The organism is Thauera propionica (assembly GCF_002245655.1).
Lineage (GTDB): Bacteria > Pseudomonadota > Gammaproteobacteria > Burkholderiales > Rhodocyclaceae > Thauera > Thauera propionica.
On the sequence record NZ_NOIH01000012.1, the window covers coordinates 57,672 to 173,014 of the forward strand.

The following is a 115,343-nucleotide window of genomic DNA, read 5'->3' on the forward strand; positions in this document are numbered from 1 at the left end:
CCTGGAGCGGTGTGCCCACCAAGGCCACGACCGCACGCTGGCCGGTGGTCGAGCCCAAGGCGGCGAAGACGCCCGAGGGCGCGCCGATCGGCATGGAGACCTTCTACATCGCGCTCGCCAAGGCGATGAAGCTGCCCGGCTTCGGCGCCGAGGCCATCGCCGACATGGACGGCAAGCGCTACCCGCTCGACACCCCCGAGGACTGGTACCTGCGCGGCGGCGCCAACATCGCCTTCGCCGGCAAGGCGCCGGTGGGCGACGCGACCGACGAGGATATGCAGCTTTCCGGCGTCGAGCGACTGCGCCCGCAACTGGAGGGCGTGTTGAAGCCCGAGGAGTGGCGCAAGGTGGCCTTCCTGTTCACTCGCGGCGGGCGCTACCAGCCGGCCGGCGAGGCGCAGGATGCCGAGCAGCCCGAATGGCAGGCCAACCGCTTCACCAAGCCGCTGTGGCTGTGGAACGAGATGATCGGCAGCGCGCGCAACACGCTCACCGGCGCTCGCTTTAACGGTTGCGCACAATGGACACCGCCGGCCTTCTACGACGGCACCCCGGTGCGCCAGATCCACACCGAGGCCGACTGGCCGCTGCAGATCATCAGCTACAAGTCGGCACTGCAGAACTCGTACAGCATCGCCACCCGCATCACCGGCCTGCACCCGGACAACCCGGTGGTCGTGCATCCGGCCGATGCCGAAAAGCTCGGCCTGAAGACCGGCGACGCCGCACGCATCCGCACCCCGGGCGGCGCGGCGGCATGTACGGTGATCGTGCATGAGGGCGTGCTGCCCGGGGTGATGGCGATCGAGCACGGCTACGGCCACCGCGAGCTGGGTGCGCGGGCGCATCGCATCGGGGACCGGATGCAGCCCGACCGTCCAGACCTGCGTGCGGGCATCAACCTCAACGATCTCGGCCTGTCCGACCCGACCCGTGGCGGCAAGGGTATCTGGGTGGATGCGGTCTCCGGCACTTCGGTGCGCCAGGGCATCCCGGCGCGGCTCGAGCGGGTTTGAGCCCGCGGAAAGCAGAAGCGGACTGAGCCGCCGGGCTCAGTCCAGCGCCGCCGGGTCAACGCGCAGCATCAGGCGCGCCAGTTCGGCGGCACTGCCGACGCCGGTCTTCTCCATCACGTGATGACGGTGCACATGCACCGTCTTCTCGCTGATGTCGAGCGCGCGCCCGACCAGCTTGTTCGGCAGCCCCTGCGCCACCAGACGCGCAACCTCGCGCTCGCGCGGCGACAGGCGGTCGAGCAGGGCTTTCGCTTCCTCGCAGCGTGCCGCCTTGTCGCGCGCCTCGCAGCCCAGCTTGAGCGCCCGCCCCACCGCGTCGAGCAGGGCCTGATCCTTGAAGGGCTTCTCCAGGAAGTCGCAGGCGCCGTGCTTCATCGCCTGCACCGCCAGATCGACGTCGCCGTGGCCGGTGATGAACACGATGGGCACGGTCCAGCCGCGGCTGCGCAGCACCTGCTGCAGTTCCAGGCCGCTCATCATCGGCATGCGGATGTCGAGCACCAGACAGCCGACGGCGTTGGCCTCGGGCAGGGAAGCGAGGAAATCCTCGGCGGAGGCGTGCGTCGCGACCTGCCAGCCCACCGATTCGAACAGGAAAATCAGAGAGCGGCGAAAGGCGGCATCGTCATCGACGACGTGGATGGCGAGATCTTCGAGTTCAGTCATGGGTTGGGTCGCATTGCAGTCCGGGCAGGCTCAGGGTGAAGCAGGTGCCGACTCCGTCGGCCGGCGTATCGGCCACCAGGCGTCCGCCATGGGCTTCGGCGATGCTGCGGCAGATCGACAGCCCAAGCCCGAGACCATCGGTCTTGGTGGTGAAGAAGGGTTCGAACAGGCGGGCGCGGGTGGCGTCGTCGATGCCGACGCCGCTGTCGCGGACCTGGATGTCGAGACCGCCGTCGGTCGCCGCGAGCCGAACCTCCAGCGGTTGCCGGTCGGGCGGGAGCTCGCGGCTGGCGTCGTAGGCGTTCTTCAGCAGGTTCAGCAGCACCTGCTGGACCTGCAGGCGGTCGACCTCGATGCGGCTGTCCGGCCGCACGGTGTCGATGAGCGCGATCTCGGGTGCGCGCGCCATCATGCCGCGAAACAGGACGATGGCCTCGCCCGCGAGTTCGGCCGGCGCGACTGCCTCGCGGGTTGCGGTGCGCTTGCGCGCGAAGCTGCGGATACGCGACAGGATGCCCGAGGCGCGTTCGGCCTGGGCGGCGATCTCGGTGGTCGCTTCGCGCAGCGCGGCATCGGTCAGTCGGCCGTTGTCGGCGCGGCGGATAATGCTGTTGGCGTAGTTGGCGATCGTCGCGAGCGGCTGGTTCAGTTCGTGGGCAAGTGTTCCGGACAGCTCCCCCAGCACCGAAAGGCGGGCGAGGTGGTCGGCCTGTTCCTGTGCCGCGCGCGCGGCGGATTCTAGGCGGTCGCGCTCGGCCAGTGCGGCGCTGAGGGCAGCGGTGCGCTGCTTCACGAGGTACTCGACGCGCACGGTGTACAGGATCCAGCCCAGCAGTACGAGGGTGAAACCTGCGACCCAGGGCCAGTAGCGCTGCGCCATCACCATCAGCGTGGGTTCGCGCAGGTAAGCGTAGGGGCCGATCTCCAGCTTGCGGAACAGGTCATGCACCGACTGGTAGTCGGCCGGCACGGCCCAGGTCGGGTGGTCGCTGTCTGCATCCATCGACAGCAGCGCGATCGCGACCTGCCTCGCCAGTTCGGGTGGCGTGTGGCGCAGGCTGGCGAGCGGCCAGTCGGGGTAGAGCGGGGTGCTGGTCGCGCACGGAAAGCCTGGCTCCTCCCGCGGTGCCACCACACGGAACGCGCGGCCCGCCTCGCCGAGGCCCTCGAGCAGGCAGGCGCGCACGATGCCGGCGTCGGCACGACCGCTGGCCACGGCTTCGAGCACCTTGCTCATCGGGAAGCCCACGGTCTGCAGTTCGGCGAAGTCCTCATCCGGCGATACACCGATGTCCGCGAGGACACCCCAGATAAGCTGGAACCCGCCGAAACCCTCGCGGCCCACGGCGGCGACCCGCTTGCCGCGCAGTTCGATCAGCGACTGCAAGTCGCTGCGGTCGGCGCGCACGACCACCGCCGAACCCAGCGCCCGCGCCGGCGTGCGTCCGCTGCCCGCGTCCAGGGTGAGGATGCGGCTGGCGCCCAGTTCCGCTTCGAGTTCGACGTAATGGCCGGGGTTGGTCACGATGAAGTCGAGCTCGCCGGCGGCAGCGGCGGCACGCATGCCAGCGTGGTCGAGCTGTTCGAGACGCACGGTCTGGCCAGGCAGCGCGGCTTCGATGTGGTGCAGCAATGGCGACCATTCGCCGACCGTGGCCTCCGAGCCGAGGAAGTCGAGTACGCCGATGCGGATCTCGCCGGGTGCGCGCGCGGTCGCGGGCGGACTAGCCGCGACAAGCAGCAGGCCCAGCGCGAGGCCGAACGTGCGCAATGGGTTGCAGAGGGAAGGCATGGATGCAAAATCGCCTTTTGCGCGGCGGTCGTCAAGGCGCATGGACGGCGCGACGACCCGGCCTGTAACGTTTCGGGCCTAAGCTGCCGCCTCTGAGCGAAGGAGTTTTCAACGATGAGACTATTGAGCTGGAACATCCAGTGGGGCCGCGGGGCGGATGGCCGCGTGGAGCCGTCGCGCACCGTGGCGGCAATCCGGGCGGCGGGCGAGTTCGACCTGATCTGCCTGCAGGAGGTGGCCTGCAACTTCGAGGGCTTGCCGGGTGGATCGGGAGGCGACGAGGTGGCGCTGTTCGCGGCGGCGTTTCCCGGCTATACGCCGGTATTCGGAGCCGGCATGGATGTCCCGGACGGACGGGGCGGGCGGGCGCTGTTCGGCAACCTGCTGCTGTCGCGCCTGCCGGTGGGGCAGGTGTTCCGCCACATGCTGCCGGCGCCGGCCGATCCGGGGCTGCCTGCGATGCAGCGGGTGTGCGTGGAGGCAGTGGTCAGCGCGCCGGGCGGCCCGCTGCGCATCCTTACGACGCATCTGGAGTACTACTCCGCCCGCCAGCGTGGCGCGCAGGTGGACGCGCTGCGTGCCCTGCAGGCCGAGGCGGCGGGGCAGGCGAGGCTGCCTGCCGCGGGCAAGGACTCCAACCCGACCTTTGCCGCCTGGCCGCGTCCGGCCTCGGCCATCGTCTGCGGCGATTTCAACTGCGAACCGGGGTCGGCCGAATACGTGCGCATGCAGATGCCGCTGGGCGACGACGTGCCTGCCTGGCGCGATGCCTGGTCAATGCTGAACCCCGGGTTGCCGCACCCGCCAAGCGTCGGCCTGCACGGCGCGGACTGGCCCGATCGCGCGTACTGCTGCGACTTCTTCTTCGTCACCGAGGACCTGGTGCCGCGTGTGCGGAGCGTGCAGGTGCTGGCTGACACACCCGCCTCGGACCACCAGCCGGTGGTGCTGGAGCTGAGCGACTGAGGGACGACTGAGTTTGCTTCAGCGCTTGCGTCAGGTCTTTCCCGCCGGCGGTTCGACCAGGTCGCGGTAGGCGTGCCAGGTGGCGTGGCCGACGATGGGCATCGTCAGGACCAGTCCGACGTGAAAGGTGAGGAAGCCGATCAGGGTCAGTGAGACGATCAGCACGGCCCACAGCAGCATCGGTGCCGGGTTGCGCAGCAGGGCGCCGAAACTGGCCAGCATGGCGCTGACGGCATCCTGGTTGCGGTCCAGCATCAGCGGGATGGAGACCACGCTGGCGGCGAAGGCGACGAAAGCGAAGATCAGGCCCACGCCGAAATACACGGCGATGAACTCGAGGTTCTCGAGCCGCAGCATCTGCCCGACGAAACCCGACAGGCTGGGCATCTCCTCGGTGTAGAAGAGGGCGAACACGACCAGCGAGGCGCGCGCCCAGACCAGGAAGACGACACCCAGCACGACGGCGAATACGCCGATGTTGCCGGCGTTGCGCCGCCACACCGTCAGTGTCGGGACGAGCGTGCAGGACTCGCCGCGTTCGCGCCGGCGGCTGAGTTCGTACAGGCCCATGGCGAGGAATGGGCCGAGGATGAGGAAGCCCGACGTCAGCGCTGCCGTGTATTCGTAGGCGTGCCGGAAGATGATGGTGAGCAGCAGTCCCATGCCGGTGAAGCAGAAGCCGTAGAACAGGCTGGGGATGGGGCAGGCGCGGAGATCGCCGAGGCCCCGTCCGATCCAGCGCAAGGGGGCGGCGGCCGGTACCTCGCGCACGCGAGGGAAGGGCGGCCCCGGGTCATCGTCCGCCGGTTTGTGTGAGGCTGGGCGGTTTTCGTTCTGCTGCGCCATGTCTCTCTCCTGTCGGGTCGTTGTTCGTGGCAGCGGAACGGGGGCAGCACCTGTTGTTGTTCACCCGGAGGGTGTCAGTTCGGCCCCCGCAAGGCGTCGACCAGGGCGTGCGGTGCTTCCTGCATCATCGCGTGGCCGGCGCCGGCAAGCACGATGATACGCGCGCTGCAGCCTGCCTTTTCAAGCGAATCGGATAGGGGTTTTACCGCATCAGCGGGGGTCATGCGGTCGAGTTCGCCGCAGATCAGCAGCGTGGCACAGCGTACCCGCGCCGCTGCGGCCAGCCCGTCCTGCCAGGTGTCGCAGGCCGCAAGGTCGCTGGCCAGCACACGTGCGCCCTGTTGCTGCATGCGCTGCAGGTTGGCCGCCTCGAGGTCGGCGCGACGTGCTTCGCCCAGCACGTCCGCTGGCGCGAAGGAGAACTTGTTGATCAGGGCGAAGGCGCGCTCGGGTTCGTTGTGCGCGGCGTCGAGCAGAAAGGGCGAAACCGGCATCGGCACGCTGCAGCCGACCAGCGCGAGGCCTTCGATACGGTCGGGCGCCTTGCCCGCCGCGGCGAGTGCGACCAGCGAGCCCATGCTGTGGCCGCACAGGCGGATGCGGTCGAGGCCGAGCGCGTCGCCGAGCGCAAGCACCCACGCGGCGATCGTGTCGATGTCGGCCAGGGGCGCACCTGCCGAGCCGCCATGGCCGGGCAGGTCGGGCACGAACACCCGCGCGCCACCGGCTGCGAGGCCCGCGGCAATGTCGTCCCACACCGCATGATCGTGGCCGGCGCCGTGGATGAGCAGCCAGGGCGCCCTGTCGGTTTGCTGTTGCGGGGCGTGTTCGAACAGGGCGACCGGCTGGCCCTGGAGGTCGAGTTGTTTCATCGGCAGCGTCCGTTGTGAATCTGGGTTGATGGTGGAGGCGGAAGCGTGGCGTCCGGCCGGCGCGAGCGCTTGGGCAGGATACGGGGCATGCGTTGGCGACGCGGGTTCAGGCGCGCTCGTCCGGCTCCAGCAGGTGCTCGATGGCGACGATGCGGTCCTTGAGCGCGAGCTTGCGTTTCTTGAGCCGGCGCAGCATCAGTTCGTCGCCGAGCGGGAGCTGGGCCAGCCGGTTGATGGCCTCGTCCAGATCGTGGTGCTCGGTGCGCAGTTCGTCGAGCCGGCGGCGCAGGCTGGTGACATCGTCGAGGGGTTCGTCGCTCATGATTGACCTGTGCGCTGGGCGCGAGGGAAATGAAGGGCAGGGTGCGGACACCCGGCAGGCCTGCCCGATGGTATTCGCCACCCCGCATGCTGACAACCTGCGCCGGGCGGCCGAGGATGGCGGTGGTCGGCCTTGCGCCGCCTTCCTGTCCTGGACTCCGCCACAGAGGTCTGCCGCCGCGCGCGCGGATTCCCTATCATGCGCGCCTTGGAACATGAACTGGAGCAGCGCGCAGTGAACAAGGCGTTCGTGAAGGAAAACGACGGCGGGGACGACGACGAGGAACTCGCGCCCGCGCTGCGCCTGCCGGCGGGCAGCAAGAATTACATGACCCGGCGCGGCTACGACGCGCTGCGGGCCGAACTCGACCAGCTGGTGCGCATCGAGCGCCCGAAGCTGGTCGAGACCGTGGCGTGGGCGGCCGGCAACGGCGACCGATCGGAAAACGGCGACTACATCTACGGCAAGAAGCGCCTGCGCGAGATCGACCGCCGGATACGCTTCCTCATCAAGCGCATCGAGAACGCCGAGGTGGTCGACCCCGAACGCCAGCAGGACCTGGAGCAGGTCTTCTTCGGTGCCACGGTGAGCTTCTGCGACCTCGATACCGAGGAGGAGCAGACCTGGCAGATCGTCGGCGTGGATGAGGCCGACGCCTCGCAGGGGCGGATCAGCTGGATCTCGCCGCTGGCACGCGCGGTGCTGAAGGCGAGGGTGGGCGACGTGGTGCGCTTCCAGAGCCCGGCGGGGATACGCGAGATCGAGGTGGTGGAGATCCGCTACGTCTGATTTGCTCGAGTGCGGCCCAGCGTGAATTTCTTCCGGGATCTTCGCTAAAGGTCTGGCCGGCGCCGCCGAAAACAAAGTCAGACGACCCGGTGTGGTCGCTCCTCCGTGCGTCCGCGGAGCCCAAGTCTTTCAGGAAGAACAAGATGTCGCTCAAGAGCCTGTCCGTGTCGCAACGGTTCGTCCTTCTCATCATCGCCTCCCTCCTCGGCATGCTGCTGCTTGCTGGTTTGGGTTTGAACGGTACACGCAACGCGATGGAGGACGGCAACAACAAATCCATCCGCAGCCTGGTCGAAAGCGCCCATGGCGTTGTCGCCCACTACGAGGCGCTGGAGCGCGCCGGCAAGATGAGCCGTGCCGAGGCACAGTCGGCCGCTATGGAGGCCCTGCGCCCGGTGCGCTACGACACCACCGAGTACTTCTACATATGGTCGCTCGAGGGTGTGTCGGTGATGCATCCGGTCCGTCCTGAGCTGCAGGGCCAGAACATGATCGGCAAGATCAAGTACGCTGGGGGCCGCGACCTCGTCAGCGATATGACGGCCTTGGTGCGCAATGCGCCTGAAGGCTACCTGATGGCGGAGTTTCCGCGCCCGGGGTCGGATTTGCCTGTGCCCAAGTTGCTGTTCTTGAAGAAGGTGGACAGCTGGGGCTGGATCGTGGGCTCGGGGATCTACGTGGATGACGTCGATGCCCGGTTCATGTCCGGCGCGCTGCAGTTCGGTGGCATCGTCGCCGTGCTGCTCATCGTGCTGATCGTGATCGCCTGGCGCGTGGCGCGCAGCGTGACGACGCAGCTCGGCGGCGAGCCGGCGTACGCGACCGAGATCATGCAGCGCGTGGCCGACGGCGACCTGCGCGTGGAGGTCGATGTCAAGGGTGGTGCCGACAGCCTGCTCGGGACGCTGGCCGGCATGGTCAACCAGCTGCGCGGCATGATGCGCGACATCGGGCGTAATGCCGAACAGGTGGCCGACAACTCGCGCGAGATCTCCGGCGTGTCGCGCTCGGTGTCGCAGGCGACCGAGAACCAGACCGGTGCGACGGCGGCGATTGCGGCTGCCATCGAGGAGATGACGGTCAGCATCGGTCAGATCACGGAGAGTGCGGTCGGTGCCGAGCGCAACTCGGCGCGGGCGAGCGAGCTGGCAGGTCAGGGCGCGACCAAGGCCGAGCGCGCAGCGGGCGAGATGCAGGCGATCGCCGGCACTGTCGGCGAAGCGGCGGGCAAGATCCAGTCGCTGGTTACCAAGGCCAACGAGGTTGGCACGATTGCGAGCGTGATCAAGGAGATCGCGGCGCAGACCAACCTGCTGGCGCTGAATGCGGCGATCGAGGCGGCGCGTGCGGGCGAGCAGGGCCGCGGCTTTGCGGTGGTGGCCGATGAGGTGCGCAAGCTGGCCGAGCGCACCAGCACCGCGACGGTGCAGATCGAGCAGGTGATCGCCGGCATCCAGACCGAGACACAGGGCACGGTGGACGCCATGTCGCGCGTGTCGACGCAGGTCGACAGCGGCGTTGGCCTGGTCATGGACGCGAGCGAGTCGCTGCGCACCATCAACCAGGGCACGGCCGAAACCCTGGGGCAGATCCGCAGCGTGGCCGAGGCGACGACCGAGCAGAGTGCGGCCTCGACCGCCATCGCGCAGGAAGTCGAGCAGATCGCGCAGATGGTCGAGGGCACGAGCGAGTCGATGCGTTCGGCGGTCTCGGCGGTCGAGCAACTTGAGCAACTGTCGCGCGATCTGCACCAGATGGTGGCGCGCTTCCGCGTCTGATTCCTGCCACCCGCCCGATGCAACGCCCGCGGGACCGCTGGTCCTCGCGGGCGTTTTTTCGTCTGCGTCAAAGTGTCACGGATACGCCATCAGCCATGCTTCTTGGTACTTAAGTTTTCTTCATGCGCGTCGATAACTGATCCAGCAGTGTGATCAAATTGCTATAAAAAATAAATTTGATTCATTAAGGTATTAAAAAGAAAGGGCATGAGCCCTCGATGTGCCTGGAGGTGTGGCACTCATGCAGTGTTCATGCCGCGTGCGACACGTTTATCGAGAGAAGGGAAATGTCACTCCAATCCATGCCGGTTGCGCGCCGGCTGATGCTGATACTGGCGATTGCGCTGACGGGTCTGGTCGCGCTGGCGGCGGGCTCGCTTTATGCACAACGGGCCGACATGGAGGCGGGCTACGAGCGCTCGATCAGGGGACATGTCGAGGTGGCGCATGGCATCGTGACTCACTACCACGGCCTTGAGCAGTCCGGCGCGATGACGCGCGACGAGGCCCAGGCCGCCGCCAAGGCAGCGTTGAGAGGGTTGCGCTACGAGGGCAACGAGTACTTCTGGGTGAACGACAGCCTTCCGCGCATGCTCATGCATCCGATCCGCCCCGAACTGGAAGGACAGGATCTGAGCGGCAACAAGGATCCCAACGGCAAGTTCCTGTTCCGCGAGTTCTCGCGCGTCGCCAACGAGTCGGGTCAGGGCGTCGTCGATTACCTGTGGCCGCGTCCGGGCTCGGAAGCACCCGTGCCCAAGATGTCCTACGTGAAGATGTTCAAGCCCTGGGACTGGATCGTGGGCACCGGCGTCTATGTGGACGACATCGACAACGAGTTCAACGCGGCCGCACTGCGCTTCGGCGGCATCGTGACCGCGGTATTGGTGCTACTGGTCGTCGTGGCCTGGCGCGTGGTGCGCAGCGTGACGACTCAGTTGGGCGGTGAGCCGGCCTACGCGGCGGACGTCATGCACCGGGTGGCGGACGGTGACCTGCGTGTCGACGTGAAGGTGGATGGCGGCGCCGACAGCCTGCTGGGCACCCTGTCGTTGATGCTGGGCAAGCTGCGCCACATGATGGGCGAGATTTCGCACAGCTCGCAGCAGGTGGCGGGCAACTCGCGTGAGATCTCCGACGTGTCGCGCTCGGTGTCGAAGGCCTCCGAAAGCCAGACCGACGCAACCGCGGCGATTGCGGCCGCCATCGAGGAGATGACGGTCAGTATCAGCCAGATCACCGAAAGCGCGATGGGCGCTGAGCGCAACTCGGCGCGCTCGGCCGAGCTTGCGAGTCAGGGCGCAGGCAAGGCCGAGCGCGCGGCAGGCGAGATGCAGGCCATTGCCGGCACGGTCGACGAGGCCGCGGGCAAGATCCAGCATCTGGTCAAGCGGGCGGACGAGGTCGGCACCATTGCGAGCGTGATCAAGGAGATCGCGGCGCAGACCAACCTGCTGGCGCTGAATGCGGCGATCGAGGCGGCGCGTGCGGGCGAGCAGGGCCGCGGCTTTGCAGTGGTGGCCGACGAGGTGCGCAAACTGGCCGAGCGAACGAGCACCGCGACGGTGCAGATCGAGGAGGTTATCGCCGGCATCCAGAGCGAGACGCAGGGCACGGTGGACGCGATGTCGCGCGTCTCGACCCAGGTGGGCAGCGGCGTGACGCTGGTGCTCGACGCCACGGCCTCGCTGCGCGAGATCGCCGGCGGCGCGCAGGAGGCGTTGGGCCAGATCCGCAGCGTGGCCGAGGCGACGACCGAGCAGAGCGCGGCCTCGACCGCGATCGCGCAGGAAGTCGAGCAGATCGCGCAGATGGTGGAAGGCACCAGCGCGTCGATGCGCTCGGCAGTGTCGGCGGTCGAGCAGCTCGAAAAGCTGTCGGCCGATCTCAGCGGAATGGTCGGGCGCTTCCGGGTCTGATCCGTCACCCGTTAGGCGGGCGAGCTTGAAATCCGCCGCGCCGCCCCCAGCTAAGGCTCCGTTCGAATAACCCCGACGGAGCCTTAGCGACATGTCCGAAGCGCAAACCGCATCCTCCCAGACGCTGAATTTCCAGGCCGAGGTGAAGCAGCTGCTTCACCTGATGATCCACTCGCTGTACTCCAACCGCGAGATCTTCCTGCGCGAACTGGTCTCGAACGCATCCGACGCCTGCGACAAGCTGCGTTTCGAAGCCCTCGACAACGGCAGCCTGTACGAGAATGACGCCGAGCTGAAGATCCGCATCGGCTTCGATGCCGAGGCCAGGACCATCACGATCGCCGACAACGGCATCGGCATGAGCCGCGACGAGGCCATCGCCCACCTGGGCACCATCGCCAAGTCGGGCACGCGCGAATTCTTCGGCAAGCTCACTGGTGACCAGAAGAAGGACGCCAACCTCATCGGCCAGTTCGGCGTCGGCTTCTACTCCGCCTTCCTCGTCGCCGATCGCGTCACCGTGCTCACCCGCCGCGCCGGCCTGGCCGCAAGCGAGGGTGTGAAGTGGGAGTGCTCGATGGCCGGCGACGAAGCCGGTGCGTACACCGTGGAACAGGTCGACAAGGCCGGCCGCGGCACCGAGATCACCCTGCATCTGCGCGAAGGCCAGGACGACCTGCTGTCGTCGTGGAAGCTCAAGAGCCTGATCCGCAAGTACTCCGATCACATCGTGCAACCGATCGTGATGAAGAAGGAGGAGTGGAACGACGAGCAGAAGAAGCAGGTGCTGACCGAGGAGGACGAGACGGTCAACCAGGCCAACGCCCTGTGGGCCCGCGCCAAGAACGACATCACGGAGGAGGAGTACAAGGCCTTCTACAAACACGTCGCGCACGACTTCGAGGAGCCGCTGGCGTGGACCCATTCGCGCGTCGAGGGCCGTCACGAATACACCAATCTGCTCTACATCCCGAAGAACGCGCCCTTCGATCTGTGGGACCGCAACGCCAAGCACGGCATCAAGCTCTACGTGAAGCGCGTCTTCATCATGGACGACGCCGAGAAGCTGATGCCGACCTACCTGCGCTTCGTGCGCGGCGTGGTCGATTCGGCCGACCTGCCGCTCAACGTTTCGCGCGAGATCCTGCAGGAGTCGAAGGACATCGACACCATCCGCTCGGGCTGCACGAAGAAGGTGCTGTCGATGCTGGAAGGCCTGGCCAACAGCGACGAGGCCGCGGACAAGGAGAAGTACGCCGACTTCTGGAAGGCCTTCGGCAAGGTGCTGAAGGAAGGCGTAGGCGAGGACTTCGCCAACAAGGAGAAGATCGCCGGTCTGCTGCGCTTCGCCTCGACCCAGCTCGACACGCCCGATGAGGTGGTCTCGCTCGCCGACTACATCGGCCGCATGAAGGAAGGCCAGGACAAGATCTACTTCGTCACCGCCGAGACCTTCAATGCCGCGAAGAACAGCCCGCATCTCGAGGTCTTCCGCAAGAAGGGCATCGAGGTGCTGCTGCTGTCCGACCGCGTCGATGAATGGGTGACCGGCAACCTCACCGAGTTCGACGGCAAGCCGCTGGTTTCCGTCGCCAAGGGGGGGCTGGACCTTGGTGCGCTGGAGGACGAGGCCGAGAAGAAGGAGGCCGAGAAGGCTGCCGACGAGTACAAGGAACTGCTCGACAAGATGAAGTCGAGCCTGGGTGAGCGCGTCAAGGACGTGAAGGTGACGCTGCGCCTGACCGACTCGCCCGCCTGCCTGGTGGCCGACGAGCACGACCTGGGCATGAACCTCGCCCGAATCCTCAAGGCGGCGGGCCAGAACGCACCGGTCTCCAAGCCCATCCTCGAGATCAACCCGAACCATCCGGCGGTGCTGCGCCTGAAGTACGAGGACAAGCATTTCGACGACTGGGCGGCGGTGCTGTTCGACCAGGCCCTGCTGGCCGAGGGAGGCACGCTCGACGACCCGGCGACCTTCGTCAAGCGTATCAACCAGCTGATGATGGCGATGAGCGGGAACTGAAGCGTCAGCCGGCCAGCGGTCGGTGTGACAACCGGTACAAGTGCCTGAAACGAGTGGGCGGCGGGACGTGAGTCTCGCCGCCCATTTGCGTTTGCAGCACGTCGTGCCGGGATGGCTGCCCGTCCTGGGCAGCTTGCCGCAATCGGGGTAAACGATGCTTGCCCGGGCGATGGTCCGAAGCAAGACTGATGGTGGAATAAGAAAAAGCAATACGCAGCAGCGCGAACCTCATCTTCTGCCCGGCCGTCAGCGGCGGGGCAGCCTGCCGGGACGGAACATGAGCGAGTTCATCCTCGAAACGCAGGGCCTGACGAAGGAGTTCAAGGGCTTCGTCGCGGTCTCGAATGTCGACCTGAAGGTGCAGCGAGGGCACATCCACGCCTTGATCGGCCCCAACGGTGCCGGCAAGACGACCGTCTTCAACCTGCTGACCAAGTTCCTGCCCCCAAGCTCGGGTTCGATCCTGTTCGAGGGGCGGGACATTACCCGCGAGGCACCGGTGGCGACCGCCCGCCGCGGCATGGTGCGGTCCTTCCAGATCTCGGCGACCTTTCCGCACCTGACGGTGATGGAGAACGTGCGCATCGGCCTGCAGCGCACGCTGGGTACGGAGTTCCACTTCTGGCGCTCGAAGAAGTCGCTGGACGTGCTCAACGGCCGTGCGATGGAATTGCTCGAATCGGTGGATCTGGCGGGTTTTGCCGACACGGTCACCGCCGAGATGCCCTATGGCCGCAAGCGTGCGCTGGAGATCGCGACCACGCTGGCGCTCGACCCCAAGATGATGCTGCTCGACGAGCCCACCCAGGGCATGGGCAGCGAGGACATCGCGCGCGTGGTCGATCTGATCCGCAAGGTGTCCGCCAACCGCACCATCCTGATGGTGGAGCACAACCTGTCGGTGGTCGCCAACCTGTGCGACCGCATCACCGTGCTCACCCGCGGCAGCATCCTCGCCGAAGGGCCCTATGCCGAAGTGTCCAAGAACCCCAAGGTGCTCGAGGCCTATGTCGGTTCCGACGACATCAACGATGCCCACCACTGATCCGCGGCGGACGCAGACATGACCAGTGCTTTCCATCCCCATCCCGAAATGCTGCGGATCCATGATCTGCATGCGTTCTACGGCGAGTCGCACATTCTGCACGGCATCGACCTGAAGGTGGCGCGCGGCGAGTGCGTCACCCTGCTGGGGCGCAACGGCTCGGGGCGGTCGACGACCCTCAAGTCGGTCCTCGGCCTTGTCGGCCGGCGCAGCGGCTCGATCATGGTCAATGGCAAGGAAGTCATCGCCGAGCCGACGCACCGCATGGCGCGCTATGGCGTGGGCTACGTGCCCGAGGAGCGCGCGATCTTCGCCTCGCTGTCGTGCGAGGAGAACCTGCTGCTGCCGCCGCAGGTCGCCAGTGGCGGCATGTCGGTGGATGAGATCTACCGCATGTTCCCGAACCTGCTCGAGCGTCGCAACAGCCCGGGCTCGAAGCTCTCCGGCGGCGAGCAGCAGATGCTGGCGATGGCTCGCGTACTGCGCACCGGCGCCAAGCTGCTGTTGCTGGACGAGATCACCGAGGGCCTGGCGCCGGTCATCGTCCGCAAGCTCGGCGAGGTCATCATCGAGCTGAAGTCGCGCGGCTTCACCATCGTGATGGTGGAGCAGAACTTCCGCTTCGCCGCGCCGCTGGCCGATCGCCACTACGTGCTGGAGCACGGGGAAATCATCGCCACCATCAGCGCCGAGGAACTGCCCGGCCGCATGGATTGGCTGCACCAGACGCTCGGGGTGTGAGCGGCTCTGCCGCCCGACTCCTGCGTATCACCACCAAAACGAGACGGAGACGAACGATGCACACGAAGAAGCTGACGACGCTGGCCTGCGCGGCCGCCCTGGCGACCTTGTCGGGTGCGGCAAGCGCACAGATTTCGGGCAACACGGTGAAGGTCGGCGTGCTCACCGACATGTCGGGGACCTATTCCGATCTCGCGGGTGCAGGTGCGGTGCTGGCCACGCAGATGGCGATTGACGATTTCATGGCCGAGGCCAAGCCGGCCTTCAAGGTCGAGATGGTGTCCGCCGACCACCAGAACAAGGCCGACATCGCATCGAACAAGGCGCGCGAATGGTTCGAGCGCGAAGGCGTGGATACCGCGACCGAACTGGTCACGACCTCGACCGCGCTGGCGGTGATGAAGATTGCCAAGGAAATGAACCGCGTCGCCCTGATGAGCGGGCCGGCCTCGACGCCGATCACCAACGAGCAGTGCAACGACGTCACCGTCCATTACACCTACGACACCTACGCGCTGGCCAACGGCACGGCCAAGGCGGTGACCCAGCAGGGCGGCGACACCTGGTTCTTCCTCACCGCCGACTACGCCTTCGGCCAGGCGCTGGAGAAGGATTCCTCCGCGGTCGTCACCGCCAACGGCGGCAAGGTGCTGGGCTCGGTACGCCATCCCTTCCCGGCCTCGGACTTCTCCTCCTTCCTGCTGCAGGCGCAGGCCTCGGGCGCCAAGATCATCGGTCTGGCCAATGCCGGCGCCGACACCACCAATGCCATCAAGCAGGCAGCCGAGTTTGGCGTCACGCCCAAGCAGTCGCTTGCGGGCCTGCTGATGTTCATCTCCGACGTGCATTCGCTGGGGCTCAAGAACACGCAGGGCATGTACCTGACCACCGGCTTCTACTGGGATCTCAACGATGAGACCCGCGCGTGGTCGAAGCGCTTCTTCGACAAGCACAAGCGCATGCCGACCATGGTGCAGGCGGGGCAGTATTCGTCGGTGCTGCACTACCTGCGTGCGGTCAATGCAGCCGGCTCGGACGAGGCGAGCAAGGTCATGGCGCAGATGAAGAAGACGCCGATCAATGATTTCTTCGCCAAGAACGGCCAGATCCGCGACGATGGCCGCATGGTGCATGACATGTACCTCGCCCAGGTCAAGAAGCCGGATGAGTCGAAGTACCCGTGGGACTACTACCACATCCGCCAGACCATCCCGGCGGCCGAGGCCTTCCAGCCGCTGTCGCAGTCGAAGTGCCCGCTGGTGAAGAAGTGATCTGATCGCGGAAGCTTCCGCTCTTCACGACGCACGGGGCGGCTGGACCGTCCCCGTGCGGGAGTCGCACATGGAAATCTTCGGTGTCCCGAGCGCGCTGCTCGGCAGCCAGTTGCTGGTCGGCCTGATCAACGGATCCTTCTACGCGATCCTGAGCCTGGGCCTGGCCATCATCTTCGGCCTGCTCAACATCATCAACTTCACCCACGGCGCCCAGTACATGATGGGCGCCTTCGTGGCGTGGATCGCGCTGAACAAGCTCGGCATCAACTACTGGGTGGCACTGCTGCTGGCGCCACTCGCCGTCGGTGCGCTCGGCGTGCTGATCGAACGCACGATGCTGCGCAAGCTGTACAAGCTGGATCACCTCTACGGCCTGCTGCTCACCTTTGGCCTGGCGTTGATCTTCGAGGGCATCTTCCGCGACCAGTACGGCATTTCGGGGCAGTCCTACCCGGTGCCCGAGCTGCTGCAGGGTGGCGTGAACCTGGGATTCATGTTCCTGCCGATCTATCGCGGCTGGGTGGTCGTGGCCGCGCTGACGGTGTGCTTCGCCACCTGGTTCATCATCGAGAAGACCAAGCTCGGCGCCTACCTGCGCGCCGGCACCGAGAACCCGCAGATGGTGCAGGCGCTGGGCATCAACGTGCCGCTGCTGATCACCTTCACCTACGGCTTCGGCGTCGCGCTGGCGGCCTTTGCCGGCGTGCTGGCGGCACCGATCTATCAGGTCAGCCCGCTGATGGGCTCGAACCTGATCATCGTGGTGTTCGCGGTGGTGGTGATCGGCGGCATGGGCTCGATCATGGGTTCCATCCTCACCGGCATCGGCCTGGGCCTGATCGAGGGCCTGACGCGGGTGTTCTACCCCGAGGCGTCGGCGGTGGTGGTGTTCGTGATCATGGTGATCGTGCTGCTGGTGCGGCCGGCCGGCCTGTTCGGCAAGGCCTGAGCGACTCGACGAGGATAGACGCAGATGAACAACACGAATTCGATGTTCGCACGGGCCACGCCGCTGCTGTTCGGTGCACTGTTCGTGATCGGGCTGATCGCGCCGTTCGCGGTGTATCCCACCTTCCTGATGAAGATCCTGTGCTTCGGGCTGTTCGCCTGCGCGTTCAACCTGCTGCTGGGCTTCGTCGGGCTGCTCTCCTTTGGTCACGCGGCCTTTCTGGGTTCGGCGGGCTACATCTGCGGCATGCTGGTGCGGGACATGGGGGTCACGCCCGAGGTCGGCATCATCGGCGGCACGCTGGCGGCGGGCGCGCTGGGTTGGGTGTTCGGGGTGCTGGCAATTCGCCGTACCGGCATCTACTTCGCGATGATCACGCTGGCGCTGTCGCAGATGGTGTATTTCGTCGTCCTGCAATGGAAGGCGACCGGCGGCGAGGATGGCCTGCAGGGCGTGCCGCGCGGCCACCTGTTCGGCCTCATCGACCTGTCGAACAACATCGCGATGTACTACCTGGTGTTCGCGGTGTTCTGCATCGGCTTCTTCATCATCTACCGCACCATCCATTCACCCTTCGGCCAGATCCTGAAGGCGATCCGCGAGAACGAACCGCGCGCGATCTCGCTCGGCTATGACGTGGCGAAGTTCAAGCTGCTCGCCTTCGTGCTGTCGGCCTCGCTGGCCGGCATGGCGGGGGCGACCAAGACCCTGGTGTTCCAGCTCGCCTCGCTGACTGACGTGCATTGGCACATGTCGGGCGAGGTCGTGTTGATGACCCTGCTCGGCGGCCTCGGCACCATCCTCGGCCCACTGGTCGGCGCGGCGACCATCGTGTCCTTGCAGACCGAGCTGGCCGACTCGGTCGGCTCCTGGGTCACGGTCATCATGGGCGCCATCTTCGTGATCTGCGTGCTGCTGTTCCGCCGCGGCATCGTCGGAGAATTGCAGGCGCTGATCCAGCGCGCGGGTATCCGCTAAGTTGCGGATGGAGGGGCGACGCGGTGCAGCCGCCCTTCCGCCTTGCGCAATGCCGGGTAGGCGAGGGCGTGGTACAGCGGCACTGGCGCAACCGAACGCGAGATACCGTGCGCGACGACGGCGGTGGCCATCAGCGGCAGCAGCATCTGGTGGTTGGCGGTCATCTCCATCACGATCACGAAGGACGTGATCGGCGACTGCGTCATCGCGGCCAGGAAGGCCACCATGCCCAGCACCAGGACCGCCGCATTCGCATCCGCCTCACCTGGCAGCAGGAGCGCAATGTCCGAACCCAGGCCGGCTCCGACCGCCAGCGCGGGGGCGAATACGCCACCGGGGATGCGTGACACGAAGGCGAGCCAGATCACCGCCAGCTTGGCCACCATGAACAGGACGGGCAGCGTGGCCGAGCCTTCGAGTGCGGCTTTTGACTCGGCATAACCGGTGCCGTAGGTCATGCCGCCGCTAAGGAGGCCAATGACGCCGGTTGCAAGACCGCAGGCGGCCGCGAACGCGACCGGCCGGGACAGCGCGAACAGGCCTAGCTTTCCCGGCAGACCACGCGCTGATGCGATCAGAAGGCGAGAGAACCCGCCGCCCAGCAAACCACCGGCGAAGCCGCAAGCCAGCACCGGCCAGAGGCCGCCCGGCCACGCGAGTGCTGCGGGGGTGCGACCGAAATACGTGTAGTTCCCCAGAACCGCAAGCGACATCAGGCCGGCGAAGATCACCGCGGTGAGGGTGGTGCTGTTGGCCCGAAAGGCCCGGTGGCGGCACATCTCCTCGATGGCGAACATGATGCCGCCCAGAGGCGTGTTGAACGCCGCCGCGATTCCAGCTCCGCTACCCGCGACGATCAGGTCGCGGCTCGAGGCAATGCGGCCGCGCTTGCGGCCCGCCAGCATGTGCATGACCGACGCGCCAATCTGCACCGACGGACCTTCACGTCCGATCGAGGCGCCTGAAAGCAGCCCGCCCAGGGTCAGCACGACCTTGCCGAGCGCGATCCTGAACGACAGGAACTGACGGCGTACGGCGCCGTCGTCGGAAAGCGATGCCGCGATTGCCTGAGGAATGCCGCTGCCCTCGGTGCCCGGGAACAGGCGCCGTGAGAGCCAGGCCATGGCCGCGAACCCGGCGGGTGCGATCAACAGGGTGAGCCAGGGGCGCTCCTGCATGATGCTTGCGTGAGTTTCGATGGCGATTTCGGCGCCGATGGCAAACAGGATGGCGATCAGTCCGGCCAGCAGGGCTGCGCCGACGAGCAGCAGGCGCTTGTGCCAGCGCCCGATCGAAAGCCAGGGCAGCGCATAGCGACGGCCGCCGCGCGCGAGCTGCCTGAAGGCCTTGCGGGTTGAAGACGGCTGATCGGCTGGCGGCGGAGCGTTGGGCGGCATATCCATTGATAGGGCTGGGCAGGCAGGGAGTGATGCGTGTTGGCAACAGGCGCGGCGCGTGGCGCATGCACAAGCCGAACGATACCGCTACCATGCCGGGGAGTGTGGAACGTGATGTATTTTTGACAATATTGATTCAGACAAATATAGTCGGAGCAATTGGTAAATGGCGGAAACGCAACAGAAGGTGAAAAAGGCGGCCTCGCAGGTCACGCCACTGTCGGTGCTCCAGCGCTTCAGGGTGCTCATCCGCACCGCCCAGCGTCATTCGCAATGGATCGAGCGCCAGAGCGGCGTGACGGGTGCGCAGTTGTGGGCGCTGCAGGAACTGGCTGAGGCGCCGGGCTTGCGCGTGGGCGAGCTTGCGAACCGCATGGCACTGCATCAGTCGACGGCGTCGAACATGGTCGATCGCCTCGAGACCGCAGCACTGATCCGAAAGGAGCGCACCAGCGCCGACCAGCGCGTCGTGCGGTTGTACCTGACGGACGCAGGTACCGCCTTGCTTGGGCGTGCGCCTTCTCCGGCGCGTGGCGTATTGCCCGAGGCGCTGCGCCTGCTCGATCCCGAGGCGCTTGGGCGCCTGCAGGGCGAGCTGGACGGGTTGCTGCTGCAGATCCGCGATCTGGACGAAGGTTTTGGCATGCAGCCGCTGCCCTTTACCGAATGAGTTCCCTGTATCTGGGGGGGTGTGATGCCCTGGGTGCAGACAGCAGCTTGAGCGGCCGGAAGGCCGCTCTTTTTTGTCTGCTGGAAATGCATATGGAATGATTTTCTGGGTGGTTTCTCTGTAATCCGAAGACAACAGCAAAAAGGCGCTCTCAAGAGCGCCTTTTTGCTGTTTTCGCCCGCTTCGTCAGCGAGTGCTTACCAGAGCTGCCACCAGGGTTTGTCGCTCTTGGGGCCGCCGCGGAAATACACGCTGTCCGGGAAGTTGGTGCGCATCACCCGGTCAGCGTCGTCACGCAGCTGCGTCATGCCGAGCGCGTCGTAGCTCTTGACCATCAGGAACAGGGCTTCTTCGTTGGCCGGGGCCTGGGGAAAGTTGGTGATTGCCGCCTGAGCGCGGTTGATCGCCGCGACATAGGCACCGCGGTTGTAGTAGTAGCGCGCTACGTGAACCTCGTGCGAGGCGAGCGAATTCACCAGATACTGCATCCGCGCACGCGAATCATCCGCATAACGGCTTTCGGGGAAACGGGTGACCAGTTCGCGGAAGCTGTCGAAGGCCTCGCGCGCGCCTTTCGGGTCACGCTCGGACAGATCCTGGCGCGACAACCCGGCGAGCAGGCCAAGATCCTCGTTGAAGTTGACCAGCCCCTTCAGGTAATAGACGTAATCGACATTGGGGTGGTTGGGGTGCAGCTTGATGAAGCGATCTGCCGCGGCGAGGGCGAGGGCCTGTTCGCCCTGCTTGTAGTAAGCGTAGGCGACCTCGATCTGGGCTTGCTGGGCGAAGCGGCCGTAGGGGTAGCGCGCCTCGAGCTTCTCGAACATCTGAATGGCGCGGTCGTAGGCGCCCTCGGTCATCGACGCCTTGGCCTCGGAGTAGAGCTTCTGCGCGTTCCAGCCTGCAGTCTCGTCGATCTGTTCGGGCAGCAGGCCGCAGCCGCCGAGCAACAGGGCGCCGATCAGCGCCGCTTTTCCCGCTAAACTTCCAAGGGTGAACCTGGCCATCGAAAAAACTCGCGTGAATGAACGCGCCGATTATATAGCAGGCGACGAGTCCGACTCGCCTGCCGTGATGACGATTCCTGCCGAGCTTGGCGGGCTGCGGCTCGACCAGGCGCTTGCTCGGCTTTTTCCCGAGCATTCCCGTAGCCGCCTGCAGGCGTGGCTCAAGGACGGTCGGATCCGGCTCGACGGCGAATCGGCCGGATCGCGACAGAAGGTGAGTGGCGGCGAGCGCGTCGAGCTTGATGTCGCGCAGCCGCCCGAGATCGCCGCCGAGCAGCCCGAGGACATCCCGCTGCGAGTGGTGTTCGAGGATGCGCATCTGCTGGTGATCGACAAGCCGGCCGGGCTGGTCGTGCACCCTGGTAGTGGAAACTGGAGCGGAACGCTGCTCAATGCCCTGTTGCATCACGCGCCGCAGGTTGCGGAGGTGCCCCGCGCCGGCATCGTGCATCGGCTCGACAAGGACACCAGTGGCCTCTTGGTGGTTGCCAAGACGCTGACGGCGCAGACCGACCTTGTGCGCCAGCTGCAGGCACGGACGGTCAGGCGCCATTATTGGGCGCTCGCGCAGGGGCGGGTGCAGGCCGGCGGTATGGCCGATGCGCCGATCGGCCGCCATCCGACGCAGCGCACCAAGATGGCCGTAGTCGGCAACGGCCGTCCGGCGGTCACGCATTACAAGGTCGTCGAGCGCTTTGCGCGTGCGACGCTGCTCGAATGCAGGCTGGAAACGGGGCGCACCCACCAGATCCGGGTGCATATGGCGCACATCGGTCATCCACTGGTCGGCGACCCGGTGTATGCCGCGCGCCGGGTTGCGGACCCCGCATGGGCGGGTTTCGAGCGCCAGGCGCTGCACGCTTTCCGGCTCGGGTTGATTCATCCCGCCACGGGCGAGGCGATGGAGTGGGAGATCCCGATGGCGGAGGATCTCGACGCGCTGTTGCAGCGTCTGAGGGCGGCCCAATGACGCAGGACGCCGGCTTCATCGCGCCTGACTGGTCCTTGCCGACGCGCGTGCGTGCGCTGGTGACCACGCGCGCCGGCGGAGTCAGCTTGCCGCCCTACGCCAGCTTCAACCTGGGCGATCATGTCGGCGACGATCCGTCTGCGGTCGCACGCAACCGTGCGCGTTTGCGCGCTAGTCTGCCGGCGGAGCCGACCTGGCTCGCCCAGGTGCACGGCATCGTCGTGGCTGACGCCAATGAAGCTTCCGGTGTGCCGGAAGCCGATGCGGTCGTCGCGCGTGGGGCGGGGGCTGTGTGCGCGGTGCTGACGGCGGACTGCCTGCCGGTGCTGTTCTGCGATGACGCAGGCTCGGTCGTCGCTGCCGCGCATGCGGGTTGGCGCGGGCTGGCGGCCGGGGTGCTGGAAGCGACGGTGGCGCGCATGGCGGTTGCGCCGTCCTTGATCCGGGCCTGGCTGGGGCCGGCCATTGGCCAGGGCGCCTTCGAGGTCGGTGACGAGGTGCGCCAGGCTTTCGTCGAAGGCGATCCCGGGGCGGCCGCAGCCTTCGTGCCCGGTGCGGTGCCGGGCAAATGGATGGCCGACCTGTTCCTGCTGGCGCGGCGACGGCTGTCGCGGGTTGGCGTGCATCGCGTCGAGGGCGGAGGCGTGTGTACTTACGCGGATGCCGCGCGCTTCTACTCATACCGCCGCGACGGCCGCACCGGGCGCTTCGCCTCATTGATCTGGATCGAGTCCTGATGAGGCATGCAACCCCGTGGCGCGGAACTCCCGGAAGGGGCAACTCCCCCGCGTGGCGCTATTGATCGGCGTTCGATTCAGCTCTATCGTTGAGGCCGCTTGCTTCCCGTTCGCGCTGCCTGCGGCGCCTTGCGGAGGTGCCGAATAGCCAGAAGAACAAGGCCATCGGGGCAATTCCGTAGAAAATGAAGGTGAGCACGCCGCCAACGACCGTGGTGTCGGAGATGGCGGCGAGTAGCGCGACGTAGAGCCAGGCGATTGCGATCAGATACATGCCCTCGATTCTAAGCCCGTCGAGCACCGGGCAAGCGATGAAGAAGGGTAAATCCGGGTGCAGACCTCGTGTCGCGCCGTAACCAGGAGACAGGGATGTCGGATTCCGAAGGCAGGCAGGACAACCCGGGCATGCAGGCCATGCTCGCCGCCGGTCAGGCCATGGCGCAGCAGTTCTTCGATGCGCTGGCGCGTCAGCACGTCGCCATGCAGGATTCGTCCGGCCTTGCCGCCCCCAAGCTGCCGATGCCCGAGACCGAGGCATTCGCGAAGCTGCAGAAAGACTTTGCCGAGAAGCACGCCGCGCTGTGGTCGGCGATGCTGGCGCGTAAGCCGGGTGCTGCAAGCGAGCCCGTCGTGCAACCGGAGCCGGGCGATCGGCGTTTTGCTGCGCCCGAATGGTCCGAGAGCCCGGTGTTCGACTATGTCCGCCAGGCCTACCTGCTCAACGCCGGTTTCCTGAAGGACGTCGCCGAGGCCTTGCCGATGGCCGACGGCCGGGCGAAATCCCGGCTGCAGTTCCTGACGCGCCAGTACATCGACGCGCTGGCGCCGACCAACTTCGCGCCGACCAATCCCGAATTCATCAAGACGGCCATCGAGACCAAGGGCGAGAGCATCGCGCGCGGCGTGCGCAACATGCTCGGCGACCTCGAGAAGGGGCGCATCTCGATGACCGACGATTCCGCTTTCGAGGTCGGGCGCAATCTCGCGCTGACGCCGGGTGCGGTGATCTTCGAGAACGAGCTGATGCAGTTGATCCAGTACGCACCGTTGACCGACAAGGTCGCGCAGGTGCCGCTGCTGATCGTTCCGCCCTGCATCAACAAGTTCTACATCATGGATCTCCAGCCAGAGAACTCTCTGGTCCGGTTCATCGTTGAGCAGGGCGTCACCGTATTCCTCGTGTCGTGGAAGAATCCCCGCGCCGACAGCGACGGCCACCATACCTGGGACGACTATCTCGACAAGGGGCCGCTGAAGGCGCTCGAGGTCGTGCGTGCGGTGACACGGGTCAAGAAGCCCAACGTCCTCGGTTTCTGCGTCGGCGGCACGATGCTGACCTCGGCGCTGGCGGTCGCGCGTGCGCGCGGCGAGGAGCCGGTGACCAGCCTGACGCTGATGACGACACTGCTCGACTTTGCCGACGCTGGCGAGATCGGTTGTCTGGTGGACGAAGCCAGCGTCACCGCACGCGAGGCCGCAATCGGCAAGGGGGGCGTGCTGCGCGGGCAGGAACTCGCGAACGTGTTCTCGTCGCTGCGGGCGAACGACCTCGTGTGGCAGTACGTGGTGGGCAACTACCTCAAGGGCAACACGCCGCAGGCGTTCGATCTGCTGTACTGGAACTCGGACTCCACGAACCTGCCCGGCCCCTTCCTGACCTGGTACCTGCGCAACATGTACCTCGAGAACAATCTGCGCGTGCCGGGCAAGCTCAAGATGCTGGGCGAGAAGATCGATCTCGCCAAGGTCGACATGCCGGCCTACCTGATGGCGGCGCGCGAGGATCACATCGTGCCGTGGAAGAGCGCCTACCTCGCCCGCAACCTGCTGGGAGGGGAGACGACGTTCGCGCTGGGTGCCAGCGGACACATCGCCGGTGCGATCAACCCGGCCTCGAAGAACCGCCGCAGCTTCTGGACCGCCAGCGTCAGGGCCACCGATCCGGACGAGTGGCTCGAGCAGGCGGTCGAGCACAAGGGAAGCTGGTGGTTGCACTGGATCGACTGGCTGCGTCAGTATGGCGGCAAGCAGGTTGCAGCGCGTGGCCGGCTTGGCAGTACGAAGTACGAGCCGATCGAACCCGCGCCCGGAAGGTACGTCAAGGAGCGTGCCTGAGAGCAGGGGCTGCACCATCGGATTATCCGGACGGCAGCGAGTGGGGAGGGCGCTGTGCGGTCCACGATCACCCACCCCCATAAGAACCCATTAGGGAGAGGAGAGGCGTATGTCGAGAGTTGCACTGGTTACTGGTGGTATGGGCGGCCTTGGTGAGGCGATCTGCATCAAGCTCGCCGCGCTGGGCTACCGTGTCGTCACCACCCACTCGCCTGGCAATACCAAGGCGGCGGAGTGGCTGCAGACGATGAACAACATGGGCTACGGCTTCAAGGCCTATCCGTGCGACGTGGCGGACTTCGATTCGGCCAAGGCTTGCGTTGAGCAGGTGACGCGCGAGGTGGGGCCGGTCGACGTGCTGGTCAACAACGCGGGCATCACACGCGACATGACCTTCAAGAAGATGACCAAGGCCGACTGGGACGCGGTCATCAGCACCAACCTCGATTCGGTGTTCAACATGACCAAGCAGGTCATGGACGGCATGGTCGAGCGCAAGTGGGGGCGCGTCATCAACGTGTCGTCGGTCAACGGCCAGAAGGGGGCCTTCGGTCAGACGAACTACTCCGCGGCCAAGGCCGGCATGCACGGCTTCACCAAGGCCCTGGCACTCGAGGTGGCGCGCAACGGCGTCACGGTGAACACGATCTCGCCGGGCTACATCGGCACCAAGATGGTGATGGCAATCCCGCAGGAGATTCTCGACTCCAAGATCCTGCCCCAGATCCCGATTTCCCGTCTCGGCAAGCCGGAGGAGATTGCCGGCCTCGTCGCCTACCTGGCGTCCGAGGAGGCGGCGTTCGTGACTGGCGCCAACATCTCCATCAACGGTGGTCAGCACATGTTCTGATTTCGGGCTTTCCGCCTGATGGTGAGAGACGGCGCGTCCCGGAGGGGCGCGCCGTTTTGCTTTTGGCATCACGGGCTTGCGTGATGTATTGCATTGCAGCAAGAGTCTCCGAGAGTGTTTATAATGCAAGAGCAAGGCAGCTGACGCGCTGCGGCAAATATGCGCCGAAAGCCCCATCCGGGCGTGGTTTCGTGATGGACGCTCGGTATCGAAAATTGCTCCAGAAGGAATTCAAGATGTCGCAGAAAATCGCTCTCGTTACGGGCGCCATGGGTGGTCTTGGCACGGCAATCTGCCAATCGCTGGCCAAGGATGGCATGAAGGTCGTGGCCAACTGTCTGCCGGGTTTCGAGCAGAAGGACGCCTGGCTGGCTGCCCAGCGCGACCTCGGCTTCGACTTCGCCGTCGCTGAAGGTGACGTGTCGAACTACGAATCCTGCGCCGCGATGGTTGCGAAGGTCGAGGCCGAAGTCGGTCCGATCGACGTGCTGGTCAACAACGCCGGCATCACCCGCGACAAGTTCTTCCCGAAGATGGAGAAGGGCCAGTGGGATGCGGTCATCAACACCAACCTGAACAGCCTTTTCAACGTTACTCACCATGTTTCGGCCAAGATGGCCGAGCGCGGCTGGGGGCGCATCATCAACGTGTCGTCGGTCAACGGCGTCAAGGGCCAGGCTGGCCAGACCAACTATTCGGCCGCCAAGGCCGGCGTGCTGGGCTTCACCAAGGCGCTTGCCGCCGAACTGGCCAACAAGGGCGTCACCGTCAACGCGGTTGCGCCGGGCTACATCGGCACCGAAATGGTCATGGCGATCCGTGAGGACATCCGCCAGGGCATCATCGACACCGTGCCGATGAAGCGCCTGGGCCGTCCGGACGAGATCGGCGACCTGTGCGCCTACCTCGCATCCGACAAGGCTGCCTACATCACCGGCGCCACGATCAACATCAACGGTGGCCTCCACATGTGCTGATGTTGCACTGTGCCATGTGCGAAATCACGAAACCCCGTCGATTGGCGGGGTTTCGTTTTCGCGGCGCGATATAATTCAATATGAAATTGAAGAGCGGGATGACCGCCGCCGAGGAGATGGGGAAATGCCTGAGCAGTCGCGCCTGATCAAGAAGTATCCGAACCGCCGCCTGTACGATACGCGCACCAGTTCGTACATCACGCTTGCGGACGTCAAGGAACTCGTGCTCAATCACGAAGAGTTTCAGGTCGTCGATGCCAAGACGGGCGAGGAGCTCACCCGCAGCATCCTGCTGCAGATCATCCTCGAGGAAGAGGCGGGCGGTGCCCCGATGTTCACCAGCGACCTGCTGGCGCACATGATCCGCTTCTACGGCAATGCGATGCAGGGCATGATGGGCAAGTATCTCGAGAGCAACATCAAGGCGTTCACCGAGATGCAGGGCAAGCTGCAGGACCAGGCACGTGCCATCTATGGCGAGAACAGCCCGGTTGGCCAGGATCTCTGGGCCCAGTTCCTCAACTTCCAGGGCCCGGCCCTGCAGAGCATGATGGGCGCCTACGTCGATCAGTCGAAGAAGATGTTCGAGCAGATGCAGCAACAGCTCGAAAGCCAGACGCGCAACATGTTCACCGGCTTCAAGTTTCCGAATTACGGTGCGGCAGGCGAAGAGCCGTCCGCACCCCAGGGTGCCGCCGCCGACAAGAGCGGCGCACGCAAGTAAGCTCCCCGACGGCTGCCGTGGACGGCGGCCGCGCCGACCCCGACAGGCCTTTACGCATGACCACTTTCAAGACCCCGGACCTGCCGCGCGTCGGCTTCGTATCCCTCGGCTGCCCGAAGGCGACCGTCGATTCGGAACATATCCTGACCCGTCTGCGGGCCGAGGGCTACAGCATCACCGGTTCCTATGACGATGCCGATCTGGTGGTCGTCAATACCTGTGGCTTCATCGACGCCGCAGTCGAGGAGTCGCTCGATGCGATCGGCGAGGCGCTCAACGAGAACGGCAAGGTCATCGTGACCGGCTGTCTTGGTGCCAAGGACGACGTGATCCTCGCGGCGCACCCACAGGTGCTCGCGGTGACCGGGCCGCATGCGACCGAAGAGGTCATGCACGCGGTGCACAAGCATCTGCCGAAGCCGCACGATCCCTTCACCGACCTGGTTCCGCCGCAGGGCATCCGGCTAACCCCGCAGCACTACGCCTACCTGAAGATCTCCGAAGGCTGCAACCACCGCTGCACTTTCTGCATCATCCCGTCGATGCGGGGCGATCTGGTGAGCCGGCCCATCCACGAGGTGATGCGCGAGGCCGAGGCGCTGGCCGATTCCGGCGTCAAGGAGATCCTCGTCATCTCGCAGGACACCTCGGCCTACGGCGTGGACGTGAAATACCGTACCGGTTTCTGGGGCGGGCGGCCGATCAAGACGCGCCTTCTGGAGCTGGCCAAGGCGCTGGGTGAGCTGGGCATCTGGATCCGCATGCACTATGTCTATCCCTATCCCAGCGTGGACGAGCTGATTCCGCTGATGGCGGAGGGCAAGATCCTGCCTTACCTCGACGTGCCTTTCCAGCACGCCAGCCCGAAGATCCTGAAGGCGATGAAGCGACCGGCCAACGCCGAGAACGTGCTCGAGCGCGTGCGCAAGTGGCGCAGCATCTGCCCGGAACTCACGATCCGCTCGACCTTCATCACCGGCTTCCCCGGCGAGACCGAGGAAGATTTCGAGATGCTGCTGAATTTCCTCGAGGAAGCTCAGCTGGATCGCGTCGGTGCGTTCGCGTATTCGCCGGTCGAGGGTGCGGCGGCCAACGAGCTGCCCGATGCTGTCCCGGACGAGTTGCGCGAAGAACGTCGTGCGCGCCTGATGGATTTCCAGGAGGACATCTCCACGCAGCGCCTCGAGGCCAAGATCGGCCGCGAGATGACAGTGCTGGTTGATGAGGTGGATGAAGAGGGTGCACTTGCGCGTTCGCCTGGCGATGCGCCCGAGATCGACGGCCTCGTCGTCATTCCCGATGGCGAAGGCCTGCAAGCCGGCGATTTCGTGCGCGTGCGCATTACCGATTGCGATGTCCACGATCTCTACGCCGAACGCCTCGACTGAGTTCCCGCGGCCAATGCGCGGCGGCCGGCGGTGGTTGTGAGCAGGCCGCTCTCCCGCCCCGTCGTTGAGGCGCCACGGGTTTCTAGCGGCGACGGGCGCGAGCCGGTCATCGGTCTTGCGCTCGGCAGCGGTGCCGCACGTGGCTGGTCGCATCTTGGCGTGTTGAAGGCTCTGGCGGCCGAAGGTGTCGTGCCCCGGGTCATCTGCGGCTGCTCGATAGGCGCCTTCGTGGGTGCGGCGGCGGCGTCGGGCGATCTCGACAAGCTCACGCAGTGGGCAGAATCCCTCAAATGGCAGGACGTGGTGTCCTTGCTCGATGTCTCGCTGCGTGGCGGGCTAATCAAGGGTGACAGACTCATCGGTTTCTTCGAGCGCAATTTCGTCGATCGCGACTTCACCGAGCTCGACACGCGCTTCGCCTGCGTCGCCACCGAGCTGACCACGGGCCGGGAGATCTGGCTGCAGGAGGGGAGTGTTTCCGCGGCGGTGCGCGCCTCGATCGCGTTGCCAGGCCTGATGACCCCGGTCCTGCATCATGGCCGCCTGCTGGTCGATGGCGGGCTGGTGAATCCGGTGCCGGTGTCGCTGTGCCGGGCGATGGGCGCGGATATCGTGATCGCCGTTGATCTCGGTTCGGACATGGTGGGGCGGGCCTTCCGCCATACCGCCATCGAGCCGACGCCACCGGAAGAGACCGAGGCGGGCTGGACCGAGCGCCTGCTCGCCCGTTTCGGGTTCGCAAGCGGCGAGGAGCTGGCCGTTCCGCGGCCCGCGAGTTCGAGCAGCGAAGCCCTGCCATCGCTGGTTTCCGTCATCAGTTCGAGCATCAACATCATGCAGGTCCGCATCGCACGCAGCAGGCTGGCGGGCGAGCCCGCCGATGTCATGATCTCGCCACGCGTGGGCCAGCTCGGCCTGATGGACTACCATCGGGCGGCAGAGGCGATCGCCGAGGGCGAGGCCGCCGTCGTGCGCATGCGGCCGTTATTGCGCTACGTGCTCGGTCACGATCCTGACTGACTGTCACCGCCCGCGACACGTGGGGGTGCGCTTGCTGGAGCCTTTCAAGTGGACGCTTTCATCCGTGCCGTGAACGCCGTGGTCGGCGCCGAGCATGTCCTGTCCGACCCGGTCGACATGGCGCCTTACCTGACGGACTGGCGCGGGCGTTACCGTGGCGCAGCGCGTGCGGTCGTGCGTCCGGCGAGCACGCACGAGGTCGCTGCGGTCGTCAGCCTGTGCGCCGAGCATGACGTGCCCGTCGTGCCGCAGGGCGGCAATACCGGGCTGTGTGGCGGGGCGACGCCGGGTGTGGACGGCGAGGCCATCGTCCTGGCTCTGGGCCGTCTCAATCGCATCCGCGAGGTCGATGCGGACAACAATACGATCGTCGTCGAGGCCGGATGCACGCTCGCTGCGTTGCAGGCGGCTGCGTTGGGGGCAGGGCGGCTGTTTCCGCTGTCGCTTGCGTCCGAGGGCAGCTGCACCATTGGCGGCAACCTGTCGACGAACGCCGGCGGCGTGCAGGTGCTCCGCTACGGCAACGCCCGCGAGCTCGTGCTCGGCTTGGAAGCGGTGCTGCCCGACGGGCGCGTGTGGAATGGCCTGCGAGGCTTGCGCAAGGACAATACGGGTTACGACCTCAAGCAGCTCTTCATTGGTGCAGAGGGCACGCTCGGCATCATTACCGCCGCAGTGCTGAAGCTCTTTCCGGCGATTCATCAGCGTGCCACCGCCTGGGTGGCCGTGCCCGACCCGGGTGCTGCCGTGCGTCTGCTGGGGTTGATGCGCCGGCAGTGCGGCGATCGTGTCACCGCCTTCGAGATCGTCGGGCGGTCGGCGCTGGATCTGGTGCTTGCCCACATCCCGGACAGTCGCGATCCCTTGCCGGGACGGCCTGAATGGAGCGCGCTGATCGAGTTGTCGGACCCGGCCGAGACGACAGATGCTGCGGCGCTTCTGGAGACGGCGCTGTCCCGTGGCGTCGAAGAAGGGTTCGCGTCCGATGCGGTGATCGCGAACAGTATCGCCCAGGCGTCCGCGCTGTGGGCCTTGCGCGAGAACATCTCCGAAGCCCAGCGTCTGGAAGGCGTCAGCATCAAGCACGACGTGTCTGTGCCGGTGAGCCGCATTCCGGAGTTTCTCGAGCGCGCGCGGGATGCCCTGAGGCAGGCGTGGCCGGACGTCCGCATCGTGGCGTTTGGCCATATCGGCGATGGCAATCTGCACTACAACCTGTCCAAACCGGCAGCGGAGGACAACACGGCCTTCGTCGGCCGGACGAATGAGGTCAATCGGATCGTGCATGATCTGGTCGCCGTGCTCGGTGGATCGATTTCCGCCGAGCACGGCCTTGGGCAGCTCAAGCGGGACGAAATCCTGCGCTACAAGACTGGCGTCGAGATGGGGCTGATGCGAAGCATCAAGCGCGCCCTGGACCCCAAAGGCCTGATGAATCCAGGCAAGGTGCTGGACGTGATTGCACGGGCAGGCTGCGGTGACGAACAAATCTGAAAAAAGGTGTTTACAGGGCCAGGTTGCAGACCTATAATGCGCGCTCTTCGGTGATGGGGGTATAGCTCAGCTGGGAGAGCGCTTGCATGGCATGCAAGAGGTCAGCGGTTCGATCCCGCTTACCTCCACCAAATCGAAGTTTTGCAGCATCTTAGTCCCCATCGTCTAGAGGCCTAGGACACCGCCCTTTCACGGCGATAACCGGGGTTCGAATCCCCGTGGGGACGCCAATTCAAGGCCTTTCAGCTCGAATGGGCTGAAAGGCAGGGCCGGCAGATTGCCGGAGCAGTTTAGTGCGGAGTGGTAGTTCAGTCGGTTAGAATACCGGCCTGTCACGCCGGGGGTCGCGGGTTCGAGTCCCGTCCACTCCGCCAGTTTTAAGTCGGGCCATGGTTCAAGCTGGATCTTCAAAGGCCGAAGGTCTTGCAAAGAGCTCAAGCAGTGGCTATGATCGCCGGCTCGTTGTGGGGGTATAGCTCAGCTGGGAGAGCGCTTGCATGGCATGCAAGAGGTCAGCGGTTCGATCCCGCTTACCTCCACCAAAAGGTTGTAAGGCAGTACCGCAGTCCCCATCGTCTAGAGGCCTAGGACACCGCCCTTTCACGGCGATAACCGGGGTTCGAATCCCCGTGGGGACGCCAACATCGCAGGCTGGCGAAGCCAGTCGGCAATGCCGGAGAAGTCCGGTAGCAAGGTCAGTGCGGAGTGGTAGTTCAGTCGGTTAGAATACCGGCCTGTCACGCCGGGGGTCGCGGGTTCGAGTCCCGTCCACTCCGCCAAACGAACAAGGGAGCCAATAGGCTCCCTTTTTCGCGTCCACGTCCCGCAAAGCGCTGCAAGCAACAGCATCGTCCCACCCCTCTCGTCCTCCTCGGCGATTGCCAAGCCGCTTGCCTCGCTGGCGCGTGCTGGTCAAATCCGTTAAAGTCACGCTCCATACGCAACAGTATGGAACGCGAGGTCTCGCGGTTCCTGCTCGCGTAGCGAACCTGATTGGGAGAGTTTTCGAGATGACTATCAGCAAGATCGGTGTGGTGGGTGCGGGCACAATGGGCAACGGCATTACGCAGGCCTTCGCGGTCGCGGGCCTCGACGTGGTGATGATGGACATCGGCGAGCCGCAGGTGCAGCGCGGCGTGGCGACGATCGGCGCAAGCCTGGACCGGCTGATCAAGAAGGAAAAGATGAGCGCCGACCAGAAGGCGGCGGCGATGGCGCGGATCTCGACTGCCACCGCGGTGACGGCTCTTGCCGATTGTGATCTGGTCATCGAGGCAGCCACCGAGAACCTCGATCTGAAACTCAACATCTTTGCGCAACTCGACGCCGTGATGCGTCCTGACGCGATTCTTGCGAGCAACACGTCCTCGATCTCGATCACCAAGCTTGCTGCGGCGACCGGCCGTTCCGCCCAGGTGATCGGCATGCACTTCTTCAACCCGGTGCCGATGATGGCGCTGGTGGAAGTGATCCGCGGCCTGCAGACCTCCGATGAAACCTATGCGAAGGTCGAGGCGGTTGCCAGGGCGATCGGCAAGACGCCGGTCCAGATCAAGAACAGCCCGGGCTTCGTCGTCAATCGTATGCTGTGCCCGATGATCAACGAGGCCGTCTTTGCGCTCGGCGAAGGGCTTGCGACGGCTGCAGAGATCGACGAGGCGATGAAGCTTGGCTGCAACCATCCGATTGGCCCGCTCGCGCTGTGCGACCTGATCGGCCTCGACGTTCAGCTGGCCGTCATGCAGGTGCTGTTCGAGGGCTTCAAGGACCCGAAGTATCGCCCGGCGCCGCTGCTCGTCGAGATGGTGGAGGCGGGTTATCTGGGTCGCAAGACCGGCAAGGGTTTCTTCGATTACGGCTGAGCCCGGTTTCGCGTGCCGTGTGTCGCGGCATGCGGGAGTTGCCTCAAAAGCAAACGCCACCCTACGGTGGCGTTTGTACTTGCGCTATTGACCAGGGATTAGCCGCGGCCGGAACGCATGGCGTCGAAGAATTCCGCGTTGCTCTTGGTGGCCTTGATCTTATCGAGCAGGAACTCCATAGCGTCGATGTCGTCCATGCCGTACAGCAGCTTGCGCAGGATCCAGACCTTTTGCAGGATGTCCTGCTTGAGCAGCAGTTCCTCGCGACGCGTGCCCGAGCGATTGACGTTGATTGCCGGATAGACGCGTTTCTCGGCCATGCGACGATCGAGGTGGAGCTCCATGTTGCCGGTGCCCTTGAATTCCTCGTAGATCACGTCGTCCATGCGGCTGCCGGTGTCGATCAGCGCAGTGGCGATGATGGTCAGCGAGCCGCCTTCCTCGATGTTGCGTGCCGCGCCGAAGAAACGCTTGGGCTTCTGCAGCGCGTTGGCATCGACGCCGCCGGTCAGCACCTTGCCCGAGGCCGGCACGACCGTGTTGTAGGCGCGCGCGAGGCGTGTCAGCGAGTCGAGCAGGATCACGACGTCGTACTTGTGCTCAGTCAGGCGCTTGGCCTTCTCGATCACCATCTCTGCGACCTGCACGTGACGCGTGGCCGGCTCGTCGAAGGTGGAGGCCACGACCTCGCCCTTGACCGAGCGAAGCATTTCCGTCACTTCCTCCGGGCGCTCGTCGATGAGCAGCACGATCAGCTTCACGTCCGGATGGTTGGTCGTGATCGCGTGGGCGATGTGCTGCAGCATGACCGTCTTGCCGCTCTTGGGCGGTGCGACGAGCAGGCCGCGCTGACCCTTGCCGATCGGCGCGATCATGTCGATCACGCGGCTGGTGATGTTTTCCTCGCCGCGCACATCGCGCTCGAGCTTCAGGCACTCCTGCGGATGCAGGGGCGTGAGGTTCTCGAACAGGATCTTGCTCTTGCACTCTTCCGGCGGCCGACCGTTGATCTTGTCGAGCTTGGTCAGCGCGAAATAGCGTTCGCCGTCCTTGGGCGTACGGATCTCGCCCTCGATCGTGTCGCCGGTGCGCAGGTTGAAGCGCCGGATCTGCGAGGGCGACACGTAGATGTCGTCCGTCCCCGCGAGATACGAGGTGTCAGGAGAGCGCAGGAAGCCGAATCCGTCAGGCAGCACTTCGAGTGCGCCGTCGCCACAGATCGGTTCGCCCCTGCGGGCACGGTTGCGCAGCAGCGCGAAGACGAGTTCCTGCTTGCGCAGCCTGTTTGCCCCTTCGACGCCCGCTTCTGTGGCCATCTGCAGCAGTTCGCTGACGTGCAGGGCCTTGAGTTCGGACAGATGAAGGGCGGGAACGTCGGGATTGCGGGGCGTGGAACTGCCGTCCTCGCCGCCATTGTCGACGTCGAACAGATCGTCTTCGGTCTGCGGATTCTGGGGGGGATTACCGTCGCGATTGCGCGCGCCGCGGCGACGGGCGCGCGAGGAACCGCGAGAACGGGCCGGACCCTGGTCCGGCTTAGATGTTGCTGTCAATGAAGGCGGTCAGTTGAGATTTGGAAAGGGCGCCCACTTTGGTCGCCTCGACGTTGCCACCCTTGAACAGCATCAGCGTCGGAATGCCGCGGATGCCGTACTTGGCTGGGGTGTCCTGGTTTTCGTCGATGTTGAGCTTGGCAATCTTGAGCTTGCCAGCGTAGTCCTTTGCGACGTCATCCAGAATGGGGGCGATCATCTTGCACGGACCGCACCATTCAGCCCAGTAATCGACCAGAACAGGGGTCTGAGACTGCAGCACTTCGGCCTCGAAGTTGCCGTCGGTCACATAGTGGATATGCTCGCTCATGATTCCTCACATCAGGGGTGGCGGGTATTGACGCGATGTAAACACACTCGCGGGTACTGCTTGAATGGGGAGGCAAGGTGTACGGGGCCGCTCACCTTGAAGAGAAAAGTGAATTTCTCTGGAGAATTCGGTCGAAACTTATGCGATGCAGTCGGCCGCGTCAAGCAGATTGGCGCATCGGGCGGCACATGCTCGCGCCGATCGTGGCGAAAATGCAAAGGGCTGGACTATATTGTGGCCTGCGCACGCGTCCTCGACGCGCTGCGAACCCAACAGGCTGGAGAGAACAATGACTTACGTGGTGACCGAATCCTGCATCCGCTGCAAATACACCGACTGTGTGGATGTATGCCCGGTGGACTGCTTTCGTGAGGGGCCAAACTTTCTCGTCATCGACCCCGAAGAGTGCATCGACTGTACCTTGTGCGTGGCCGAGTGCCCGGTGGAGGCGATCTACGCCGAGGATGACGTGCCCGCGGACCAGCATCAGTTCATCGCGCTCAATGCCGAGTTGTCGAGGCAGTGGAAGCCGATCGTGGAGCGCAAGGATGCTCTGCCCGATGCCTCGGAGTGGGCGAAGGTGAAGGACAAGCTGGGCGAGCTGCAGCGTTGACAGCGCCGGGCTCCGCCTTTGCGGCGCCGGTGCGATGCACTAATATGGCGCATCGAACTCACGGTCCGAAAGACTGAACAAGGCACGGAGAGCAACATGCTGGTAAGCGAGATTCTCGCCATCAAGGGCAAGGTGCTATTCACCATTGCACCCAACAAGAGTGTTGCCGAGGCAATCGAGATCATGAACGAGCAGGATGTCGGCTCGCTCGTGGTCTTTTCGCGCGGCGAGATGGTCGGCATGCTGACTTTCCGGCAGGTCCTGCAGGGCGTCCAGAAGGGTGGGGCGGACTGGCAGGCGCTGACGGTGGATGAAGTCATGATCCGGAATCCGTTTGCGGCTTCCCCCAATATGGAAATGGACGAGCTGCGACGCATGATGGTGGAACATCACCAACGCTATCTGCCCGTGATGGATGGCCAGACCCTGCTGGGCGTCGTGAGCTTCCATGACGTCGCCAAGGCGGTGCTGGAGGAGCAGAGTTTCGAGAACCGTATGCTCAAGAACTACATCCGTAACTGGCCGGCACAGGAGGAAGAAGAGCGCTGATCAGATTTCGGGGCTGACAGCCCCAGGTGGTGGCGGATGCGGATTCGCTACCCCTCCATGGCAGGCGCGCTGCGCCTGCCGACGTCGACTTCGGCATACAAGACATGGAAGCGACGGAGGTTGGAATTCAGTGGTGGGACCGGCTCGGTTCCGCATGACGCCTTGGGAGGGCGGGGCTGGCTGGTAACGAACCGGCCAGCAATTTCCAACAAAAGGAGGAGACCGCGTGGAAAAGATCTGGCTGCAAAGCTATCCGAAGGGCGTGCCGGCCGAGATCGACGTTGATCAATTCAAGTCGATCGGTGACCTGTTCGAGCAAGGGGTCAAGCGCTTCGGTTCGCGCACGGCCTACGTGTGCATGGGCAAGGGTATCACCTATGGTGAACTTGACGAGTTGTCGCGTCGTTTCGCCGCGTATCTGCAGGGTGAGCTGAAACTGCCTCGCGGTGCACGCGTGGCGTTGATGATGCCCAATGTGCTGCAGTACCCGATTGCCCTGTTCGGCACGCTTCGTGCCGGCTACACCGTCGTCAACGTCAATCCGCTCTATACGGCGCGCGAGCTCGAACATCAGCTGTGCGACGCCGGGGCCGATGTGGTCGTCATCCTCGAGAACTTCGCCCACACGCTCGAGCAGGTGAGGGGGCGAGTGCCCGTCAAGCATGTTGTCGTCAGCAGCCTGGGCGAGATGCTGGGGTTCCCGAAGTCCGCGCTGGTCAATTTCGTCGTCCGGCGAGTGAAGAAGATGGTGCCGGCGTGGAAGCTCGATGGCGCCATCACGTTTGCTGCGGCGCTTGCGCGTGGCGAGCGCCACCGTCTCCAGGCTGTCGAGGTGGGGCACGAGGACATCGCCTTCCTGCAGTACACCGGCGGTACCACCGGTGTGGCCAAGGGGACCATCCTCACCCACCGCAACATCATCGCCAACCTGCAGCAGGCGCATGCCTGGATCAAGCCGTTCGTGCGCGAGGGCGAAGAGCTGATCATCACGGCGCTGCCGCTCTATCACATCTTCTCGCTCACGGCGAATTGCCTGACCTTCTTCAAGATTGGTGCGACCAACGTGCTGATCACGAATCCGCGCGACATCCCCGGCTTCGTCAAGGAGCTGGCGAAATACAAGTTCACCGCCATCACCGGCGTAAACACGCTGTTCAACGCGCTGCTCAACAACCCGGATTTCGGCAAGCTCGATTTTTCCCGTCTGCATGTCGCGCTGGGTGGCGGCATGGCGGTGCAGCAGGCGGTTGCCGAAAAATGGCGCAAGGTGACGGGCATTCCGCTGGTCGAAGCCTACGGCCTGACGGAGACGTCCCCGGCCGTCACGATCAACCCGCTCGACCTTCCCGAGTTCAATCACTCGATCGGCCTGCCGGTGCCGTCGACCGACATCAGCTTGCGTGACGATGCCGACAACGAGGTGCCACTTGGACAGCGTGGCGAACTCTGCGTGAAGGGGCCGCAGGTGACGCGAGGTTACTGGAATCGTCCGGAGGATTCGGCGCGGGCATTCACGCCGGACGGCTTCCTGCGTACGGGCGACATCGCAGTGGTCGACGAGAAAGGCTTCGTCTGCATCGTCGATCGGAAGAAGGACATGATCTTGGTGTCGGGCTTCAATGTCTATCCGAACGAGGTCGAGGACGTGGTCGCCAGTCACCCCGGCGTGATCGAGGTGGCTGCAGTCGGCGTGCCGGACGAGCGTAGCGGCGAGGCGGTCAAGATCTTCGTCGTGCGCAAGGATCCGGGCTTGACCGAGAAGGCACTGATCGCCTATTGCCACGAGAATCTGACGGGCTACAAGGTGCCGCACCGCGTCGAGTTTCGCGATGAACTTCCCAAGAGCAACGTCGGCAAGATCCTGCGGCGCGAGTTACGCGAGGGGCCGGTGAGGCAGGACGCATGATGGCCTGATCGCACAGGGCATGCACGAGGCGCTTGTGTTGTCGGCGCTTTCGTGCTCTCATCTGTGCCGCAAGTCATTTCGAGTCACCATGCGTTCTTCCACCCGTTTCTTCGCCGTCGTATCCGTAGTCGTACGCGTAGTAGGCGTAGGCACGCACGCGTCGTAACGGGACAGAACACTCGAACTGCAGGATTCCAAACCCCCGTCGGCGCGCAAGCCCGGCGGGGGTTTTTGCATTCTGGGGCCGCGCCGGTGATGTCGCTGAAGTCGAAACCAAGGAGAGCACCATGACTCAACTCACCGGCGCGCAACTGATCGTGCGCCTCCTCGAGCGCCAGGGCGTGCGCACCATCGCCGGCATCCCCGGCGGCGCCATTCTTCCGTTCTACGACGCCTTGTCCGCGAGCACGCAGATCCGCCACGTGCTCGCACGCCACGAGCAGGGTGCCGGCTTCATGGCCCAGGGCATGGCGCGGGTGTCCGGTGTGCCGCAGGTCTGCATCGCCTCGAGCGGCCCGGGTGCGACCAACCTCGTCACCGCGATTGCCGATGCCTGTCTGGACTCGATCCCGATGGTCATCATCACTGGCCAGGTGCCGCAGTCGATGATCGGCACCGACGCCTTCCAGGAGGTGGATATCTACGGCATCACGGTGCCGATCACCAAGCACAATTTCCTCGTGCGTTCGGCACAGGAACTGCTCGACGTCGTTCCCGATGCGTTCCGTATCGCCATGTCCGGCCGTCCCGGTCCGGTGCTGATCGACGTGCCGAAGGACGTGCAGAACCAGTTGATCGAGGTGGGGGAGTTGCCGCCGCCCGCGGTGCCCGACATGCCGCCGCAACTGGACATGGTGGCCATCGACGCTGCGGCGCAGATGATCAACGCGGCAGAACGTCCGGTGCTGTATCTGGGCGGCGGGGTGGTTCATTCCGGTGCGTCGGCGCTGGCCGTGCAACTGGCAGAGCAGGGCGGGCTGCCAACGACGATGACGCTGATGGCGCTTGGCGCAATGCCGATCGATCACCCCCTGTCGGTCGGCATGCTCGGCATGCATGGTGCCCGTTACACGAACTTCGTGCTCGAAGAGGCCGACTTGCTGATCTGCGTCGGTGCCCGTTTTGACGACCGCGCCATCGGCCGTGCCGCGCAGTTCTGCCCGAACGCGAAGATCGTGCATATCGACGTCGACCGCTCCGAGCTGCACAAGATCAAGAATGCGCACGTTGCGATCCATAGCGATGTCACGGCGGCGCTGGAGGCCTTGCTGCCGCGCGTCAAGCCCGCGCTGCGTACCGACTGGCTGGCGCATGTCGCCGATCTCAAGCAGCGCTTCCCGATGCAGTTTCCGGGCAGCGACGATCCGCGCAGCCACTACGGTCTGATCAAGGCTGTCGCCGACGCGCTCGACGACGAGGCGGTGGTTGCCACCGACGTGGGCCAGCACCAGATGTGGGTCGCGCAGGCCTATCCGTTCCGTCGCCCGCGCCAGTGGCTCACCTCGGGTGGTCTGGGCACGATGGGCTTCGGTCTGCCGACGGCTATCGGTGCGGCCTTGGCCGAGCCCGAGCGGACTGTCGTGTGCTTCTCGGGCGACGGCAGCTTCAAGATGAACATCCAGGAACTGGCGACGCTGGCCGAGGAAGGGCTCAACGTCAAGGTCGTGCTGATGAACAACAACGCCTTGGGCCTGGTGTACCAGCAGCAGACGCTGTTCTACGGCAAGCGCCTGTTCGCGTCCAAGTACCGCACCGAACCGGATTTCGTGAAGATTGCCGAAGGCTTCGGCGTGCCGGCGATCGATCTCGACAAGGCCGATGATCCGCGCGCCGCGCTGGCCGAGGCTCTGAACGCTCCTGGCCCCTGCCTGATCCACGCGACGATCGATCGCGAGCAGTTTGTCTATCCCATGGTGCCGCCGGGTGCCGCCAACACCGAAATGATCGGAGGCTGATGATGATCGAACAAGTTGCCGACCCGTTGCCGCAAGCCAGCTGCGCCAAGGTCATTCTTGAGCTGGATGTGAACAACCACGCCGGGGTGATGAGCCACATCTGCAATCTGTTTGCGCGCCGTGCCTTCAACGTCGAAGGCATCCTGTGCATGCCGGTGTCCGACGGCAAGCGCTCGCGCATCTGGCTGCTCGTGTTCGACGATCAACGCCTCGAGCAGATGATCCGCCAGGTGGAAAAGCTGGAGGATGTGCTCGCCGTGCGTCGTCATGGTGCGGAGCACGAAGTGTTCGAGCGTCTGGAAGACTTCTTCCACTGAGTGCCGTCCGGCGCCAAGCGCGCCGTGGCCGAAGGGGATGGGGCGCGTGCTAGACTCGCGCCCCATCCCCTTCTTGTTCCTCTGCGCCCCGCGGGGCTGCGGGTTCATCGCTGATCAGGCAGGAAAGCCATGTCCGGAAACACCATCGGTACCCTATTCACCGTCACGTCCTTTGGCGAGTCGCACGGCCCGGCGATCGGCTGCGTCGTCGATGGTTGTCCGCCGGGACTGGCACTGACAGCGGCTGACATCCAGGTCGAGCTGGACCGGCGCAAACCCGGTACCTCGCGTCACGTGACCCAGCGCCGCGAGCCCGACGAGGTCGAGATCCTGTCGGGGGTATTCGAGGGCGTGACCACTGGTACGCCGATCGCGCTGCTGATCCGCAACCAGGACCAGCGCAGCAAGGACTACGGCAACATCGCCGACACCTTCCGACCGGGACACGCCGACTACCCCTACTGGCAGAAATACGGCATCCGCGACTACCGTGGCGGTGGGCGCTCGTCGGCGCGCGAGACCGCGGTGCGCGTCGCTGCCGGCGCGATCGCCAGGAAGTGGCTGCATGAGCGCTACGGCATCGTGATCCGGGCCTGCATGACGGCGCTCGGGCCGATCGAGATCCCGTTCGTGTCGTGGGAAGAGGTCGATCGCAACCCCTTCTTCGCGCCCAATGCCGACATCGTTCCGCAGCTCGAGACCTACATGGACGAACTGCGCAAGTCGGGCGACTCGATCGGTGCCCGCATCGACGTGGTGGCCAGTGGCGTGCCGGTGGGCTGGGGCGAGCCGGTGTATGGCCGGCTCGATGCCGACATCGCCTACGCGATGATGGGCATCAACGCGGTGAAGGGTGTCGAGATCGGCGCAGGGTTTGCGTCCGTTGCCCAGCGCGGCACGGAGCATGGCGACGAAATGACGCCGAAAGGTTTCCTGTCGAACAATGCCGGCGGCGTGCTGGGCGGCATTTCCACCGGCCAGGACGTCATCGCCAGCATTGCGATCAAGCCCACCTCGAGCATCCGCCTCGACCGGCGTTCGATCGACCGCGCCGGTAACCCGGTCATCGTCAATACCCATGGTCGCCACGACCCCTGCGTCGGCATCCGCGCGACGCCGATCGCCGAGGCCATGCTGGCGCTGGTGCTGATCGACCATGCGCTGCGTCATCGTGCCCAGTGTGGCGACGTGCGTACCGAGACGCCGCGCATCGCCGCGCTCGCGCCACAGGGACAGCAGCGCCTGCCGTCGCCGCGCTGACGGCCGCTCCCGGTTCGCGCGAGCCGCAGGCGCCCATGCTCCCCTACTGGCGCCTGTCGGCGTACTACTTCTTCTATTTCGCCTTCGTCGGCGCCTTCTCGCCGTACTTCACGCTCTACCTGCAGGCGGTCTCGCTGAGCGCGACCGAGATCGCGCTGCTGATGTCGCTGATGCAGCTGATGCGCATCCTGGCGCCGAACCTGTGGGGCTGGCTTGCCGAGCGGCTCGGCATGCGCGTGGCGATCGTCCGGCTCTCGGCGCTGATGAGCCTGGTCGGCTTCGCGGGCTTCTTCCTGACCACGTCGTTCGGCGGCCTTTTTGCCGCGATGGCTTTGATGGCCTTCTTCTGGAGTGCCGCACTCCCCTTGATCGAGGGGCTGACCTTCTCCCACCTCGCGGGGGAGGGGCATCGCTACGGCAGCATCCGTGTCTGGGGTTCGGTCGGCTTCATTGTCGCGGTGCTGGCCTTGGGGCTGGTGCTGGATCACGTCGCCATCGATGCGGTGCTGTGGGTCACGGCCGCGATCCTGGTCGGTATTCTCGCCTGTTCGTTCACGATTCCTGAGTCGGCGCCCGCGCAGGTCGAGCGAGCAGCACTCAGCCTGCGTGAAACGCTGCGCAGGCCCGAGGTCAGGGCCTTGCTGGGCGCCTGTTTCCTGATGTCGGCGGCGCACGGGGCCCTCTACGTCTTCTATTCGATCTATCTTGTGGACAAGGGCTACGACAAGGCGCTGGTCGGCTGGATGTGGACGCTCGGTGTGGTCGCGGAAATCATCGTCTTCATGCTGATGCCCCGCCTCATGCGGTGCTTGAGTTTGCGGGCGATCCTGCTGCTCTCCTTCGCCTGCGCGGTCGTGCGCTTCGTGCTGATCGGCTGGGGTGCCGACAGCCTGCCCGTATTGCTGTTCGCTCAGGTTCTGCATGGCGCCACTTTCGGCGCCTACCATGCCGCGGCGATTGCCGCGGTGAACCTCTGGTTCCCCGGACGACTCCAATCGCGAGGCCAGGCCCTGTATGGCAGTCTGTCGTTCGGCGCGGGCGGCATGCTGGGCGGCTTGCTCAGCGGCTACACCTGGGAGGTGATCGGCGCGGCGTGGACCTTCACGCTGGGGTCGGCATTCGCGCTGGCGGGGCTCGTGTGGCTGGCGCTCGGCTGGCCGTCGTCGATGCGTGCGGAGGCCAATTCGTGAGGAGTGAGGAATGATCAGAGCGATTTCGAGAACCTTGTTGCCTGCCGCGCTGGCGGCCACGATCACCGTCGCCTGCCAGACCGTGCAGACCACGCAGGCCGGAGCGGTCGGCGTGCAGCGCTCGCAGCTGATGATGGTCTCGGCGCAGGAAGTGGAGCAGGCTTCGAACAAGCAGTACCAGCAGATGCTCGACGAGGCCCGCCGCAAGAATGCGCTCAATCGCGATGCTGCCACGGTGCAGCGAGTGCGTCGCATCGTCTCGCGGCTGACGACGCCGACGGCGGTGTTCCGGCCCGATGCGCCCGCATGGAACTGGGAAGTCAACGTGTTCACGTCGAACGAACTCAACGCGTGGTGCATGGCCGGCGGCAAGATGGCGATCTACACCGGACTGATCGATCGGCTCAAGCTCACCGATGACGAAATTGCCGCGGTTATGGGGCATGAGATCGCCCATGCCCTGCGCGAGCATGCCCGCGAGCGCGTCTCCAAGGCGATGGCGACGGGGATCGGCGTGTCGGTGGCAGGCGCGCTGCTCGGCGTGGGGCAGGTGGGGCAGGACCTGATGAGCACGGTTGCCAGGGTGACTTTCGAACTGCCGAATTCGCGTGAGCACGAGATGGAGGCCGATCGCATGGGCGTGGAACTGGCCGCGCGTGCCGGCTACGACCCCAGGGCCGCGGTCACGCTGTGGGACAAGATGGCCTCGCAGTCGGCGGGGGCGCCGCCGCAGTGGTTGTCCACCCATCCGTCACATGCGAACCGCCAGCGGGATCTGGCCGAATACGCGGCGCGCGTGATGCCGCTGTATCAGGGCGCTCGCCGCTGAAACCGCACCCGATCGATCGGCCCGGGCCGATCTGGTCAGTTTTCGCTGCTTTGTGAAATAATCGATTTCTTTTTTGCGCGGATTACACGGGATGGCAGCTCAAACCCTGTACGAGAAGCTCTGGTCCAGCCACGTCGTTCATGAAGAGGCCGACGGTACGGCACTGATCTATATCGATCGCCACCTGGTGCACGAAGTCACCAGCCCGCAGGCCTTCGAGGGGCTGAAGCTGGCCGGGCGCAAGCCGTGGCGCATCAGCTCGATCGTTGCCACTGCCGACCACAACACGCCCACCGACCACTGGGAGCAGGGCATCCTGGACCCGGTGTCGCGCCAGCAGGTCGAGACGCTCGATGCCAACATCCGCGAGGTCGGCTCGCTCGCGTACTTCCCGTTCAAGGATGAACGCCAGGGCATCGTGCATGTGATCGGACCGGAGAACGGCGCGACGCTGCCGGGCATGACCGTCGTCTGTGGCGATTCGCACACGTCCACGCACGGCGCCTTCGGCTGTCTGGCGCATGGCATCGGTACCTCCGAGGTCGAGCACGTGATGGCCACGCAGTGTCTGCTGCAGAAGAAGTCGAGGACGATGCTGATCAAGGTCGATGGGCAGCTCGGCAAGGGCGTGACCGCCAAGGACGTCGTGCTCGCCATCATCGGCAAGATCGGCACCGCCGGCGGTACCGGCTATGCGATGGAGTTCGGCGGAAGCGCCATCCGCGCGCTGTCGATGGAAGGGCGCATGACGATCTGCAACATGGCGATCGAGGCGGGCGCCCGCGCCGGCATGGTCGGCGTGGATGAGACCACCATCGCCTACCTGAAGAATCGCCCGTTTTCGCCCAAGGGCGAAGCCTGGGAGCAGGCGGTTGCCTACTGGCGCACGCTTCACAGCGACGAAGGCGCGCAGTTCGACAAGGTGGTCGAGCTCAAGGCCGAGGACATCCTGCCGCAGGTCACCTGGGGCACTTCGCCCGAGATGGTCACCACGGTCGATGGCCGCGTGCCCGATCCCGCCGCAGTGACCGACCCGGTCCGCCGCGAAGGCGTCGAGCGCGCGCTGAAGTACATGGGGCTCGAGCCGAACACGCCGATCACCGACATCAAGGTCGATCAGGTCTTCATCGGCTCGTGTACCAACTCGCGCATCGAGGATCTGCGCGAAGCCGCTGCCGTGGCCAAGGGGCGCAGCAAGGCTGCCAACGTCAAGCGCGTGCTGGTGGTGCCGGGGTCGGGGCTGGTCAAGCGCCAGGCCGAAGAAGAAGGCTTGCATGAGATCTTTCTTGCCGCTGGTTTCGAATGGCGCGAACCGGGCTGTTCGATGTGCCTGGCGATGAATGCCGACCGCCTCGAGCCGGGCGAGCGCTGCGCCTCGACCTCGAATCGCAACTTCGAGGGGCGTCAGGGGGCCGGTGGCCGCACTCACCTCGTCAGCCCGGCGATGGCTGCGGCTGCGGCGGTGACTGGTCATTTTGCCGATGTGCGCACGCTGGCCTGAGCGCCGGCCCGATCAAGATTGAGGAGAACGCAATGAAAAAACTTGCACTGATCGCCGCAGCGCTGGTCGCCGGCTTCGTCTCCATGGCCTGCAACACCGTCCAGGGTGTCGGCAAGGACATTGAAAGGGGTGGCGAGGCCATCCAGAGGGCAGTGAAGTAATGAATCCGTTTACCAAGCTCGACGGCCTGGTCGCACCGCTCGACCGCGCCAACGTCGATACCGATGCAATCATCCCCAAGCAGTTCCTGAAGTCGATCAAGCGCAGCGGCTTCGGCCCCAATGCGTTCGACGAGTGGCGCTATCTCGACGTTGGCCAGCCTGGCCAGGACTGCAGCACGCGTCCGCTGAATCCGGACTTCGTGCTCAATCAGCCGCGCTACCAGGGGGCGCAGATCCTGCTGACGCGCGACAACTTCGGCTGCGGCAGCTCGCGCGAGCACGCCCCATGGGCGCTGGAAGACTACGGCTTCCGTGTGCTGATCGGGCCGAGCTTCGCCGACATCTTCTTCAACAACAGCTTCAAGAACGGCCTGCTGCCGATCAAGCTGGCTGCGGCGGAAGTGGACGAGTTGTTCCGCCAGTGCGAGGCAACCGAGGGTTACCGCCTGGTCGTCGATCTGGCTGCGCAGACCATCACCCGCCCCGACGGCAAGACGATCGGTTTCGATATCGATCCCTTCCGCAAGGAATGCCTGCTCAACGGCTGGGACGACATCGGCCTGACCTTGCGCCACGCCGACAAGATCCGCGCGTTTGAAGACAAGCGCCGCGCTGAACATCCCTATTACTTTGCCTGAGCCCCGCTGGCTGGAGACGGCCAGGCTCGCTGAACCAAGGAAAACGATCCGATGAAGATTTGCGTGCTGCCGGGTGACGGCATCGGCCCCGAGATCATGGCGGAAGCCGTGCGCGTGCTGAAGGCGCTCGACCTGAAGCTCGAGATGGAAGAAGCGCTGCTTGGCGGCTGCGCCGTGGATGCCACCGGCACCCCCTATCCCGAAGCGACGCAGAAGCTCGCGCGCGAAGCGGATGCGGTGCTGCTCGGCGCCGTCGGCGGTCCGAAGTGGGACGCGCTGCCGCGCGATCAGCGTCCTGAGCGCGGCCTGCTCGGCATCCGCAAGGATCTCGGTCTTTTCGCCAACCTGCGCCCGGCGATCCTGTATCCCGAGCTCGCCAATGCCTCGTCGCTGAAGCCCGAGATCGTCGCCGGTCTGGATATCCTGATCGTGCGTGAGCTCACCGGCGACATCTACTTCGGCCAGCCGCGCGGCATCGAGACGCGCGAGGTAAATGGCACGCAGCAACGCGTGGGCTGGAACACCATGATCTACGCCGAATACGAGATCCGGCGCATCCTCAAGGTGGCCTTCGAGGCGGCGCAGAAGCGCGGCAAGAAGCTGTGCTCGGTTGACAAGATGAACGTGCTCGAATGCACGCAACTGTGGCGCGATATCGCCGAGGAAGTCGCCAAGGACTACCCGGACGTCGAACTGACCCATATGCTGGTCGACAACGCCGCCATGCAGCTCGTGCGCGCGCCCAAGCAGTTCGACGTGATGGTCACCGGCAACATGTTCGGCGACATCCTGTCCGACGAGGCCTCGATGCTCACCGGCTCGATCGGCATGCTGCCCTCGGCTTCCCTGGATGCCAACAACAAGGGCCTGTACGAGCCCTCGCATGGTTCGGCCCCGGACATCGCCGGCAAGGGCGTGGCCAATCCGCTCGCCACCATCCTGTCGGCAGCGATGATGCTGCGCTATACGTTTAATCAGGAAGCGGCCGCGCAGCGCATCGAGAACGCGGTCAAGAAGGTGCTTGCGCAGGGCTATCGCACCGGCGACATCTTCGAGCCGGGCACGAAGCGGGTTGGTACGCGCGAGATGGGCGACGCGGTGCTCGCCGCGCTGTAATCTGCTGCGTTGGAACAGGTTTTTCGAGAAACGTCTTAGTTGAGAGTGATGAACATGAATCGAGTCGGTCTGGTTGGCTGGCGTGGCATGGTCGGTTCCGTGCTGATGCAGCGCATGGTGGAAGAGGGCGACTTCGCCTTCATCGAGCCGGTGTATTTCTCGACCTCTAACGCCGGTGGCAAGGCGCCGTCCTTCGGCGGTAAGGAAGCCGCCGCGCCGCTGCAGGACGCGACGGACATCGACGCGCTGAAGTCCTGCGACATCGTGATCACCTGCCAGGGCGGCGACTACACCAAGGAAGTATTCCCCAAGCTGCGCGCCACCGGCTGGAACGGCCACTGGATCGACGCCGCCAGTGCGCTGCGCATGAACGACGACGCGGTGATCATCCTCGATCCGGTGAACCGCAACGTCATCGACGCCGCGCTCGCCAAGGGCGGTCGCAACTGGATCGGCGGCAACTGCACCGTGTCGCTGATGCTGATGGGTCTGGGCGGCCTGTTCAAGCACGGCCTGGTGGAGTGGATCTCGGCGATGACCTACCAGGCGGCCTCGGGCGCCGGCGCGCAGAACATGCGCGAACTCATCAGCCAGATGGGCACCATCCACGACTCGGTCAAGGATCTGCTGGCCGATCCGGCCTCGGCCATCCTCGAGATCGACCGCAAGGTCGCCGAGACGATGCGCTCGGACAGCTTCCCGAAAAAGAACTTCCGCAACACCCCGCTTGCTGGCAGCCTGATCCCCTGGATCGACGTGCCGGTCGAGCACGGCCAGAGCAAGGAAGAATGGAAGGGCGGCGCCGAGTGCAACAAGATCCTCGGCAATCCGGCCTTCCGCAGCCCGGGCTCGATCCCGATCGACGGCCTGTGCGTGCGCATCGGCGCGATGCGCTGCCACTCGCAGGCGCTGACCATCAAGCTCAAGAAGGACGTTCCGCTCGACGAGATCACCGAGATCATTGCTGGCGCCAACCAGTGGGTGAAGGTCGTGCCCAACGACCGTGAGATCACCGAGCGCGAGCTCACCCCGACCGCCGTCACCGGCACGCTGACCGTCCCGGTCGGGCGCCTGCACAAGATGGCGATGGGCCCCGAGTATCTCGGCGCGTTCACCGTCGGCGACCAGCTGCTTTGGGGTGCAGCCGAGCCGTTGCGCCGCATGCTGCGCATCCTGCTCGAGCGCTGAGCCTGGGGATGTCCGATGAACAAGGGGGCCGCTGGCCCCCTTGTTTTTTCTATGGTTTTTCGGAGCGCACGGAACTAATTCACGACAAAACACTGCGAATCATCGCGGATTGATGCGCCAAGGCCAGGAAAATGCTAGATTCCTAAGCCGCGTCATGACGCATATGATTAAAAAGCTTGGCTTTCGGGGGAGTTGCAGTTTGAAGACCACGATGAATAAGTCGCTCAGGGCATCCGTGATCGCTGTCGCGATCGCCTCGATTCCGCTTGGGGCTCATGCTGCAGGACTTGGGCAGATCAATGTCTTCAGCGGTCTGGGGCAGCCTTTGCGCGCCGAGATCCAGGTGAGTGCCACGGCGCAGGAACTGCAGTCCCTGACAGCGCGGATCGCTTCTCCCGAGGCGTTCCGGCAGGCAAACGTGAACTACTCCTCGGCGGTTTCGGCCATTCGGGTCAGCGTCGATACGCGTGCCTCGCGTCCCGTGATTCGCCTGTCCAGCGATCGTCCGATCAACGACCCGTTCGTCGACCTGCTGGTCGAGCTGAACTGGGCTAACGGGCGTATGGCACGCGAGTACACTTTCCTGCTCGATCCTGTTGATCTCGCCGCGCCTCGTCCGCTGGCCGCGGCAGTGGATGCCCCCGCCACGCCCGCCGCCCGCCCCCTGCCGCCCGCGGTCCGTCCTGCGGCGCAGGCCGGCACCTCAGCCGTCCCGGACAGCTACACCGTTCGCCGTGGAGACACGCTGGGACGCATCGCCGGTGCCAGCACGCACCCGGGCGTCACCCTCGACCAGATGCTCGTTGCCCTGTACCGGGCCAACCCGGGTGCGTTCGACGGCGGCAACATCAACCGTCTCCGTGCGGGTTCGGTGCTCAAGGTGCCGAGTGCGGACGAAGCACTGAAGATCACGACGGCGGAGGCAAGGCGGGAAATTCGTGCCCAATCCGCCGATTTCGAAGCCTACCGTCGTAGCCTTGCGACCGCGTCTGCCGAGCGCGCGCCGGCCGTGAGCGAGGAGGCGCAGCAGGAAAGCGCCGGTCAGATCGTGCCCAAGGTCGAGGAGCCTGCACCTGCAGCCGAGAAGGCCGACCAGGTCAAGGTTTCGCGCAGTCAGGCGGCTGGCGCAGCGGGTGGCGAGGCCGACGTGCGGCTGCAGGCGCTTGAGGAGGAACTCGCTGCGCGCGAGAAGGCGCTCGAGGAGGCGAATGCACGCCTGATGCAGCTCGAACAGAGTGTGCGCGACATGCAGAAGCTCCTGGAACTGCGCAGCGGGACGCTGGCTCAGTTGCAGGAAAGTGCAGGCGCGCCGGCGGTGCGCGAGGGCGCTGAGCCCGCGCCCGTTGCCGCAGCCAGCCAGGAGGCACCGGCGACGCCCGTCGCAGCCGACTCGCCCGCTGCGGTCGAGCCGCAAGCTACGGCGCCTGCGTCCGAGGCGCCCGCGGAGCAGGCACAACCCGCACCCCAAGTGGCCCAGGACGAGGCCAAGCCCGCACCCAAGCGTCCGCCCGTCCGTCGTCCTCCGCCCGAGCCCGTTCCGGAGCCCAGTCTGGTCGACTCGATGATGTCCGATCCCACGGTGGTTGCCGGCGGCGCGGGCATTCTGGCCTTGTTGCTGGGCTACGTCGGATTCAAGCTGCGCGGGCGTCGCAAGGCTGCGCCGGACGCGTCCGGTAGGGAACAGGTCGGTGATCTGGCACCCAGCGGGCCGGGCGTCTTCTCGGCGACGGGGGGGCAGAGCGTCGATACGGGCGCGAGCAGCATCATCCAGACCGATTTCAGCCAGTCCGGGCTTTCTGCCATCGATGCTGACGAAGGCGTCGATCCGGTGGCCGAAGCCGACGTGTACATGGCTTACGGGCGTGATGCGCAGGCCGAGGAGATTCTGCAGGATGCGCTGAAGGCGGATCCCTCGCGACTCGCGATCTACCTCAAACTGCTCGAGATCTATTCGCTGCGCAAGAGCGCGCGCGAGTTCGAGACCGTGGCGACCGAACTGTTTGCCCGCACAAGCGGTCAGGGGCGTGAGTGGGAGAAGGCTGCGACCATGGGCCGCAAGCTTGATGCCGACAACCCGCTCTATGCCGAGCAGGGTGTGGCGGACGAGTCTATCGCCCCTCGCACCGAGGTGCCCGCAGGAATCGCACCCGCAGCAGCCGTAGGCCTTGCGGCTGCAGGTGTTGCGAGCGCAGTGACCCCGCCGCTGGCGGCGGAAGCGGCGCCGCAGGTGGTGGAGGAAGGGGCGAGTGTCGAGAACCTGGACGAGGCCAAGCCTGCTGCGTCCTTGTCCAGCCTCGACTTTTCGTCGAGCGGGCTGGTCGAGCCGAGTCAGTCGCAGATGCGCGACACGTGGACGGTTCCGGGTGATCTGCGTCAGTTCGCGGGTGACAAGCCCGACGGCACGGCGCCCGATGTCGAGGAGCTGAGTGCCGCGATCGCGGCGGGAGCTGATCTCGCGGCGCCGACTGACGAGCTGGAATCGGTCGACACGGGTGCGCTCGACTTCGAGCTCGATCTTGGCGAGGGTGTTCAGGATGCGCTTGCGGACGTGCCGACGGCGGAGGAAGGCCTCGGTGCCGAGCCGACGGGGGGCGATGGCGGCCTTGCGTTCGATCTCGATCTCGGCGAAGCGGAGGCGCCTGCTGTGCCGGCTGCACTCGATGTCGCACAGCCGCAGGTCGCGGGCTTCGATTCCACTGCTGCCACCATCGTTGCCGGTGACGACAATCTGGCGGCTGCGCTCGACTTCGAGCTGCCCGACCTAGATGTCGGTGTCACGGCTCCCTCTCCCGACATGAGCGCGACGGTGCTGCAGGGTGATGCGCTGCTGCAGTCGGAAATGGAGGAGTCGGTGACCTCGCCGTCGGTAGCTGCGAAGGCGCCCGAGGCGGTGGTTGACCTGGAGAAGACCAGTTTCGACAGCAGCCTGCTCGACTTCGATTTCGACATCGACACGCCGGTTCAGCCTGCCGCGGCGGCACCGAGCGGTCTCGACCTAGCCGGGATCGACCTCGATCTCGATTCGCTGGATGCGCCGGCCGAAGCCGACGACGCGGAAGCGCAATCGATGGAGGCCACTCAGCTCGGCGAATTGGGGCCGCAAGGCGGGTTCGACGAAGTGCCAGCGTCCACTGGCGATGAAGTCGATACCAAGCTGGAGCTTGCTCGGGCCTACGATGACATGGGCGATAAGGAGGGGGCGCTCGAGTTGCTCGAGGAGGTGGTGCGTGATGGTTCTGCCGAGCAGCAGGCGGCTGCCCGCGACATGATCGCTCGTCTGTCCTGAGGTTCAATTCCCTTGCCGCCGCTAGGCTCAGGCCTCGCGGCGGCATTGCCGTTTACGCTCATGCATTCCGGTTTCCTTCTCCTTTTGTGGTTTGTAGGCGTTGCGTCGGTGCAGTTTCTGCCATCCGCAGGGCTCGGCTTGGTCGTCGCTGCCTGTTTGCTGCTGGCGCTCGGTCTGTCGCGCGCTCGGGTCGTCCGGCTGTTGCGGCGGGTGAGGGTGCTGGCCGTCGCGATCGTCGTGCTGTTCGGGTGGTTCACCCCGGGCGAGGCGCTGCTCGCTGAGTGGCCCGGTCTGTCACCGACGCGCGAGGGCGTCGCGATGGCGCTGGTCCATGTCGGACGCCTGGTCGTAGTCGTCAGTGCGGTTGCGTTGCTGCTCGAGCGTTTGCCGCTCGAGCGGCTTGTTGGCGGTTTGTATAGCCTGGCGCGTCCGTTACGGTTGATCGGGCTGAGCGCGCGGGACGTCGCCCTGCGTCTCCTGCTCGTGCTGCGTTTCGTCGATGCGTCTCCGCGCGGCGCCGAACCAATGCACTGGAAGGACTGGCTGCGGGACGAGGCGAACGATGATGCCTTTCCGCCCATCGAGCTGGTGCGGGAGCGGTTTGGCCGCGGCGATGTCGCGGCTGCCTGCGCACTTGTCGTGCTCGCGCTCGGCTGGGGGATGGCATGAAGCGGATCGCGATCGGCGTCGAGTATGCCGGCGATGCGTTCTGCGGCTGGCAAAGTCAGGCGCATGGGCAGACGGTGCAGGATGTACTCGAGCGCGCGCTGTCGGAAATCGCTGCCGAACGGGTGCGCCTGCACTGTGCCGGGCGGACGGATACGGGCGTCCATGCCAGCGCCCAGGTGGCGCACTTCGACACTTCGGCGCGCCGTCCCTTGTCCGCCTGGGTGCGTGGAGTGAATGCGCTGTTGCCGTCCGCTGTGGTGGTGCGCTGGGCGGTGGAGGTGGACGAGGCGTTCCACGCCCGCTTCCTCGCGACCGAGCGCCAGTACCGCTACATTCTGCACAATGCACCGACCCGGCCGGCGATGCTGGCCGGTCGGGTCGGCTGGTTCCATCAGGTGCTCGACGAGCAACGCATGGCGGAAGCCGTCGCCTGCCTTGTCGGGACGCACGATTTTTCTTCCTTCCGTGCCGCGGGGTGCCAGGCCAAGACGCCCATCCGCGTGATGCACGAGGCGCGGGTTGTGCGCCAGGGCGAGTATCTGCTGTTCGACTTTCGCGCCAACGGCTTCCTGCACCACATGATCCGCAACCTCGTCGGGGCGCTGGTGTACGTGGGTAAGGGACGCTATCCGGTCGAGTGGATGAATGACCTGCTTCAGGCGCGTGACCGTGCGTTCGCGGCGCCGACCTTCTCGCCCGACGGCCTGTACCTCTGTGGCGTGAGCTACCCGCCGCGCTGGCCGCTCCCCAACGATGGGCGTATCATCGCGCTGCCCCAGCTTCCCCTCGTCTGAATGTCCCGTACCCGAATCAAGATCTGCGGCCTCACGCGGCCGCAAGACGTGCGCGCGGCCGTCGAGCACGGCGCCGATGCAGTCGGCTTCGTGTTCTATCCTCCGAGTCCGCGCGCGGTCGGCATCGAACAGGCGGCCGAACTCGTGGCGCTTCTGCCGCCCTTCGTGACATCCGTCGGGCTGTTCGTCAATGCAAGCGGCGAAGAGGTGAACGCGGTGCTCGACCGCGTGCCGCTGCAACTGCTGCAGTTCCATGGCGATGAGACCGACGCGCAGTGCGCACGCCATGGGCGACCGTGGATCAAGGCGGCACGGATGCGGCCGGGGGTCGATCTGGTAGAATTCTCATCCTTGCATCCGCGCGCCAGCGGCGTGCTCGTCGACGCGTTTGTCGACGGCTACGGTGGTGGGGGCAAGACTTTCGACTGGTCGCTGATTCCTGCGGGATTCGAGCGACCGTTGGTGCTTTCCGGTGGTCTCGATGCTGACAATGTCGTCGAGGCCGTGCGTCGCGTCCGCCCCTGGGCGGTCGATGTTTCAAGTGGCGTCGAAAGTGCCAAGGGAATCAAGGATGCAGCGAAGATCGCTGCATTCATCGCCGGAGTTCGAAATGCAGATGGCTGATACGCCTTACCAGTTTCCCGATGCGAGCGGGCATTTCGGCCCCTACGGCGGCGTTTTCGTCGCCGAGACGCTGATGCCGGCCCTGGCCGAGTTGCGCGAAGCCTACGCGGCCTGCCAGAACGATCCGGAATTCGTCGCTGAATTCGAGTACGAGCTCAAGCACTACGTCGGCCGCCCCAGCCCGATCTACCACGCCAAGCGCTGGTCGGGCATCCTCGGCGGGGCGCAGATCTACCTGAAGCGCGAGGATCTGAACCACACCGGTGCGCACAAGGTTAACAACTGCATCGGCCAGGCGCTGGTGGCCCGCCGCATGGGCAAGCCGCGCGTGATCGCCGAGACCGGCGCGGGCCAGCACGGCGTGGCGACCGCCACCGTGGCGGCGCGCTACGGCATGGAGTGCGTCGTGTACATGGGCTCGGAGGACGTCAAGCGCCAGGTGGCCAACGTCTACCGCATGAAGCTTCTCGGCGCCACCGTCGTGCCGGTGGAGTCGGGGTCGAAGACGCTCAAGGACGCGCTCAACGAGGCAATGCGCGACTGGGTCACCAACATCGCCGACACTTTCTACATCATCGGCACGGTTGCCGGCCCGCATCCGTATCCGATGATGGTGCGCGACTTCCAGTCGGTGATCGGCAAGGAGTGCCTGGTCCAGATGCCCGAGATGGTCGGACGCCAGCCCGACTATGTCATCGCCTGCGTCGGCGGTGGATCGAACGCGATGGGCATTTTCCATCCCTACATCGGCGTGCCCGGCGTCAAGCTCATCGGCGTCGAGGCGGCAGGCGACGGTATCGAGACCGGTCGCCATTCCGCCTCACTGAGCGCAGGCCGTCCCGGCGTGCTGCACGGTAACCGTACCTATCTGTTGCAGAACGAGGACGGCCAGATCATCGAGACGCACTCGATTTCGGCAGGGCTCGATTACCCCGGCGTCGGTCCGGAGCACGCCTGGCTGAAGGATGCTGCGCTCGCGGACTACGTTGGCATCACCGATGACGAGGCGCTGCAGGCCTTCCACAACCTGTGCCGGCTGGAGGGCATCATCCCGGCGCTCGAGTCGTCCCACGCGCTGGCCTACGCCGCCAAGCTGGCGCCGACGCTGCCCAAGGACAAGATCCTGCTGGTCAACCTCTCCGGTCGCGGCGACAAGGACATGCACACCGTCGCCGAGCGTTCCGGTATCCAGTTCTGAACCTGCCCCGGGCCGCGCTGCGGCCCGCAGTGTGATCGAGACATGTCAAGAATCCAGACCGTTTTCCAGCGCCTGCAAGGCGAAGGCCGCAAGGCGCTGATCCCGTTCGTTACCGCGGGCTTTCCCGAGCCGGCGCTCACCCTGCCTCTGATGCGCGCGCTCGTCGAGGGTGGCGCCGACATCATCGAGCTTGGCGTCCCGTTCTCCGACCCGATGGCCGACGGGCCGACCATCCAGCGTGCGTCCGAGTGCGCGCTGGCGCAGGGCATGAGCATGCGCAAGGTGCTGGATGCCGTGCGCGCCTTCCGCAGCGAGAATGCTGCTACGCCGGTGGTGCTCATGGGCTATGCGAATCCGATCGAGGCAATGGGCGTGGAGACCTTCGTGGCCGCTGCGCGCGATGCCGGCGTCGATGGCATGCTTGTCGTCGACTATCCGCCCGAGGAGTCGGTGGCATTTGCCGGCGCGGCCAAGGGCGCGGGTCTTGATCCGATTTTCCTGCTGGCGCCGACGTCGTCGGAGCAGCGCTTTGCTGATGTCGCGGCGGTGGGCAGCGGCTATATCTACTACGTGTCGCTGAAGGGCGTGACCGGCAGCGGCAAGCTCGACATCGACGAAGTCGCGCGCCGCATTCCGCAGATCCGCGCTGCAGTGGGCATGCCCGTCGGCGTCGGCTTCGGCATCCGCGACGCGGACAGCGCGCGGCGCATCGGCGCCGTCGCCGATGCGGTCGTGATCGGTAGCCGCATCATCGAAGAAATTGAACAAAGCCCGCGTGATGAGGCTGCACAACGGGTTGCCGCATTCATGCGTGGCATCCGCGAGGCGCTCGACACGATCGGGTCGGCGAAAGGAGTAACACAATGAGCTGGTTGCAGAAGCTGCTGCCGCCGAAGATCAAGCGCAGCGACAGCGCTGCCCGCGGCAAATCGTCGATTCCCGAGGGCCTGTGGAGCAAGTGCGGTGCCTGCGAGGCGGTCCTCTACCGTTCCGATCTCGACAGCAACCAGGGCGTTTGCCCGAAGTGCGGTCATCATCATCGCCTGCGCGCGCGCCAGCGACTCGATCTGCTGCTCGACGCCGAAGGCCGGTTCGAGATCGGGGCCGAAGTGGTGCCGGTCGATGCGCTGAAGTTCAAGGACTCGCGCAAGTATCCAGAGCGCCTGTCGACGGCGACCTCGGACACCGGCGAGGCCGATGCGATGGTGGTCATGCAGGGTGCGATCCAGAGCGTGCCGGTTGTCGTCGCCTGCTTCGAGTTCGAGTTCCTCGGCGGTTCGATGGGGTCGGTGGTCGGTGAGCGCTTCGTGCGCGGCGCCAAGGCGGCGTATGAGCAACGCGTGCCCTTCATCTGCATCACCGCATCGGGCGGGGCACGCATGCAGGAAGGCCTTTTCTCGCTGATGCAGATGGCCAAGACCACTGCCTCGATCACCAGGCTGGCCGAGCGCCGCCTGCCGTTCGTCACCGTGCTGACCGACCCGACCATGGGCGGCGTTTCGGCCAGCTTCGCCTTCATGGGCGACATCGTCGTGGCCGAGCCCGGCGCGCTGATCGGTTTTGCCGGCCCGCGGGTCATCGAACAGACGGTGCGCGAGAAACTGCCGGAGGGCTTCCAGCGCGCCGAGTTCCTGCTCGAGAAGGGCGCCATCGACGTCATCATCGACCGTCGAGAGATGCGCCAGGAACTTGCCCGCATGTTGACCCTGCTGCTGCGCCAGCCCGCCGCCTCTGCTGCCTGATGGACGCGCCGATTTCCGCCCTGCCGCAGACGCTGGACGGCTGGCTGCAACTGCTCGAGCAGCGCCACGCGCAGAGCATCCGCCTCGGGCTCGACCGGGTTGCGGCCGTGCGTGCTGCGCTCGGGCCTGATCCCGATGCGGTGGTGATTACCGTCGGCGGCACCAACGGCAAGGGCTCCTGCTGCGCGATGCTGGAGGCCATCCTTCTGGCCGAGGGCTACCGGGTCGGCTGCTACACCTCGCCGCACCTGTTGAAGTACAACGAGCGTGTCCGCATCGACGGCAAGGACGTCGACGACGAGGCGCTGGTCGCCGGGTTTGCCGCGGTCGAGGCCGTGCGTGGCGACACGCCGCTGACCTATTTCGAGCACGGCACGCTGGCGGCATGGTCCGTCTTCTGCGCGGCCCGACCGGACGTGATCATCCTCGAGGTCGGTCTCGGCGGGCGGCTCGACGCGGTTAACGTGTTCGATGCCGATTGTGCGCTGGTGACAAGTATCGCGCTGGATCACATGGATTACCTCGGTGACAGTCGCGATGCGATCGGGTTCGAGAAGGCAGGCATCTTCCGTGCAGGCCGGCCGGCCGTGTGCGGTGACCCGCAGCCGCCCGCAACGCTTGTCGCGCATGCCGAGGCGATTGGTGCCCGGTTGTGGATCAGTGGCCGCGATTTCGGCTTTGGCGGCGATCGCCAGCAGTGGGGTTACTGGCGTTATGAGGCGCCGTCCGCCACGGGAGCGCTGGTCAAGCGCGGGGGGCTTGCCTACCCGGCGTTGCGCGGCGCCAACCAGCTGCTCAATGCCGCAGCGGTCATGACTGTGCTCGACACCGTGCGCGATCGTATCCCGGTGTCGATGCAGGCGATCCGCCAGGGACTGATGCTGGTTGATGTGCCGGGTCGGTTCCAGGTGCTGCCGGGGCGTCCGGCGGTGGTGCTTGATGTGGCGCACAACCCCCAGGCGGCGGGTGTGCTGGCCGAAAACCTGGGCAGCATGGGTTTCTATCCCGAGACCTGGGCGGTGTTCGGCATGCTCAATGACAAGGACGTCGAGGGCGTCGTCGGCCTGATCAAGGGGCGGGTCGACCATTGGCTGCTTACCGATCTGCCCGGGCCTCGCGGGCTCAAGGCCGAGGCGCTCGCCGAGCGGCTGCGGGCCGCGGGTGTCGAAGCGGACATCCGCTGCTTCGATGGGCCTGCAGATGCCTTTGCTGCGGCGCAGCAGGCGGCCGGCGAGGGTGATAGAATCGTGGCCTTCGGCTCCTTCCTGACAGTGGCTGATGTCCTGGCTGCGGTGAAGGCCGCGCGGCACTGACGAGAACTTTCCGTGAGCGACGCTGAGAACCTCGAGATCAAGAAACGTGCGCGGCGACGGCTGGTCGGCGCGGTGGCGCTCGCGCTGCTTGCCGCGATCGTGTTGCCGATGATGATGGATCAGGAGCCGCGCCCGACCAACGCGGATATCCAGATCACGATCCCCGATCGCGACCCGGCGCAGGCCCGACCGATCGCCGCGGCGCCCGATGCCGCTGCTGCACCGGTCCTGCCGCCGCCTCCCGAGGAGGAAGAGCCTACGACGGTACCTGCGCCACGCGAGGCCGAGCCGCCCAGGGCGCCCGTCGTCGCCCCTGCGCCGGCCAGGCCCGAACCGAAGCGCGCCGAGCCGCCGTCGCAACCCCTTGCACCACCGAGCGCGACCAAGCCGCCTGCCGAGAGTGCGGAGGCGGCGCGTGCACGCGCTGCCCTCGAAGGCCGTGAGGTTCCGGCCCGTGGCGAATCCTTTGTGTTGCAGATAGGTGCGTTCAGCGACGCCGCGAAGGCCGCGCGCATCACCGCCGACCTCAAGAAGCAGGGCTTTCCCGCCTACACTGAGCAGGCCGGCAACGTCACCCGCGTTCGCGTCGGCCCCGTGGCTGGGCGCACGGCGGCAGACAAGACGGCGGCACAGTTGAAGACCCTCGGCTTCAGCACGGTCGTGACTCCGCGCTGAAGCAAGATCATGACGGTCTTCGACTACGTTTTCCTTTCCATCCTCGCGTTGTCGGCGGCGATTGGCATGTGGCGCGGCCTGGTCAGCGAGATCATGGCGGTGGTCGCGTGGGTGGTCGCACTGGTCGCGGCGTGGCGCTATAACGAAGAAGCCGCGCGGGTCTTTGTCGGGCTGATTGCCGAGCCGATGTGGCGGCAGGTCGCCGGCGGTGCGTTGGTCGTGATCGGTGTCCTGATTCTGGCGGCGTTGTTGCGCTATCTTCTGCGCGAGTTGCTGAAAGCGGCCGGGCTCGGTGCTACGGACCGCTTCTTCGGCGCCATCTTCGGCATTGCCCGTGGGCTGCTGGTGGCCTTCGTCGTCGTGCTGATCGGCGGCCTGGCCGGTGTATCGCGCGAACCCTGGTGGACGCAGGCGCTGTTCTCGCCACCGATGGAAACGGCAGTCATTGCTGCCAAACCCTGGCTGCCCGGTGTGGTGGCCGACAAGATTCGATTCAGATAGGCGTAAATCTCCATGTGCGGAATTCTCGGGGTCGTTGCAACCTCTCCGGTCAACCAGTTGCTGTACGACGGGCTGCAGGTGTTGCAGCACCGGGGCCAGGACGCGGCGGGCATCGCCACCTCCGAAGGCGGTCGTTTTCACATGCACAAGGGTTCGGGACTTGTGCGCGACGTGTTCCGCACGCGCAACATGCGCAATCTCGAGGGCAACTGGGGCATCGGTCACGTCCGCTATCCCACGGCAGGTTCGGCGTACAACGCCGCCGAGGCGCAACCTTTCTACGTCAATTCGCCCTTCGGCCTGCTGCTGGCGCATAACGGCAACCTCACGAACTCCGAGGCGCTCAAGCGCGAGATGTTCCTGTCGGACCTGCGCCACATAAACACCAGCAGTGACTCGGAAGTGCTGCTGAACGTGCTGGCGCATGAGCTGCAGGCCGCCTGTAACGGCCTCAAGCTGGACGAGGATGCCGTGTTCCGCGCGGTGGCGGGCGTGCATCGCCGTTGCCGTGGCGCGTATGGCGTGGTGGCGATGATCGCCGGCTACGGCCTGCTGGCCTTCCGCGACCCGTACGGTATCCGTCCGCTGGTCATCGGTCGCAACGACACGGAGGCGGGCACCGAGTGGCTGGTGGCGTCCGAATCGGTGGCGCTGGACGTGCTCGGGTTCAAGCTGCTGCGTGACATCGCGCCGGGCGAGGCGGTGCTGATCGATATCCAGGGCAATTTCCACAGCCGCCAGTGCGCGAGCAAGACCGTCCAGGCGCCCTGCATGTTCGAGTTCGTCTATCTGGCGCGACCCGATTCGATCATCGACGGCGTGTCGGTGTACGAGTCGCGCATGAAGATGGGCGAGTACCTCGCCGACAAGATGCGGCGCACGATGCCCAACGTGCACATCGACGTCGTCATTCCGATCCCGGATTCCAGCCGTCCTTCGGCAATGCAGATGGCCGAGCGCCTCGGCCTGCCGTTCCGCGAGGGCTTCGTCAAGAACCGCTACATCGGCCGCACCTTCATCATGCCGGGCCAGGCCACGCGCAAGAAGTCGGTGCGCCAGAAGCTGAACACGATCCACCAGGAGTTCAGGGGCAAGAGCGTGCTGCTGGTCGACGACTCCATCGTGCGTGGCACGACGAGCAAGGAGATCGTCAACATGGCCCGCGAAGCGGGTGCCACAAAGGTCTATCTGGCCTCGGCCGCGCCTCCGGTTCGGTATGCGAACGTCTACGGCATCGACATGCCGACGCGGGGCGAACTCATCGCATCCGATCGCAACGAAGACGAGATCTGCCGCGAGATCGGTGCCGATGGCCTGATCTACCAGGACCTCGACGACCTGAAGGCGTCGGTGCGCGCCCTGAATCCGTCGATCAGCTTCTTCGAGACCTCATGTTTCGACGGCTGCTACGTGACGGGCGACATCACTGCGGAATACCTGAACGGTGTCGAGAACCAGCGCGGTCAGGCCAAACCGTCGAAGAATGACAGTCACGACGACGAGGGCGGTCAGCTCGATCTCAACCTCGCCTCGAATTCCGACAACTGAGCCGATACACAAGCCGATTACCGAGCGGCCGCGAGGCCGCCGCCGCGACACCGACCGACTCCGATGACCCTGCCCGACGACATCAGCCTCCACCCCGACACACTGGCGATTCGCGCCGGCATCGACCGCAGCCAGTTCGGCGAGCATAGCGAGGCGATGTACCTGACCTCGAGCTTCGTGTTCGAGAGCGCCGCGCAGGCTGCGGCGCGTTTCTCGGGAGCGGAGGAGGGCAACGTCTACGCCCGCTTCTCGAATCCGACCGTGACCGCGATGCAGACCCGTCTGGCTGCGCTCGAGGGCGCCGAAGCCTGTGTGGCCACGGCGTCGGGGATGTCGGCGATCCTGTCGCTGGCCATGGCGGTGCTGCAGGCGGGGGACCATGTCGTCGCGTCGAACGGCCTCTTCGGCGCAACCCAGCAGTTGTTCGGGAACATCCTGTCGAAGTTCGGCATCGAGACCAGCTTCGTGCCGGCCACCGACCTCAATGCCTATCGCGATGCCGTCCGCCCGCGCACCCGGCTGTTCTTCATCGAGACGCCATCCAATCCGCTCACCGAGGTGGTCGACATCGCCGGAGTGGCTGCCATCGCCCACGAGGCGGGCGCGCTGCTGGCAGTCGACAACTGCTTCTGCTCGCCCGCGCTGCAGCGTCCGCTGGAGTTCGGTGCCGATGTCGTCGTGCACTCGGCGACCAAGTACCTGGACGGGCAGGGCAGGGTGCTGGGCGGCGCGGTCGCGGGCCGGAAGGCCGTAACCGATGAGGTCTTCAAGTTCCTCCGCACCGCCGGGCCGACGCTGTCGCCGTTCAACGCCTGGGTCATCCTGAAGGGGCTGGAGACGCTGCGCTTGCGCATGGAGGCGCAGTCTGCGTCAGCGCTGGAACTGGCGCGCTGGCTCGAGGTGCAACCGGGCGTCGCCCGTGTCTACTACCCCGGTCTGCCTTCGCATCCGCAGCATGAACTGGCGATGCGGCAGCAGAAGACCGGCGGCGCCATCGTCAGCTTCGACGTCGAGGGCGGGCGCGACGCCGCGTGGAAGGTGGTCGACTCCACCCGCCTGATCTCCATCACCGCCAACCTGGGCGACACCAAGTCCACGATCACCCACCCGGCGACCACGACCCATGGTCGCATCTCGCCCGAAGCACGGGCCGCGGCCGGCATCGGCGACGGCCTGCTGCGCGTGGCCGTGGGGCTGGAATCGGTCGAGGACCTGAAGGCAGATCTCGCGCGCGGACTGGTGCGCTAGGCCACATCCCAACCCCCGGGAAGATGGGGTCGTCACGGCGGGTCTTGGGCCTTGGTGCGGCCTAGCTAGAGAAGGGAGTGAAATCCCGTCCGTCGAACGCCAGCCCGCAGGCCTGCCCGTGCCAGTCCGGCAGCACATGCCGGACACAGGTGTGGCCATCCACCTCGAAGCGATGACAGGCCGGCCGATGGGTGTGGCCGTGCACCAGCGTCGGGTAGCCGTGCGCGCGCAGCAGCGTGGCGACCGCGTCGGCGTTGACGTCCATGATCTCCATCGTCTTCTCGGCCTTGGCCGTCTCGCTCTGCTGGCGCAGCGAGGCGATGAAGGCCTTGCGCGTGGCGAGCGGTTGGCCGAGGAAGCCTGCCTGCCATGCAGGGTTGCGCACCTGTCGGCGGAAGGCCTGGTAGGCGTGGTCGTCGGTACATAGCGCGTCGCCATGCGCGAGGAGCAGCGCCGAGGTGCCGGCGTTGCCGAAGCGCACCAGCGTAGGGTCGTCGAGCAGGGTGGCGCCGATGGTTTCGGCAAATCGGCGACCGGCGAGCAGGTCGCGGTTGCCGGTCATGAAGAAGACAGCCGTGCCGCCGTCGGCCAGCGCGCGGATCGCGGCAGCGATGCGTGCATTGAAGGGCGTGGTGAGGTCGTCGTCGCCCGCCCAGTACTCGAACAGGTCGCCGAGGATGAAGAGGCTCGCCGCCCGGCGCGCGGGGCCTGCCAGGAAGCCGAGAAAGGCGTCGACGTTGGCCGGCTCGTCCTCGTTGAGATGCAGGTCCGAAATGAACAATGCCGGAAGCGCCGCATGGACGGCTTCCGGCATGGGCTGCGGACACCCGCCCGGGGCGGGTGTCGCGTTGCCGTCGTGCGAGGAATCAGACAACTTCGGCGCGCTCGATGACCACGTCTTCCTTCGGCACGTCCTGGTGGAAACCGCTGGAACCGGTCTTGACCTTGCGGATGGCGTCGACGACGTCCATGCCCTCGGTGACGCGGCCGAACACGCAGTAGCCCCAGCCCTGCAGGTCAGGCTTGGTGTGGTTGAGGAAGTCGTTGTCGGCGACGTTGATGAAGAACTGCGCGGTGGCCGAGTGCGGTGCCTGGGTGCGGGCCATGGCGATGGTGCCGCGTTCGTTCTTGAGGCCGTTGTCGGCTTCGTTCTTGATCTGCTCGCCGGTCGGCTTCTGGTTCATGCCGGGCTCGAAGCCGCCGCCCTGGATCATGAAACCGTCGATGACACGGTGGAAGATGGTGTTGTTGTAGTGGCCCGCCTCGACGTATGCGAGGAAGTTGGCGACGGTGACGGGCGCCTTCTCCGCGTCGAGTTCGAGGGTGATGACGCCGTGGTTGGTGTGCAGCTTGACTGCCATGTGTCGTTCTCCTGGGTGATTGTGTCCCCACCACGCTCGGGCGCGGCGGGCGTTTTGTACGCGTGCTCTTACTTGGCCGCCTTCTTCGCCGCGGCCTCGAGCACGCGGGCGCTCTCGACGACGACGGCTTCGACCGGCACGTTCTGGTGGAAGCCGCGGTTGCCGGTGGCGACCTTGCCGATCTTGTCGACCACGTCCATGCCCTTCACGACCTTGCCGAACACGGCATAGCCCCAGCCGTCGCGCGACGGGTAGTCGAGGAAGGTGTTGGGCACGAGGTTGATGAAGAACTGCGAACTGGCCGAGTGCGGATCGGCGGTGCGGGCCATGGCCAGCGTACCGCGCTCGTTCTTGAGGCCGTTCTTGGCCTCGTTCTCGATCGGCGCGCGGGTGCTCTTCTGCTTCATGTCGGTGTCGAAGCCGCCGCCCTGGATCATGAAGCCGTCGATGACACGGTGGAACACTGTGCCGTTGTAGTGGCCGTCCTTGACGTACTGGACGAAGTTCTCTGCCGACTTCGGCGCCTTGTCGGCGAAGACTTCGACCACGATCTCGCCCTGGTTGGTCTTCAGTTCGACCATCGGATTGGCGGCCAGTGCGCTCAACGCGGTCGTCGCCAGCGCGACAAAGGCGATCAGGTGCTTTCTCATGGAATCTCCGGTACTTGGCCGTGCGGCCCTGGGCTGAATGGGAGGGGGTCGCAAGCCTTGTGGGCCCTTTCCGGCTGGACGGGCGGACGAAATGGCGGGCAAGGCGGCCGTGGTATATTTGCGGCCTGCCGTTGCGGGCCTCTGGCTGCAGAACGACGCAAGATTCTAGCAACAAGGCCCACCCCTCACAATCGCGCTGCCAGCGTGGTTTCCCGTTCCGTTTCCCAGTTCTCCCGATGCTCACGATCTACAACACCCTGTCGCGCAACAAGGAAGTCTTCACCCCGATCGAACCCGGCAAGGTCCGCATGTACGTCTGCGGCATGACGGTGTATGACTTCTGTCACCTCGGGCATGCGCGCGTGATGGTCGTGTTCGACATGGTGGCGCGCTGGTTGCGCGCGAGCGGGCTGGACGTGACCTACGTGCGCAACATCACCGACATCGACGACAAGATCATTCGCCGGGCGCAGGAGAACGGCGAATCGATCCGCCAGTTGACCGACCGCTTCATCGCCGCGATGCACGAGGACGCCGACGCGCTCGGCGTGCTGCGTCCCGACCACGAGCCGCGCGCGACCGACTACGTTGCGCAGATGCAATCGCTGATCTCGCGCCTCGAGCAGAAGGGCCTGGCCTACGTCGCCGCCAACCGCGACGTCTGCTACGCCGTGCGCAAGTTCGAGGGTTACGGCAAGCTGTCGGGCAAGTCGCTCGATGAACTGCGCGCCGGCGAGCGTGTGGATGTGGCCCAGGACAAGAATGACCCGCTCGACTTCGTGCTGTGGAAGCACGCCAAGACGGAGGAACCGGGCGAGGTGAAGTGGGCATCGCCCTGGGGCGAGGGCCGTCCCGGCTGGCACATCGAGTGCTCGGCGATGAGCTCGGACCTGCTCGGCGACCACTTCGACATCCATGGCGGCGGTATGGACCTGCAGTTCCCTCACCACGAGAACGAGATCGCCCAGTCCGAGGGTGCGCATGGCCACACCTTCGTCAATTACTGGATGCACAACGGCTTCGTGCGCGTTGATGACGAGAAGATGTCGAAGTCGCTCGGCAACTTCTTCACCATCCGCGAGGTGCTGCAGAAGTACGACCCAGAAGTGGTGCGATTCTTCATCCTGCGCGCGCAGTACCGCAGCGCGCTGAACTACTCGGATGCCCACCTGGAGGACGCACGCAGTTCGCTGACCCGTCTCTATACCGCACTGAAGAACGTGCCGGTCGAGGGCGTGGCAGAGGTCGACTGGAACGAGGCGCATGCGAAGCGCTTCCGCGCGGCGATGGACGACGACTTCAACACTGCCGAGGCGGTCGCCGTGCTGTTCGAGCTGGCGAACGAGGTCAATCGCAGCATCTCCCCTGGGCTGGCGTGCCAGCTGAAGGCGCTGGGCGGCGTGCTCGGCCTGCTCGAGCGCGACCCCGTCGCCTTCCTGCAGGCGGGGGCGCCGGATGCCGGGGGCCTCGATGCCGAAACCATCGAGGCCCGCATCGCCGCCCGCGCTGCAGCGAAGAAGTCGAGGGATTACGCGGAAGCGGACCGCATCCGTGCCGAGCTGACCGGCGCCGGTGTGATCCTCGAGGACGGTCCCGGCGGCACCACCTGGCGTCGCGCCTGAACGACCAGGACGAGCGCCGCCACCGCGATGGCGGCTGTTCCCTGCCGGCGAGGTCGGCCTGATTCGGCCGGATAGCAATACGCCCGCCCTGCGCTGACGCAGGAGCGGGCGTTTTGCCTGGTGCGACTGCTCGGGCTTCGCTTGTCGCAGCCTTTCCGCAGGCGCTCAGTTCCCGAAGAAATCGCGCACCTTGTCCATCCAGCCTTTGGCCTTGGGGTTGTGACGGTCGGCGTTGCCGCTGGAAATTTCCTCGAACTCGCGCAACAGTTCCTTCTGGCGCTCGGTCAGGTTCACCGGCGTCTCGATCACCACATGGCACAGCAGGTCGCCATGAACGTGACTGCGCACGTTCTTGATGCCCTTGCCGCGCAGGCGGAAGACCTTGCCGCTTTGTGTTTCGGCCGGAATCTTCAGGCGCGCCATGCCTTCCAGCGTCGGGATCTCGATCTCGCCGCCCAGCGCAGCAGTGGTGATGCTGATCGGCATCTCGCAGTGCAGGTCGTCGTGGTCGCGCTCGAACACCGCGTGCTTGCGGATGTGGATCTCGACGTAGAGATCGCCCGGCGGGCCGCCGTTGACGCCCGGTTCGCCATGGCCGGCGTGGCGCAGGCGCATGCCCTCGTCGATGCCGGCGGGAATCTTCACTTCCAGTGTCTTGTGCTTCTTCACCCGTCCGGCGCCGCCGCAATCGCGGCAGGGGTCGGGGATGATCTTGCCGCTGCCGTGGCATTTCGGGCAGGTCTGCTGGATCGAGAAGAAGCCCTGCTGCACGCGCACCTGGCCGTGACCGTTACAGGTGGGGCAGGTCTTGGGCTGGGTGCCAGGCTTGGCGCCGCTGCCGTGGCAGGTGCCACATTCCTCGACGGTGGGGATGCGGATGGTCTTCTCGGCACCGCGCGCGGCTTCCTCGAGCGTGATCTCGAGGTTGTAGCGCAGGTCGGCACCGCGATAGACGTTCGAACGCCCGCCGCGACCACCGCCACCGAACAGGTCGCCGAAGATGTCGCCGAAGGCATCGGCGAAGCCGCCCTCGAAACCCTGGCCGCCGCCACCCATCGACGGGTCGACGCCTGCGTGGCCGTAGCGGTCGTAGGCGGCCTTCTTCTGCGGGTCGGAGAGCATCTCGTAGGCCTCCTTGGCCTCCTTGAACTTCTCCTCGGCTTCCTTGTTGTCCGGATTGCGGTCCGGGTGGAACTTCATGGCCAGCTTGCGGTAGGCCTTCTTGATCTCGTCGTCGCCGGCGTCGCGGTTGACGCCGAGGACTTCGTAGTAATCCCTTTTGGACATGGTGCGTCGCTCAGTCTGGTATCAAGCAAAGGCCGAGCCGGCACCGGAGCAGGGCTCCGGCGGGGCTCGGCCGCGAAGGATTCGCCAGAGTGACGATTACTTCTTGTCCTTCACTTCGGTGAATTCGGCATCCACCACGTCGGCGTCGTCGGCCTTGCCACCAGCCTGCTGGCCGCCCGCGGCACCCTGGGCGCCGCCTTCGGCCTGAGCCTGGGCGTACATGTGTTCGCCGAGCTTCTGCGCCGCCATGGCCAGCGCCTGGCTCTTGGCTTCGATGCTGTCCTTGTCACCGCTCTTGATCGCCTCTTCGGCATCCTTGATCGCGGCCTCGATCTTGGACTTCTCGTCGCCCGACAGCTTGTCGCCGTACTCGCCCAGCGCTTTCTTGGTCGAGTGGATCAGCGCGTCGCACTGGTTGCGGGCGTCGACCAGCTCGTGCGCCTTCTTGTCTTCCTCGGCGTGTGCCTCGGCGTCGCGCACCATGCGCTCGACTTCCTCGTCCGACAGACCGGAGTTGGCCTGGATCTTGATCTTGTTTTCCTTGCCGGTGGCCTTGTCCTTGGCCGAAACGTGCAGGATGCCGTTGGCGTCGATGTCGAAGGTGACCTCGATCTGCGGCATGCCGCGCGGCGCCGGCGGGATGTCGGAGAGGTTGAACTGGCCCAGGCTCTTGTTGCCCGAAGCCATCTCGCGCTCGCCCTGCAGCACGTGGATGGTCACGGCCGACTGGTTGTCGTCAGCGGTCGAGAACACCTGCGAGGCCTTGGTCGGGATCGTGGTGTTCTTCTGGATCAGCTTGGTCATCACGCCGCCCAGGGTCTCGATGCCCAGCGACAGCGGGGTCACGTCGAGCAGCAGCACGTCCTTGACCTCGCCCTGCAGCACGCCGCCCTGGATGGAGGCGCCGACGGCGACGGCCTCATCCGGGTTCACGTCACGGCGCGGTTCCTTGCCGAAGAACTCCTTCACCTTGTCGATGACCTTGGGCATGCGGGTCTGGCCGCCGACCAGGATCACGTCGTCGATGTCCGAGACCTTGAGGCCGGCGTCCTTCAGCGCGATGCGGCAGGGTTCGATCGAACGCTCGATCAGGTCCTCGACCAGCGCTTCGAACTTGGCGCGGGTGATCTTGATCGCCAGGTGCTTCGGACCCGAGGCGTCGGCAGTGATGTAGGGCAGGTTGATCTCGGTCTGCTGGCCGGAGGACAGCTCGATCTTGGCCTTCTCGGCGGCTTCCTTCAGGCGCTGCAGCGCGAGCACGTCGTTCTTGAGATCGACGCCCTGTTCCTTTTTGAACTCGGTGACGATGTAGTCGATGATGCGCTGGTCGAAGTCCTCGCCACCCAGGAAGGTGTCGCCGTTGGTCGCCAGCACTTCGAACTGGTGCTCGCCGTCGAGGTCCGCGATCTCGATGATCGAGATGTCGAAGGTGCCGCCGCCAAGGTCATACACCGCGATCTTGGAGTCGCCCGGCTTCTTGTCCATGCCGAAGGCGAGCGCGGCCGCGGTCGGCTCGTTGATGATGCGCTTGACTTCCAGGCCGGCGATGCGGCCGGCGTCCTTGGTGGCCTGGCGCTGGCTGTCGTTGAAGTAGGCCGGCACGGTGATGACCGCTTCGGTCACTTCCTCGCCGAGGTAGTCCTCGGCGGTTTTCTTCATCTTGCGCAGCACTTCGGCGGAGACCTGCGGCGGCGCGATCTTCTTGCCGCGCACTTCCACCCAGGCGTCGCCGTTGTCGGCCTTGGCGATGGTGAAGGGCATCAGGTCGATGTCCTTCTGCACTTCCTTTTCCTCGAAGCGGCGGCCGATCAGGCGCTTGATCGCGAACAGGGTGTTCTTGGCGTTGGTGACCGCCTGGCGCTTGGCCGGCGCGCCGACCAGGATCTCGCCGTCCTCGGCGTAGGCGACGATGGACGGCGTGGTGCGTGCGCCTTCGGAGTTCTCGATGACCTTCGGCTTGCCGCCTTCCATCACGGAAACGCAGCTGTTGGTGGTGCCGAGGTCGATGCCGATGATCTTGCCCATGAGTGTTCCTTTTCAGTCTGTATTCGGGAGGCGCTGCTCGTTGCGCGCCGGTCTGGATCGAATATGGGGTGGCGCAGTCCGGTTTCAAGCGGCAGCGCGCAGATTCCTTACTGGCCCTTGGCCTTCGCCACCATCACCAGCGCCGGGCGGACGACGCGCTCGTTGAGCAGGTAGCCTTTCTGCAGCACGGTGACGACCGTGTTGGGTTCGGCATCCGACTCGACCGCGCTGATTGCCTGGTGCTTGTTCGGGTCGAACTTCTGACCGACCGGGTTCTCTTCCGTGAGGTTGGCGCTTTCGAAGGCGGCAACGAGTTGCTTCAGCGTGAGCTCCACGCCTTCGCGCAGCTTTTCGACGGTCTGGTTCTCCACCGCGAGTGCGGCTTCCAGGCTGTCCTTCACCGGCAGCATCGCGGTCGCGAACTTCTCCGCGGCAAACTTGGATGCCTTGGCGATGTCTTCCTGCGCACGGCGGCGAACGTTCTCGGTCTCGGCCTTGGCGCGCAGCCAGGCGTCGTGATGCTCGGCGGCCTTCAGTTCGGCCTGGCGCAGGCTTTCCTCGAGGCTGGGCATGCTGTCGGTCGTCGGTGTTGCTTCCTGAGCCGCAGGCGCTTCGGTGGCAGTCTGGGTCTGCAGTTCATCGGCGGGCGGCGTCGAAGGATTCTGTTCCTGCATGGATGGGGCTCCCGTAAATTCCTGACGCTGGTACATTGGGGTCCGTCTGGGGATTTCAAGGCCTGAGAAACGCATTTTTTCGGCCTGGGTGTGATGCATGAGAACGAGTGAGCTGGCCGCGCTGCCGATGCGCAATCTCGCAGAGGCCGAAGTGCTGGTGTGTCAGGTGCGGCAGGCGCTTCATGACCGAGGCGTGGTGCTGCGCGCGCCGCCGCCGGTGCCCGACAGTTGCTGCGGGCGCGGCTGCAACGGCTGCGTGTGGGAGGGCTACTACGCGGCGCTGCGTTTCTGGCGCGAGGATGCCATCGCCCTGCTGGCCTGATCGCACGCCGCACGTGCGCCAACGCCCGGGGCGGGGCGGCCTGGAGGCGCACGTGTTAATATTTCGCGTTTTGGTAAACGCGGCACGTCCGCTCCCAGCATGACTCAGTTCGCCAAGGAAACCCTGCCGATCAGCCTGGAAGAGGAGATGCGGCACTCCTACCTCGATTACGCGATGAGCGTGATCGTGGGTCGGGCACTCCCGGATGCGCGCGATGGCCTCAAGCCGGTGCATCGGCGCGTGCTGTTCGCAATGCACGAGCTGTCGAACGACTGGAACCGCGCTTACAAGAAATCGGCGCGTATCGTCGGCGACGTCATCGGTAAGTACCACCCGCACGGCGACACCGCGGTGTACGACACCATCGTGCGCATGGCGCAGGACTTCTCGCTGCGCTACATGCTGGTCGATGGCCAGGGCAACTTCGGCTCGGTCGACGGCGACAATGCTGCGGCGATGCGTTACACCGAAATCCGCATGGCGCGCATCGGCCACGAACTGCTGGCCGACATCGACAAGGAAACGGTGGACTTCGGCCCGAACTACGATGGCTCGGAAAAGGAGCCGCTGGTTCTGCCCACCCGCATTCCGAATCTGCTGATCAATGGCTCGTCGGGTATCGCGGTCGGCATGGCGACCAACATCCCGCCGCACAACCTGGGCGAAATCGTCGATGCCTGCCTGAAGCTGCTGGCGGAGCCGGACACCGACATCGAGGCGCTGATCGAGATCGTCAAGGCGCCGGACTTCCCGACCGCCGGCCTGATCTACGGCCTGCATGGCGTGCACGAGGGCTACCGAACAGGCCGCGGGCGCGTGATCATGCGCGCGCGCACCCACTTCGAGCCCATCGGCAAGACCGACCGGCAGGCCATCATCGTCGACGAGCTGCCCTACCAGGTGAACAAGCGCACCCTGCAGGAGCGCATGGCCGAGCTGGTCAACGAGAAGAAGATCGAGGGTATTAGCGAGATCCGCGACGAGTCCGACAAGTCGGGCATGCGCCTGGTCATCGAACTGAAGCGCGGCGAGATGCCCGAGGTGGTGCTGAACAAGCTGTTCAAGCACACCCAGCTGCAGGACAGCTTCGGCATGAACATGGTGGCGCTGGTTGACGGCAAGCCGCGACTGCTGAATCTGAAGCAGATGCTGGTGTGCTTCCTCGAGCACCGCCGCGAGGTCGTCACCCGCCGCACCATCTTCGAGCTGCGCAAGGCGCGCGACCGCGGGCACATTCTCGAAGGTCTGGCGGTGGCTTTGTCCAACGTCGACGAGATCATCGCGCTCATCAAGGCAGCGCCCACGCCGGCCGACGCCAAGCGCGGCCTGATGGAGCGCACCTGGCGTTCGCCGCTGGTCGAGGAAATGCTGTCGCGCGCGCTGGCGGACAGCTATCGGCCGGAAGGGCTGGACCCGCAGTTCGGCCTGTCCGCCCAAGGCTACCGCCTGTCCGAAGCCCAGGCTCAGGCCATCCTTGAACTGCGCCTGCAGCGCCTGACCGGGCTTGAGCAGGACAAGATCGTCGGCGAGTATCGCGAGGTGATGGACCTCATCACCGACCTGCTCGACATCCTCGCCCGTCCCGAGCGCATTACCGCGATCATCGTCGATGAACTCACCGCGGTGCGCAACCAGTTCGGCGATCCGCGTCGCTCCGAGCTGGTGATGAACACGGCCGAGATCAACATCGAGGACCTGATCACGCCCGAAGACATGGTCGTGACCCTGTCGCACACCGGCTACTTCAAGCGCCAGCCGCTCGCAGACTACCGCGCCCAGCGTCGTGGTGGCCGTGGCAAGCAGGCAACCTCGATGAAGGACGAGGATTTCATCGACCACCTCTTCGTCGCCAACACGCACGACACCGTGCTGTGCTTCTCCAGCCGGGGCCGCTGCTACTGGCTCAAGGTGTACGAGGTGCCCGAAGGCACGCGCAACTCGCGCGGCAAGCCCATCGTCAATCTCTTCCCGCTGATCGAAGGGGAGAAGATCACCGCGGTGCTGCCGATCAAGGAGTTCGACGAGGAGCACTTCGTGTTCATGGCGACCTCCGAAGGCACGGTCAAGAAGACGGCGCTGACCGCGTTCTCCAACCCGCGCAAGGCCGGCATCATCGCGGTCAACCTGGATGACGGCGACCACCTGATCGGCGTGGCCATCACCGATGGCCAGTGCGACGTGATGCTGTTCTCCGACGCTGGCAAGGCCGTGCGCTTCGCCGAGACCGACGTGCGCCCGATGGGACGCGAGGCCCGCGGCGTGCGCGGCATGATGCTGGAAGACGGCCAGGCGGTGATTGCCATGCTGGTGGCCAAGGACGAGTCGCAGTCGGTGCTGACCGCGACCGAGAACGGCTACGGCAAGCGCACGCCGGTGGCGGAATACACCCGCCACGGCCGCGGCACCAAGGGCATGATCGCGATCCAGACAAGCGACCGTAACGGCAAGCTGGTCGGCGCGGTGCTGGTCGAGCCGACCGACGAGGTGATGCTGATCTCGACCGGCGGGGTGCTGATCCGCACCAGCGTCGAAAGCATCCGCGAGATGGGGCGTTCCACCCAGGGCGTCACGCTGATCAACCTCGATGACGGTACCTTCCTCGCGAGCATCGAGAAGGTGGCCGAATCCGAGTCGGATGAAAGCATGCGCGCCAATGGCGACGTCGCCGAGGAGGCAGGCGGCAGCGAGGCCGATGTGCAGGTCGACGCGCCCGAGGGCGAGACCCCGGCCGCCGACGAGGAAGGAGAGGCGTGATGAGCCGCGTTTGGAACTTCAGCGCCGGTCCCGCGGTGCTGCCCGAGGAGGTCTTGCGCCAGGCCGCCGACGAGATGCTCGACTGGCACGGCTCGGGCATGGGCGTGATGGAGATGAGCCATCGCGGCAAGGAGTTCACCGCCATCGCGGAGCAGGCCGAGGCCGACCTGCGCGAGCTGCTTGCGGTGCCGGCGAACTACCGCATCCTGTTCATGCAGGGCGGGGCGATCGCCGAGAACGCGATCATCCCGATGAACCTGATGGGCGACAAGCGGGTGGCGGACTACGTGGTCACCGGCTCGTGGACGCAGAAGTCGCAGAAGGAAGCGCGCAAGTACGCCGAGGTGAATATCGCCGCCACATCCGAGGCGAGCGGCTTCACCACCGTGCCGCCGATGGCGGACTGGAAGCTGTCGGCCGATCCGGCCTACGTGTTCACCTGTACCAACGAGACCATCGGTGGCGTCGAGTACCCCTTCGAGCCCGATCTGGCGCAGATCGGCCGGGGTGGGGTGCCGGTGGTGGCCGACATGTCCTCGCACATCCTGTCGCGCGTGATCGACGTGTCGAAATACGGCCTGATCTTCGGTGGCGCGCAGAAGAACATCGGTCCGGCGGGCCTGACCATCGTGATCGTGCGCGATGACCTGCTGGGTCGCGCCATGCCGCACTGCCCGAGCGCCTTCGACTACAAGACCGTGGCCGACAACGGTTCGATGTACAACACGCCGCCGACCTACGCGATCTACATCGCCGGCCTGGTGTTCCAGTGGCTCAAGCGCCAGGGCGGCGTGGCGGCGATCGAAGCGCAGAACATCGCCAAGGCGGAACTGCTGTACGACTTCCTCGACGGCAGCGACTTCTACGAAAATCGGGTCGATCCGGCGTGCCGCTCGCGCATGAACGTGCCCTTCTTCCTGAAGGACGAGGCGCTCAACGACACCTTCCTGGCCGAGGCCAAGGCGGCGGGGCTGTTGCAACTGAAGGGGCACAAGTCGGTCGGCGGCATGCGCGCGTCGATCTACAACGCCATGCCGCTGGCCGGCGTGCAGGCCCTCGTCGATTTCATGCGCGACTTCGCCGCGCGCAAGGCATGAAGGATTGACCGAGTGATTCGAGCATGAGCGACGAACTGCTGAAGCTGCGCAACGAGATCGACCGCCTCGACGAGGAGATCCTTGCCCGCCTGTCCGAGCGCGCACGCTGCGCGCAGCGCGTGGGTGAGGTGAAGAAGGGCAATGCCCCTTTCTACCGCCCGGAGCGCGAGGCGCAGGTGCTGCGCCGCCTGGCTGAGCTCAACCCCGGCCCGCTGCCGGCCGACGCGGTCAAGAGCGTGTTCCGCGAGATCATGTCGGTCTGCCTCGGGCTCGAACACCCGCAGCGCGTGGCCTATCTCGGGCCGGCGGGCACGTTTTCGGAAAGCGCGAGCCGCAAGCAGTTCGGTTCGGCGCCCAACTTCATGGCGATGGCGACGATCGAGGACGTGTTTCGTGCGGTCGAGGCAGGCAATGCCGACTATGGCGTCGTCCCGGTGGAGAACTCCACAGAGGGCGCGGTCAGCATCACGCTCGATCTGCTGCTGGCCAGCCCGGTGAAGGTGTGCGGCGAGGTCAATCTGCGCATCCACCAGCAGCTGATGTCGCGCGCCGACGGCATCGGCGCCGCAAAGCGCATCTACTCGCATGCGCAGTCGCTGGCGCAGTGCCATGAATGGCTCAACCGCAACCTGCCGCACCTGCCGCGCATTCCGGTGGCGAGCAATGCCGAGGCCGCGCGCCTGGCGGGCGAGGACCCGGAATCCTGCGCAATTGCCGGCGAGGCCGCTGCGCAGCTTTACGGCCTGAACATCCTGGCGCCGAACATCGAGGATGACCCGAACAACACCACGCGCTTCCTGGTCATTGCCGACCACGACGCCGGCGCGTCGGGCAGGGATCGCACCTCGCTGGTGTTTTCGGCACCGAACCGCCCCGGCGCGATCCACACCTTGCTCGAGCCGCTGGCGCAGCATGGCGTGGACATGACCAAGCTGCAGTCGCGGCCGGCGCAGTCCGGCCTGTGGGAGTACGTGTTCTACGCCGACATCCAGGGCCACCAGAGCGACCCCGCGGTCGCGGCCGCCCTGAAGGCGCTCAGCGAGCGTGCCGCCTTCCTGAAGGTGCTCGGTTCCTACCCCGTCGCAGCAATCTGACTCCGCGGGCGGCGCAGTGCCGCCCGCCCACCTTGAAGAACGAACACGGCCGCGTGCCACGAGGAGACCGCCATGAGCGTTGCGAGCCACGCCCCCGACCACATCCGCGCCATCACGCCCTACCAGCCGGGCAAGCCGATTTCCGAGCTTGCGCGCGAGATGGGCATTGCCGAAGCGAGCATCGTCAAGCTCGCCTCCAACGAGAACCCGCTGGGCATGAGTACCCGTGCGCGCGACGCCGCCCGGGGCGCGCTCGCTGATCTGGCACGCTATCCGGATGGTGGTGCGTTCGCGCTGAAGGCGGCCCTGTGTGCCCGTTTCGGTGTGAAGGCCGAACAGCTCGTCATCGGCAACGGTTCGAACGACATCCTGGAAATCGCCTCTCAGGCCTTCCTGGGCGCGGGGCGTTCCGCCGTCTATGCGCAGCACGCCTTCGCGGTGTACCCGCTGGCGACGCAGGCGCGCGGCGCACGCGGCATCGAGGTACCGGCAAAGCACTTCGGCCATGACCTCGACGCCATGGCGGCGGCGATCGCGCCCGATACGCGCATCGTCTTCATCGCCAACCCGAACAACCCGACGGGCACCTTCCTCCTCGGCCGCGAGATCGAAATCTTCCTCGCCAAGGTGCCGCAGGACGTGCTGGTCGTGCTGGACGAGGCCTACACCGAGTACCTGTCGGCCGAGCAGCGTTACGACGCCATCGCCTGGATCGCGCGCTTCCCCAACCTGCTGGTGTCGCGCACCTTCTCCAAGGCCTATGGCCTGGCGGGGCTGCGCGTCGGGTACGCGATTGCGCATCCCGAGGTCGCCGACCTGATGAACCGCGTGCGCCAGCCCTTCAACGTCTCCAGCGTCGCGCTGGCGGCGGCCGAGGCGGCCCTGGCCGACGACGAGTTCCTCGCGCAGTCGGCCGAACTCAACCGGCGCGGCATGGTTCAGCTCACCGACGCTTTCGCCGCGCTGGGGCTGGAGTGGATTCCGTCGGCGGGCAACTTCGTGACCTTCAAGGTCGGTGATGCGGCGGGTGTCAATCGCGCCCTGCTGCAGCAGGGCGTGATCGTGCGCCCGATCGCCGGCTACGGCATGCCGCACTGGCTGCGCGTGTCGATCGGCCTGCCCGAGGAGAACGAGCGCTTCATCGCCGCCCTCCGGCGCGCGCTGGCCTGACGCGGGGGCGGCACGATGCCCCTGATCGGCAAGCTCGTCATCTGCGGAGTCGGACTCATCGGCGGCTCCTTTGCTCTCGGTCTGAAGCGTGCGGATGCGGTCGGACAGATCGTCGGCATAGGCCGCCGGCGCGAGCCGCTCGAGCGCGCCCTCGCGCTCGGCGTGATCGACGAGATCGCGACGGACTGGGCCGATGCCCTGCGGGACGCGGACCTTGTGCTGCTTGCGGCGCCGGTTGGCCAGATGGACGCGATCATGGCCGCGATGGCGCCGCACCTTCAGGACGGTACGGTCGTCACCGACGCCGGCAGCACCAAGCGCGACGTGGTTGCCGCGATCCGGTACCACCTCGGCCATCGTCTGGCCCAGGTCGTGCCGGCCCACCCGATTGCGGGTGCCGAGAAGAGCGGGGTCGAGGCGGCCTTCGCCGATCTCTACGTCAAGCGCAAGGTGGTCCTGACGCCGCTGCCAGAAAGCCGCGGCGAGGCGGTGGAGCTCGTTCGGGCGGCGTGGCAGGCCTGCGGTGCGACCGTGGTCGACATGAGTCCGCAGGAACACGACCAGGTCTTCGCCGCCGTCAGTCATCTGCCTCACCTGCTGGCCTTCGGCCTCGTCGACGACCTGGCGCAGCGCGACAACGCCGAATTGCTGTTCTCGCATGCGGCCAGCGGATTTCGCGACTTCACCCGCATTGCTGGCAGTCATCCGGAGATGTGGCGCGACATCTGTGTCGCCAACCGGGTGGCCTTGCTGGCCGAGCTCGATGCCTATCTGGACGAGATGGCGCGCCTGCGCGCCATGCTGGCGGCCGGCGACGGTCCGGCGTTGGAGGCGGTGTTCGAGCGCGCGCGTCGCGCGCGCAACGCCTGGGCGGAAGGGCTGCCGGTGCAGACTGCCGAATGATGGATTGAGCGGGCCGGCAGCGGCTCGTCACTTTGATTCGTCCCGCCCCTGCGGGACCCGCTTCTAGAGGCGAAGATGGAATTTCTCGACCTGCCCCCGATGCTGGGCGCTGCCGGCAGCGTGCGTCTGCCCGGTTCCAAGAGCATCTCCAACCGCGTCCTGCTGCTTGCCGCGCTGGCCGAAGGCGAGACCGAGATCCGCGACCTGCTGTCGTCGGACGACGTCGAGCGCATGCTCGAGGCCCTGCAGGCGCTTGGTGTGCGCTGGATGCGCCGGGGTGACTCGCTCGACTACGTGGTGCAGGGTGCGGGCGGCCCCTTCCCGGTGAAACAGGCGGACCTCTTCCTCGGCAACGCTGGCACGGCCTTCCGGCCGCTCACCGCGGCGCTCGCGCTCTCCGGCGGGGAGTACCGCCTGTCCGGCGTGCCACGCATGCACGAGCGCCCGATCGGCGATCTGGTCGAGGCGCTGCGTCAGCTGGGCGCCGACATCACCTGCACAGCCAATGAAGGCTATCCGCCGCTGCTGCTCAAGCCGGCGACGATTCGCCCGGGCGGCGTGGTCCGCGTGCGGGGCGACGTGTCGAGCCAGTTCCTCACTGCGCTGCTGATGGCGCTGCCGCTGACCGGGGTGGAGACCACGGTCGAGGTCGTCGGCGAGCTGATCTCCAAGCCCTATATCGCGATCACGCTCGAGATGATGGCGCGCTTCGGGGTCAAGGTCGAGCAGCAGGGCTGGGAACGCTTCGTCGTTCCGGGCGGGGCGCGTTACCGCAGCCCGGGTGCCGTGTTCGTCGAGGGCGATGCCTCTTCCGCGTCGTACTTCCTGGCGGCCGGTGCGATCGGCGGCGGGCCGGTGCGGGTGGAGGGCGTCGGCCGGACCAGCATCCAGGGCGACGTGCGCTTCGCCGAGGCGCTGGAGCAGCTCGGCGCGCGCATCACGATGGGTGACAACTGGATCGAGGCGGCCGCACCGGCCTGCGGGCGGCTCAGTGCCTTCGACCTCGATCTCAACCACATCCCGGACGCGGCGATGACGCTGGCGGTTGCCGCGCTGTTCGCCGATGGCCCCTGCCGCCTGCGCAACATCGCGAGCTGGCGGGTCAAGGAAACCGACCGCATTGCGGCGATGGCGATCGAGCTGCGCAAGGTCGGCGCCGAGGTGGAGGAGGGGGCCGACTACTTGTGCGTGACCCCGCCCGCAAGCCTGCTGCCGGCGGCAATCGATACCTACGACGACCACCGCATGGCGATGTGCTTCTCGCTGGTGAGTCTGGGTGGCTGCCGGGTCCGAATCAATGACCCCAAGTGCGTGAACAAGACCTTCCCCGGCTATTTCGACGACTTTGCCAAGGTCGCACAGCCAGTGCCGGTCATCGCCATTGACGGCCCTTCGGCCTCGGGCAAGGGCACGGTGGCCGAGCGTGTCGCCGCCGCGCTGGGCTGGCAGGTGCTGGACAGCGGCTCGCTGTACCGGATCGTCGCGCTGGCGGCGATGCGGGCCGGCGTGGCGCTCGATGACGAAGCCGGTGTGGCGGCGATCGCTGCAACGCTGCCGGCGCGATTCGAGGCCGGGCGCGTGCTGCTGGGCGATGATGATGTCACGACCGACATCCGCAGCGAGGCTTGCTCAGCTGGCGCTTCCCGGGTTGCGGCGCTGCCCGCGGTGCGCGAGGCGCTGCTGGGGCGCCAGCGCGACTACCGGATGGGCCCCGGCCTGGTGGCGGACGGGCGCGACATGGGCTCGGTGGTGTTCCCCGATGCCGCGATCAAGATCTTCCTCACCGCGTCGGCCGAGGCTCGCGCCGAACGCCGCTATAAGCAGTTGATGGAAAAGGGTTTGCCTGCTAACATGCAAAGTCTTCTGGACGACCTGCGGGAACGTGACGCGCGCGACGCGGCACGGCCGGTGGCGCCGCTCATGAAGTTGCCGGATGCGGCACTGCTCGATACGACCGAACTGGACGTCGAGGGTGCCGTGGCTTTCGTGCTCGATCTCGTGCGGGGTCGGGGACTGGTCGCCGGTTGAAGTGCCGCGCGCAGGGGTGCGAGCCCAGGCGCGTTTTTTCTTAATTCAACTTTTTTGCCGTCGCACGGCGGTCCCGGATTTACTCCCTATGTCCAACGCCACCCCCTCCTTCGAAGAAAGCTTTGCCGCCCTCTTCGAGGAAAGCCTTGCCCTGCAGGAAATGCGCACCGGTGAAGTCATCACCGCCGAAGTCGTGCGCATCGATCAGAACTTCGTCGTCGTCAACGCCGGCCTGAAGTCCGAAAGCTATGTTCCCGTTGAGGAGTTCCGCAACGACCGCGGTGAACTCGAAGTCAACGTCGGCGACTTCGTGCACGTCGCGATCGACGCCCTCGAAGACGGCTTCGGCGAAACCCGCCTGTCGCGTGACAAGGCCAAGCGCATCTCGGCCTGGAACGACCTCGAGAAGGCCCTCAACGAAGGTTCGCTGGTCAAGGGCGTCATCACTGGCCGCGTCAAGGGTGGTCTGACCGTCATGACCAACAGCATCCGCGCCTTCCTGCCGGGTTCGCTGGTCGACATGCGTCCGGTCAAGGACACCACGCCGTACGAAGGCAAGGAATACGAATTCAAGGTCATCAAGCTCGACCGCAAGCGCAACAACGTCGTGGTGTCGCGCCGCGCCGTGCTGGAAGAGTCGATGGGCGAAGAGCGCGAGAAGCTGCTCGCCAACCTCAAGGAAGGCACCGTCATCAAGGGTATCGTCAAGAACATCACCGACTACGGTGCGTTCGTCGACCTGGGCGGCATTGATGGCCTGCTGCACATCACCGACCTGGCCTGGCGCCGTGTCCGTCACCCGAGCGAAGTGCTCAACGTCGGTGACGAGATCGAAGCCAAGGTCCTCAAGTTCGACCAGGAAAAGAACCGCGTCTCGCTGGGTCTCAAGCAGCTGGGCGAAGATCCGTGGGTCGGCATCTCGCGTCGTTACCCGCAGGGTACCCGCCTGTTCGGCAAGGTGACCAACATCACCGACTACGGCGCGTTCGTCGAAGTCGAGCAGGGTATCGAAGGTCTGGTCCACGTGTCCGAAATGGACTGGACCAACAAGAACATCCATCCGACCAAGGTTGTCCAGCTGGGCGACGAAGTCGAAGTGATGATCCTCGAGATCGACGAAGACCGTCGTCGCATCTCGCTGGGCATGAAGCAGTGCATGTCCAACCCGTGGGACGATTTCGCCATCAACCACAAGAAGGGCGACAAGGTCCGCGGCCAGATCAAGTCGATCACCGACTTCGGCGTGTTCATCGGCCTGGAAGGCGGCATCGACGGCCTGGTGCACCTGTCCGACCTGTCGTGGAGCGAGCAGGGCGACGACGCCGTGCGCCGCTTCAAGAAGGGCGACGAAGTCGAAGCCGTCGTGCTGGCGATCGACGTCGAGCGCGAGCGCATCTCGCTGGGTATCAAGCAGCTCGAAGGCGATCCCTATACCAACTTCATCGCCACTCACGAGAAGAATACCCTCGTGCGCGGCACGGTGAAGTCGGTCGACGCCCGTGGCGCCGTGATTTCGCTGGGTGACGACGTCGAAGCTTACTTGCGCGCTTCCGAAGCCGCTGCCCATCGCGTCGATGACCTGACCACGATGCTGAAGGAAGGTGACGAAGTCGAAGCGATGGTCATCAACGTCGATCGCAAGACCCGTTCGATCAACCTGTCGATCCGTGCCAAGGATCAGGCCGAGCAGACCGAAGCCATGAGCAAGCTCGCTTCCGATAGCTCCGCTGCCTCGGGCACGACCAACCTCGGCGCGTTGCTGAAGGCCAAGCTGAACGAGCAGAAGCAGTAATCTGGCCGATCATGACCAAATCGGAGCTGATTGCGCAGCTCGCGGAGCGTTTCCCGCAGCTGGTCGCAAAGGACGCCGATTACGCGGTCAAGATGATTCTCGATGCGATGACCGACGCCCTGTCGCGTGGGGATCGCATCGAGATCCGCGGGTTTGGCAGTTTTGCGCTGAACTACCGTCCGCCTCGTGTCGGACGCAACCCGAAATCGGGCGAGAAGGTGCACGTACCGGAGAAGTACGTGCCCCATTTCAAGGCCGGCAAGGAGTTGCGCGAGCGGGTTGATCTCGGCGATTGACCGCGGAGGCGGACTTCAGCAATTGACCGCGCGGCGATCGGTTGCATGTTAGTACTGGCAGTTATGAAGGGCGGCTCCGGCCGCCTTTCTTTTTTGGCGCGCGCTCGGCGATAATGCCGGCCATGCACGCAATCATGTGGTTCATCCGTCTCCTGCTGTTCATCCTGCTGTTCGGGTTCGCGATCAAGAACGATCATCTGGCGACCCTGAACTTCTACTTTGGCGGGCAATGGCAGCTTCCGCTGGTATTCGTGATCCTCGTCAGCTTCGCTGCCGGGGCCTTGCTCGGCGTCACCGCCACCTTCGCTTCGCTGCTGCGCCAGCGCAGGGAGATCTCGCATCTGCGTCGGCAACTCGAGCGCGCCGAGCGCGAGAAGGCGAATGCCGCGCCTGTCGAGCCTGCGCCCGAGCTGCAGGCCCCTGGTCTGCCCTGAGCGTCTGACAGCAGATGGAAATCGAACTCTGGTGGCTGCTTGCCCTTCCGCTGTTCTTTGCGCTGGGCTGGTTGGCCGCGCGTATCGACATTCGCCAGGTGGTGCAGGAGTCGCGCTCCCTGCCGCGCTCCTACCTCAGCGGCCTCAACTTCCTCCTCAATGAGCAGCCTGACAAGGCGATCGACTCTTTCGTCGAGGCGGTCCGCATCGATCCGCAGACGATCGAACTGCATTTTGCCCTCGGCAGCCTGTTCCGCCGTCGCGGCGAGACGGACCGCGCGATCCGCATCCACCAGTTGCTGGTCGATCGTGAGGATGTGACCGAGGAGCAGCGCCTGCAGGCGCTCGGCGAACTCGGCCAGGACTTCCTCAAGGCCGGTCTGCTGGACCGTGCCGAATCGGTTTTCGTGCGCCTGCGTGGCACGCGGGCCGATAACGTGGCGTTGCGTTACCTGCTCGAGATCTATCAGCAGGAAAAGGACTGGGCGAAGGCGATTGAGGTGGCTGCCGCGCTGCCCGATCACGAAAGCGTGATGTGGCGGACGGAGGTTGCCAACTTCCATTGCGAGCTTGCTGCCGGCGCACTTGCCAATTCGCGTCTCGACGAGGCCGACACGCATGTCGCCGATGCGCTGAAAGTGAACCCGCGATGTGTGCGCGCGAGCCTGTTGCGAGGCGACATCTGCGTGGCGCGCGGGCGGGACGAAGACGCGCTGGCGGCGTGGAAGCGCATCGAGAATCAGGACCCGGTGTACCTCGCACTCGCAGCCGAGCGGATCATGGATGCCTATGGTCGTATCGGGCGGCTCGAGGAGGGGCACCAGCTCTTGCGCGCCTGGCTGGACGGCCATGCCTCGCTGGATCTGCTCGACGAACTCTTCCACTGGGAGATGGACAAGCAGGGCCCCAAGGCCGCCTACGATCTGGTGCGCGAGGAGTTGCGCCGGAACCCGACTCTGCTCGGGCTGGACAAACTCCTCGAGGCCGCGCTGCTGACCGTGCCGACCGAACAGCGCGGCGACGTGGAGCTGGTCAAGCAGCTGATCCACGGCCATACGCGCAAGGTGGCGCGTTATCGCTGCGACGCTTGCGGCTTCAAGGCACGCCAGTTCCATTGGCGCTGCCCGGCTTGCGGTGGGTGGGAGACCTATCCGCCGCGACGCACCGAAGAGTTCGACCTCACCCCCTGATGCGACTGCGCCCGAGCGCGGTCGAATCCCCCGTTTCCTAGAGTGAGACCCATGGAATTCAAGACGCTGGAAGACTACGTCGGACACACGCCGCTGGTACGCCTCAAGCGCATCAACGCCGGGCGCAACAACGTCATCCTCGCCAAGCTCGAGGGCAACAATCCGGCGGGCTCGGTCAAGGATCGTCCTGCGCTGTCGATGGTGATGCGGGCCGAGGCGCGTGGCGACATCAAGCCTGGCGACACGCTGATCGAGGCGACGAGCGGCAATACCGGCATCGCGCTCGCCATGGCGGCGGCAATGCGTGGATACCGCATGATCCTGGTGATGCCCGAGAACCAGAGCGTCGAGCGGCGGCAGACAATGCGTGCGTTCGGTGCCGAGCTCGTGCTGACACCGACGTCCGGCGGCATGGAGATGGCGCGTGACATCGCCGAGAAGATGCGCGACGAGGGCAGGGGCATCATCCTCGACCAGTTCGCGAACCCGGACAATCCGTTGGCGCACTACGAGGGTACCGGCCCCGAGATCTGGGAGCAGACCGGCGGGCGGGTGACGCACTTCGTCAGCTCGATGGGCACGACCGGCACCATCATGGGCACATCACGCTTCCTCAAGGAAAAGAGTCCCACGATCCAGATCGTCGGCTGCGAGCCAGCCGAAGGCTCGCAGATTCCCGGTATCCGGAAGTGGCCCGAGGCCTACCTGCCGAAGATCTTCGAGCGTCCGCGTGTCGATCGAGTCGAGCGCGTCAGCCAGGCGGAGGCTGAGGAAATGACCCGGCGCCTGGCGCGGGAAGAGGGCATCTTTGCCGGCATTTCGTCGGGCGGATCGATGCATATTGCGCTGCGCCTCGCCGCGGAGCTCGAGAACGCGGTGATCGTGTCGATCGTGTGCGATCGCGGCGATCGTTATCTGTCGACGGGTGTGTTCCCGGCTTGAGGCTTCACACGGGCGGGCGGGCCCGAGGCGATGCCTCGCGCTTGTCTTGCTTGGCCTGGCGTTGCTGCTGGGCGGGGGACCCTTCGCGCGAGCGATCGACCGGCTGCAGCTGTCGATCGGGGGGCTGACTCATCCGGCCTTCGAGCTGCACGATATCGAGCTCGGCTTTGCGGCCGGCGGCTCGCCCCCGAGATTGCGAATCGGACGCCTGAGGGTGGGCGCCAGTGCATGGCGGGACATCCTGCTTGCCTGCCCACAAGCCAGTCTCGCGCGGGATGGTGTCGCGTGCCTGGCGGGGACGCTGCATGTCGGCGGGCGGCGCTTGCCACTTCAGGTCGATTTTACGTTCGATCCGGTCAGTGCACATCTGCGCGTCGACTTGCGTTTGCCGTCCGGTGCGAGCCTGTCCCTTGTCCATGACGGCGAGCGGCGATTCGACGCGCGCCTGAACCAGGTTTCCATCGACGAACTGGCGATGCTGGCTTCCCTGTTCGACGCCGGGCCGGCCGATGCGCTGCGGCGCTATGGCGCGAGCGGGAGGATTGATGCGCGATTGGTCTGGGGCCCGCCGTCGCCGGGCGGTCGCGATGTCGTGCGCTTCGAGGGGCGCTTGAGTGATGCCGGCTTCAGCAGCGAGGACGGTCTCCACGCGGGTGAGCAACTGGCCGTGTCCTTCGACGCCTCCGCGACTGCGACGACGTCGGGCTGGAACTGGCAGCTGCGGGCCGCGTGGGAGCAGGGAGGGGCCTATCTGCATCCCTTCTACCTGCAGGCCGGTCCCGTGCTTCAGGCGCAAGGGCAAGTCGGCGCCGAGCAGATCCGCATCGAGACTGCGTCCCTGACAATGGAAGGGGTGCAGCAACTCGCCCTTTCCGCGAGCTTGTGGCGCGGTGGACTCGTTCTGGACAGGCTGGCCGTCTCGCTGGCGAGCGGAGACCTGGCCGTTCTCGGGCCGCGGTGGCTGGCGCCGCTGCTGGCACCGGCGCTGGTGGAACGTCTGCGCTTCGCCGGTACCATGAGCGCCGGTCTGACCATGGATGCGGGCGTACTGACCGGGTTGGAACTGGTTTTCGACCAGGCCGGGGTCAGCCTTGCCGGCGCTGCGGGTGACCGAGGTCTGGCGTTTGGCCCGGTATCGGGGCATGTCCCGTGGCGGGCGAATGCGCAGACTCAGGCCGATCTGCGGATCGAAGGCGGACACTGGGAGGCGCTGTCCTTGGGCGCCTTCGATGTCCGCGCGCGGCTCAAGGGCGGGCAGGTGGTCTTCTCTCCGATGCAGGTGCCTGTGCTTGACGGTGTGCTGGCGCTCGAGGGGCTCGAGCTGACGCGACACGCGGAGGGCTGGCAGGGGCGCGCCGGCGTCGTGCTTGAACCCCTATCTATGCAGGCGCTGACCGATGCGGTCGGCCTGCCGCAGATGGCGGGCGTGGTCTCCGCATCCCTGCCTGGAGTCCGCTTCAGCCACGGCGAACTGACGCTCGATGGCGCGCTGGTCGTGTCGGTGTTCGACGGCTATCTGCACGTGACCGGGCTCAGGGTCAGCGAACCCTTCGGATTGGCTTCTCACCTGCAGGCCGACGTCGAGGCGCGGCATATCGACCTCGGTCAGCTGACCGACACGTTCAGCTTCGGCAGCATCACCGGCTTTGCCGACCTTGACCTGAAGGGGCTCGAGCTGGTGCGCTGGCGCCCGACCCGCTTCGATGCACGCCTCGCCAGCAGCCCGGGCGACTACCGCCGTCGGATCAGCCAGCGCGCGGTGCAGAACATCAGTGCGCTGGGCGGTGCCGGCGCAATGGCAGCCCTGCAGCGCGGACTGCTCGGCATGTTCGAGACTTTCGGCTACCGCGAGATCGGCCTTTCGTGCACGCTTGCGAACGGGATATGCGATATGGAAGGTATAGCCCGTGGCGAGCGCGCCGATGGCGGCTTCCGCATCGTGCGGGGCGGCGGGATCCCGGCGCTGGATGTCATCGGCTACAATCGACGCGTCGACTGGCATGAACTGCTTGGTCGAATCCAGCGCGTGATCGAGGACAACGTCACGCCCGAATTGCACTGACGCCCGGTGTGCGTCGGGCCAGCAGGAGGCATACATGGCACTTACTCGCTTGCGGCCGGTTGTCCTGGCGGCAGTTCTTTCACTGACCGCGACCGCCTGCGTCACGATCAACATCTATTTCCCCGCTGCGGCGGCAGAGAAGGCCGCCGACCGCATCATCGACGAGGTCTGGCAGATGCGCGAGGCGCAGACGCCGCCCGCTGCATCGACCCAGGAAGGAGAGAAGCAATGAAGGCACTGACCCGCATCACGCGCTGGCTGTCGGGATTGCTGGTCGGCGGCGTGCTCGCTTTCGCCGCTCATGCGCAGGGCAACCTGGAGATCGACACCCCCGCCATCGCCGCGCTGAAGGCGTCCATGCAGCAGCGCCACGCCCAGCTGGCGCCGATGTATGCGTCCGGCGCGGTCGGGCTTGCGGTGGACGGCACGGTCGCATTGCGCGATGCCTCGGTCGTGCCGCTGGCGCAACGGAGCGGGCTCAACGCCCTCGTGGCGGCCGAGAACGCCGACCGCGCAGCGCTGTACCGCGAGATTGCGCGGGCGAACCAGCGTCCGGAGTGGGAGGCCGACGTGCGTCGCACCTTCGCCCAGCGCTGGATCGATCGCGCGCAGGCTGGATGGTGGGTGCAGCGTGGCGGCGCCTGGGTGAAGAAGTAATGCCGGTCCTCGTCTTCGATATCGAGACCATCCCGGACGTTGCTGGCATTCGCAACCTCTATGAACTGCCGGCGGACCTGTCGGACGCCGAGGCAGCGGAGTGGGCGTTCCAGCAGCGTCGTGCCAGCCATGGCAACGACTTCCTGCCGCACCACCTGCAGCGCGTGGTGACGATTTCCTGTGCGCTGCGTGACGCGCAGCAGTTCCGGGTGTTCTCGTTGTCGGAGCCGGATTCGGGCGAGGGCGAGATCATCCAGCGCTTCTTTGATGGCATCGAACGCTATACGCCGCAGATCGTGTCGTGGAACGGCGGTGGCTTCGATCTGCCGGTGCTGCACTACCGTGGCATGCTCAATGGCGTGTCGGCGCCGCGCTACTGGGATCAGGGCGAGGGTGACTATCACGATTCGCGCGACTTCAAGTGGAACAACTACATCAGTCGCTACCACAGTCGTCATCTCGATCTGATGGACTTGCTGGCACTGTATCAACCGCGCGCCAATGCGCCGCTCGACGACCTCGCCAAGCTGATGGGGTATCCGGGCAAGCTGGGCATGGACGGTTCTGCCGTGTGGCAGGCCTGGCAGGACGGGCGGATTGCCGAGATTCGTGACTACTGCGAGACCGACGTGGTCAATACTTATCTGGTTTACTTGCGTTTCGAGCGCATGCGCGGTCATCTCGACGCGAAGGCCTGGGCGGAAGAAGTGGCCGTCGTGCGCGAGTCTCTCGGGCGGGTCGAGGCGCCGCACTGGCAACAGTTTCTCGCGGCCTGGCCGCAGGCTTGAGGCAGGGCGGGCATCCGACTGCCGGACATCCGGGCAACAAGGAGAAGCTCATGGGTATCATCGCCACCATCTTCATTGGTCTCATCGTCGGGCTCGTCGCGCGCCTGCTGCATCCGGGCAAGGATGGGCTTGGCCTCATCATGACGGCGCTGCTGGGCATCGCCGGCTCGATGCTTGCCACCTATGGCGGGCAGTTCCTCGGGATCTATCGTGCAGGGGAAGCTGCCGGTTTCATCGGTGCGGTGATCGGCGCGATCGTGATCCTGTTTGTCGTGACGAGGCTGAAGAAGTAGTTTTTTCGGGTTGCACTGCAAAAAAACTTTGACAAGTTTTTGAGAGTGCCTATAATGCGGGTCTTCAGCAGGCGCGTAGCTCAGTTGGTTAGAGCACCACCTTGACATGGTGGGGGTCGTTGGTTCGAATCCAATCGCGCCTACCAAGATTCTGGAGTTGATCGACATGTTCCGAACTACCACCGAGGCCGGAAACTGAACAGGTCTGCTCCGCTTGTCTGCTAGAGAAAAAAGCGCGCCTAGACCGCGCTTTTTTTTCGTCCACGTTTTTCGAATCGCTTCCCGGTCGCTCAAAATGCCGGGATCGCATCCAGTCCGAGGCCCAGGTCATGCCCAATATCACCCTTCCTGATGGTTCCGTGCGCAGTTTCGATCATCCGGTGACCGTGGCGGAGGTGGCGGCGTCGATCGGTGCCGGGCTTGCCAAGGCGGCACTGGCCGGGCGAGTCGGCGGCAAGCCTGTCGATCTTTCGCACCGGCTCGAAGCCGACGCCGATCTGGCGATCATCACCGACAAGATGCCCGAGGGGCTGGAGATCATCCGCCACTCGACGGCCCACCTGCTGGCGCATGCGGTAAAGGAGCTGTTCCCCGATGCGCAAGTGACCATCGGGCCGGTCATCGACAACGGCTTCTATTACGACTTCTCCTACAAGCGCCCGTTTACGCCCGAGGACCTGGCGGCAATTGAAGCGCGCATGGCGGAGATCGCCAAGCGCGAGATGCCGGTGCATCGCGAAGTCTGGCCGCGCGACAAGGCCGTCGAGTTCTTCAAGAGCATCGGCGAGCACTACAAGGCCGAGATCATCGCCTCGATTCCGGCGGGCGAAGATGTGTCGCTGTACCGCCAGGGCGATTTCATCGACCTGTGTCGGGGGCCGCACGTGCCTTCCACCGGCAAGCTCAAGGTCTTCAAGCTCATGAAGCTGGCTGGCGCTTACTGGCGTGGCGACTCGAAGAACGAGATGCTGCAGCGCGTGTATGGAACGGCATGGACCAAGAAGGATGATCTCGACGCCTACCTGCACATGATCGAGGAGGCGGAGAAGCGCGACCACCGCAAGCTGGGTCGCCAACTCGACCTCTTCCATCTGCAGGACGAGGCGCCGGGCATGGTGTTCTGGCACGCCAAGGGCTGGACGCTGTGGCAACAGATCGAGCAGTACCTGCGCAAGGCGCTGGGCGAGCACGGCTACCAGGAAGTGAAGACGCCGCAGATCGTCGATCGCTCGCTGTGGGAGAAGTCCGGCCACTGGGGCATGTACTCCGACCTGATGTTTACCACGCAGTCCGAGAAGCGGGACTATGCGGTGAAGCCGATGAACTGCCCTTGTCACATCCAGATCTTCAACCAGGGCCTGAAGAGCTACCGCGACCTGCCGCTGCGCATGGCCGAGTTCGGCTCCTGCCACCGCAACGAGCCGTCCGGCTCGCTGCACGGCATCATGCGGGTGCGCAACTTCGTGCAGGACGACGCCCACATCTTCTGTGCCGAGAGTCAGGTACAGGCCGAGTCGGCCGGCTTCATCCGTCTGCTGCAGAAGGTGTATGCGGATTTCGGCTTCACCGACGTGCTGGTGAAGCTCTCGACGCGACCGGAGAAGCGCGTCGGAACGGACGAACAGTGGGATGCAGCCGAGGCGGCGCTTGCCGCCGCGCTCGATGCGCAGGGGCTGGCTTACGAGCTGCAGCCGGGCGAGGGCGCGTTCTACGGCCCCAAGATCGAGTTCTCGCTGAAGGACAGCCTCGGCCGGGTGTGGCAGTGCGGCACCCTGCAGCTCGACTTCAATCTGCCGGTACGTCTTGGCGCCGAGTACGTCGATGAGGACAACAGCAAGAAGGTGCCGGTGATGCTGCACCGCGCGGTGCTCGGCTCGCTCGAACGCTTCATCGGCATCCTGATCGAGAACCATGCCGGCGCGATGCCGCTGTGGCTGGCGCCGGTGCAGGCGGTGGTGATGAACATCTCGGAAGGGCAGTCGGAATACGCGGCAGAGGCGGCAGCGAAGCTCAGGCAGGCGGGCTTCCGCGTCGAAGCGGATTTGCGCAACGAGAAGATTAACTATAAAATTCGCGAACATAGCGTACAGAAGCTGCCCTACCAGATCGTCATCGGCGACAAAGAAAAGGCGGCTGGCCTGGTGGCCGTGCGCGCCCGGGGTGGCCAGGATCTTGGCCAAATGTCCCTCGATTCGCTGATCGAACGCTGGCGTCGCGAAGTTGAAGCGAAAGCCGGCTCGGTCTGATTTTTGGTTTTCGTGGAGAGTTGAACCATCGCTCAAGATAAGAAGCAGCGCGTAAATAGGGAGATCAACGCGCCCGAGGTCCGGCTGGTTGGCGAAGAAGGCGAGCAGCTCGGAATCGTGTCCCTGCATACGGCCCTGAACATGGCGGAAGACGCCGGGCTGGACTTGGTCGAAATCGCACCGATGGCTGCGCCGCCGGTTTGCAAGCTGATGGATTTCGGCAAGTTCAAGTATCAGGAACAGAAGAAGGCCCACGAAGCCCGACTCAAGCAGAAACAGGTGCAGGTGAAGGAAGTCAAGCTTCGCCCGGGTACCGATGAGAACGACTACCAGATCAAGTTGCGCAACCTCAAGCGCTTCCTGGAAGAAGGCGACAAGTGCAAGGTAACCTTGCGCTTCCGTGGCCGAGAAATGGCGCACCAGGAGTTCGGTCTGCGTCAGCTCGAACGTGTCAAGGCAGACTTGGAAGAACTGGGCCAGGTCGAGCAGATGCCGAAGATGGAAGGGCGCCAGATGATCATGGTCATCGCGCCGAAGAAGAACCGTTAAGGTTCAACGAATTTGCCCCATAGGGGCAAAACCGTGGGGTGGCAGATGCCGCCCGGCGGAAAACAAGTGGTGCCGGGTAATAAAACGCGTCGGGGCTTTTCGGCGCTACCTGGTGTCATCCAAAAACATGGAGTCTCAGCAATGCCCAAGATGAAGACGAAGAGCGGCGCCAAGAAGCGCTTCAAGGTCCGCTCGAGTGGTGGGATCAAGCGGTCCCAGGCGTTCAAGCGCCACATCCTGACCAAGAAAACGACCAAGGCGAAGCGTCAGCTGCGCGGCATGACCGAAGTTCATGCTGCCGATGAAAAGCTGATTCGCGCCATGCTTCCGTACGCTTGATAGGAGACCGCAATGCCTCGCGTTAAACGTGGTGTAACCGCCCGCGCTCGTCACAAGAAAGTTCTCGTTCAGGCCAAGGGTTATCGTGGCCGTCGCAAAAACGTCTATCGCATCGCCAAGCAGGCGGTGATGAAGGCTGGACAGTACGCCTACCGCGACCGTCGTCAGCGCAAGCGTCAGTTCCGCACCCTGTGGATCGCCCGTATCAACGCCGCCGCGCGTGAACTGGGTCTGACCTACAGCACCTTCATGAACGGTCTGAAGAAGGCTGCGATCGAAGTGGACCGCAAGGTTCTGGCCGACCTGGCCGTGTTCGACAAGCCCGCTTTTGCGGCTATCGCCGAGCAAGCCCGGGCCAAACTCGCTGCGTAATCAAACGCAGCCCGAAAAAAGGAGGCCTGGCCTCCTTTTTTTTCTTCTGAATTCGGCTCGACCCGCAGTACCCCAAAGCATCTCGCTTCATTGCAACCCGGCAGGGCACGGACATGGAACACCTGGATCAACTGGTTCAACAGGCGATCGCCGATTTCGCCGCCGCGGCAGACGGCGCGCAACTCGAGCAGGCCAAGGCGCGCTATCTCGGCAAGAGTGGTTCGCTGACGGAGCGACTGAAGTCGCTCGGCAAGCTCGATCCCGAAGCCCGGCGCGAGGCGGGAGCTTCGATCAATGCCGCCAAGACCGCCATCGAGGCCGAGCTTGAGGCGCGCCGCACCGCATTGCGCGAAGCCGCGCTGCTGGCACAGCTTGCCGCCGAGGCGCTCGATGTGACCCTGCCCGGACGCGGCGCTGCTCCCGGTGGCCTGCACCCGGTGAGCCGCACGCTCGAGCGCATCGAGCAGCTGTTCGGGTCGATCGGCTTCGTCGTTGCCGACGGCCCCGAGATCGAGACCGACTGGCACAACTTCACCGCACTCAACACGCCCGAGAACCACCCGGCGCGTTCGATGCACGACACCTTCTATCTCGAAGGGCACGACGACGTCCTGCTGCGCACGCACACCAGCCCGGTGCAGATCCGCGCCATGCAGGCGCACGTCGAGCGCTTCAAGGACGCCGACACCATGCCGGAGCTGCGTTTGATCGCGCCGGGCAGGGTGTTCCGCGTCGATTCGGATGCCACGCATTCGCCGATGTTCCATCAGGTCGAGGGCTTGTGGGTGGGTGAGAACGTCAGCTTTGCCGACCTCAAGGGGGTGGTGGCGGACTTCCTGCGCAAGTTCTTCGAGACCGATGACTTGCAGGTGCGCTTCCGCCCGTCCTTTTTTCCGTTCACCGAGCCGAGTGCCGAGATCGACGTCGCTTTCATGAGTGGCGCGCTCGAGGGGCGCTGGCTCGAGATCGCCGGCTGCGGCATGGTCCATCCCAACGTCCTGCGTTTCGGTGGCATCGACCCCGAGCGCTATACCGGTTTTGCCTTCGGCATGGGGCCTGACCGCCTGACGATGCTGCGCTATGGCGTCAATGACCTGCGCCTGTTCTTCGAAGGCGACCTGCGCTTCCTGAGCCAGTTCCGCTGAGCTGCACCGGCCGGGCATCCGCGGATGCCAGCCCCATCGAATTCACCCGGGTAATCGAATCATGCAATTCTCCGAACAGTGGCTGCGGACCTTCGTCGATCCGCAACTCGATAGCGACGCACTCGGCCACCTGCTGACGATGGCCGGCCTCGAGGTGGAAGAGGCCGACCCGGCTGCGCCCGCGTTCTCCGGCGTGGTCGTGGCGCAGATCGTCGAGGCCGAAAAGCATCCCAACGCCGACAAGCTCAAGCTGTGCAAGGTCGACGCGGGGCGCGGCGAACTCCTGCAGATCGTATGCGGCGCGCCGAACGCGGCGGTCGGCATGAAGGTGCCGTGCGCGACCGTCGGCGCCGTGCTGCCGGGCGATTTCTCCATCAAGGCGGCCAAGCTGCGCGGGGTCGAATCCTTTGGCATGCTGTGCTCGGCGCGCGAGCTTGGCCTGTCCGAGGACCATGGCGGCCTCTACGCGCTGCCCGAGGATGCGCCCATTGGTACCGACATCCGCCTGTACCTCGGACTCGACGACACCCTGTTCACCATCAAGTTGACCCCGAACCGGGCCGACTGCTTGAGTCTGGAAGGCGTCGCGCGTGAAGTGGCGGCAGTTACCGGCGCTGCCTTCCGACCGACCGAGGTGAGTCCGGTCGCACCGACCATCGACGCGCGCCGCGCGATCGTGCTCGACGCACCGCAAGCCTGCCCGCGCTATTGCGGCCGAATCCTGCGCGGCGTGGATGCCAAGGCGCCGACCCCCGACTGGATGGTGCGCCGCCTCGAGCGCAGCGGCATCCGCTCGATCAGCGCCCTTGTCGACGTCACCAACTACGTCATGCTCGAGCTCGGCCAGCCGCTGCATGCTTTCGACAACACCCGGCTGCAGGGTGCGATCCACGTCCGCTTCCCGCGCGCGGGTGAACAGGTGTTGTTGCTCAACGAGCAGACCGTGGCGCCGGCGCCCGACACCCTGCTGATCGCCGACGAGCAGCGCGCGCTGGCCCTCGCCGGCATCATGGGTGGCGAGGAGAGCGGCGTCACGCTCGAGACCACCGAAGTCTTCCTCGAGAGCGCCTTCTTCGCACCCGAGGCGATTGCCGGCCGCGCACGCAGCTACGGCTTTTCATCCGATGCGTCACACCGGTTCGAACGCGGCGTCGATTTCGACCTGGCGAACCGTGCCCTCGAGCGTGCTACTCGCCTCATCCTCGACATCTGCGGCGGCGCCGCCGGCCCGATCGAGGAGGCAGTGGCGCCCGAGGCCTTGCCTTCGCGCGCGCCCGTGCTTCTGCGCACCGCGCGCGCGCGCCGTGTGCTCGGTATCACGCTTGACGATGCGGCGATCCAGTCGCTACTTGAGCGCGTCCACCTGAAGGTCGAGCGCGACGGCGAGGATTTCCGCGTCACGCCACCCTCGTGGCGTTTCGACATCGAGATCGAGGTCGATCTGGTTGAGGAGCTCGCGCGCCTGTACGGCTACGACAACATTCCGGCGGTGGCGCCGCAGGGCAGTCTGATGATGACGCCGAGTTCCGAGCATCGCCGTCCGGTGTGGGACGTGCGTCATCTGCTGGCGGGGCGCGGTTATCAGGAAGTGGTGAACTTCGCCTTCGTCGAGGAGGCCTGGGAGCGCGACTTCTGCGCCAACGAGGATCCGATCCGGCTCGCGAACCCGATTGCGAGCCAGCTCAGCGTCATGCGTTCGAGTCTGATCGCGGGGCTGGTCGGCAACCTCGCCACCAACCGCAAGCGCCAGATCGACCGGGTGCGCGTGTTTGAAGTCGCACGCGTGTTCCAGCGCAAGGCCGATGGCGAACCGGTCGCGGGCTTCCATCAGAGCATGCGGGTCGCCGGCCTGGCCGCAGGTACGGCACTGCCGGAGCAGTGGGGCGAGCGCGGCCGCGCGGTCGACTTCTTCGATGTGAAGGCGGATGTCGAGGCGCTGTTCGCGCCGCGTCAGCTGACCTTCGAAACCCTGTCGCATCCGGCACTGCATCCTGGCCGCGCGGCGAACGTGCTGCTCGATGGCCACTCCGTCGGGTTTGTCGGCGAGCTGCACCCGGTCTGGGTGCAGCGCTACGACCTGGGTAGCGCCCCGGTCGTGTTCGAGGTGGAGCTGGATGCAGCGCTGCAGTCGCGCATGCCCGCGTATCGCGAGATCTCGCGCATGCCGGCCGTGTTCCGCGATCTCGCGCTGGTCGTCGGGCTCGATGTCACGGTGGCACGCGTGATCGAAACCCTGCGTGCGGTTGCGCCCGAGGTGGTGAAGGACATCGCGCTGTTCGATGTCTACCATGGCAAGGGCATTGATCCGGACAAGAAGAGCCTTGCCTTCAGGGTATTGATGCAAGATACTCAGCGCACGCTCGAAGATGCCGAGGTCGATGCCGCCGTGGCGGTTCTGGTGCAACAGGCCGAGACTGCGCTGGGTGCGCGTCTGCGTGGTGCGGGAGACTGACGTGACCACATTGACCAAGGCGGAACTGGCCGACCTGCTTTTCGAGCAGGTCGGGCTCAACAAGCGCGAGGCCAAGGACATGGTCGAGGGCTTCTTCGAGGAAATCCGGACTGCACTCGAGCGAGGCGACAGCGTCAAGCTGTCGGGCTTCGGCAACTTCCAGTTGCGCGACAAGCCCCAGCGCCCCGGGCGCAATCCGAAGACCGGCGAGGAGATTCCTATCACTGCACGGCGTGTGGTGACTTTCCACGCCAGCCAGAAACTCAAGGCCGCGGTGGAGCAACTCAGCGATGCAAGCAAGCAACCCTGACCTCGGTACGGAACCCCTGCCGCCGATTCCGGCGAAGCGCTATTTCACCATTGGCGAAGTGAGCGATCTGTGCGCCGTGAAGCCGCATGTGCTGCGCTACTGGGAGCAGGAGTTCACCCAGCTCAAGCCGGTGAAGCGCCGCGGCAACCGGCGCTATTACCAGCATCATGAGGTCCTGCTGATCCGGCGTATCCGCGAGTTGCTGTATCAGGAGGGCTTCACGATTTCCGGTGCCCGCAACCGGCTTGGCGAAAGCGCCATCCACGAGCAGGAGAGCCAGGTTGAGGTCGAGCGCCAGCGCGCCGTGATTGCGGAGTTGCGCGACGAGGTACAGGCGCTGCTGCAGGAGTTGCGTGCCTGAGCGACCGTCAGGGGCTCAGCTTGTACGCAGAAGGGCTGGTAAATCCAAAAACCGCTGCTATAATGGCGGCTTGTGTCGGGGCGTAGCGCAGCCTGGTAGCGCACTTGCATGGGGTGCAAGGGGTCGCGAGTTCGAATCCCGCCGCCCCGACCAATAGAATCAAGCACTTAGGCCAGTCATTAGACTGGCTTTTTTGCTTTTTGGCGTTGCAGGGGTGTCACTGGGGGTGTCAACGGCGTCGGTCAGCAGGATTTCGGCCGCCGTGAGTGGGGCTCAGTGCCAATTAGTATCGCCACAGATGGCTGATCGAAAAGAGGCGCGGTGCGGAGGTGGTTTTCTTGCAGTGGGGGCGTGCCGCGTCAGAGACGACTCGTCTGCAGACACTCATATGAGCATCTCGTTCGTCGCAAGGCGCGGACCAAGTGCTCCAGTGGTTTGACACGGCGCTGCATGCCGAGCGTAATCGTCGTGCTATCCACTGCTTGGCGTCTTCTGTTTGCTTCTCCGGCTTGATCCCTACGCGCGTTAGGTCAAGGAAGCGCCAAAAACATGCGCCGGATGGTCGTCTCGATGTCTTGTGCAGCGAGCGGGCCGTTCGGGAATCGGTGGCGTTGCCGATGCTCGCCGATTTCAATGTCTATGCCGTAACGGTCTACGCCCAGCAAGCGTGGCCGCCTTCCCTGAGACGCGACGAGTTCGCGCAGGACAAGTTGTTCCTCTTCTGGAGCCAGGGTGGCCAGCGTGTGCCAGTCAGTGGCCTCGAGCCATCCCATCTTCCCGACCCCGCCGATGTAGCGCACGCGTTGTGGCGTCAAGCGGAAAAAGCTGAAATCGAGCGCAAGGAGCGGTTCGGCGGAGGGCTGGTAACGCAGGAAACGCTCCACCAAAGCTGAGCTCGGCTCAAGCGGTTCGACATCGCCCACCATCGTCATCCGGGGGGCTGCCTGTACGTCGGCCGCGCCAGGCTGCGTGAGCGCGTAGCTCACGCGCGTGTCGGCGAGGATGTTGCGCGTGTGTTCGGCCAGGCGGCTGATACAGAACACGGGCCGGTGTGCTTCATCAGGGACGTGAGGAACGGCCGTGGCGAATGGGTATCCGGGGACCGTCTCCGAATGGGTTGCGAGTGTCCCATCGGTTGCCAGGTGGAGAAGGTCGATAGCCAGTTCGATGGGGATTTTCATGTTTCCGTACCGCTGTCTGCGTGTCGTTATGCCCGCGTCCACCCCCTGCATGGGCGGGCGCGGACGTCGTTCAACGAACTCTCAGCATCCGCACGTCAAAAGGTACTCGAGGAAGTCGTCCATTTCGTCAGGCTGGATCGCGCGCGGCGCCTCTGCGTCGAGGAAGCCGCTGACAATGTCCTGCGCGAATTCCGTCTTCGCCTGCACGATTTCGTCGAAGTGGCCCCACCAGTCAACGACATAGGCGAGCTTGGCCACCTTGTTCAGCTCGTTTCGTAGCGTTTCACTGAAGCCCTCGGCCTTCAGCTGCTCAACGATGGGCGTCATCGCGGCCCGGTAGGTCGCAGCGTCCTCTTCCTCGTACTCATAGGCCTTGGGCTGTTCTTCAAGGAGAAATTCCGCCAGTTCGGGTATCGAGTCGAACCACATGAAGACACGGGCTGAGTCCAGGACAAACGAGCCCCCTGTGAAAATTCCGAACGGGGCTGTGCGCGGGTCGCGTTCCAGTGCGGCTTCGGTAGAAGAGAAAATCGATTCAGTCATATCAGGTCTCCGTGAGCGTCGAGTGAGGTCTCAGGTGTTGTTCTTCTGGGACCTATCGTAAGTCTGATGTGGCTCAGCGAATGAGCTACTAAATCGACTCGACCCCCCGTTTCAACATTGTGCGGACCTGCTCGCGCAGCTCCGGGGGCGAGATGACCTTTACGGCGGGGACATGTCTGAGGATGTCCATGATGAGCTCGGTCGGGTTGCTGAACGGGACCGTCAAACGGTAAGAACCGTCGGGTTCAAAGTGCCCTTGCTGCTTCTGGTGCCAGGTCTCGCGGCTCACCCAGCGAGCTTGCTCAGCGGAGAACTCGAGTTCTGCCCACTGGATGTCTTTGCCGGAGAAGATTCCATAGCCGCCATCGAGGATGTGCGCAATCTCCGTGTCGCTGACGTCCTTGGCTGGCTCCTTGGAGAGCGTCACCTTCTTCATGGCATCCAGCGCAAAGCTGCGCAGTTCATTGCGTAGATGACACCAGGCATCCAGGTACCAGGCCTCCCGATAGAAGGTCAGCCGTTGGGGCGAGACCTCGCGGGTGATGGTTTCGTCACGCGATTTGACGTAGTGGTCGATGACCAGGCGCTTGCGCTGTAGGACCGCTGTGGCAACGAGCGTGAAGTGCTTGCCGTCGTGGACGCGCGCTGCTTGGCGGTGAAAGCGGATGCGCTTTTCGATGTCGCCAACGGTCACATTGCCTTCGCCCAGGATGGTTTGCAGTCGCGCAAGCAAGGGCTCGACATGCTCGGCGAGCAGTCCTGGCTCGAGGTTGCGGAGGAGTTGCTGCATCGTCAGGAGTGCAATCACCTCCGACGAGTTGAACCAGAGCCCCGGCAACTCGTACCGAGGCCCGGAGGAGGGGGCATCGAATCGGTAGCCGCCTGCGTCGCGGTCCCAGACGATGGGGGCATTGAACCGTTCGCGCAGGTACTCGAGGTCGCGCTTGAAGGTCGCGAGAGATACCTCGAGCTCCTCGAGAAAGACCTGGACCGGAACAACTCGACGTTCGTTGAGCAAGCGGTCGATGTGGTAAAAGCGCTCGGTCCGGTCCATCAGGTCTCCTGTGCGAGAGTGCTACAGGAGAATACCCGCCTTTTGGTACAACACGGTGAGCGTTAAACGCATGTCCTGCGGCAGATATGACCAGCCGATGGCGGCAAGGTCCTCGGGAACACCGAAGAGGGCTTCGGCTACGCCGCCAGTGATGGCGGCAACCGTGTCGCTGTCGCCGCCAATCGAGATGGCGTTGCGGATGGCGTCCTCGAAGTCGCTTGCGGTGAGGGCGCAGACAAGCGCCTGCGGAACCGTTTCCTGACAGGTCTCGTTAAAGCGGTACGTCGGCCGTATGTCGTCGGGTGTGCGCTCAAGGTCATAACCGAACCGCTCGGTGATGGCGACTTTGATGTTCGCCGGGGTGACACGCTGGCGAGCGAGGAAGATGGCAAGCGCAGTCGCCTGTCCGCCCTTGATGCCCTCTGGATGATTGTGCGTGACCTCAGTAACAGCCTTGGCCAGCTCCAATGCCTCATCGACGGAGTTGGCAAGCAGCCCCGCAGGGGATACCCGCATAGCTGCGCCGTTGCCGTAGCTGTTGTAAGGCTCCACTTCGCCGCGAGCAAGCCAGCGCGAAAACATGCCGCCCCAGCCTCCGTTGTCGAAGTACCGACGCCCCCAGTCCATGAGTGCCTCGCCTGGGTCGCGGGCGTTCGCCAGTGCATCGGCTACGGCAATCGTGCAGATTGTGTCGTCCGTATAGAAGGCATTCTCGTGAAAGAGTGGGCCGAAGTCCTTGCGGCGGACGTTGTTCCATTCGTAGACCGACCCGACGATGTCCCCAATCACTGCTCCCAGCATGGCTCAACTCCTTAGTTGCGGTTGATGCGATGCGTACGGTGGCCGACGGTGACCACAGTGCCGGCTGTGTCGACGACGGCATAGATGTCGAGCACGGGCTCGAGGCGGTTGTACAGGTCAGCGCCAACGGTGCGCCTGATACGTTCGCGGCCCTTGTGGGTCAGGTAGATGAGCTTGGCCCCACGCTTGTCGTATTCACGCGCACCGAATTGCATCAGGAGGGGGAGGATGTCGTCCGGGATGCCCCGTTGCTGCAGGCGGCGTGCAGCGTGATGGGTGATGAGCGTTTCGAGCATGTTGAGCCTCCACACAGCGTATCGAAGTATCACCATTGTGCGGAGGGTGGTAGCTCGCTACGCGAGCCATACCTCGCTCCTGCCTGAGCATGCGACTGTTCCAGGCTCAGGTATCTGCTGCGTTGATGTGGTGCGCCTGCGGAGAGTCTTTCCTTTCGGCGACACGGGAGGATGGGGCTAGGAGATGACATTTCGGGCTAGTGGCTCATCTAGTGAGCTGTACTCCTCCGATAATCGCGTCATCTTGGCTGAGTCCTGCCATTGGGACATCTGCGATAATCCAAATGCTTTGCGGTAGGCATATCTCATAAACTAACGAACAATAACCGATGCTCCCTTTTGCCCCCGGCTCCCGCGTCGTCATCCGCGACGAAGAATGGCTTGTCCGCCGCATCGATCCCGCCACTGACGGCGGCTGGCTCCTCACCTGCGACGGCATTTCCGAGCTCGTGCGCAGCCAATCGGCTCTTTTCCTCACCACGCTCGAAGACGAGATTGCCGTCCTTGACCCCGAGAAGACGGAACTCGTCCCGGACGACACGCCCGCCTACAACGCCAGCATCCTCTATCTGGAGAGCCTGCGCCGGCGCAACGTCGCCAATGACGACAAGGTGCACCTCGGCCACCGCGGGGTGATGAACCTTGTGCCCTACCAGCTCGACCCGGCGCTGCAGGCGCTGCGGCAGCCTCGTTCACGGATCCTGATTGCGGATTCGGTCGGTCTGGGCAAGACGCTGGAAGCGGGCGTGCTCGCCACCGAACTGATTCAGCGCGGCCGGGGCAAGCGCATCCTGGTCGTCACGCAAAAGGCCATGCTCACCCAGTTCCAGAAGGAGTGGTGGAGCCGCTTCTCCATCCCGCTGGTGCGACTGGACTCGGTCGGGCTGGCTCGGGTGCGCAATCGCATCCCGGCTAACCACAACCCCTTCAACTACTTCGACCGCAGCATCATCTCCATCGACACCCTCAAGAGCAACCTCGAGTACCGCAACTACCTCGAGAACGCCTGGTGGGACATCATCGTCATCGACGAATGCCACAACGTCGCCGCCCGCGCCGGCGAGTCGGGGCTGTCGCGCCGGGCGCGGCTGGCCAAGTTGCTCGCGACGCGCTCGGACACCCTGATGCTGCTCTCGGCGACGCCGCACGACGGTTCGGCACGCAGCTTCGCGTCACTGATGAGTCTGCTCGACCCCACGGCCATCTCCGACCCCGACGACTACACGCCGGACGACTTCCGCAGCAAGGGTCTGGTCATCCGCCGCTTCAAAAAGGACATCCGCGACCAGGTCAGCGCCGACTTTCAGGAGCGCGTCACCAACTGCCTGCGTGCGCCGGCCAGCGCGCAGGAAGAAGCAGCCTACCGCGCCCTGCTGGAGATTCCCTTCACCCAGGGCGGCCAGCACAAGGCCGGCAAGCAGCAGGAGCTGCAGCGCATCGCGATGCAGAAGGCGCTGTTCTCCAGCCCGGCCGCCGCGCTGGAATCCACTAAGAAGCGCATCGCCCTGCTGCAAGGCAAGGCCAGCCCCACCGCAGAGGAGGCGAGCGAGGTCGAAGCGCTGCGCTACTTTGAAGAGACGCTCACGCCGCTGGCCACGGATCCAGCAGCCAGCCAGTTCAGCAAATACCAGCGCCTCAAGCAGCACCTGCAGTCGGCCGACTTTGGCTGGGAGGTAAAGAGCGCCGAAGACCGCCTGGTCATCTTCTCCGAGCGCATCGAAACCCTGCGCTGGCTGCGCGAGCACCTCACCGCCGACCTCAAGCTCAAGCCCAACCAGCTCGAAGTGCTGCACGGCCAGATGGCCGACACCGAGCAGCAGGAGCTGGTCGAGCGCTTCGGTCGCCTGGATGACCCGCTGCGTATCCTGTTGTGCTCGGATGTCGCCAGCGAAGGCCTCAACCTGCACTACTTCTGCCACCGTTTGGTGCACTTCGACCTGCCCTGGTCGCTGATGGTGTTCCAGCAGCGCAACGGCCGCGTCGACCGCTACGGGCAGAAGCATCAGCCGCACATCGTCTATCTCTTCACCGAGACGGTGACCGAGAAAATCAAGGGCGACCTGCGCATCCTGGAAATCCTCGAAAAGAAGGACGAGCAGGCCAACTTCAACCTGGGTGACCCCTCGGCTTTCCTCAACGTCTTCGACCCCGACAAGGAAGCGGAGAAGGTCGCCGACTTCATGGCTGAAGGCCTCAGCCCTGAAGCGGTGGAAGCCACGATGGACGAGGCGGCCGCTTCCGAATCCGACAATGGCGGTGACTGGCTGATGACTCTCTTCGGCGGCGGCAGCGCTTCGGAGGACGCCACGCCAGCGCCTGCCGCAGGTAGCAGTCTCGACCACATCGCCGAGCCCGCCTCGCTCTTCGCCAGCGACTTCCACTACGCCAAGACCGCACTGACGCTGCTGAACCAGGGCCAGACCCTGTGCCAATGGAACGCGGAGGAGGCCGAGCGCCTCATCGCGCTCACCGCGCCGCTCGACCTGCAGGACCGCCTGCGCCAGTTGCCGCGCGAGGCTCAGGCCGACAACGACCACTACGCCCTCTGCGCCGACCCCAAGCGCATGGCGGACGCCATCGAAACCGCCCGCCAAGCCCGCGCCGAGCAGGACACCTGGCCCAAGCTGCACTATCTCTGGCCGCAACACCCCATCGTCGAATGGCTGGGCGACCGGGTGCTCACCCACTTCGGCCGCCACCGGGCGCCGCTGCTGCAAAGCCACAAGCTCGCGCCGGGCGAGCAGGCCTTCATCCTCATGAGCCTCATCCCCAACCGCAAAGGCCAGCCCATGCTGGTCGAGTGGCAGGTGGCCAGCCGCGTGGGGCAGGGCGCCTTTGGCCTCGAAGCTTTCGACGCCTTCATCGCCCGCGCCGGCCTCAAGGCGGGTGGCTTGCCCAACCGCGGGCACACGCCGGAGCTCGCCGCCACCACCCAGGCGATGCAGAGCGCCTTGCCGGGCGCGGTGCGCGCGATGCACGCCTACATGCTCAAGCAGCAGGCCGCCTTCGCAGCCGAACTCGCCAAGCGCCTCGAAGGCACCCTGGCCGACTTGCAGCGCCTGCAGGGTCGCCAGATCGAACAGCTCAGCCTCGACCTCGAAAAGCAGCTCGAAACCGTCAAGCGTGGCCGCTTCGAGCAACGCAGCCGCGACATTCACCGCGTCTTTGACGACTACCGGCGCTGGGTGGAAGACACCCTCACCACCGAGCCGCAGCCCTGGATTCAGGTGCTCGCCGCCGTCTGCAACCCCAGTGCCACCGCTGCCGTTGCCGGAGCCTGACCATGCCCTCAGTTTCCACCACTCTGGACGCCGTTCAAACCTTCGCCGGCATCACCAACGAAAACGAGTTCTACAGCCACCACTATCTGGCCGAGGTCTTCAAGGGCGACATCAAGGCCCGGCTCGATGCCTGGGAAGCCGCTGAATCCAGCCAGGCCGACGAAGCCGGCGATGACCGCCACCGTGCCCCCCACAAGCGCCTGCAAGCCTGGGCGCAAAAGTGGTTTGCGCTACGCAGCCAGGTTCAACGCGCGGGTGAGGCCGTTGAGCGCTGGCGACTCTTCACCCAGCTTCAGTCCGGCCTGCTGCAGGCCCTCGGCCACACCGCGCCGGGCAAGCTGCCCACCGCGCACGAGCTCGCCGCCGGCCAGCCCTTGCCCTTCTGGCACCTGCAACTGCCGCAGCTCGCCATCGTCCCCGCCTACCAGCCTGGCGCGGAAAACGAAGACCTGCTCGATCACGGCCTGATGAGCCTGCACTACGGCGGCGAGCCGGTGCCCCAGGCCCTGCGCTTTGATACCTGGGCCGACCTGCTCTCCGACGTGGTCTTCGGCGCCGACACCCCGCCGCGCTACGTGCTGCTGTGCGGGCTGGACGAATGGCTGCTGCTCGACCGCTACAAGTGGCCCAACAACCGCGCGCTGCGCTTCAACTGGGCCGACATCCTCGACCGCAAGGACGCCGACACCCTCAAGGCCTGCGCGTCGCTCTTGCACCGTGACTGCCTCGCCCCTGGCGAGGGCAACAGCCTGCTCGAGAGCCTGGACGAAAACGCCCACAAGCATGCCTTCGGCGTCAGCGAAGACCTCAAGTACGCCCTGCGCGAAGCCATCGAACTCCTCGGCAACGAGGCCGCCCGCCAGCTGCGCGAGCAGGCGGCCGACGCCAAGAAGGGCTTTTTCAGTGGCAAGGACCAGCTCGATGCCGGCGACCTCAGCCTGGAATCCCTGCGCCTGGTCTATCGCCTGCTCTTCATGTTCTACATCGAGGCTCGGCCCGAACTCGGCTACGTGCCCATCGGCAAGAGCGACATCTACCTCAAGGGCTACAGCCTGGAGAGCCTGCGCGACCTCGAGATGCAGCCGCTCTCCACGCCGCACGCTCGCGAAGGCTTCTACTTCGACGCCACCCTGCGCCGCCTCTTCAAGCTGGTGGCCGAAGGCACCGGCCTGGGGGCGCCCACCCAGCATCAGCTCGGCGGGGCGGGGGGCAGCACCGTCGCCGGCGCCCGCGAAACCTTTGCGCTTGCGCCGCTGGACAGCCGCCTGTTCGACGACAGCACCCTGCCGCTGCTGGGCAAGGTCCGCTTTCCCAACCACATCTGGCAGACCGTCATCCGCCTGATGTCGCTCACCCGTGGCCAGGGCCGGGGGCGGCGCAGTGGTCGGGTCAGCTACCAGCTGCTCTCCATCAACCAGCTCGGCGCGGTGTATGAGGCGCTGCTGAGCTACCGCGGCTTCTTCGCGTCCGACGATTTGTACGAGGTGAAGCCCGCGCCCAAGAAGGGCAAGGCCGCCGCCGAAGACGAGGACACCGACGGCGACGACGAAGGCAACGACGAGGTCAACGACAGCGAGGCCGCCGACGACAGCGCCGGCCGTGGTCGCCGCAAGGGCGGCGGTGCCGCTTCGGACGCCGACAAGCTCGACACCGCCTGGTTCGTGCCCGCCAGCCGCCTGAATGAATACACCGAAGACGAGCGGGTGTTTGACACCACGGACGCCGGCCACCGCAAGCTGCGCATGTACCCCAAGGGCAGCTTCATCTACCGCCTCGCCGGCCGCGACCGCCAGAAAAGCGCCAGCTACTACACCCCGCAGGTGCTCACCCAGTGCCTGGTCAAGTACGCGCTGAAGGAACTGCTCGCCCCGGAAAACGGCCGGGTCAAGCAGGCCGACGACATCCTCACGCTCACCGTATGCGAGCCCGCCATGGGCAGCGCGGCGTTCCTGAACGAGGCGGTCAACCAGCTTGCTGAAGCCTATCTGGAGCGCAAGCAGCAGGAGCTCGGCCGCCGCATCCCGCACGACCGCTACCCGCAGGAACTGCAAAAGGTGCGCATGTATCTCGCCGACCGCAACGTCTTCGGCGTGGACTTGAACCCGGTGGCGGTGGAACTGGCCGAAGTCTCCCTATGGCTCAACGCCATCTATGGCGAGTTGGACGACCAGGGCAACCCGGTCACCGACGCCCAGGGCCGGCCGCTGCCTGCCCGCGTGCCCTGGTTCGGCTACCAGCTCTTTGCCGGCAACAGCCTCATCGGCGCCCGCCATCAGGTGGTCAACGCCACCGCGCTCAAAAAGGGCGCCAAGCCCGCCTGGCATGAGGAGCCACCGCGCCGGGTCGCCCCGCAGGCACCGCGCAAGCCGGACGAAATCTGGCACTTCCTGCTGCCCGACCCCGGCATGGCCAGCTACACCGACAAGGCCGCCAAGGCCCTGTACCCGGACGACTTCGAGCGCCTCAAGAAGTGGCGCAAGGACTTCACCCGCCCGCTGGAGCCGCACGAGGTCGCCCGCCTGCAGCAACTCAGCGAGCGCGTGCAGGCCCTGTGGCAGGAACACACCGCCGCGCTCGCCCGCGACCGCGAGCGCACCGAAGACGCCCTCGACCTCTGGCCCCACGCCGCCCCCTGTAGGAGCGGCGCAAGCCGCGAATCAGCCCTCTCAGTCCCCACCGCGTCCATCACCCGCGCCCAGAAAGAAGCCATCCGCCGCGCCGGCCTGTTCAACGAAGACGGCGACTACGCCACCCCCTTCCGCCGCCTCAAGCTGGTGATGGATTACTGGTGCGCCCTGTGGTTCTGGCCCATCACGGGCAGCGCCAAGCTGCCCAGCCGCGAGGAATGGTGGCTGGAGGTCGGCGCCATCCTCGAAGGCAACGTGGTGGACCTCGCCCCCCAGCGCGGGCTGGACTTCATGGAGCCGGCCGAACCCCAGCAGCTCCTGCCGGACATTCAAGACGACCTGTTCGGCGCGGTGCAACCCACGCTCGCCACGCGGCCCGCCGGCGCCAACCTGCACGACAAGTTCGGCCAGCTACGCATCAGCAAGCTGCGGCAGCACTTCCCGCGCATCGAGCAGGTGGAGGCGGTGGCCGCCACCCAGCGCTTCCTGCACTGGGAGCTGTGTTTTGCGGATGTATTGCTGCAGCGCGGTGGCTTCGACCTGATTCTGGGGAACCCGCCATGGCTCAAGGTTGAATGGAACGAGGCCGGCATTCTGGGTGAGAAGAACCCAGTGTTCGCGGTGCGCAAAATCAGTGCGAGTGACCTGGCCAAGCTACGCGCGCAGGCCTTCGACGACTTCCCCGGCCTGCAGCCGGCGTGGACCGAGGAATTGCAGGAAGCGGAAGGCACGCAGAACTTCCTCAATGCGGTGCAGAACTACCCGCTGCTGAAGGGCGTTCAAACCAATCTCTACAAGTGCTTCATGCCGCTGGCCTGGGGGCTGAACAGTGCGCAGGGGGTGGCCGGCTTGCTGCATCCGGAAGGGCCGTATGACGACCCGAAGGGCGGTGTGCTGCGAGAGGCGGTGTATGGGCGGCTGCGGCGACACTTCCAGTTCGTTAACGAGGGGCACCTATTTCCGGAGGTGCATAACCTGACCAAGTACAGCGTCAATGTCTATGGGGAGACTCGGTCTGAACTTGGGTTCGACCAACTAGCCAACCTGTTTGTACCCGCCACCATTGATACCTGTTACCAGCACGACGGAGCCGGTCCGGTTGGGGGGTACAAGAACGAAGCCGGCAAATGGAACACCGCCGGCCACCGCGACCGCATCGTGCGGGTGGATGAAGCGGCGCTCGCCACTTTCGCCCGTCTGTACGACGAACCCGGCACCCCGGCCCGTCGCGCCCGCCTGCCGGCCCTGCATGCCGGGGCGCTGAACAGCGTGCTGTCCAAGCTCGCCGCCTATCCGCGCCGGCTGGCGGATTTGGGTAACGACTACTTCTCGACGGTGATGTTCGACGAAACCTATTCGCAGCGGGACGGCACCCTCATCCGCCGTCCCACCAGCGACGCCGGCTTCCCCGCCAGCCCGGAAGACTGGGTGCTCTCCGGCCCGCATTTCTTTGTCGCCAACCCGTTCAACAAAACGCCGTTCAAGGCCTGCACCTCCAACAAGGCCTACGCCCAACTCGACCTCGAAACCCTGCCCGACGACTACCTGCCGCGCACCAACTACCGCCCCATGGCCGACCGCGCCGAATACCTGCGCCGCACGCCGCGGGTGAACTGGGTGGAAGAGGGCGAGACGCAGGGGCGGGCGGTGACGGAGTTTTTCCGGCATGTTCACAGAAGGGCGATTGGGTCTTCGTCGGAGCGTACTGCGTGCCCAGCATTACTCCCGCCTATGGCGGCGCACATTGATGGTGTCTTCTCGATTACTTTCAGAGAGCCGCGTGAGCACTTGAACTTTGCGATTGGAATGGCTTCGGTTGTGGTTGATTTATTGGTCAAATCAACCGGCAAAAGTGACCTTCGAGGCGATTTGGCTGACAAATTGCCGCGTATCGAAGCAACTCCTTCTGCGCTTTCCCGCTTCCTGGCTCTAGTTTGTCTCACCACCCACTACGCCCCCCTGTGGGAAGAAGTCTTCGACCCTGACTTCGCCGACCAGCGCTGGAGTCAGCCCGACAACCCGCGTCTGCCGCAGGACTTCTGGCCCAACCTCACCCGCGACTGGACCCGCCACTGCGCCCTGCGCAGCGACTACGCCCGCCGCATGGCACTGGTGGAAATCGACGTGCTGGTGGCCCAGGCCCTCGGCCTCACGCTGGAAGAACTCCTGCTTATCTACCGCGTGCAGTTTCCGGTGATGCAAGGCTACGAACGCGACACCTGGTACGACATCCAGGGCCGCATCGTCTTCACCAACAGCAAGGGCCTGGTCGGCGTCGGCCTGCCGCGCAAGGGTAGCCGCAGCACGCCCAAGACCCGCATCACCACCCCCGATGGCAAGGGTACGCAACTGAGGCGCGAAGGCAACTTCGGCTGGGACGACCTGTGGACCTACCCCGCCGAAGGTGCCGACGACGCCACGCTGAAGCAGGGCGGCACCCCCAAAGTGCCCGACGGCACCGTCATCACCCAGTGGGTCACCGACGACACCCTCCCCGGCGGCCCCCGCACCGTCGAGCGCACCTACACCGCCCCCTTCGCCTGCGCCAACCGGGAAGAGGACTACCGGATTGCGTGGGCGTTTTTTGCAGACACGCTTTGATTCAATCGAAGGAAATGGCTGACGATGGGATTGACGAGAAAAGATCTGAAAGAGCGGGCTGAAGGCGAGCTGAATGTACTCGACGGCCTGATCGGCTACGCCGAGAAAATGATCTATGAGGAAGGCAAGCGTGCGGAGTACGGCCCTTTGCGCCGTCATGCGTACGGGAAAACGGTTGTCATCGAGACGGAAAAGGAGGGCGTGCTGACCTTCCGGCTCAGCTCGACGCCGGCTGTTTACCCGAATATGGCCTCTGGTTACGCCACCCCGCATTCACCCGTTGGCCGCCTGTGCAGCTTCTTGCAGCCGGGGGATGAGGATGAAAGTCCGCGATGGGGCGATTACCGGGTGCTCGAGATACGGTTGTTCAATCGCTTTGATGGCACAGAGTTCGAGCCCAATGTGCGCAATTTCCTGCACATGAAGGTGCAAGCTGAGGATGACAAGAAGCAGATCGAGAACCTGCGGCGCTTCATACAGGCTGCCGAGATCAGCAAGGAGCAAGAAGCAGAAGGCGTTGCTCGATCCGTCGATGTCGATCAGGTTGCCCCGGTTGTGGAGATCACCGAATCGCCGGAGGCTCCAACGCCCAGCATCCTCACGGTCGACACGATTGCAGTGATCGAGGATGAAGAAGACGCAATCCTCGACGGACTTGAGCTGGATGAGGAAGACGCTGATAGCGGTACGCAGCACGATAGCAGTGAGAACTACTATGGGCTGAGTGAGGCGTTCTATGTAAACCGGACACGCCAGCAGGATGAAGTCATATCCCGCTCGCCAATCGGGCCGATGTTTGTCGAAGGGGTGGCGGGCTCGGGCAAGACTTCAGCTGCGCTTGGGCGAACGAAGATGCTTTGTGACTTCAATACAGCCAATGTCACGTCTGAGTCGGAATTCCGTGAAATTGCCGGGCGTGACCTGGATTACTGGTCGGGAAGATTTGCCGGGCAGTTCTCTCAGGAGGGCAGTGTCGGCTTTGTTCGCACGGGAGAGTTGATCCAGTACTTGAAGGAGACTTGCCGCAGACTGGACCTGTCGAATCTTCCTGTGCAGGAATACCCTGAGTTGCGCAGTCGCCTACAGCAACACCGCAAGCTTGAGCGCAGCAGAACAAAGGGCGCGCGTTGGAGCGGTTTGCCCGAGCCGCGTGGAACTCATGCTGAGACGACAATGGCGTGGCTCCGCGTCGCCGACCGCGCTCTTGCGGACCATTGGGCGGAAGAACTGAGTGCCAGCGTTCCAACGCTTGAAGCCATCACGGCCAGCTTTGATGCCGAGCACCGTCCGCGCGCGCAGCGAGTCGCGCAACTTGCTCTGCGGGAGTTGCGGCGAGAGGTGGATGTCATTGTGGGCGAGTTATCCAACCCCGGCTCAGGTCAGCGGTTTGCTCTTGATCGCCTGGCTTCGCGCTTGCATGAACGCATCGAGCGAGTACGCCAGTCAGTTCTTGGGAAGAATGTCCTGTGGGTGACTCTCGGCGCCACATCGTGGACCTCGAGTAACGAGCGGGAGATTGCCGAGTTGCTCGTTGCGGATCATGCCCCGTTGTTCCTGCGGAGCCAGGCGCGTCTGGTCTTCCTGCGTGAGGATGGACCTTCCGATCCGTCATTGACCCTGCTGTCGTCGACCGGTGAGGTTCTTGCCTGGTCTGAAGACGTTCGCGTCGAGATGGACAAGGGCTCAATCCGGGTGCGTGATGCGGCTGGCAGAACCTTTGTTGCGAAGGCATCCAGCGTGAACGACCTGCACCTTCGTTTGCTGCCAGAGGCCATCGACAAGCCTTTTGTACTGAGGGATGGAGCACTCCGCCCGCTGAGGCTGGTTCGTGGTCTTGGCAAGGAAATGATGACTTTGCTACCCACGGCATCCGTCATGCTGGACGAGGCAGACGAGTCCGAAGGGGCAGGCGGCGTGGAGCAGGGCTATAGGCGCAAGTCGGTCGATGCGGTCTTCAATGCCCTCACCAAGCAGTCCTTGCTACAACCACTCGCTTACCTGGCAGACGCCTACGCCCAGGCACTGGCTAATCGCCAGGCGATCTTTCCCGACACGACCATGGCAGCCCGCATTGCTGCCCAGCTTCAGGAAAGAAAGCTGGCCGATGAGGATATCGACCTGTTGCTGTGCCTTGCTCACATTGTGGGGCGCGACTTCACGGGCAAGCCCCAGGTGCTGGCTGAGCCCGGCTTTTATCAGTCTGTTTTCATCGATGAGGTACAGGACTTCACGGAGCAGCAGGTGTTCTTGATGGCCGAACAGGCCCGGTCGGAGTATCGGGCGGTCACTGTTGTCGGGGACATCGCTCAGAAGCTTCACAATGGCAGCCAGATTGAGATCAAGGCCTGCTTCCCGGGGCAACCCGTCGAGACCGTGAAACTCACCGAGAACCTCAGGCAACTGGAAGCGCCCGGGTTGGCATTGTTCAGCGCATGCTTCCGGGCCAGGTTGCAGGATGGTTTGACCGATCATTCGCCGAGCCCGTTACTTAGCGAGCGCCTGCGGGAATACGCGCATCAACTGCGTGGGCCGGAGTTGTTGCTCGTGGAGGACGATCAGGATCTGCTGGATCAAGTCGTGGACGCTTTGTCGGCGGTAAAGGACCACCAGACTGCCGCAGTTCTATTGCCGGAAGCAGGCGATGCGTACGAGCTCTATGAGAGGTGCAAAGGTGCCCTTGCAGGCAGGATGATGTATGCAGAGTTCTCGCAAACGATTGATCTGTCACGTCGCCACGTTCGTCACTTCACCTCGGTAGCTCACGCAAAAGGCTTGGAGTTCGATGTCGTGATAGTGCCTTTCCTGGAGCGCTACGACCTGGGCGATGGTAGGCATGTCAATCGGCTTTATGTGGCGCTGACCAGAGCGAGGCGAAAATTGGTCGTCATGTCCGAGATGGATCGCCCGGTTTCTGCATTTGATGAGGTGTGGAGAAGCTACGAAGACAGTTTGGCGTTGCTTTGAGGATTGAGCCGTTCATGTCAATACCGGATATCCGCTCGGCGATACGCCAGGAACTTGAAGCGACGCCCGAGTATTACGATTTCAAGGTGGTCCGTAGCGAGCGTGAGGGCGCGCTGTGGCGCGTGACCATTCAGCCCGAGGCAGTATTCACTGACGGCGTTCGTGCGAATGTAGTGCTCGATGACTCCTTTGAAAGCGCGAATGCCTGGTGGGCGGTGCCCGCAAAGGGCTCTGCCAAGGTGTTGACGGTCATCCCCGAGGATGACCAGATCGTATTGAAGGATGTCATCGCGCGGCCACCGGATCCGGGGGGGTTTCTCCGCCTTTATCCGCCTCGCTATCTGCAGGCCCTGGCGGGATGTTGGGCGGATCGCTCCTGGGCTGCCTCGGCGTTCGAGTGTTTGAGCGATCTTGCCCATCCCGCCGACGTGGAAGCAAATCCTCTCTCAGGCCATGCATTCCAGTGGCTGCGTCGTGCCCAGCGTCGCGCCCTCAAACTGGTCAATTACTCCAGCAGCTTTCTCTTTGGGCCGCCGGGCACAGGTAAGACAACCACGTTGGGCGTACTGTTGGCCGAGTATCTTCAACTCAATCCGCGCGTGCGCGTGCTCTTGCTCTCCACTACCAATCTGGCGGTCGACCAGGCTACGGTAGCGGTGGATAAGGCTCTTGATGCGGCTGGCCGCGAGGCAATTCGTCTGCGCGTCAAGCGCTTGGGTAGTCGTATTGTGGCCAGCCACTACCTCGGCCGTGAGCACTTGTTGCCGGTGCATGACCGGGAGCTTATTGCAAAGCTGGCCAGGCTTGAGACTCAGTCACCACCGACGTCTGATGTGAAGGCGTTCGATGCCTGGAAGGAGCAGGTGGAGGCCTTGCGCCAGAGACTGCACGCCGAGACCATCCAGATCTTGCGCGATGCACGTCTGGTTTGCATGACAACTACCCGGGCGGCATTCACTTTGGGCGACCTGAGATTGCTGCCGGTTTTTGACCTGGTGGTTTTCGATGAGGCCAGCCAAGTCGGCCTGGCGCATGCGCTGGCATTGATGCCACTAGGACGCACAAGGTTGTTTGCTGGTGATCCACAGCAACTCTCACCTGTTGTCCGTAGCACAGGAAAAGAGGCTCAGCGGTGGCTAGCACGATCACCATTTGCCGAGAAGCCTCGATCCATCGGTGCTTCGGTTTGTTTCCTGGACGAGCAATCCCGCATGGCGGCACCCATCAATGACCTGATTAGCCAAATTTTCTATGGCGGTAGGTTGAAGGTCGCTGCAGACGTGAAGGAGGATCAGGGCTGGTTGCGTCATCGCTCCTTGTCGTTTGCGGAGATCGATGAAGATGAGCACGTTCATCTTCTGGCAGTTGAGGAAAATGGGACCTGGTCAGCCAAATACCGCGGCCCGATTCGCTATCCATCGGCCGAGAAGGTTGTCACCTTGGTCAAGCAGGCTCTAGCGAGCGGAAACGTGGTTGCGGATGACCTGATCGTATTGACTCCGTTTCGGGCTCAGCGCGCTCTGATGAAGCAGAGGCTCAGAGCTTGTGGTGTGAAGGGCGTCAGGGTGAGTACGGTGCACCGAGCGCAGGGTAGCGAGGTGCGAATCGTAGTTTTCGATCCCGTCGATGCCTCACATCCATTCTTGATGAGCAATTCGGCGAAGAATTTGATAAATGTTGCCATCAGCAGAGCGCAGGCAAAAATTATTCTTGCGTATTCTCATAATGACCTAACAAACCCAATAATTTTGCAAATTGCTAATTCTGTTCGTTTGCAGGATGATGATAGGCCGGTTGTATCAATCGAAGAGATAGCTGGGAGGCCTGACTTCCCAGGATGCGCCGTCGGTGTTCGGGTAAAGATTGGGCCTAATGTCGGTGAGGTCTCTGCCAAGATGAGTAATGGTGTTGAACTTGTATTGATAGAAGAAAAGACTGGAAAGGAAAAGGTTTTTCTTGTGGAGTATTTGGTTAGAAGGGCTCTGATTAACTCTAAATCTTCGGTTTAAAGTGCTTGACGGTCTGTAAAGCTTCCGGTGCTGGCCATGTTCTCGCCGCGCATGGTGGCAGTAGTGCTGTTGGTTAGATTTCGTTCATGAGGTGTCGCGTGAAGCAAGATCTAAGCGCCTGTTCAAGGCATCCGTACGATTTCGTACTCGATGTTGATGCTTGCGTGCACGCGTTGGGGCGTATTGGTGATCGCCTCACCATGAGTGGCGAAGCCGTTCTAAGGCTAATTAACGATGGGCGTACTGTTTGTTTATCTAGTCCATTCAAGAATTTCCAGAATCGTGGCCGGTTTCTTTTTTACTCGCCTCTAGATAGTGATTTTTTTGTTGCAGTTATAGCTATATCTGATGTTTCAAGAAAAGGGTTGCTTGTGACTGTTCTAACTCGTGAGCAGTACGAGCAAGACGTGGGTGGCGAGCTCGATGTCGGAACTATGAAAAGAGCCGCCAGGATGGCACTTAATCCCAAGGAGTACAGGGCCTGGATTTTGAAAACCTGCCCGCCAGATGAGTTGGCTGTTAGTGTTTCGGGAAAGTTTAAAAATATCAGATTGAATGTCGAGTACTGGGACGAAGAAAGCGGCAGAGAGTCGATTTTCCTTTCAAATCTGCCTGTTGGTGCGGATGTATTGATGTCGGCGCCGATTAGAGAGCTTCTCGAGATTGAGGATTTTTCTTCCTGGCTGTTGGAGCGATTAAAGAGGAAAGGGATTCCTCTTGATAGGATTATTAGCTTTTATTTGATCAAGGGTGCTGGCGAGAGGATTGAATTAGTCGTCTAAGGGATTTAGGCGATAGTGATTTTTGCTTATTGCTGCCCGCGTGTCTGACCCAAGCTGAGCGGGTCTGGGACCGCTGGCAAATAACTCCTTGCGTGGCCGGGTGTACGGGACCTCTGTCAGGACTCCGGTGTGTGTGGTGAGGGGCCCCGGATGCTCGTCCGTTAAGTGGCTGGTCTTGATGGGTGCGCACATCTGGCGCACAATTGGAGCGTTACTTTTTTTCGGAGAGTCCCATGAACTCCCTGACCAAAGACACACGTCTGCATATTCGCTGTGACCAGGAGGTCCGTCGCCTGCTCGACAAGGCTGCGGCCTACGCGCACATGAGCGTATCGGAGTTCGTGCTTAGGAACGCCGTCGAGCAAGCGCAGACGCTAGTTCAGCAGCACGAGGCCATCACGCTGTCGCAGCAGGATTTCACCGCCTTTCTCGATGCGTTGGACATGCCTGCGCAGCCGGCTCCGGCCTTGCAGCGGGCGTTTGCCCGTCATGCCAGCCAGGTGCGCTGAGTGGAGTTCCACATTCGCGCGCTGGACAGCGAGGTCGAGATTGCAGGTTTCCGATGTGGGGAGGCGGCGCTGGATGAATACCTGCAGCGCTATGCCAAGCAGGACATCAAGCGCGGGGTGGCGCGAGTGTTCGTGGCGACACCTGCCGACCAAGGCAGCGTGGTCGCGGGTTTTTACACGCTAAGCGCTGCCAGCGTCGCGTCTGACCAGTTGCCTGAGACGCTGCGCAAGAAGCTGCCGCGCTATCCCGTCCCCGCCGCGCTGCTCGGCCGGCTTGCAGTGAGTGAAACAGCACAAGGGCAGGGGCTGGGTTCCATCCTGCTCGCCGATGCCTGCAAGCGCGTTGTGGCTGCCAGCCAGACGCTCGCGGTGGCGGCCATCATCGTCGATGCCAAGTCGCCGGCTGCGGCCGCGTTCTACGGGCACTTCGGCTTCATCGAGCTGCCTGGCCAGCCGGGGCGCTGGATGTTGCCACGCGCGCACTTCGCCCAAGGACTCTGACCTTCTGACATGCTGCCTTCCCTCCTCGCCAAGGACATCCAGACCGGCCTGAAGCAGTTCCTCGTCGCCGCCTTCGAGCCTGCCGACCCCTTCATGCATGGGCTGATGAGCCGCTTCGTCGAGGATGAAGCCGCCTGGCTCAAGGGGCCTTACGTGCAGGTGGGGCTGCCTTTTGTGCCGGGCGCGGCCGGGCGGGACTTCTTTGTGGGCTTCCAAACGGAGTTCCCGGCCTTCAGCCATCAGGAGCAGGCCTGGCGGCGCCTCTCCAGCCAGCACGCGGCGGCCCACACCCTGGTGGCTACCGGCACGGGCAGCGGCAAGACCGAGTGTTTCTTGTACCCGGTGCTGGATCACTGCGCCCGCGCCCGGCAAGCCGGCGAGGGCGGCATCAAGGCCCTGGTCATCTATCCGATGAACGCGTTGGCCACCGACCAGGCGCGGCGTATCGCGGAACTGGTGGCGAGCGTGCCCGCGTTCGCGGGGCTGCGGGTTGGCCTGTATGTGGGCGGAAATACCAGCAACAGCGGCGAGGGCATGGTGATGACGCCGCACGCGGTCATCACCGACCGGGCCACGCTGCGCAAGCACCCGCCCGACATCCTGCTGACCAACTACAAGATGCTCGACTACCTGATGCTGCGGCCGATGGACCGCGAGCTGTGGGCGTCGAACACGCCGACAACGCTGCGCTACGTGGTAGTCGATGAGCTGCACACCTTCGACGGTGCCCAGGGCACGGACTTGGCGCTGTTGCTGCGCCGGCTGCGGGCGCGTTTGAAGATCGAACCGAAGCACCTGATTTGCGCCGGCACCTCGGCAACGCTGGGTGGCGGCTCGGATACCGCGCCGCTGCGCGAGTACGCGCGGCAGGTGTTCGGCGTGCCCTTCGAGCCCGATTCGGTGGTGGTGGAGAACCGCCAATCGGTGGGAGTGTTCCTGGAAGACGCGATGGTGGACTTCATGTTCAGCTTCCATCGCGAATGGGCCGATGCGCTGGAACCCGCGCGCTATCGTTCGCCCCAGGCGGCGGTGGCTGCGTGGTTTGGCCTCTTCTTCCCGGACGAGCCACCGCCGGCAGATGTGAGCGACCCTGCGTGGCGCAAAG

General features: G+C 64.7%; 102 protein-coding genes and 8 tRNA genes (2 of these 110 cut by a window edge). 89 read left to right on the plus strand and 21 right to left on the minus strand.

Features of this window, described 5'->3' with window-relative positions; translation table 11 throughout:
- On the plus strand, window positions 1-1,016 hold the end of the coding sequence (locus CGK74_RS10910; RefSeq protein WP_094268515.1) for a molybdopterin dinucleotide binding domain-containing protein. 2,080 nt of this gene lie to the left of the window's left edge; 1,016 of the gene's 3,096 nt are visible here — the last part of the coding sequence; the start codon falls outside the window, past its left edge; it ends in the stop codon at window positions 1,014-1,016.
- Window positions 1,017-1,052: 36 nt separating this feature from the next.
- On the opposite strand, the gene CGK74_RS10915 is transcribed toward CGK74_RS10910, so the two are convergent.
- Both CGK74_RS10915 and CGK74_RS10920 read right to left on the minus strand, forming a co-directional pair.
- Window positions 1,053-1,682, minus strand: a complete 630-nt coding sequence (locus CGK74_RS10915; RefSeq protein WP_094268516.1) for a response regulator transcription factor — start codon at window positions 1,680-1,682, stop codon at window positions 1,053-1,055.
- Complete coding sequence (locus CGK74_RS10920) at window positions 1,675-3,474, minus strand: sensor histidine kinase (RefSeq protein ID WP_206186234.1); 1,800 nt, start codon at window positions 3,472-3,474, stop codon at window positions 1,675-1,677. The genes CGK74_RS10915 and CGK74_RS10920 overlap by 8 nt, the downstream gene beginning before the upstream one ends.
- A gap of 114 nt (window positions 3,475-3,588) precedes the next feature.
- Between CGK74_RS10920 and CGK74_RS10925 the strand changes: the two genes are divergently transcribed.
- Window positions 3,589-4,440, plus strand: a complete 852-nt coding sequence (locus CGK74_RS10925) for an endonuclease/exonuclease/phosphatase family protein (protein ID WP_094268517.1) — start codon at window positions 3,589-3,591, stop codon at window positions 4,438-4,440.
- A gap of 30 nt (window positions 4,441-4,470) precedes the next feature.
- Here CGK74_RS10925 and CGK74_RS10930 read toward each other — a convergent pair whose 3' ends face one another.
- The 3 genes from CGK74_RS10930 to CGK74_RS10940 all read right to left on the minus strand — a co-directional run bounded on the left by CGK74_RS10930 (window position 4,471) and on the right by CGK74_RS10940 (window position 6,480).
- A complete protein-coding gene (locus CGK74_RS10930) occupies window positions 4,471-5,286 on the minus strand; it encodes a DUF2189 domain-containing protein (protein WP_094268518.1) in 816 nt (271 codons plus the stop codon).
- Window positions 5,287-5,360: 74 nt separating this feature from the next.
- Window positions 5,361-6,158: an alpha/beta fold hydrolase gene (locus CGK74_RS10935; protein WP_094268519.1), complete on the minus strand. Its 798-nt coding sequence runs from the start codon at window positions 6,156-6,158 to the stop codon at window positions 5,361-5,363.
- Window positions 6,159-6,264: 106 nt separating this feature from the next.
- Window positions 6,265-6,480, minus strand: coding sequence for a YdcH family protein (locus CGK74_RS10940; protein ID WP_094268520.1), 216 nt, complete (start codon window positions 6,478-6,480; stop codon window positions 6,265-6,267).
- Between the two features lie 234 nt (window positions 6,481-6,714).
- Between CGK74_RS10940 and greB the strand changes: the two genes are divergently transcribed.
- From greB to CGK74_RS10985, 9 genes are all read left to right on the plus strand, one after another.
- Complete coding sequence (gene greB / locus CGK74_RS10945) at window positions 6,715-7,269, plus strand: transcription elongation factor GreB (protein ID WP_094268605.1); 555 nt, start codon at window positions 6,715-6,717, stop codon at window positions 7,267-7,269.
- Between the two features lie 143 nt (window positions 7,270-7,412).
- Window positions 7,413-9,047: a methyl-accepting chemotaxis protein gene (locus CGK74_RS10950; protein WP_094268521.1), complete on the plus strand. Its 1,635-nt coding sequence runs from the start codon at window positions 7,413-7,415 to the stop codon at window positions 9,045-9,047.
- Window positions 9,048-9,334: 287 nt separating this feature from the next.
- Window positions 9,335-10,966, plus strand: coding sequence for a methyl-accepting chemotaxis protein (locus CGK74_RS10955; RefSeq protein WP_094268522.1), 1,632 nt, complete (start codon window positions 9,335-9,337; stop codon window positions 10,964-10,966).
- A gap of 91 nt (window positions 10,967-11,057) precedes the next feature.
- Window positions 11,058-12,992, plus strand: coding sequence for a molecular chaperone HtpG (gene htpG, locus CGK74_RS10960; RefSeq protein WP_094268523.1), 1,935 nt, complete (start codon window positions 11,058-11,060; stop codon window positions 12,990-12,992).
- A 277-nt stretch (window positions 12,993-13,269) separates the two neighbouring features.
- Window positions 13,270-14,037 (plus strand): ABC transporter ATP-binding protein, encoded by a 768-nt coding sequence (locus CGK74_RS10965; RefSeq protein WP_094268524.1) that lies wholly within the window; start codon window positions 13,270-13,272, stop codon window positions 14,035-14,037.
- An 18-nt stretch (window positions 14,038-14,055) separates the two neighbouring features.
- Window positions 14,056-14,778, plus strand: coding sequence for an ABC transporter ATP-binding protein (locus tag CGK74_RS10970; RefSeq protein ID WP_094268525.1), 723 nt, complete (start codon window positions 14,056-14,058; stop codon window positions 14,776-14,778).
- A gap of 56 nt (window positions 14,779-14,834) precedes the next feature.
- Window positions 14,835-16,049, plus strand: a complete 1,215-nt coding sequence (locus tag CGK74_RS10975) for an ABC transporter substrate-binding protein (protein ID WP_094268526.1) — start codon at window positions 14,835-14,837, stop codon at window positions 16,047-16,049.
- Between the two features lie 70 nt (window positions 16,050-16,119).
- Window positions 16,120-17,001, plus strand: coding sequence for a branched-chain amino acid ABC transporter permease (locus tag CGK74_RS10980; RefSeq protein WP_094268606.1), 882 nt, complete (start codon window positions 16,120-16,122; stop codon window positions 16,999-17,001).
- 24 nt (window positions 17,002-17,025) lie between these two features.
- A complete protein-coding gene (locus CGK74_RS10985) occupies window positions 17,026-17,979 on the plus strand; it encodes a branched-chain amino acid ABC transporter permease (RefSeq protein WP_094268527.1) in 954 nt (317 codons plus the stop codon).
- Here the strand turns inward: CGK74_RS10985 and CGK74_RS10990 are convergent.
- The gene (locus CGK74_RS10990; protein WP_094268607.1) at window positions 17,976-19,376 is read right to left on the minus strand and encodes a chloride channel protein; all 1,401 of its coding nucleotides are present in this window, start codon (window positions 19,374-19,376) and stop codon (window positions 17,976-17,978) included. The two genes, CGK74_RS10985 and CGK74_RS10990, sit on opposite strands and share 4 nt — an antisense overlap.
- Window positions 19,377-19,542: 166 nt before the next feature.
- Between CGK74_RS10990 and CGK74_RS10995 the strand changes: the two genes are divergently transcribed.
- On the plus strand, window positions 19,543-20,046 hold the full coding sequence (locus tag CGK74_RS10995) for a MarR family winged helix-turn-helix transcriptional regulator (RefSeq protein WP_094268528.1): 504 nt from the start codon (window positions 19,543-19,545) through the stop codon (window positions 20,044-20,046).
- A 197-nt stretch (window positions 20,047-20,243) separates the two neighbouring features.
- Here the strand turns inward: CGK74_RS10995 and CGK74_RS11000 are convergent, their stop codons facing one another.
- Window positions 20,244-21,053, minus strand: coding sequence for an outer membrane protein assembly factor BamD (locus CGK74_RS11000; protein ID WP_094268529.1), 810 nt, complete (start codon window positions 21,051-21,053; stop codon window positions 20,244-20,246).
- A 13-nt stretch (window positions 21,054-21,066) separates the two neighbouring features.
- Between CGK74_RS11000 and rluD the strand changes: the two genes are divergently transcribed.
- Window positions 21,067-22,023 carry a 23S rRNA pseudouridine(1911/1915/1917) synthase RluD gene (gene rluD / locus CGK74_RS11005; RefSeq protein ID WP_420823174.1) on the plus strand — a complete coding sequence of 319 codons (957 nt, stop codon included), beginning with the start codon at window positions 21,067-21,069 and terminating at the stop codon, window positions 22,021-22,023.
- Entirely contained in the window at window positions 22,020-22,760 is a 741-nt protein-coding gene (gene pgeF / locus CGK74_RS11010) for a peptidoglycan editing factor PgeF (RefSeq protein WP_094268531.1), read from the plus strand. Before rluD ends, pgeF begins: the two co-directional genes overlap by 4 nt.
- A gap of 58 nt (window positions 22,761-22,818) precedes the next feature.
- On the opposite strand, the gene CGK74_RS11015 is transcribed toward pgeF, so the two are convergent.
- A complete protein-coding gene (locus CGK74_RS11015) occupies window positions 22,819-23,034 on the minus strand; it encodes a hypothetical protein (RefSeq protein ID WP_094268608.1) in 216 nt (71 codons plus the stop codon).
- 95 nt (window positions 23,035-23,129) lie between these two features.
- Here CGK74_RS11015 and CGK74_RS11020 point away from each other — a divergent pair, with 95 nt between their 5' ends.
- From CGK74_RS11020 to CGK74_RS11085, 14 genes are all read left to right on the plus strand, one after another.
- Window positions 23,130-24,875, plus strand: a complete 1,746-nt coding sequence (locus CGK74_RS11020; RefSeq protein WP_094268532.1) for a PHA/PHB synthase family protein — start codon at window positions 23,130-23,132, stop codon at window positions 24,873-24,875.
- A gap of 109 nt (window positions 24,876-24,984) precedes the next feature.
- On the plus strand, window positions 24,985-25,725 hold the full coding sequence (gene phbB / locus CGK74_RS11025; RefSeq protein ID WP_004259356.1) for an acetoacetyl-CoA reductase: 741 nt from the start codon (window positions 24,985-24,987) through the stop codon (window positions 25,723-25,725).
- Between the two features lie 236 nt (window positions 25,726-25,961).
- Entirely contained in the window at window positions 25,962-26,702 is a 741-nt protein-coding gene (gene phbB, locus CGK74_RS11030) for a beta-ketoacyl-ACP reductase (protein WP_094268609.1), read from the plus strand.
- A gap of 124 nt (window positions 26,703-26,826) precedes the next feature.
- Window positions 26,827-27,426 carry a polyhydroxyalkanoate synthesis repressor PhaR gene (gene phaR / locus CGK74_RS11035; protein WP_094268533.1) on the plus strand — a complete coding sequence of 200 codons (600 nt, stop codon included), beginning with the start codon at window positions 26,827-26,829 and terminating at the stop codon, window positions 27,424-27,426.
- Window positions 27,427-27,482: 56 nt separating this feature from the next.
- The gene (rimO, locus tag CGK74_RS11040) at window positions 27,483-28,814 is read left to right on the plus strand and encodes a 30S ribosomal protein S12 methylthiotransferase RimO (protein ID WP_094268534.1); all 1,332 of its coding nucleotides are present in this window, start codon (window positions 27,483-27,485) and stop codon (window positions 28,812-28,814) included.
- A gap of 36 nt (window positions 28,815-28,850) precedes the next feature.
- Window positions 28,851-29,834 (plus strand): patatin-like phospholipase RssA, encoded by a 984-nt coding sequence (gene rssA, locus CGK74_RS11045; protein WP_420823175.1) that lies wholly within the window; start codon window positions 28,851-28,853, stop codon window positions 29,832-29,834.
- A 48-nt stretch (window positions 29,835-29,882) separates the two neighbouring features.
- Entirely contained in the window at window positions 29,883-31,328 is a 1,446-nt protein-coding gene (locus CGK74_RS11050) for an FAD-binding oxidoreductase (RefSeq protein WP_206186235.1), read from the plus strand.
- Between the two features lie 55 nt (window positions 31,329-31,383).
- A tRNA-Ala gene (locus tag CGK74_RS11055) sits at window positions 31,384-31,459 on the plus strand.
- 23 nt (window positions 31,460-31,482) lie between these two features.
- Window positions 31,483-31,558 (plus strand) — tRNA-Glu (locus CGK74_RS11060).
- A gap of 67 nt (window positions 31,559-31,625) precedes the next feature.
- Window positions 31,626-31,702 (plus strand) — tRNA-Asp (locus CGK74_RS11065).
- A 92-nt stretch (window positions 31,703-31,794) separates the two neighbouring features.
- Window positions 31,795-31,870, plus strand: a tRNA-Ala gene (locus CGK74_RS11070).
- A gap of 23 nt (window positions 31,871-31,893) precedes the next feature.
- Window positions 31,894-31,969 (plus strand) — tRNA-Glu (locus CGK74_RS11075).
- A 61-nt stretch (window positions 31,970-32,030) separates the two neighbouring features.
- Window positions 32,031-32,107: transfer RNA gene (locus tag CGK74_RS11080), tRNA-Asp, on the plus strand.
- Between the two features lie 231 nt (window positions 32,108-32,338).
- A complete protein-coding gene (locus tag CGK74_RS11085) occupies window positions 32,339-33,190 on the plus strand; it encodes a 3-hydroxybutyryl-CoA dehydrogenase (protein WP_094268535.1) in 852 nt (283 codons plus the stop codon).
- Between the two features lie 98 nt (window positions 33,191-33,288).
- Here the strand turns inward: CGK74_RS11085 and rho are convergent, their stop codons facing one another.
- Together rho and trxA are read right to left on the minus strand one after the other, a co-directional pair.
- On the minus strand, window positions 33,289-34,548 hold the full coding sequence (gene rho, locus CGK74_RS11090) for a transcription termination factor Rho (protein ID WP_276206063.1): 1,260 nt from the start codon (window positions 34,546-34,548) through the stop codon (window positions 33,289-33,291).
- Window positions 34,549-34,726: 178 nt separating this feature from the next.
- Complete coding sequence (gene trxA / locus CGK74_RS11095; RefSeq protein WP_094268537.1) at window positions 34,727-35,053, minus strand: thioredoxin TrxA; 327 nt, start codon at window positions 35,051-35,053, stop codon at window positions 34,727-34,729.
- Between the two features lie 289 nt (window positions 35,054-35,342).
- Here trxA and fdxA point away from each other — a divergent pair, with 289 nt between their 5' ends.
- From fdxA to CGK74_RS11220, 25 genes are all read left to right on the plus strand, one after another.
- On the plus strand, window positions 35,343-35,666 hold the full coding sequence (gene fdxA / locus CGK74_RS11100; RefSeq protein ID WP_094268538.1) for a ferredoxin FdxA: 324 nt from the start codon (window positions 35,343-35,345) through the stop codon (window positions 35,664-35,666).
- 96 nt (window positions 35,667-35,762) lie between these two features.
- Window positions 35,763-36,215 carry a CBS domain-containing protein gene (locus CGK74_RS11105; protein WP_094268539.1) on the plus strand — a complete coding sequence of 151 codons (453 nt, stop codon included), beginning with the start codon at window positions 35,763-35,765 and terminating at the stop codon, window positions 36,213-36,215.
- 226 nt (window positions 36,216-36,441) lie between these two features.
- Window positions 36,442-38,121 carry a long-chain-fatty-acid--CoA ligase gene (locus CGK74_RS11110; RefSeq protein WP_094268540.1) on the plus strand — a complete coding sequence of 560 codons (1,680 nt, stop codon included), beginning with the start codon at window positions 36,442-36,444 and terminating at the stop codon, window positions 38,119-38,121.
- A 287-nt stretch (window positions 38,122-38,408) separates the two neighbouring features.
- Window positions 38,409-40,076, plus strand: a complete 1,668-nt coding sequence (gene ilvB / locus CGK74_RS11115; RefSeq protein ID WP_094268541.1) for an acetolactate synthase large subunit — start codon at window positions 38,409-38,411, stop codon at window positions 40,074-40,076.
- Window positions 40,076-40,393 (plus strand): acetolactate synthase small subunit, encoded by a 318-nt coding sequence (gene ilvN, locus CGK74_RS11120; protein WP_094268542.1) that lies wholly within the window; start codon window positions 40,076-40,078, stop codon window positions 40,391-40,393. The genes ilvB and ilvN overlap by 1 nt, the downstream gene beginning before the upstream one ends.
- A gap of 129 nt (window positions 40,394-40,522) precedes the next feature.
- A complete protein-coding gene (aroC, locus tag CGK74_RS11125) occupies window positions 40,523-41,653 on the plus strand; it encodes a chorismate synthase (RefSeq protein ID WP_094268543.1) in 1,131 nt (376 codons plus the stop codon).
- Window positions 41,654-41,688: 35 nt separating this feature from the next.
- Entirely contained in the window at window positions 41,689-42,843 is a 1,155-nt protein-coding gene (locus CGK74_RS11130; RefSeq protein ID WP_094268544.1) for an MFS transporter, read from the plus strand.
- Window positions 42,844-42,853: 10 nt separating this feature from the next.
- On the plus strand, window positions 42,854-43,672 hold the full coding sequence (locus CGK74_RS11135) for a M48 family metallopeptidase (RefSeq protein ID WP_420823176.1): 819 nt from the start codon (window positions 42,854-42,856) through the stop codon (window positions 43,670-43,672).
- A gap of 91 nt (window positions 43,673-43,763) precedes the next feature.
- Window positions 43,764-45,173, plus strand: a complete 1,410-nt coding sequence (gene leuC / locus CGK74_RS11140) for a 3-isopropylmalate dehydratase large subunit (protein WP_094268545.1) — start codon at window positions 43,764-43,766, stop codon at window positions 45,171-45,173.
- Window positions 45,174-45,205: 32 nt separating this feature from the next.
- Window positions 45,206-45,334, plus strand: a complete 129-nt coding sequence (locus CGK74_RS11145) for an entericidin A/B family lipoprotein (protein ID WP_004265808.1) — start codon at window positions 45,206-45,208, stop codon at window positions 45,332-45,334.
- On the plus strand, window positions 45,334-45,972 hold the full coding sequence (gene leuD / locus CGK74_RS11150) for a 3-isopropylmalate dehydratase small subunit (RefSeq protein ID WP_094268546.1): 639 nt from the start codon (window positions 45,334-45,336) through the stop codon (window positions 45,970-45,972). The genes CGK74_RS11145 and leuD overlap by 1 nt, the downstream gene beginning before the upstream one ends.
- A gap of 51 nt (window positions 45,973-46,023) precedes the next feature.
- Window positions 46,024-47,088, plus strand: coding sequence for a 3-isopropylmalate dehydrogenase (gene leuB, locus CGK74_RS11155; RefSeq protein WP_094268547.1), 1,065 nt, complete (start codon window positions 46,024-46,026; stop codon window positions 47,086-47,088).
- A 54-nt stretch (window positions 47,089-47,142) separates the two neighbouring features.
- Complete coding sequence (asd, locus tag CGK74_RS11160) at window positions 47,143-48,276, plus strand: aspartate-semialdehyde dehydrogenase (protein ID WP_094268613.1); 1,134 nt, start codon at window positions 47,143-47,145, stop codon at window positions 48,274-48,276.
- A 40-nt stretch (window positions 48,277-48,316) separates the two neighbouring features.
- Window positions 48,317-51,562, plus strand: a complete 3,246-nt coding sequence (locus CGK74_RS11165; protein WP_338056375.1) for a motility hub landmark protein FimV — start codon at window positions 48,317-48,319, stop codon at window positions 51,560-51,562.
- A 60-nt stretch (window positions 51,563-51,622) separates the two neighbouring features.
- Window positions 51,623-52,231: a CbiQ family ECF transporter T component gene (locus CGK74_RS11170; RefSeq protein ID WP_094268549.1), complete on the plus strand. Its 609-nt coding sequence runs from the start codon at window positions 51,623-51,625 to the stop codon at window positions 52,229-52,231.
- Window positions 52,228-53,025: a tRNA pseudouridine(38-40) synthase TruA gene (gene truA / locus CGK74_RS11175; RefSeq protein WP_094268550.1), complete on the plus strand. Its 798-nt coding sequence runs from the start codon at window positions 52,228-52,230 to the stop codon at window positions 53,023-53,025. The genes CGK74_RS11170 and truA overlap by 4 nt, the downstream gene beginning before the upstream one ends.
- On the plus strand, window positions 53,026-53,649 hold the full coding sequence (locus tag CGK74_RS11180; protein WP_094268551.1) for a phosphoribosylanthranilate isomerase: 624 nt from the start codon (window positions 53,026-53,028) through the stop codon (window positions 53,647-53,649).
- Window positions 53,636-54,847, plus strand: coding sequence for a tryptophan synthase subunit beta (gene trpB, locus CGK74_RS11185; protein ID WP_094268552.1), 1,212 nt, complete (start codon window positions 53,636-53,638; stop codon window positions 54,845-54,847). The genes CGK74_RS11180 and trpB overlap by 14 nt, the downstream gene beginning before the upstream one ends.
- Before the next feature lie 42 nt (window positions 54,848-54,889).
- Window positions 54,890-55,714, plus strand: a complete 825-nt coding sequence (gene trpA, locus CGK74_RS11190; RefSeq protein WP_094268553.1) for a tryptophan synthase subunit alpha — start codon at window positions 54,890-54,892, stop codon at window positions 55,712-55,714.
- Entirely contained in the window at window positions 55,711-56,589 is an 879-nt protein-coding gene (accD, locus tag CGK74_RS11195; protein ID WP_094268554.1) for an acetyl-CoA carboxylase, carboxyltransferase subunit beta, read from the plus strand. Before trpA ends, accD begins: the two co-directional genes overlap by 4 nt.
- On the plus strand, window positions 56,589-57,902 hold the full coding sequence (folC, locus tag CGK74_RS11200) for a bifunctional tetrahydrofolate synthase/dihydrofolate synthase (RefSeq protein WP_094268555.1): 1,314 nt from the start codon (window positions 56,589-56,591) through the stop codon (window positions 57,900-57,902). The genes accD and folC overlap by 1 nt, the downstream gene beginning before the upstream one ends.
- A gap of 12 nt (window positions 57,903-57,914) precedes the next feature.
- Complete coding sequence (locus CGK74_RS11205; protein ID WP_094268556.1) at window positions 57,915-58,577, plus strand: SPOR domain-containing protein; 663 nt, start codon at window positions 57,915-57,917, stop codon at window positions 58,575-58,577.
- A 9-nt stretch (window positions 58,578-58,586) separates the two neighbouring features.
- Window positions 58,587-59,078, plus strand: coding sequence for a CvpA family protein (locus CGK74_RS11210; RefSeq protein WP_094268557.1), 492 nt, complete (start codon window positions 58,587-58,589; stop codon window positions 59,076-59,078).
- Window positions 59,079-59,090: 12 nt separating this feature from the next.
- On the plus strand, window positions 59,091-60,626 hold the full coding sequence (purF, locus tag CGK74_RS11215) for an amidophosphoribosyltransferase (RefSeq protein WP_094268558.1): 1,536 nt from the start codon (window positions 59,091-59,093) through the stop codon (window positions 60,624-60,626).
- Window positions 60,627-60,689: 63 nt separating this feature from the next.
- Window positions 60,690-61,874 (plus strand): O-succinylhomoserine sulfhydrylase, encoded by a 1,185-nt coding sequence (locus tag CGK74_RS11220; RefSeq protein ID WP_094268559.1) that lies wholly within the window; start codon window positions 60,690-60,692, stop codon window positions 61,872-61,874.
- A gap of 61 nt (window positions 61,875-61,935) precedes the next feature.
- Here the strand turns inward: CGK74_RS11220 and CGK74_RS11225 are convergent, their stop codons facing one another.
- From CGK74_RS11225 to CGK74_RS11235, 3 genes are all read right to left on the minus strand, one after another.
- The gene (locus CGK74_RS11225; protein ID WP_094268560.1) at window positions 61,936-62,688 is read right to left on the minus strand and encodes a UDP-2,3-diacylglucosamine diphosphatase; all 753 of its coding nucleotides are present in this window, start codon (window positions 62,686-62,688) and stop codon (window positions 61,936-61,938) included.
- A 52-nt stretch (window positions 62,689-62,740) separates the two neighbouring features.
- Window positions 62,741-63,235, minus strand: a complete 495-nt coding sequence (locus tag CGK74_RS11230) for a peptidylprolyl isomerase (RefSeq protein WP_004259480.1) — start codon at window positions 63,233-63,235, stop codon at window positions 62,741-62,743.
- Between the two features lie 68 nt (window positions 63,236-63,303).
- The gene (locus tag CGK74_RS11235) at window positions 63,304-63,885 is read right to left on the minus strand and encodes a peptidylprolyl isomerase (RefSeq protein WP_094268561.1); all 582 of its coding nucleotides are present in this window, start codon (window positions 63,883-63,885) and stop codon (window positions 63,304-63,306) included.
- A gap of 236 nt (window positions 63,886-64,121) precedes the next feature.
- Here CGK74_RS11235 and cysS point away from each other — a divergent pair, with 236 nt between their 5' ends.
- Window positions 64,122-65,507 (plus strand): cysteine--tRNA ligase, encoded by a 1,386-nt coding sequence (cysS, locus tag CGK74_RS11240; RefSeq protein WP_094268562.1) that lies wholly within the window; start codon window positions 64,122-64,124, stop codon window positions 65,505-65,507.
- A 165-nt stretch (window positions 65,508-65,672) separates the two neighbouring features.
- Here the strand turns inward: cysS and dnaJ are convergent, their stop codons facing one another.
- The 3 genes from dnaJ to grpE all read right to left on the minus strand — a co-directional run bounded on the left by dnaJ (window position 65,673) and on the right by grpE (window position 69,493).
- Window positions 65,673-66,794, minus strand: a complete 1,122-nt coding sequence (dnaJ, locus tag CGK74_RS11245) for a molecular chaperone DnaJ (protein ID WP_094268563.1) — start codon at window positions 66,792-66,794, stop codon at window positions 65,673-65,675.
- Between the two features lie 96 nt (window positions 66,795-66,890).
- The gene (dnaK, locus tag CGK74_RS11250; RefSeq protein WP_094268564.1) at window positions 66,891-68,819 is read right to left on the minus strand and encodes a molecular chaperone DnaK; all 1,929 of its coding nucleotides are present in this window, start codon (window positions 68,817-68,819) and stop codon (window positions 66,891-66,893) included.
- Between the two features lie 107 nt (window positions 68,820-68,926).
- On the minus strand, window positions 68,927-69,493 hold the full coding sequence (grpE, locus tag CGK74_RS11255; protein WP_094268565.1) for a nucleotide exchange factor GrpE: 567 nt from the start codon (window positions 69,491-69,493) through the stop codon (window positions 68,927-68,929).
- A 97-nt stretch (window positions 69,494-69,590) separates the two neighbouring features.
- Between grpE and CGK74_RS11260 the strand changes: the two genes are divergently transcribed.
- From CGK74_RS11260 to CGK74_RS11390, 27 genes are all read left to right on the plus strand, one after another.
- Entirely contained in the window at window positions 69,591-69,815 is a 225-nt protein-coding gene (locus tag CGK74_RS11260; RefSeq protein WP_094268566.1) for an oxidoreductase-like domain-containing protein, read from the plus strand.
- 99 nt (window positions 69,816-69,914) lie between these two features.
- Entirely contained in the window at window positions 69,915-72,569 is a 2,655-nt protein-coding gene (gene gyrA, locus CGK74_RS11265) for a DNA gyrase subunit A (RefSeq protein ID WP_094268567.1), read from the plus strand.
- Window positions 72,569-73,666: a 3-phosphoserine/phosphohydroxythreonine transaminase gene (serC, locus tag CGK74_RS11270; protein ID WP_094268568.1), complete on the plus strand. Its 1,098-nt coding sequence runs from the start codon at window positions 72,569-72,571 to the stop codon at window positions 73,664-73,666. The genes gyrA and serC overlap by 1 nt, the downstream gene beginning before the upstream one ends.
- Window positions 73,667-73,689: 23 nt before the next feature.
- Window positions 73,690-74,760 carry a prephenate dehydratase gene (pheA, locus tag CGK74_RS11275; protein ID WP_094268569.1) on the plus strand — a complete coding sequence of 357 codons (1,071 nt, stop codon included), beginning with the start codon at window positions 73,690-73,692 and terminating at the stop codon, window positions 74,758-74,760.
- A 72-nt stretch (window positions 74,761-74,832) separates the two neighbouring features.
- On the plus strand, window positions 74,833-75,930 hold the full coding sequence (gene hisC, locus CGK74_RS11280) for a histidinol-phosphate transaminase (protein ID WP_094268570.1): 1,098 nt from the start codon (window positions 74,833-74,835) through the stop codon (window positions 75,928-75,930).
- Window positions 75,931-75,945: 15 nt separating this feature from the next.
- Complete coding sequence (locus CGK74_RS11285; RefSeq protein WP_094268571.1) at window positions 75,946-76,833, plus strand: prephenate dehydrogenase; 888 nt, start codon at window positions 75,946-75,948, stop codon at window positions 76,831-76,833.
- A gap of 75 nt (window positions 76,834-76,908) precedes the next feature.
- A complete protein-coding gene (locus tag CGK74_RS11290; protein WP_094268572.1) occupies window positions 76,909-78,861 on the plus strand; it encodes a bifunctional 3-phosphoshikimate 1-carboxyvinyltransferase/cytidylate kinase in 1,953 nt (650 codons plus the stop codon).
- Between the two features lie 88 nt (window positions 78,862-78,949).
- Window positions 78,950-80,653: a 30S ribosomal protein S1 gene (gene rpsA, locus CGK74_RS11295; protein ID WP_094268573.1), complete on the plus strand. Its 1,704-nt coding sequence runs from the start codon at window positions 78,950-78,952 to the stop codon at window positions 80,651-80,653.
- An 11-nt stretch (window positions 80,654-80,664) separates the two neighbouring features.
- Entirely contained in the window at window positions 80,665-80,949 is a 285-nt protein-coding gene (locus CGK74_RS11300) for an integration host factor subunit beta (protein WP_094268574.1), read from the plus strand.
- Between the two features lie 122 nt (window positions 80,950-81,071).
- Window positions 81,072-81,383, plus strand: coding sequence for a LapA family protein (locus tag CGK74_RS11305; RefSeq protein WP_094268614.1), 312 nt, complete (start codon window positions 81,072-81,074; stop codon window positions 81,381-81,383).
- Window positions 81,384-81,397: 14 nt separating this feature from the next.
- Window positions 81,398-82,573 (plus strand): lipopolysaccharide assembly protein LapB, encoded by a 1,176-nt coding sequence (gene lapB, locus CGK74_RS11310; RefSeq protein ID WP_094268575.1) that lies wholly within the window; start codon window positions 81,398-81,400, stop codon window positions 82,571-82,573.
- A gap of 51 nt (window positions 82,574-82,624) precedes the next feature.
- Window positions 82,625-83,515, plus strand: coding sequence for a cysteine synthase CysM (cysM, locus tag CGK74_RS11315; RefSeq protein ID WP_094268576.1), 891 nt, complete (start codon window positions 82,625-82,627; stop codon window positions 83,513-83,515).
- 46 nt (window positions 83,516-83,561) lie between these two features.
- Window positions 83,562-85,577, plus strand: a complete 2,016-nt coding sequence (locus CGK74_RS11320) for a hypothetical protein (RefSeq protein ID WP_240498698.1) — start codon at window positions 83,562-83,564, stop codon at window positions 85,575-85,577.
- A gap of 34 nt (window positions 85,578-85,611) precedes the next feature.
- Window positions 85,612-85,809 (plus strand): hypothetical protein, encoded by a 198-nt coding sequence (locus CGK74_RS11325; protein WP_094268577.1) that lies wholly within the window; start codon window positions 85,612-85,614, stop codon window positions 85,807-85,809.
- Window positions 85,806-86,234: a YdbL family probable chaperone protein gene (locus CGK74_RS11330; protein WP_094268616.1), complete on the plus strand. Its 429-nt coding sequence runs from the start codon at window positions 85,806-85,808 to the stop codon at window positions 86,232-86,234. Before CGK74_RS11325 ends, CGK74_RS11330 begins: the two co-directional genes overlap by 4 nt.
- Window positions 86,234-87,022 carry a 3'-5' exonuclease gene (locus CGK74_RS11335; protein WP_206186236.1) on the plus strand — a complete coding sequence of 263 codons (789 nt, stop codon included), beginning with the start codon at window positions 86,234-86,236 and terminating at the stop codon, window positions 87,020-87,022. Before CGK74_RS11330 ends, CGK74_RS11335 begins: the two co-directional genes overlap by 1 nt.
- A gap of 50 nt (window positions 87,023-87,072) precedes the next feature.
- On the plus strand, window positions 87,073-87,315 hold the full coding sequence (locus CGK74_RS11340; RefSeq protein WP_004259516.1) for a GlsB/YeaQ/YmgE family stress response membrane protein: 243 nt from the start codon (window positions 87,073-87,075) through the stop codon (window positions 87,313-87,315).
- A 69-nt stretch (window positions 87,316-87,384) separates the two neighbouring features.
- Window positions 87,385-87,461, plus strand: a tRNA-Val gene (locus tag CGK74_RS11345).
- A 183-nt stretch (window positions 87,462-87,644) separates the two neighbouring features.
- Entirely contained in the window at window positions 87,645-89,561 is a 1,917-nt protein-coding gene (gene thrS, locus CGK74_RS11350; RefSeq protein ID WP_094268579.1) for a threonine--tRNA ligase, read from the plus strand.
- Between the two features lie 27 nt (window positions 89,562-89,588).
- Window positions 89,589-90,110 carry a translation initiation factor IF-3 gene (gene infC / locus CGK74_RS11355; RefSeq protein ID WP_094268580.1) on the plus strand — a complete coding sequence of 174 codons (522 nt, stop codon included), beginning with the start codon at window positions 89,589-89,591 and terminating at the stop codon, window positions 90,108-90,110.
- 141 nt (window positions 90,111-90,251) lie between these two features.
- A complete protein-coding gene (gene rpmI / locus CGK74_RS11360) occupies window positions 90,252-90,449 on the plus strand; it encodes a 50S ribosomal protein L35 (protein WP_002923845.1) in 198 nt (65 codons plus the stop codon).
- A gap of 12 nt (window positions 90,450-90,461) precedes the next feature.
- Window positions 90,462-90,821: a 50S ribosomal protein L20 gene (gene rplT, locus CGK74_RS11365; RefSeq protein WP_048708701.1), complete on the plus strand. Its 360-nt coding sequence runs from the start codon at window positions 90,462-90,464 to the stop codon at window positions 90,819-90,821.
- Between the two features lie 113 nt (window positions 90,822-90,934).
- Window positions 90,935-91,966 carry a phenylalanine--tRNA ligase subunit alpha gene (gene pheS / locus CGK74_RS11370; protein ID WP_094268581.1) on the plus strand — a complete coding sequence of 344 codons (1,032 nt, stop codon included), beginning with the start codon at window positions 90,935-90,937 and terminating at the stop codon, window positions 91,964-91,966.
- A 61-nt stretch (window positions 91,967-92,027) separates the two neighbouring features.
- Window positions 92,028-94,418, plus strand: coding sequence for a phenylalanine--tRNA ligase subunit beta (gene pheT, locus CGK74_RS11375; RefSeq protein WP_094268582.1), 2,391 nt, complete (start codon window positions 92,028-92,030; stop codon window positions 94,416-94,418).
- A gap of 1 nt (window position 94,419) precedes the next feature.
- Window positions 94,420-94,728, plus strand: a complete 309-nt coding sequence (locus CGK74_RS11380; protein WP_082794216.1) for an integration host factor subunit alpha — start codon at window positions 94,420-94,422, stop codon at window positions 94,726-94,728.
- On the plus strand, window positions 94,709-95,089 hold the full coding sequence (locus tag CGK74_RS11385; protein ID WP_094268583.1) for a MerR family transcriptional regulator: 381 nt from the start codon (window positions 94,709-94,711) through the stop codon (window positions 95,087-95,089). Before CGK74_RS11380 ends, CGK74_RS11385 begins: the two co-directional genes overlap by 20 nt.
- Before the next feature lie 76 nt (window positions 95,090-95,165).
- Window positions 95,166-95,242 (plus strand) — tRNA-Pro (locus CGK74_RS11390).
- Window positions 95,243-95,619: 377 nt separating this feature from the next.
- Here CGK74_RS11390 and CGK74_RS11395 read toward each other — a convergent pair.
- From CGK74_RS11395 to CGK74_RS11415, 5 genes are all read right to left on the minus strand, one after another.
- Window positions 95,620-96,270: a HugZ family pyridoxamine 5'-phosphate oxidase gene (locus CGK74_RS11395; RefSeq protein ID WP_094268617.1), complete on the minus strand. Its 651-nt coding sequence runs from the start codon at window positions 96,268-96,270 to the stop codon at window positions 95,620-95,622.
- Between the two features lie 81 nt (window positions 96,271-96,351).
- On the minus strand, window positions 96,352-96,813 hold the full coding sequence (locus tag CGK74_RS11400; protein WP_133091833.1) for a hypothetical protein: 462 nt from the start codon (window positions 96,811-96,813) through the stop codon (window positions 96,352-96,354).
- Window positions 96,814-96,901: 88 nt separating this feature from the next.
- Window positions 96,902-97,867: a helix-turn-helix transcriptional regulator gene (locus CGK74_RS11405; RefSeq protein ID WP_094268585.1), complete on the minus strand. Its 966-nt coding sequence runs from the start codon at window positions 97,865-97,867 to the stop codon at window positions 96,902-96,904.
- A 21-nt stretch (window positions 97,868-97,888) separates the two neighbouring features.
- Window positions 97,889-98,668 carry an ADP-ribosylglycohydrolase family protein gene (locus CGK74_RS11410; protein ID WP_094268586.1) on the minus strand — a complete coding sequence of 260 codons (780 nt, stop codon included), beginning with the start codon at window positions 98,666-98,668 and terminating at the stop codon, window positions 97,889-97,891.
- Window positions 98,669-98,679: 11 nt separating this feature from the next.
- Window positions 98,680-98,964 carry a hypothetical protein gene (locus CGK74_RS11415; RefSeq protein ID WP_094268587.1) on the minus strand — a complete coding sequence of 95 codons (285 nt, stop codon included), beginning with the start codon at window positions 98,962-98,964 and terminating at the stop codon, window positions 98,680-98,682.
- A 329-nt stretch (window positions 98,965-99,293) separates the two neighbouring features.
- On the opposite strand from CGK74_RS11415, the gene CGK74_RS11420 reads away from it, so the two are divergent.
- The 8 genes from CGK74_RS11420 to CGK74_RS11455 all read left to right on the plus strand — a co-directional run.
- Entirely contained in the window at window positions 99,294-102,245 is a 2,952-nt protein-coding gene (locus tag CGK74_RS11420) for a DEAD/DEAH box helicase (protein ID WP_094268588.1), read from the plus strand.
- Between the two features lie 2 nt (window positions 102,246-102,247).
- Entirely contained in the window at window positions 102,248-107,473 is a 5,226-nt protein-coding gene (locus CGK74_RS11425) for a DNA methyltransferase family protein (protein ID WP_094268589.1), read from the plus strand.
- 24 nt (window positions 107,474-107,497) lie between these two features.
- Entirely contained in the window at window positions 107,498-110,437 is a 2,940-nt protein-coding gene (locus CGK74_RS11430) for an ATP-binding domain-containing protein (RefSeq protein WP_094268590.1), read from the plus strand.
- A gap of 14 nt (window positions 110,438-110,451) precedes the next feature.
- Window positions 110,452-112,446 (plus strand): DEAD/DEAH box helicase, encoded by a 1,995-nt coding sequence (locus CGK74_RS11435; protein ID WP_094268591.1) that lies wholly within the window; start codon window positions 110,452-110,454, stop codon window positions 112,444-112,446.
- A gap of 98 nt (window positions 112,447-112,544) precedes the next feature.
- Window positions 112,545-113,228, plus strand: a complete 684-nt coding sequence (locus CGK74_RS18780) for a hypothetical protein (RefSeq protein ID WP_133091835.1) — start codon at window positions 112,545-112,547, stop codon at window positions 113,226-113,228.
- A gap of 233 nt (window positions 113,229-113,461) precedes the next feature.
- Complete coding sequence (locus CGK74_RS11445) at window positions 113,462-113,737, plus strand: type II toxin-antitoxin system TacA family antitoxin (RefSeq protein ID WP_094268593.1); 276 nt, start codon at window positions 113,462-113,464, stop codon at window positions 113,735-113,737.
- Window positions 113,738-114,238: a GNAT family N-acetyltransferase gene (locus CGK74_RS11450; RefSeq protein WP_094268594.1), complete on the plus strand. Its 501-nt coding sequence runs from the start codon at window positions 113,738-113,740 to the stop codon at window positions 114,236-114,238.
- Between the two features lie 9 nt (window positions 114,239-114,247).
- Window positions 114,248-115,343, plus strand: partial view of a DEAD/DEAH box helicase gene (locus CGK74_RS11455; protein WP_094268595.1) — the 5' portion only. Its footprint extends 5,318 nt past the window's final position; 1,096 of the gene's 6,414 nt are visible here — the first part of the coding sequence; its start codon is at window positions 114,248-114,250; its stop codon lies beyond the right edge, outside the window.

Coding starts and splice junctions, on each gene's coding strand:
- CGK74_RS10915 (WP_094268516.1), bottom strand. CDS start 1,682: ATGACTGAACTCGAAGATCTCGCCATCCACGTCGTCGATGACGATGCC.
- CGK74_RS10920 (WP_206186234.1), bottom strand. CDS start 3,474: ATGCCTTCCCTCTGCAACCCATTGCGCACGTTCGGCCTCGCGCTGGGC.
- CGK74_RS10925 (WP_094268517.1), top strand. CDS start 3,589: ATGAGACTATTGAGCTGGAACATCCAGTGGGGCCGCGGGGCGGATGGC.
- CGK74_RS10930 (WP_094268518.1), bottom strand. CDS start 5,286: ATGGCGCAGCAGAACGAAAACCGCCCAGCCTCACACAAACCGGCGGAC.
- CGK74_RS10935 (WP_094268519.1), bottom strand. CDS start 6,158: ATGAAACAACTCGACCTCCAGGGCCAGCCGGTCGCCCTGTTCGAACAC.
- CGK74_RS10940 (WP_094268520.1), bottom strand. CDS start 6,480: ATGAGCGACGAACCCCTCGACGATGTCACCAGCCTGCGCCGCCGGCTC.
- CGK74_RS10950 (WP_094268521.1), top strand. CDS start 7,413: ATGTCGCTCAAGAGCCTGTCCGTGTCGCAACGGTTCGTCCTTCTCATC.
- CGK74_RS10955 (WP_094268522.1), top strand. CDS start 9,335: ATGTCACTCCAATCCATGCCGGTTGCGCGCCGGCTGATGCTGATACTG.
- htpG (WP_094268523.1), top strand. CDS start 11,058: ATGTCCGAAGCGCAAACCGCATCCTCCCAGACGCTGAATTTCCAGGCC.
- CGK74_RS10965 (WP_094268524.1), top strand. CDS start 13,270: ATGAGCGAGTTCATCCTCGAAACGCAGGGCCTGACGAAGGAGTTCAAG.
- CGK74_RS10970 (WP_094268525.1), top strand. CDS start 14,056: ATGACCAGTGCTTTCCATCCCCATCCCGAAATGCTGCGGATCCATGAT.
- CGK74_RS10975 (WP_094268526.1), top strand. CDS start 14,835: ATGCACACGAAGAAGCTGACGACGCTGGCCTGCGCGGCCGCCCTGGCG.
- CGK74_RS10980 (WP_094268606.1), top strand. CDS start 16,120: ATGGAAATCTTCGGTGTCCCGAGCGCGCTGCTCGGCAGCCAGTTGCTG.
- CGK74_RS10985 (WP_094268527.1), top strand. CDS start 17,026: ATGAACAACACGAATTCGATGTTCGCACGGGCCACGCCGCTGCTGTTC.
- CGK74_RS10990 (WP_094268607.1), bottom strand. CDS start 19,376: ATGCCGCCCAACGCTCCGCCGCCAGCCGATCAGCCGTCTTCAACCCGC.
- CGK74_RS10995 (WP_094268528.1), top strand. CDS start 19,543: ATGGCGGAAACGCAACAGAAGGTGAAAAAGGCGGCCTCGCAGGTCACG.
- CGK74_RS11000 (WP_094268529.1), bottom strand. CDS start 21,053: ATGGCCAGGTTCACCCTTGGAAGTTTAGCGGGAAAAGCGGCGCTGATC.
- pgeF (WP_094268531.1), top strand. CDS start 22,020: ATGACGCAGGACGCCGGCTTCATCGCGCCTGACTGGTCCTTGCCGACG.
- CGK74_RS11015 (WP_094268608.1), bottom strand. CDS start 23,034: ATGTATCTGATCGCAATCGCCTGGCTCTACGTCGCGCTACTCGCCGCC.
- CGK74_RS11020 (WP_094268532.1), top strand. CDS start 23,130: ATGTCGGATTCCGAAGGCAGGCAGGACAACCCGGGCATGCAGGCCATG.
- phbB (WP_004259356.1), top strand. CDS start 24,985: ATGTCGAGAGTTGCACTGGTTACTGGTGGTATGGGCGGCCTTGGTGAG.
- phbB (WP_094268609.1), top strand. CDS start 25,962: ATGTCGCAGAAAATCGCTCTCGTTACGGGCGCCATGGGTGGTCTTGGC.
- phaR (WP_094268533.1), top strand. CDS start 26,827: ATGCCTGAGCAGTCGCGCCTGATCAAGAAGTATCCGAACCGCCGCCTG.
- rimO (WP_094268534.1), top strand. CDS start 27,483: ATGACCACTTTCAAGACCCCGGACCTGCCGCGCGTCGGCTTCGTATCC.
- CGK74_RS11085 (WP_094268535.1), top strand. CDS start 32,339: ATGACTATCAGCAAGATCGGTGTGGTGGGTGCGGGCACAATGGGCAAC.
- trxA (WP_094268537.1), bottom strand. CDS start 35,053: ATGAGCGAGCATATCCACTATGTGACCGACGGCAACTTCGAGGCCGAA.
- fdxA (WP_094268538.1), top strand. CDS start 35,343: ATGACTTACGTGGTGACCGAATCCTGCATCCGCTGCAAATACACCGAC.
- CGK74_RS11105 (WP_094268539.1), top strand. CDS start 35,763: ATGCTGGTAAGCGAGATTCTCGCCATCAAGGGCAAGGTGCTATTCACC.
- ilvB (WP_094268541.1), top strand. CDS start 38,409: ATGACTCAACTCACCGGCGCGCAACTGATCGTGCGCCTCCTCGAGCGC.
- ilvN (WP_094268542.1), top strand. CDS start 40,076: ATGATGATCGAACAAGTTGCCGACCCGTTGCCGCAAGCCAGCTGCGCC.
- aroC (WP_094268543.1), top strand. CDS start 40,523: ATGTCCGGAAACACCATCGGTACCCTATTCACCGTCACGTCCTTTGGC.
- CGK74_RS11130 (WP_094268544.1), top strand. CDS start 41,689: ATGCTCCCCTACTGGCGCCTGTCGGCGTACTACTTCTTCTATTTCGCC.
- CGK74_RS11135 (WP_420823176.1), top strand. CDS start 42,854: ATGATCAGAGCGATTTCGAGAACCTTGTTGCCTGCCGCGCTGGCGGCC.
- leuC (WP_094268545.1), top strand. CDS start 43,764: ATGGCAGCTCAAACCCTGTACGAGAAGCTCTGGTCCAGCCACGTCGTT.
- CGK74_RS11145 (WP_004265808.1), top strand. CDS start 45,206: ATGAAAAAACTTGCACTGATCGCCGCAGCGCTGGTCGCCGGCTTCGTC.
- leuD (WP_094268546.1), top strand. CDS start 45,334: ATGAATCCGTTTACCAAGCTCGACGGCCTGGTCGCACCGCTCGACCGC.
- leuB (WP_094268547.1), top strand. CDS start 46,024: ATGAAGATTTGCGTGCTGCCGGGTGACGGCATCGGCCCCGAGATCATG.
- asd (WP_094268613.1), top strand. CDS start 47,143: ATGAATCGAGTCGGTCTGGTTGGCTGGCGTGGCATGGTCGGTTCCGTG.
- CGK74_RS11170 (WP_094268549.1), top strand. CDS start 51,623: ATGCATTCCGGTTTCCTTCTCCTTTTGTGGTTTGTAGGCGTTGCGTCG.
- truA (WP_094268550.1), top strand. CDS start 52,228: ATGAAGCGGATCGCGATCGGCGTCGAGTATGCCGGCGATGCGTTCTGC.
- CGK74_RS11180 (WP_094268551.1), top strand. CDS start 53,026: ATGTCCCGTACCCGAATCAAGATCTGCGGCCTCACGCGGCCGCAAGAC.
- trpB (WP_094268552.1), top strand. CDS start 53,636: ATGCAGATGGCTGATACGCCTTACCAGTTTCCCGATGCGAGCGGGCAT.
- trpA (WP_094268553.1), top strand. CDS start 54,890: ATGTCAAGAATCCAGACCGTTTTCCAGCGCCTGCAAGGCGAAGGCCGC.
- accD (WP_094268554.1), top strand. CDS start 55,711: ATGAGCTGGTTGCAGAAGCTGCTGCCGCCGAAGATCAAGCGCAGCGAC.
- folC (WP_094268555.1), top strand. CDS start 56,589: ATGGACGCGCCGATTTCCGCCCTGCCGCAGACGCTGGACGGCTGGCTG.
- CGK74_RS11210 (WP_094268557.1), top strand. CDS start 58,587: ATGACGGTCTTCGACTACGTTTTCCTTTCCATCCTCGCGTTGTCGGCG.
- purF (WP_094268558.1), top strand. CDS start 59,091: ATGTGCGGAATTCTCGGGGTCGTTGCAACCTCTCCGGTCAACCAGTTG.
- CGK74_RS11220 (WP_094268559.1), top strand. CDS start 60,690: ATGACCCTGCCCGACGACATCAGCCTCCACCCCGACACACTGGCGATT.
- CGK74_RS11225 (WP_094268560.1), bottom strand. CDS start 62,688: ATGCCGGAAGCCGTCCATGCGGCGCTTCCGGCATTGTTCATTTCGGAC.
- CGK74_RS11230 (WP_004259480.1), bottom strand. CDS start 63,235: ATGGCAGTCAAGCTGCACACCAACCACGGCGTCATCACCCTCGAACTC.
- CGK74_RS11235 (WP_094268561.1), bottom strand. CDS start 63,885: ATGAGAAAGCACCTGATCGCCTTTGTCGCGCTGGCGACGACCGCGTTG.
- cysS (WP_094268562.1), top strand. CDS start 64,122: ATGCTCACGATCTACAACACCCTGTCGCGCAACAAGGAAGTCTTCACC.
- dnaJ (WP_094268563.1), bottom strand. CDS start 66,794: ATGTCCAAAAGGGATTACTACGAAGTCCTCGGCGTCAACCGCGACGCC.
- dnaK (WP_094268564.1), bottom strand. CDS start 68,819: ATGGGCAAGATCATCGGCATCGACCTCGGCACCACCAACAGCTGCGTT.
- grpE (WP_094268565.1), bottom strand. CDS start 69,493: ATGCAGGAACAGAATCCTTCGACGCCGCCCGCCGATGAACTGCAGACC.
- CGK74_RS11260 (WP_094268566.1), top strand. CDS start 69,591: ATGAGAACGAGTGAGCTGGCCGCGCTGCCGATGCGCAATCTCGCAGAG.
- gyrA (WP_094268567.1), top strand. CDS start 69,915: ATGACTCAGTTCGCCAAGGAAACCCTGCCGATCAGCCTGGAAGAGGAG.
- serC (WP_094268568.1), top strand. CDS start 72,569: ATGAGCCGCGTTTGGAACTTCAGCGCCGGTCCCGCGGTGCTGCCCGAG.
- pheA (WP_094268569.1), top strand. CDS start 73,690: ATGAGCGACGAACTGCTGAAGCTGCGCAACGAGATCGACCGCCTCGAC.
- hisC (WP_094268570.1), top strand. CDS start 74,833: ATGAGCGTTGCGAGCCACGCCCCCGACCACATCCGCGCCATCACGCCC.
- CGK74_RS11285 (WP_094268571.1), top strand. CDS start 75,946: ATGCCCCTGATCGGCAAGCTCGTCATCTGCGGAGTCGGACTCATCGGC.
- CGK74_RS11290 (WP_094268572.1), top strand. CDS start 76,909: ATGGAATTTCTCGACCTGCCCCCGATGCTGGGCGCTGCCGGCAGCGTG.
- rpsA (WP_094268573.1), top strand. CDS start 78,950: ATGTCCAACGCCACCCCCTCCTTCGAAGAAAGCTTTGCCGCCCTCTTC.
- CGK74_RS11300 (WP_094268574.1), top strand. CDS start 80,665: ATGACCAAATCGGAGCTGATTGCGCAGCTCGCGGAGCGTTTCCCGCAG.
- CGK74_RS11305 (WP_094268614.1), top strand. CDS start 81,072: ATGCACGCAATCATGTGGTTCATCCGTCTCCTGCTGTTCATCCTGCTG.
- lapB (WP_094268575.1), top strand. CDS start 81,398: ATGGAAATCGAACTCTGGTGGCTGCTTGCCCTTCCGCTGTTCTTTGCG.
- cysM (WP_094268576.1), top strand. CDS start 82,625: ATGGAATTCAAGACGCTGGAAGACTACGTCGGACACACGCCGCTGGTA.
- CGK74_RS11325 (WP_094268577.1), top strand. CDS start 85,612: ATGGCACTTACTCGCTTGCGGCCGGTTGTCCTGGCGGCAGTTCTTTCA.
- CGK74_RS11330 (WP_094268616.1), top strand. CDS start 85,806: ATGAAGGCACTGACCCGCATCACGCGCTGGCTGTCGGGATTGCTGGTC.
- CGK74_RS11335 (WP_206186236.1), top strand. CDS start 86,234: ATGCCGGTCCTCGTCTTCGATATCGAGACCATCCCGGACGTTGCTGGC.
- CGK74_RS11340 (WP_004259516.1), top strand. CDS start 87,073: ATGGGTATCATCGCCACCATCTTCATTGGTCTCATCGTCGGGCTCGTC.
- thrS (WP_094268579.1), top strand. CDS start 87,645: ATGCCCAATATCACCCTTCCTGATGGTTCCGTGCGCAGTTTCGATCAT.
- rpmI (WP_002923845.1), top strand. CDS start 90,252: ATGCCCAAGATGAAGACGAAGAGCGGCGCCAAGAAGCGCTTCAAGGTC.
- rplT (WP_048708701.1), top strand. CDS start 90,462: ATGCCTCGCGTTAAACGTGGTGTAACCGCCCGCGCTCGTCACAAGAAA.
- pheS (WP_094268581.1), top strand. CDS start 90,935: ATGGAACACCTGGATCAACTGGTTCAACAGGCGATCGCCGATTTCGCC.
- pheT (WP_094268582.1), top strand. CDS start 92,028: ATGCAATTCTCCGAACAGTGGCTGCGGACCTTCGTCGATCCGCAACTC.
- CGK74_RS11385 (WP_094268583.1), top strand. CDS start 94,709: ATGCAAGCAAGCAACCCTGACCTCGGTACGGAACCCCTGCCGCCGATT.
- CGK74_RS11395 (WP_094268617.1), bottom strand. CDS start 96,270: ATGAAAATCCCCATCGAACTGGCTATCGACCTTCTCCACCTGGCAACC.
- CGK74_RS11400 (WP_133091833.1), bottom strand. CDS start 96,813: ATGACTGAATCGATTTTCTCTTCTACCGAAGCCGCACTGGAACGCGAC.
- CGK74_RS11405 (WP_094268585.1), bottom strand. CDS start 97,867: ATGGACCGGACCGAGCGCTTTTACCACATCGACCGCTTGCTCAACGAA.
- CGK74_RS11410 (WP_094268586.1), bottom strand. CDS start 98,668: ATGCTGGGAGCAGTGATTGGGGACATCGTCGGGTCGGTCTACGAATGG.
- CGK74_RS11415 (WP_094268587.1), bottom strand. CDS start 98,964: ATGCTCGAAACGCTCATCACCCATCACGCTGCACGCCGCCTGCAGCAA.
- CGK74_RS11420 (WP_094268588.1), top strand. CDS start 99,294: ATGCTCCCTTTTGCCCCCGGCTCCCGCGTCGTCATCCGCGACGAAGAA.
- CGK74_RS11425 (WP_094268589.1), top strand. CDS start 102,248: ATGCCCTCAGTTTCCACCACTCTGGACGCCGTTCAAACCTTCGCCGGC.
- CGK74_RS11430 (WP_094268590.1), top strand. CDS start 107,498: ATGGGATTGACGAGAAAAGATCTGAAAGAGCGGGCTGAAGGCGAGCTG.
- CGK74_RS11435 (WP_094268591.1), top strand. CDS start 110,452: ATGTCAATACCGGATATCCGCTCGGCGATACGCCAGGAACTTGAAGCG.
- CGK74_RS11445 (WP_094268593.1), top strand. CDS start 113,462: ATGAACTCCCTGACCAAAGACACACGTCTGCATATTCGCTGTGACCAG.